This is a genomic window from Pseudomonas sp. 86_A (assembly GCF_017491705.1).
Taxonomy (GTDB): Bacteria; Pseudomonadota; Gammaproteobacteria; order Pseudomonadales; family Pseudomonadaceae; genus Aquipseudomonas; species Aquipseudomonas koreensis.
In genome coordinates this window covers 229,434-344,776 of sequence record NZ_JAFGYS010000004.1, presented here as the reverse complement: position 1 = coordinate 344,776, position 115,343 = coordinate 229,434, and the positions used below count along the sequence as shown (strand labels likewise).

The window sequence follows — 115,343 nt, the reverse complement described above, 5'->3', positions numbered from 1 at the left end:
ACGAACTCAGCGACGACGCCGATGACCAGCCGAACATGCACATCGAGCGCCTGTCGCGTTTCGCCCCGGTGCTCGACGACATGGTCGAAACCGCGCGGACCCAAGGCATCGACGCCACGGTGATCACCGCCGAGCTGGGGCCGGGGCAGTTCGAGATCAATTTCGGCCACCTGGACGACGGTTTGCGTGCCGCTGACTGGGCGGCGCTGTTCTGCCGCAGCACCCGTGGCGTTGCGCTCAAGCACGGCTACCGCGCCAGTTTCATGGCCAAGCCGTACGTGGAGCATCCGGGCAGCGGTATGCACGTGCACGTCAGCCTGTATGACGCGGCGGGCAATAACCTGCTGGCCGCCAATCACCAACAGTCATTGCGCCACGCGGTGGCGGGGTGCCTGGACTTACTGCCGCACAGCATGCCGATTTTCGCGCCGAACCAGAACGCCATGCGCCGCTTGAGCGGCACGGTGAACACCGCGACCAAAGCGAGCTGGGGTTACGAAGACCGCGACGCGTGCCTGCGCATTCCCGAGTCGGACACGAAAAACCTGCGCATCGAATACCGCCTGGCCGGCGCCGACGCCAACCCGTATCTGGTGCTGGCGGCGATTCTGGTGGGCCTGGAACACGGGCTGGAAACCGGCAAAGAACCGATCCCGCCCCTCAACGACGACCGCAACAGCGGCATCGCTTTCCCCACCGAAATCCTCGACGCCGTGCGCGCCCTGCACAATCAACCGCAATTGCGGGCCGGACTGGGCGCCGAGTTCGTTGACGTGTACTGCGAGAACAAGCGTCAGGATCACCTGGCGTTCATGCAGGAGATCAGTGCGCGGGAGTATCGCTGGTACTTGTGAGTTCTGATTCATCAGGTGCAGCGGTGGCCGAATGGAATTCGGCGCCGCTGAGTTTCATGGTTCATCAAAAGACCACTCGGCCCGACATACAGTGCTGTACTGCTCCGCCCACCCAGACGGTGCCGTCAACGCTTTCGATGTGCAGTCGGCCACGGCGCCCCATCGCAGTGCCCTGGCTCACGGTGTAACGGTCGCTCAGGATGCCCGCGCCGATCAGCCACTGAGCCAGGCTTGCATTGAGGCTCCCCGTGACGGCGTCCTCGGTGCATTCCTCGCCGATGAAGGCTCTGACTTCCACGTCTGTCTCAGACTCGGAGCCCACCCACGGAGCGATGACGCCGACATTCAGCCCCTGCAATGCGGCGTAATCGGGCTTGATCGCCAGCACTTCTTCGCGATTTGTCAGCAGCACACCTGCCCAGCCAGGGCCGTTGTCTACCCATTGGCTGGCCCGGATCTGTCCAGCGGCGAGACCGAGCCCTTGTTCGATCAGCGTTAACGTCATTGCGTCCAGCGGTCCGCTGCGCACCAGTGGCGGCGCAGAGAACGCCAGGTGCGGGCCTTGCTTGCGTACCCGAATCAAGCCCGCCGAGCATTCCTGAATAATCTCGACATGCTCCGGGTTGTCGTTCTTGGCCAGCCAAACCTTGCAGCTTCCCAGGGTCGGGTGGCCAGCAAAGGGCAGCTCGCGCAACGGGGTAAAGATGCGTACCCGGTAATGCGCCCCCGGCGCCTCGGGCTTCAACAGAAAAGTCGTCTCGCTGAGCTGCGTCCACCGGGCAAATGCCTGCATCTGCTCGGTTGTCAGCTCATCGGCATTCACCACGACGGCCAGCGCATTACCTTCATAGGGACGATCGGCGAACACATCGACTTGTTCGAACGGCAGAGAAAGCGGCATTGAGTGTCCTTTGCAGGCAGGGGCGGTTTACAGCTGAACCGGGTGGGTGGGCCAAGGCTAGTCGCTGCATTGTAATAATTGAAGAAGGTTTGGATTCTGCTGTTGTGCACGACCGGCAGGTATCGGCCAAAAGCAGCCGATGCCGAGGGTGCGCTTGCGGACAAAATCTGGTGCCAGTACAGGTAGTTATTGGCAGATTATCGTTATTTTCGGCAAGCGGCGCTGCGGGGGGAGAGAAGTAGATCGCGCGCGAGCCCAGTCAATCGTGCTCGAGTCTAGTAAGGCCATAAAACATTTTTGGGGTGATTCAGCCAGCTGTTGGAATATGCATATACTACCTGCATTTGGAGTAGTAACTATTTGATTTTATATAGAGATTGTCGATGAATACAACTGATCTGCTTGAGTATTTAAAAGAGACCAGTTCTGAAATGACCCGAGGCAATATAGATGAAGCTATTCTCCTGCATTTTGATTTAATAATGGAAAGCTATCGGAAAAAACCTTTTTTTTATAAAAACCTTCTTAAGTACGATAGGTTTATGGTGGCTCTTTCTTTGCTGAGCTTTAACTACAGGAATGAACAAGTTCCCTTGTCCACAGTAAAAGCGTTTTGCCAGGCGCGCGGTTATATGTCTCGCAATAGCCTGGACTCCTATTTCTCCTTCTTGGTTGTCAGCGGATATATGAATATTCAGCTAGACGTTCAGGATGGACGCCAGCGTAGTTCCCAACCCACGGAAAAAACCTTGTGCGCTGCTACGCTACTGCTCAAGTCGTATTTACTGCCGTCGCAAATGCTCTCTCCGTCCGATATCGAGTTGCCGGGCTTAGGCAAGTCTGCTGATTTATTACGGTGTTATGCTCGCGGATTTGCAAGAATACTTGAATCAGGTTTCTTGTTGGATAAACTTTTACCTGAAGCAAAATGGATTCTCAATCGGGATGGTGGTCACATGCCGATGCTTGCGCTTTATACCGATGCCTTGCGAAAAGGCTCGCTTGAAACTGGTTACAAGGTCTCATCTTATCTTGAAATTTCGTCGAGTCTGGGAGTGTCAAAAACGCATATGCAACGCATGATCAAAGAAGGCCAGCTGCAGGGTTACTTTAAATGCGACAAGCGACTAGTTGAATTGAGCCCGGCATTTCTTGATCTTATTAGGCGAGCAATGTCAATCTGCTTTGCAATTACTCGGGTCGGTATGGAACTAGGTGTTGCTGAACACGAGGTTAGGAGTAAAACTCTCGATGTTGTGAGCGTCTAAAACTATAATTTTTTGTTGATTATTAACAGACGACCCTCTCGAAAGTATTTTTAGTCCAAAAAATATTGTCCTGCTTTGCGCTCGTTCATCCCGGAGGTCAGTGTGTTTAATCGTCGAATCAAAAATGCTCTTTTTGACTGTCAAGAGGAACTGACGGCTTCGCTTAGTACGTTCGCCTGCATCGAATCAGTTTTTCTATCAATACGAGTCGATACAGCAGGGCGAATCGTCTCGACCAACCCGCGCTTTGCAGAGGCCTTAGGGTATTCGTTGGAAAGGCTATCGAACATGGCAATGAGCGATATTACTGATGAGACGAACAAAGGTTTTGCGCCGAACCTGTGCGTAATCGAACGGCAACGTTATCGCACCTGCGACGGCCGTTTTGTGACACTCCACATCGGTTGGATCACTGCAGCAAACCGCACTTTCCAAGGCTACGGCATCGTCGCGCCATCCTTGGCGCGGGATGAACAGGAGGCCATCGAAATGTTCAGCGCGCTGAACCGTTCGATGGCCATGATTCAATTCAACCTTGCGGGTGAAATCATTTATGCAAACGAGTCTTTCGTCCAAGCCATGGGTTATAGCCTTGGGGAGATAGAAGGCCGCCATCACCGTATTTTCTGCTTGGCGGAAGACGTGGCATCGGCGCATTACTCCGAATTCTGGCAGGGTCTGAGGAAGGGTGTGTTTAACGCTGGCCGCTTTCGCCGGGTTGATAAAAACGGAAAAGTGGTGTGGTTGGAGGCCACTTATAATCCCATTAGGGATGCTTCTGGCCGAGTTTATAAAATAGCCAAATTTGCAAGCGTAGTGACCGACCAGGTGGAGAAAGCCGAAGTTGTCAGGCAGGCAGCGACTATGGCTTACGACGTGTCGCTGGATACCGATGTGAAAGCTAACAGAGGTATGGATCTGGTCGCTGATTCAGTTCTCGGTACTCAAACCATTGCACAACAGATGGCCTCAGTTACCGAAAGCATGACGGCGCTTGAATCGCAGTCGCAATTAATCGGTTCAATTGTCGACACCATTGGCGCCATCGCTACCCAGACCAATCTTTTAGCGCTTAACGCCGCTATCGAAGCGGCACGCGCTGGAGTACACGGGCGAGGTTTTGCGGTAGTGGCCGATGAGGTACGCAAACTTGCCGGCCGCACCAGTGCAGCCACGCAAGAGATCACTGGCGTGGTACGGCAGAATCGTGAATTGGCGAATCAAGCCGCATTACGCGTCCAGAGCAGCAGAGACCAAGCCGGCGTTTTGCTGGAATTGTCCGAGCAGGCAGGCATGGCGATGTCTGCTATCCAGCTCGGTGCCAAGCAGGTCGTGCAAGCAATAGGTCGGGTTACCAGCGACCTGGATTAAATGGTCTATGTGCCGCGCAATCGTGTTTCCAGATTACTAGGTCGTAGCCGACGCAATTGTTGCAGTGTTCTTTCTGATTAAAAAATGATCTTCAAAACTCGAGAGACATCTGCGTCATGGATGAAGTCTCTCTTTGCTATTGCAATTACATCCAGGTCGTTTCGAAAAAGGAGTTTTAGGATGCCGGCGGCTTTAAAGATCAGACCAAGAATGCGAATGCTGCTATCTCCCGCGGTAACCAAAATTGAAATGGTGGGGTTTGTCGCCTGGATAGGAGTTTTGCTGATTGATCCCATGGCTACGCTGAATCTGCTGAACATTCTCGTTACGCTATTTTTATTATTGGTCTGGCATGTTCATCGTATTGTTGCTGATTTTTGGATGTGGAGAATACTCGGCGGCGTCTACATTTTTTTGTTGTCATTGGGCTTTGCGCATGTCATTGCACACAATATGGAGTTGCGCGTCTTCACCCTTCCGCTTGCTGTAATTATCGTGCTAAGCAGCGCCATTTTATTTGTTACGGTTCAAGACTATTTTCTGTCAGCAGGGCTTGTTTGGGTATTGATGTGGCCCACTCTTGACGTCAGTCTGTATCGTGAGCTCGAGGTTTATCTGGCGTTTTTTTGTATTGCTTCGATGTCTATCGGCTCCACACTAAGCTTTACATATTTAAGAAATATGCGATCGGTACTAATAGTGGAGAGTGAATTTAGAGCGTTGGCGGAGACAGACTTTCTTACGTCGATACTTAATCGACGTGCCTTTATGGAGACCTTCAAGAGTGTAATGGCAGGCGGTCACGGCGGATATTTCATTATGTTGGATATTGATAGCTTTAAACAGAAAAACGATCAATATGGACACGATGTCGGTGACAGAATTTTATGTGCCATGGCCGCTTGCCTGAAATCTACTGCAGGCAGTCACAGTGTCGGTCGGATTGGTGGGGAGGAGTTCGGTGTTTTGTTGTTGGGCGGCGATGACGCCGTTGTCCATGAATACGCACTGCGCTTATTGGCGGACATCCGTTGTAGTGTATTACCTCCTCATCAATACACTTGTAGTGCCGGGATCGCGCAGTTCTCGGCAACATCGGATATTTCAGCAGTGCTTAAATGCGCGGACACCAATATGTATAAAGCTAAGAATGACGGTAAAGACCGAGTATTTCAGAATGGTAAACGGGTCACGCCGCTATTCCCTGCGACTACATGACGAAGGCTTGACTGGAGGACGTCTGTGAAAATCGTGTTCGAAGACATCGAATCTCCCCCTTGCTGTCTATTGACGCTGGGCTCCTTTACATTAATGTTTCCGAGTCGTTCGGATGCTGAAAACTTTCTTCGGTTTCTGATTGGGCACGACGAAATCGTTCAGTGCCCCATCGTTGAGCGACCACTTTTGGCCGAATGCTGACGGTCTGGAGCGACAACTATCGAGCAACTGCTGCCGCATTGCCCGATCTGTGCAAGGTGTATTTGCTGTCCGCTTATCCTTAGACTGCACCTGCCGTTGCTGGACTCACCCGATTCCTATCTGTCGCGAACAGGACTTTCATTACGCACCCGGCTAAACAAAGGTCGCAACAGTGACAAGTCAGTACGTCGCCGCCGGTAATATGAGGTTACAACCTGGGAGACTATCAATGACTCGACTCGGCTGCCTAGCCGCACTTTTGGCACTCACTGCATCAAACGCCTTTGGTGCCCCCAGCTACAATCATCTCTATGCTTTCGGTGACAGCTACTCTGACAATGGCGCAGGTGAAACCTTCACTAGAACATTAGCCACCCAGAAGGTCAAAGATGCACAGGAGCTGCCCGGCTCGTTTTATTGGAAGGGGCGTTGGAGCAATGGCCCCACCGCCGTCGAGAACTTGGCTCACGCCTTGAAAACCCCCTTGACCGATTACGCGATTGGCGGTGCTAAGAGCGGCAACGGCAACTACTATACTTGGATGGAGCCATCTCGCGACACTGGCGTTTTCGGCCAAATTGCCGATCATCTGAAAGCCGCTAAAACACACAAAGCGGATCCGAATTCGCTCTATTTCATTTTTATCTCAGCCAACGACTTTTTTGAATGGGCCGACTTCTCGCACCCAGAATCGATTGAAGTGCTAAGCCAGAAAAGCGTGGCGAACATACAGAAGAGCACCGAGGTGCTGATTGCAGCAGGCGCAAAGCATGTAATGGTCGTGGGGACCACGGATTTGAGTCACGTTCCAGCTGTGGTGCAGGGCAATCAAGTCAAGAGTGCAACAGAATACCAGCAGATACTCGAACAAAAACTGCCAGTCGTGCTGACAACACTGGCTAATGCCCATCATGTCAGTATTAGTTACTTTGACCACCTGGCCTTCAGTAACAAGCTTCGTGCGGCACCCGATGTTGCAAAGTTGAAGGATCTGGATACCCCTTGCCAAGCTACCTATCCGGACGTCAAGCCCGTGTGTCAAAACCCAGATGCCCATTACTACTGGGATGAATGGCACCCGACCCGCAAAGTCCACACCCTGGTTGCCGAGGCGATGCTTGAAGTGCTAAAAGCCAGCCGTTGAGGTTCTCTATCAGGACATAGTCAGTAAGCGTGCTCAGTGCTGTGCATGCAAATCATTATCAAGGCAGTTACGCGGACATCGCCGCCCATATCTTTGGGATCAAGCAGGTATGTCCGCCGGACGATCACTTTAGTCGTGTTACATCGATCGGTTGAAGCCACATTCAGTTGCTGCACCTCGTGAGAGACGGCAACCGGCTATGACTGCTAATGGCCGTTAGCTGCCGCTCCTGTCCGTCCGCTTCCGGCCACGAGTCGGCCCAAACGTTCCGGCAGATCTCGCCGCGCAGCGCCCGAGCAGAGTGCCCAGAGTACGTCATCAAGTATCAAGCTCTTGCTGTTCTTGGTGCCAAAGAATAACTTCCGCTTGATCTATTGCTCACGAAAGCAAGATTTTAATCTGGTGGGTTTAATTATAGATAAAAGTATAGCTAATAATGTAGCTGCCTATTTTATTCGTGCGTGCACTCACCCATACGAGCTGCATTCCCTGTTGTATATTTTTATCCAAATCCATTTTGTTCGTGCAAAGCTCAATCCAGCGTTTTGTACTTTGATCTTCGATCCATAGACCTGCCTCGCAACGACCAAACTTCCCCCTGGAAGGTCCGGGGTATCTCAGCTCATATGAAGATTTATAACTAATAATCTCGCCAGGCAAAAGATAGGCTGCGGTGGCATAACCATTCAGAGATAGAATAAATCCTAAGCAGAACCATCCAATAAAAGAGTTTAGAGCCTGTATTGCTGCCTTGCGCCCAGGCTGCTTGTAGAGTGTTCGGATTGCAGCGGTAAGCCCAGTAATGGAGCTGATCAGCAGGTATGTACTCCACTCGGGGATTTCAGGCATCAAAACTGTTCTTGCTGAAATTTTAGAAGCCCAGCCCACATAATAAAGCCATGCGCCAAAAAGCAAGAATACTACCATTGCTAGAACTATTCTTTTTGATTTACTTTCGGGTGAACCAGGTTTCATAAGCAGCTCTTGTGGGGAAGCGGTAATTGTCGGAGGCAAAAATTTAAGTGGTGACGTCAGCGGGGGGAGGAAGAAACTCTTAAGTCAACCCTGCCGCATAAAACACCGTTCGCCACTCTAGAAAACCCGGACGGTATTCGCACAGAAGACGAACGATCTGCCCATCCTCTCCGATATAGACTTCTTCCACCAAAGCGATATCTCCTGGCGCTGCCTCGCGAGAGTTAATCCAATCAGTTAAAACTATTTTTGCTTGGTCAGCGCTGATTAGTTTTATGAGATCGCCTTTAGACAGTGCCATGTCCCTTCGCCTGGATTTTTACTGATAACAAGTACATGAGCCTATCGGCTTTTTAAGACAAAGTCCTTTCTTTTAGTACTAATGGTTCCTTTAGACGATGTCCGTTTGTGGCCGAAAGAGATCGTTAATGAGTGGCAATTTTCGGCCAAAAAGCGGACTCTCCGACGTTAATCTCGCCCCCGACTGACCTCTGCATGTACAAAGTGGCAACTCCTCTGAATCCTGCTTAGCTCTATCGTGATATCGCCAGGGACGGGTTCCATGTCTAAATTTTTTGCAGCCTTACTCGTGATCACCTTGAGTTCGAATGCTTGTCTTGCCAGCGAAGCTGACGACCAAGCCAACTCGTTCGCTAAAATTTACGCATCACTTTGCATGAAGAACCTGCCAAACCTTGAGGCACTGCGCGAAAAACTCAGGCCTGTCCCGAGCCTTGCTCCTGATAAGGCGTCGCTGTTTCTAGCAGGTAATCCTGGTGATGCCTGGTCAGTTCCAGACAAGTACGGAACGTTTGTATTAGTTCTCCCGCACGGCAAGAATTTTTGCGCTGTGCATGTCCGCAGTGCAAGTGCCGAGACAGCTATCAAGCTTTTTACCGGTATGGTCGCGAATCCGCCCAGTCCTTTTACCTCAATACTGATAAAAAACGAGCAAGCGCAATCACCCATAAATGGACAAACTCGAACCCTTTCCTATGAGTGGTCAATTCCAAACACGACCCGAAAAGTATTATTTAGCATCACCACTGCCACATCAGCATCCGCACCACTGCAAGTGCTGGGTTCAGCGGCCATCATCAGCCCGTAAAGGTCACGATGAGTACCCGTGCTGCAGGACTTCGACTGCGCCAAGTTTCTCTTGCAACAGTGCCAAGGTCATCACAGTGGATGAACGCGAGTTGACTCATTAATGATGTGTTCGGCATGGGCACCTCGCGAGTCCTTCAACAACTGTGCGAACGCGGCCTTGTCGATTGGCCGGCTCATGAAATACCCCTGAACCTCGTTGCATTGATCCTTGCCGAGAATGTCCAGCTGCTCTTCGGTTTCCACCCCTTCGGCGGTCACGGTCAGGCCCATGGCTTTGCCCAGACCGATAATCGCCTGCACCACGGCGCGATCATTGGCGCCGTGGCTGATCGAGGCGATGAAGCGCTTGTCGATCTTGATTCCGTCGAACGGGTAAGCGCGCAGGTAACCGAGGGATGAGTAGCCGGTGCCGAAGTCGTCCATGTTCAGCCGTACGCCCAGCTCTTTGAGCGCATTCATGGCGGCCAGCGCGCCGTTGGTGTCGACCAGCATCACGTTTTCGGTGATTTCCAGTTCCAGGCGAATGGCCGGGAAACGCGTCTGCACCAAAGCTTCGCGCACGTCCTCGACGACATCGCTGAGGGCGAACTGTGCTGGTGACAGGTTGACCGACAGCAAGATGTCCGCCGGCCAGGTCAGCGCGGTTTCACAGGCTTCGCGCAGTACCCAGCGCCCCAGCGGGACGATCAGGTCGGTCTGTTCCGCCAGACCGATGAACAGGTCCGGCCCGAGCAGGCCCTTGGTCGGATGCTGCCAGCGCACCAAGGCCTCGACCGAAACGATGTGCTTGCCATCGACCGTATAACGCGGCTGGTAGTGCAGGACGAATTCGTCGTTCTTCAGCGCACCGCGCAGATCGCTTTCCATTTGCCGGCGTGACTGGATCTGGTCACTCATGTGTGCTTCGAAATAGCACCAGGTGTTTTTGCCCTCTGACTTGGCCTGATACAGCGCGATATCGGCGCAGCGGATCAACTCGCTCGGCACGAAGCCCTGACGCCGGCTCAGGGCGATGCCAATGCTCGCACCCACGTGCAACGGGTGATGTTCGAAAATCAGCGGTTGATGCAGACTCTCGACCAGCCGTGTGCAGAACCGGTCGACTTCGTGGCGGCTGTCCATGCCATTGAGCACCACGACGAACTCATCGCCCCCCAGGCGCGCGACGATGTCGTGCTCACGGGTGCATTCGCGCAGACGACTGGCGACTTCCTGCAGCACCGCATCGCCGGCCGGATGGCCGAGGGAATCGTTGATCGGTTTGAAGTTGTCGAGGTCGATCACCAGCAGCGACAGCGGTGGTGCGTGTTCCTTGAGCAGCAGCGCGTCATCCAGATAGCGCGCCAGCTGGTTGCGATTGGGCAGGCCGGTGAGGGCGTCGTGCATCGACAGGTGCTGGATCTGCGCGTGGGCGGCAACTTCGTCGGTGATGTCGCTGGCCGTGCCGCGATAACCGCTGACGGCGTGCTTGTCGATGATCGGCCGCGCCGACAACCGACAGTGACGTTGCTGCCCGGCGTGATCGCGATAAGTGCAGCGCAGGTCACTGGTATTGCTGTCTTCGCTGAGCTTTGTCAGCCACAACTCCAGTGGCGTGGTATCGCACGACACAAGTTGCCCGATGCCTTGGCCCAGCCACTGGGTTTGCGGGTAACCGGTCACTTCGCTGAAGCGCGCCGAGAGATAGGTCAGACGCAGCTGGTTATCGACTTCCCAGATCCAGTCCGATGCCGCTTCGGCCACCGCGCGAAAGCGCTCTTCACTGGCTTCCAGGGCATGATTGGCTGTCTCCAGTGCATGGTTCGAGGCCTGCAATGTGCTGAAGCTGTGGTCGACGTAACGGGAGGAGCGCAATGCGTGGCGCAGGAAGTACGCGGTCAGTAGCATCAGCACCACCAATATCGCGCCCAGGGTCGGCAGCAATGACCACAACAGTTGCTGTCCGGGTCGCTCCAGATCCGCTGTGAGGCTGTAACCGGTATTTTCCAGCCGTACCCGTGGCAGATCGCCGGGAAGCTGTTCGTCCGGGATCAGCCTCAGGTTTTGCAAACCATAAGCGACGTCAATCGCCCGCAGCTTGGTGGGCGTGAGCTTGTCAACGAACACTAGCACCGAGGTCTGCTTGGGGTCGCCCACGGGGCGTTCATCATTGGGCAGGATCGCGGCGGCCGTGACCAGTGCCGGCCAGCCATCGAACAGCGCGTACGTGCCGATCGGTACGGTCAGGTCGGACTGGGTTTGCACCTTGTCGATCAGCGTGGCGGAAGAGAGCGTGAGCAAGCGCGAAATGTCGCGGTCATCCTGCTGTCCTTCTACCACGGCGTACTGGGTGCCTGCGCGATCAAGCACGAAGACGCCGTCATAGCCGTCAGTGGTGAACAGGGTTTTACCGAGGTTCTGCTGGGTGTAGGCCCAGTCGGTGTCGATTTTGCTGTGCAGGTGTTCGTAAGCGGTGGTCCAGTCGGCGTAACTGTTGATATAGCTTTTTGAGGCACTGATACGGTTTTCCAGAGCGCGCGCCGCATAGAAATGGGTATCTTCGGCTTCCTCGCGATCCAGACGCGCAGCGATGCTGAGCAAAGTGCCGGTGACCGCAATCACGCCCACCACAAACAGCGTCCCGACCGCGAACACCAGACGGCGGGTGATTGTGCTTTGCCGGGGTGGAACAGGCAGCGCGGGCGCGAAGACATCCATATGTTCGTCCTTGATTCTCTGTCTGAATCATCTGGAACAGCGGTCCCCGGGCAATGTTCAATGTGTTTGATGTGATTGCGCCAGGGCGGATTTCCCAAGCGTAGTGAAAGCTGGGGATTTTGCCTCGGGCGCCAGGCGAATGATCAGGCGGTGTTACCTGGCTACCGTTTTGCACCGCTGCGGGGCTCGCATTGGGCCGTCAGGTAGCACATGCGCGTTGCAGGTTGTCACACGTCTTTAACCTTTATTCATGCAAATCAAATTGTTGGCTCGAAACGCAGGCATCTGGCACGCAATGTGCTTTTTTTTGCATCCGTGGATAATTGGATACAAAAAGACAAAAGGTGCCGCCATGCAATTCGCTCCCGCCTACGACCAACGCCAACCGATGACCGCCGAGGAAGAGGCCTACAACTTTCTGCTGGAAGGCATCTGCGGTGGTCGTTATCGCAAGGGCGACCGGCTGATCGCCGAAGACATTGCCAGTGAAATCGGCATGAGCCGGATGCCCGTGCGCGAAGCCTTTCGCCGTCTCGATGCGCAGGGGCTGGTGACGCTGCGGCCTAACCGTGGCGCCGTGGTCAGTGGTCTGGATGTCGAGGAAATGCACGAAGTGTTCGAGATGCGCAGTGCGCTGGAAGGGCTGGCGATGCGCGTCGCGGTGCCAAAAATCAGTGAGCGTCAGTTGACGGCCCTGGAGCGACTGCTCGATGAAATGGATGACTACCGCGAGGAAAGCGCGGCGTGGGTCAGCCGCCACCGCAAGTTTCATGAATACCTGTGCAGCCTCAGCGGCCGACCACGATTGGTGAAGCAGATCAGCGCGCTGTACGCGCTGATCGAAGCGCCGATGCGCCTCTGGCTGCAGCACATCGAAAAGCCCCTGAGTGCCCGCCAGGAACACCAGATGATCCTCGATGCGATTCGCGCCGGCGACGCCAGCAAGGCCGAAGCCGTGGTGCGCGAACACATCGAAGGCACGGTGCCGGAGCTGATCAAGTTTCTGCAATCGGAAAAATAACCACAGAGCGGACACGAGTCCGCCGATGTTTTGACTTTGAGTACTGCCCCGTTACTAACCGAACTGGAGTGTCTGGTCATGCATACGTCTCGCCTGTTACTGGCTGCAATTTCCCTGGGACTCTGTACACAGTGGGCGGTAGCCGCCCCCACGGTGCCGGAGCGCCTGGTCAAGGTCGACAAACTCACCTATTGCTCGGGCATGGATTCACCGCCGCTGGTGTCCTTCGATGAAGCGCAAAAACCCAAGGGCCTGACCGTCGATCTGGGGCTGGAAATCGCCAAGCGTCTGGGCGACAAAAAAGTCGATTGGCGGGTGATTCCGTTTTCCGGATTGCTCCCGGCATTGCTCGCCAAACAGTGCGACATGATCGTCGACCAGTTGTTCGACAAGCCCGAGCGCCGCGAGGTGATCGACATCGTCAACTACATGTATTCCAGTCAAGCGGTGGTGGTGCCCAAGGGCAATCCGAAAGGGCTCAAGACCCTGGCGGATCTCAGCACACACAAGATCGCGGTGCTCAACGGTTCGACCATCAAGACCTTGCTCGACACCGAAAATGAAAGCCTGGCCAAGGCCGGCAAGCCACCGATGAAACTGGTGGTCTACAACACCGACACCGATGCCTTTCAGGCCTTGCGTATCAATCAGGTTGACGCTTACGGCACCACGGTCGAAACCGCCGGGTATTACGCCGCGATGGCCCCGGACCTGTTCGAAGAAGGCGTTCCGGCCTTCAGCCGGATCCTCACCGGCCTGGGCATTCGCAAGGACGATCCGCAGTTGAGCGCCGCCGTGCAGCAGATCATCACCGACATGCGCAGCGACGGCAGCTACAACCAACTCCTGAGTAAATGGCACGTTTCCAGCGACACACTCGATTGAGGTAAGCGGTGATGAATTTCAATTGGGATGTGTTCTGGCAGTACCTGTTGCAGCCCAGTGGGGTGTACCTCACCGGGCTGTGGCTGACCTGTCTGATCAGTGTGCTGGCGATGTTGCTGGGCTGTGTCCTGGGGCTGGCCGCCGCATTGTTGCGCTTGTCGAAGAACCCTTTGCTGCATCTGCCGGTGCGCTTTTACGTGTGGCTGATGCGTGGCACGCCGTTGCTGGTGCAGATCGTTTTCCTCTACACGGCGCTGGCGGCGGGCGGGATTTTTCGCTTCGAAGACATCGAGCTATTCGGGCTGGTGATCCCCGGCAACATCCAGGCCGCGATTATCGCCCTGGGCCTGAATGAAGGTGCGTACATGGCCGAGATCATTCGTGCCGGGATCGGCGCCGTGGACAAGGGCCAGTACGAGGCCGGCCGTTCACTGGGCATGACCTTCGCCAAACTGATGCGCCGCATCGTCCTTCCGCAGGCGTTCCGGGTGATCGTGCCGCCGCTGGGCAACGAGTTCAACGTGATGCTGAAAAACACCACGCTGGTCAGCGTGATCGGGGTGCAGGAGTTGTTGCTCAGCACGCAGATGGTCACCTCGGCAACCTTTCGGGTGTTCGAGTTGTACCTGGTGGTGGCGATCTATTTCCTGCTGCTCACCACGTTGTGGGGCTTCTTTCAGCGCTGGCTGGAGCATCGCTTCGGTCAGTCGGACCGACCTTCCGCGCCGCCACCGGCCTCCAGCCGGATGTTCGGTCGCAGCACCCTTAAACTGCTGAGGGGACGTTAATCATGGCGCATCAAAGTGACGAGTTGATCATCGAGGCGCTGAACATCCACAAGTCCTTCGGCGATCTGCAGATTCTCAAGGGCATCTCCCTGCAAGTGCGACGCGGCGAGGTGGTGGTGCTGATCGGTGCTTCGGGCTCGGGCAAGACCACGTTTATCCGCTGCATCAATCTGCTCGAAGACATTCAGGGCGGGGAGATTCGGGTCAGCGGCCGGCCCATGGGTTATCGCACCCGGGCTGACGGCAGCCTGGTGCGCGATTCCGAGCGCAACATCGCTCGCCAGCGTCGGGACATCGGCATGGTGTTTCAGCGCTTCAACCTGTTCCCGCACATGACCGCCCTGGAAAACATCATCGAGGCGCCGATTCAGGTGTTGGGCGTGCCACGCCAGGCTGCGCTGGAACAGGCGCAAGCATTGCTCAAGCGGGTCGGTCTGGCAGACAAGGCCAGTCATTACCCCTCGATGCTTTCCGGTGGCCAGCAGCAACGGGTGGCGATCGCCCGGGCGCTGGCGATGAAGCCCCAGGCCATGCTGTTCGACGAACCGACCAGCGCCCTCGACCCGGAAACCGTTGGCGAGGTCCTGCAGGTCATGAAGGAGCTGGCCGAGGAGGGCATGACCATGGTCGTAGTCACCCATGAAATGGGGTTTGCCCGCGAGGTGGCTGACCGGGTGGTGGTGCTCGATCAGGGCGAACTGATTGAACAGGGCCCGCCGGAACAGATTTTCAGTCGTCCCACTCATCCCCGGACCCAGGCCTTTCTCAGCCGCGTGCTGTGAACCTCACAAGGAAATCGACGATGCGTTTATCGAGTTTGTTCGCGGCGCTGTGCTGCGTCGCCGTGGTGTCCATGCTGCACGCTGCCGATGCAGTGGTGAAGGTTTACAACTGGTCCGATTACATCGGTCCCGACACGCTGAAGAATTTCGAGAAAGACAGCGCGATCAAGGTTCAATACGACATCTTCGACACCAATGAAATGCTCGAAGCCAAGTTGCTCTCCGGGCACTCGGGCTATGACGTGGTGGTGCCATCCAGCCAGTTTCTGTCCAAGCAGATTCGCGCCGGTGCCTATCAGCCGCTGCAACGCGGCTTGCTCGATAACTGGAAGCACCTCGATCCACGTCTGATGCAGCGCTTGCAGGCCGCCGATCCGGGCAACCAATACGCCGTGCCGTATATGTGGGGCACCGTTGGCATCGGCTACAACGAGGAAAAAGTCCGCGCGGTACTGGGCAAGGACGCGGTGCTGGATTCGTGGTCGATGGTGTTCGAGCCGCAGAACCTCGCCAAGCTCAAAAGCTGTGGCGTGGCCTTTCTCGATGCACCGGTGAAGATCATTCCCCAGGCCCTGCTGTACCTCGGACTGGACCCCAACAGCGTCAAGCCTGACGACTACAAACAGGCTTCTAAACTGTTGATGACTCTGCGTCCCTCGGTGACCTACTTCAACTCATCGAAGTACACCGCCGACCTGGCCAATGGCGATATCTGCGTGGCGATCGGCTACTCCGGTGACGTGATGCAGGCCCAGACCCGGGCGCGCGAGGCCGGGAAAAACATCGACATCCGCTACCTGATTCCCAAGGAGGGGGTGAACCTCTGGTTCGACATGCTGGCGATCCCCAAGGACGCCGGCAACGTTGCCAGCGCCCATGCCTTCATCAACTACCTGCTGCGCCCCGAGGTGATTGCGCCGGTCAGCAACTATGTCGGCTACGCCAACCCGAACAAGGACGCCACGGCCCTGATGGACCCCAAGGTCAGTGGCAATCCGGGGATCTACCCGACTGACGAAGTGATCAACCATGCCTTCGTCTCGGCCGATCTGCCGGAAAACATCCAGCGTCTGATCACCCGCGAATGGAACCGGATCAAGTCCGGCCAATGAAATCCTGTTTTGAAGAGCCTTTGCCATGTTGAAATTCTCTGCTCACGAGTATCCCTATCCATCGCAACGTCAAAGCGTGTTCGCCCGTCGCGGCATGGTCGCGGCGTCCCAGCCGCTGGCAGCACAGGCCGGCATCGAGATGCTGCAAAAGGGCGGCAATGCAATCGACGCCGCCATCGCCACGGCAGCGGCGCTGACCGTGGTCGAGCCTACGGGCTGTGGCCTGGGCGGCGATGCTTTTGCTTTGGTCTGGTTCAAGGATCAGTTGCATGGTCTCAACGCCAATGGCCATGCCCCGGCCAGTCTGAGCATCGAAGCGGTCAAGGCGGCCGGTCATGCACAGATGCCGCTGTATGGCTGGACGCCGGTGACGGTGCCCGGTTGCCCATCAGCCTGGGCCGAGCTGTCGCAGCGGTTTGGCGTGTTGCCGTTCGCCGATTTGCTGCAGCCGGCGATCAGTCTGGCCAGAGACGGCTTTGCGCTGTCGCCGGTGGTTGCCCATCAATGGCAGATCGCGCTGGATGAGTTTGCTCCCCATCGCGATGACGTGTTGCAGGCCTGGTTCGATACGTTCCTGATTGACGGTCGCGCGCCCAAGGCAGGGGAGCTGTTCCGCAACCCGGCGCAGGCGCGCACCCTTGAAGAGCTGGCGGCGAGCCGCTGTGAGAGTTTGTATCGCGGCGCGCTGGCGCAACGCCTGGATGCGCATTCCCGGGCTACCGGCGGCTATCTGCGGGCGACGGATCTGGCGCATTACCGCGCGCAATGGGTGGAGCCGATCCACGTCAATTACCGCGGTGTGGATGTCTGGGAAATCCCGCCGAGCGGACAGGGGCTGGTCGCACTGATGGCGCTGAAGATTCTTGAAGGCTTCGACTTTGATCACCGCGACAGCCAGCAGACCTGGCACCGGCAACTGGAAGCAATGAAACTGGCCTACAGCGATGGCCTGCACTACATCACCGATCCGCTGCACATGCGGGTGGCCGTGGCCGATCTGCTGAGTGATGGCTACAGCGCTCGGCGCCGGCTACAGATCGGCGAGCAGGCTCAGCCGCCAGAACCGGGCGACCCTCACGCCAGCGGCACGGTGTACCTGGCCACGGCTGACGGGCAGGGCAATATGGTCTCGTTCATTCAAAGCAATTACCACGGCTTCGGCTCGGGCGTGGTCCTGCCTGACAGCGGTATTGCCCTGCAAAACCGCGGGCAGGAATTCAGCCTCGACGCCGACCACGCCAACGCGCTCGCCCCGGGCAAAAAGACCTTCCATACGATCATTCCCGGCTTTCTCACCAAGAACGGTCAGGCCCTTGGGCCGTTCGGCGTGATGGGCGGCTACATGCAGCCGCAAGGGCATGTGCAGATGGTGATGAACCTGGTGGATTTCGGTCTGAATCCGCAATCGGCACTGGACGCGCCGCGCTGGCAATGGCTGGGCGGAATGAAGGTCGGCATCGAACAGGGTGCTTCGCGCGATCTGGCCAATGCACTGGCACGGCGCGGGCATGAGGTGCAGATCGCCAGTGACCTGACGGATTACGGCAGAGGGCAGATCATTCTGCGTGACCCGGTGACGGGCGTGCTATGCGGGGGGACTGAGCCGCGGGCGGATTCGCATATTGCGGTGTGGTAGAGAGGGGGAGGTATCCGTCAGATGGGTCGAGCACACTTTTTCACAAAGACCTCCCAGCCTCCATTCGATGGCAGAATCTCCCTGACTTGACTGTTTTGGAGAACACCATGCTTCGTGTGTTTGAACGAAGACTCGACCCTTTCCCGCCTGACGAGGTGCCGCCGCCACCCAACGGCCTGGCTAAATTTCTGTGGGCCTGCACCCGGGGTGCACGCGGTTACATCCTGGCGCTGGCGCTGCTCAGCGCCGCCGTGTCGATTTACGAGGCGTGGCTGTTTTCGTTCCTCGGTCAGGTCGTGGACCTGCTTTCGACGTGGCAGGCTGGCGGCGAAGCGGCTGTGCAAGAAAGCCGCGTGTTGTGGGGCATGGGCATTGTCATGGTGTTCAGTGTCGGGCTGGTCGCGTTGCGCACCATGGTTCAGCACCAGATATTGGCGATTAACTTGCCGCTGCGCCTGCGCTGGGATTTCCACCGGTTGATGCTGCGGCAAAGCCTTTCGTTTTTCTCCGACGAGTTCTCCGGCCGCGTCACCACCAAGGTGATGCAGACGGCGCTGGCGGTGCGCGACGTGCTGTTCACCCTGATCGAGATCTTGCCGGGGATCGGCGTGTATTTCATTGCGATCATCGCCCTGGCCGGCGGCTTTGCGCTGAAGCTGATGTTGCCGTTCCTGGCCTGGGTCGTGTTGTTCGGTCTGGCCATGTGGTACTTCGTGCCGCGCCTGGGCAAAGTCGGGCAGGAACAGGCCAATGCGCGGTCGATGATGACCGGGCGCATCGCCGACGCTTACACCAACATCACCACCGTGAAACTGTTCTCGCACTCCAACCGCGAGGCGCACTTCGCGCGGGCGGCGATGGAAGATTTCAAGCTGACCGGGTTCCGCCAGATGCGCCTGGTCAGCCTGTTCGAAATCGTCAATCAGGCATTGGTAGTGGCGTTGATCATGTCCGCCGGGGGCTATGCCCTGTGGCTGTGGCACCAAGGCGATGTCGGCGCCGGTGCGGTGGCGGCGATCACCGCCATGGCGTTGCGGATCAATGGCATGTCGAACTGGATCATGTGGCAGATGACCTCGCTGTTCGAAAGCATCGGCACCGTCCAGGATGGCATGGCGACACTGACCCAGGGCACCAAGGTGCAGGACGCGCCGGATGCCGGCGTGCTGGTCACGTCGGGTGGCGCGGTGACCTTCGACAAGGTGAGTTTCAACTACGGCGGCGAACGTCAGGTGCTCGATGGCCTGAGTCTGAACATTCGCCCGGGCGAAAAAATCGGTCTGGTGGGGCGCTCCGGCGCCGGCAAATCGACGCTGATTAACCTGCTGTTGCGCTTCTATGATGTCGACAGTGGCGAGATTCGTATCGACGGCCAGAACATTGCGCACGTGACTCAGGACAGCTTGCGCAGCGCGATCGGCATGGTCACCCAGGACACCTCCCTGCTGCACCGTTCGATTCGCGACAACATCGCTTACGGCCGCCCCGATGCCACCGACGCGCAGATCCGCCGCGCCGCCGCCAACGCCCAGGCCGATGAGTTCATCAGCCAGTTGAGCGATCGGCAGGGGCATACCGGCTACGACACCTTGGTCGGTGAGCGCGGCATCAAGCTGTCCGGCGGCCAGCGCCAACGTGTGGCGATTGCCCGCGTGATGCTGAAGAACGCGCCGATTCTGCTGCTGGACGAAGCCACCAGTGCGCTGGACTCGGAAGTCGAAGTGGCGATTCAGGAAAGCCTCGATGAAATGATGCAGGGCAAGACCGTGATCGCAATCGCCCACCGGTTGTCGACAATTGCCGCGATGGACCGGCTGATCGTCATGGACGATGGCCGCATCATCGAACAGGGCACCCATAGCGAATTGCTTGAGAAGAATGGCGTCTATGCGCGGCTGTGGGCGCATCAGAGCGGTGGATTCCTGGGCGAGGACAAGGGCGTGATCGAGGCAATGGATCAGGCCTGAGTAGGAAGGGCACATGGTCAGGGGCAGCTTGCGTGCCTCTGGCCAATCTAAACCGGTATTGGCTGCTAACAGCCAAAACGGCCGGTCAATCAAGGAAAGGGCTGAACGCTTTTCAAGTGAAAGGCGTTGGCATCAGGTCGGAGCTTTTGGGTCTACAGTCTTGTATATCGGGCACTGGAAGCAATTGAAATGAACGTGTCGTCCTCGCTCTCGCCGCCAAGGTATATCTTCCTGCTGGGCTACGGCGGTTTGTTACCGTTTATTGGCCTCGCGCTGCTCATCCTCACGTCTCTGGAACATCGACCGTTTTGGGCGGTGGCGCTGGTCAACTATGGCGCGGTCATCCTGAGCTTCGTCGGCGCCTTGCACTGGGGCTTTGGCATGTCAGTGCAAAACATGAGCGACGAACTGCGCCGCGACCGGCTGATATGGAGCGTCATCCCGGCGCTTATCGCCTGGCTCAGCACGTTATTGCCGGTGGCAGTGGGTTGCTTGCTGTTGATCGTCGGGTTTGTCGTGCACTTCTGGCAGGACCGGCGGTTGGTTCGGGCTGTGAGCCTGCACGCCTGGTACCTGCCGATGCGATTGCGCCTGACGGCTGTGGCGAGCGTTTGCCTGCTTATTGGCGCAATCGCTGTAGTCATTTATTCGTGAAGCCGCGCCACATCAAGGCGCCTGTGACTTCGCGATGTCCGGCCTCGCAGCGCGCTCAATAACACTCGATGCGGTTGCGCCCGGCGCGCTTTGCGCAATAGAGCGCCTTGTCGCTGCGTGACAGGCTGGCCTCCGCGCTGACATCGGTTGAATGGAGGGCGGCGATACCTACGCTGACCGCCAGTGTCAGGCGTTCGTCTCCGTGGTCTAACGGCGCACTGGCCAGCTCATCCTGGACTCGTTGAGCGAAGATTTTGGCTTCGTCGACGCAAGCATTGCTCAACACCACGGCGAACTCTTCGCCGCCCATGCGACCGGCGGCATCGGTTCTGCGCAGCTGTGTGCGGAGAATGGCCGAGAAGTGCTGCAGCGCGAGATCACCTACCGAATGGCCCCAGCTATCATTAATGGCTTTGAAGTGGTCAAGGTCGAACATCAGGATTACTGCGGGATAGCTGGCAGAGCGCTGTACCCGCGCCAACTCGCTTTCGAGGTGCTGCATGAAATGGCGACGATTGGAGAGTTGCGTCAGGGAATCCGTGCTGGCGAGCACATGCAGCTCGGCTTCGATTAGCTTGCGCTCGGTGACATCGGTGATGATGCCGTGCCAGAGCACGCTGCCGTCCGCCAATGCCCTTGGACGGGCAGCACCCTGACGCCAGGCGGCACCCCCACCGGGCAGCAGTACCCGGTATTCCAGGCTCCAGGGATTGAGATCCCTCGCAGACGCCTCCAGGGAGCCGAGGTAGGCAGGCAGATCGTCCGGGTGGATGATCAGGTGCAGCATGTCGGCATCCTGCATCAGTTGCTCCGGCGTCACTCCGTAAATGTCGCGGGCCCCGATGCTGACGAAGGAAAAGCTGTACTGTCCATGCAACCGCTGCAGACTCTGGAAAACCATGCCGGGGATTTCGTTGGTCAGGTCGGTCAGCAGCGCGGCGTTCAGCTGTATCTGTTCCGACAGGGCGTACATGGCAGTGACGTCGGTGGTGGCTCCGACCATGCGCACGGGGTTGCCGGCGCCGTCATATTCCACCACCTTGCCGCGACTGCAGACCCACTTGTAACTGCCGTCCCGGCAGCGTAGTCGGTGCTCCACTTCGAAAATCTCGGTGCGCCCGTCGATGGCCTCCTGGTAGACAGCCAGCACGTAGGCGAAGTCGGCGGGATGGATGCGGGTGTATGCCTCCGCGACGTCGTCGCCGACCTCGTTGTTGGTGTACCCCAGCATGGCCTTCCAACTATCGGAATAGTTGACTTTGCCTGTGAGCATGTTGCGGTCCCAGACACCAGTCCCGCTGGTGGCGATGGCCAGCGTCTTACGTCGCTCGCTTTCGCTCGGAAGCTCAAACTCTGCTCGATCCGACTCCTTTAGCAGAAGCGCCCCTGCCGCCAATTGAGCGAACTCCTGCAAACCTTTCTGTTGCTCGGAATCCAGCTCGCGGGGTTGGTCGTGAAGCAGATAGAGCAGGCCGAGCTGCCCTCCATCTGGAGCCTGTAGGGGGCAGACGGCGAGAAAGCGCAGCGCGGGAAACGTTTTTGTCAGCTGGTGATTGCGCAGATGTTCGTCGCGGCTGATATCGGGCACAAGCAGCAATGTATGGGCATTGGCATTGGAGGGAAGCGGCATGTGGAGGTCTGGCAGTGTGTCGCGCGCAATTGGGCCGGCGCCAGCGCAAAAACGCTGGAGGTCCTGGGCGCCGGTTGTCAGCAGGACGGCCACAACACCGAACTGCCTCCTGACCATATGGAGCAGGCCGTCGAAGCGCTCGTCTCGGGAACCCTCTGGCGACGTTGATCTGCTGGACAACATTCGGATTTCTCCACTGCGGGGTGCTAGTTGTGCCTCTTGGCGCTTATCGGCTTGGGGTTGAAAAACTTAACAATAATAGCTTTCTGCCGTCATCATTTCGTCACGCGTACGATTCCACCAGTGACGCACTGGCTGACTGCTGCTGGAGATGAGGGGCCGAGTCGATTGCGACGGGCATCTATTGGCCGACAGCTGCCGGCCAAGAATCAACGCTTTCCGCCCTGGGCCCCAACCGATCAACACCGCCAAATAATCTGAACCCCGCCCGAACGCGTACGCCTAATGATCAACCTGTGATCAATTGCACAGGCGCTGTGCCAATACCGGCATATTCCGAGAGGTGGTCAAACGTGGCTAAAGACGAGAAGAAAAGCAAAAAAGATGACGCTTCGAAAGCCAGCAAGGACTTGAAAGACAAAAAGTCTTCGCCGGAAAAGAAATCTGCGGCGGCCTCGGCGCTTTCAAAGTCTTCCGACAAGAAAGACAAGAAGAAAGACGCCGAACCGAAGAAGTCTGCGAAGAAAGCCGATAGCAAGCCGGAAAAGGCCAAGGATTCCAAAAAGGCAGACAAGCCGGCGAAAAAGAAAAAGTGATCGCTGCTACTCGCTAGGGCTCTATGCCCTAGCTTCCCCCAAAGCGTGTCTTCAAGCCGTTTCTTCAACCCTGCGCACTTCCCCCAACGAATCGCGTTGCATCGACTGCAGGTTTTTCTCGATGGTTTCGCACAGGGCTTCCATCTGGATCTGATGCTCGCTATGGCGAAACGGGCTTTGCAGGTCGGTGCCGATGCGTTCGATCGCCAGCAGCATGAAGCCCACCACCGTCGAGGCGAGCGGGGTGAACCAACCCAGTGATTCCACCAGCCCCACCGGCACGATCAGGCAGAACAGCGAGATAAACAGGCGCGGGAAATACACGTAAGGGTAGGGCAGTGGAGTGTTGGCAATGCGCTCCATGCCGCCCTGACTGTTGGACAGCTCGACCATCGTCGATTCCAGCCGTGCCAGACGAATGCTGTCCAGGCGCCCGGCCTTGTATTCCCGGGCCAGCAAGGACGCGGAACCGGTGAGGATGTCGTTGGCAAAGTTGTTGGTAGTGCCGCTGCGGGCGAACTCATCTGCCGGGATGAATGCGCGGACTTCCTCCGGGCATGGCTGGCCTTGCAGATGCGCCGCGAGGCAATTGACGTAGGCCACGTGGCGGCGCAACAGCGTCGCCTTCAGCGGATTCACTTCGCTATCGGGGTCATCCAGCAGCGTCAGCACCTGGCGGGCGAAGCTGCGGGAGTTGTTGATCATCATGCCCCACAGCGTTCGCGCTTCCCACCAACGGTTGTAGGCGCTGCTGTTGCGGAAACTGATCAACACCACAAGCGCCGAACCGAGCAATGTCAGGGGCATCAGCGGCAGGTTGATCTTGGCGTTGAGGAACAACATGAAGTCGACGGTGACGGCGATGTCCCAGAGCAACAGCCAGAACAGCGACCAGCCGACATAGCCCATGGTCTTGATGATCAGACGGTATTTTTTGACGATGGCAGCTTTCAAACGGAAACCTCGCAGCGAGCGGTAAGCGTTAACGCCTTAGCTCGGACGATGGTTTGGGGGTAAAGGTTCGCTGTTCAGTGAGACTGTTGGTTACGACAATTTGCAAACGATAAGTCCCGCTGGGTCGCGAAGCGGCCCCAAAAGAGGGACTGCTACGCAGTCCAGCGGGAGCAAGCTCCCTCGCCACAGTCACAGTCACAGTGTCGGGCTTAGGTGAACAGCATTAGGCATTGGCGCCGGGGTTTTTATCGTCTGCGGACCTGCCAGTCGGCTCAAAGCGAAGCTTTGACCTGCAAGCCAAACACCAGCGCGTTGTCGATGTCCTGCCCGGAAAACGCGCCCGGCTCGATGATGTATTGCATGTTGGGGCGCAGCGTCAGCCACGGGGTGGCCTGGTAGCCGTAGCCGAGTTCGATCAACTGCTCGCCACTGTCCAGATTCGGCAACGGCGTACCGTTGGCCTGTGCGGCGTCCTGCTGTACATCGCGGCTGCGCGGATTTGGCACGGCGCGACCGTAGCCCAGCGCAACGGTGTCACGCGGGCGCCCCTCGAACGGTTTGTACAGCACCAGACCGGTGCCGTACCACTTGCTGAACGGCGAAGCGGCTTCGCTGGCCGCCGAGTACTGGCCGAAAGCGTGCAGACTGCGGCCCTCGGACGACGGCGAGCGCCATACGGCTTGATCGATCAGCAGGTAATGACCGCCACGGCCGGACACTTCTTTATCGCTGCCGATGCGTTTCACGTCGGAGCTGTCGTAGTAGTAGCCGACCTTGTACTCGCCGGGCAATTCACCCGCGTGCTTGTACACCAGCTCGATCGGCACCACGGTGCCAGTGGTGTGTTTCGGCCCCAGATGCCAGGCGCGGCTGGAGTTGCCGTTGCTCTCGGGATCGACGTTGAACGCAGCCACGCGCAGTTGCCAGGACGGCGACAGGTCGTACTTCACGCGCACGCCCAAGTGAGCGTTGGGGTAATTGGTCCAGCCGCTGCCGCCGGACATGTTCAGCGGATGGCCGCAGAAACCGGCGTTCATGAAGTTGCAGAGAATGCCGCTGTCGAGGCCGCCGAGGTCGTTGCCCATGGCCATGTAACCGAGCTTCACGTTGAGCGCCGGGGTGAACAGGCTGCGCTCGTAGCTGAGTTCGGTCAGGCGGGTGTAGAGGCCACCGTAGTTTTCCTGAATCGGCAGACGGTTGCCGACCAGATCTTCGGAGGCGCTGTTGCCGCGTCGATCATTGATGGTCAGTTGCACCTTGCCGGCGTTGTCCACACCAGACAACTTGCTAAGGTCGAATTGCACGCCGAGCTTGATGTTCTGCGAGTAACGGGCCGAACGGTGCAGGCCGCCGTCAGCGTTGTAGGCGGTTTCGCCAGTGTAGTCGCCGGTAAACTTGACGCCGTCTTCGTCCATCTTGTGCCGCAGGCCACCCCAGTCGCCGGTCAGGGTATTGCGGGTGAACAGGTTCGCGTCGGTGTCGGCAAGGGCGGGCAGGGCGGCGCTGCAGGTCAGGCCCAACAGCACACCGTTGACCCAGGCGGATTGAGTAAAACGAAACATGGAGATCTTCCTGCGCAAATCTTTAGCGATATCGGAAAGCGGCGCGGCACCCTCAGGTGCCGCGCTCAAAGGGGCGTGCCCGTTGTTCAAACGGGCACCGCGGCTTACGGCAAGGCGTAGGCCATCACGTAGTCGCCGCGATCGGTCGACTGGCGTGCACCACCGGCGGTGACGACGACGTACTGTTTGCCGGTTTTCGGCGAAACGTAGGTCATCGGCCCGCCCTGACTGCCGACAGGCAGACGCGCTTTCCACACTTCTTCGCCATTGCCGCTGTTGAAGGCGCGCAGGTAGAAGTCCTGGGTGCCGGCGATGAAGATCAAGCCACCTTGCGTCGACAGGGTGCCGCCGAGGGTTGGCAGACCGATCTTGATCGGCAGGTGCATGCGGATGCCCAGGGGACCGGTGTCTTCAACGGTACCGACCGGCACCTGCCAGGCGACTTTCTGGGTCTTCATGTCAATGGCGGTCAGGGTGCCGAACGGCGGGGCCTGGCAAGGAATGCCGGCGACCGACAGGAAGCGGTTCTTATTCACCGCATACGGCGTGCCCTTGAGCGGGACCGCGCCCATGCCGGTGTTCAGCGCTTCGCCACCGGACGAGGCCTGAGCCTTGTTCTGCGACGGGATCATCTGAATCCACAGACCCAGGCGCATGTCGTTGACGAAGATGAAACCGTGGACCGGGTCGGTGGAGATGCTGCCCCAGTTCATGCCACCCAGCGAACCCGGGAAGCTCAGCGATTTGTCGGTACCCGGTGCGGTGTACAGGCCGTCGTAACGCATCGATTTGAAATCGATCCGGCACAGCAACTGGTCGTACGGGGTTGCGCCCCACATGTCGGATTCAGTCAGGTGCTGCGCGCCGATCTGCGGCATGCCCACCGATTTTGGCTGGGTTGGCGAGTAGGGTTCGTTCGGGATGTTCGCGGCTTTGACCGGGACTTCTTTGACATCGGTCAGCGGCTTGCCGGTGGCGCGATCCAGGACATAGATCTGCCCGGCCTTGGTGCCGATGACCAGCGCTGGAACGGATTTGCCGTCCTTGTCGAAGTCGATCAGGCTCGGCTGCATCGGCAGGTCGAAGTCCCACAGGTCGTTGTGCACGGTCTGGAACACCCAGCGCTCATCGCCAGTGGTGGCGTCCAGCGCGAGAATCGAGGCGCCGTAGGTGTGATCGAGTTTGCTGCGCTCGACACCGTAGATGTCGGTGGACGAACTGCCCATCGGCAGGAACACGGTGTTGGTCGCCGGGTCGTAGGACATCGGCGCCCAGCTGTTCGGCGTGCTGCGCACATAGGTGCTGCCGTCGGCCGGAGCCTTTTTATCCTGCGGGTTGCCCGGATCGAAGGCCCAGCGCATGGCACCGGTGATCACGTCAAAACCACGGATCACGCCGCCCGGCATGTCGGTCTGCACGTTGTCGGCCACGCGACCGCCAACCACCACGGTGGTGCCGGCCATCAGCGGAGCGGAGGAGAGCTGGTAGTAGCTGTCCGGCACGTCACCCAGACCGGCCTTCAGGTCAACCTGGCCGTTGTTGCCGAAACCCTGGCAGAACTCGCCGGTATCGGCATCGACCGCGATCAGGCGTGCATCAATGGTGTTGGTCAGCAGACGGCGCTGGCAGTTGGCGGCCGGCGCAGGCTTGGCTTCGATGATGCTCGAGTTGCTTGGCTGCGCGATGGTTTTGGTCGCATCGAAATACGCCATGCCACGGCAGCGCTGCCAGACTTTCGACTTGGCGTTGATCGCGTTCTTCCACAGCTCTTTGCCGGTGTCGGCATCCAGCGCGATCAGGTTGTTGTGCGGCGTGCAGATGAACACCTTGTTGCCGATCTGCAGCGGGGTGAGCTGGTCTTCAGCACCGTTGCCATCGCTCTCGGCGACGTCACCGGTATGGTAAGTCCACGCCACTTGCAGCTTATCGACGTTGTTGCGGTTGATCTGGTCCAGCGCAGCGAAGCGGCTGCCACCTTCGGTGTTGCCGTAATGCGCCCAGTCTTTCTGCGCCTTCTCTGGCTCAACCGGGGTCAGGCCCGGGCCCGTGCCGGTAGCGGCGACAGTCGGGTGCGCCACGAACATGTTGCCCGCAGCCACGGCCAGCCCCACAGCCAATACAGCGGCAACGCCGTAGGCGCCGCGACCGGGCACGCCACCGTTGGCACGCTTGAGCAGCGGGTAGACCAGCGTCACCGCCAGGCCCACGGCGCTGAACATGAACAGGCGCGAGAACACCGGCCAGAACACCAGCCCGGCATCGCTCACCGCCCAGATCGCCGTGCCCACCAGGAACGCGGCGAACAACCAGGCGCCGGCGGTTTTGTAGCGAGCGATCAGCAGACCGGAAACGGCCATCACCAGTCCACCCACCAGGAAGTACCAGGAGCCTCCCAGGCTGACCAATTTCACGCCGCCAGCAGCAAGTGCCAAGCCGAGGAGGGCGATGATCACGCCCAATCCGACCAGAATGAATTTTGATATGCCCGAGAGGCGTTGACTCTGCTTCACGTTGAATGTCCCGTTGAGTTGAGACGTGCATTATATAGATAGGTAACTACCTAGTTAAATCACTAATTCAGTAATGAACTGTTGTTCATTGCGAAATCCCCGCCCTGAGCGGGGACTTGCGCTTTCAACGGGCTGGCAAGATTTTTCCAATGCCTGCAAAACAGGCTTTTTGTCAGGAAAATTGCGAGTTATGACAGCTGTCGGCCATCGCCCCGGTTGTTGCGCAGAATCGAGAAATTCAACGCCGCAGCGACACACAACCAGGCCAGATAAGGAAACAGCAGCAACCCGGTGATCACATCCAGGCGCAAGGCCAGGACCACCATCGCGGCGACGACCAGCCACAGCAGCACAAGAATCACCATCGCGGCGAATATCCGTTGCGCGCCGAAGAACACCGGCGTCCACAGCGTATTCAAGGCAATTTGCGCCGCCCACAAGGCGAGCACCTGCTCAGCGCCAGCGATCAGGGTCAAGCGGTAGCCGACCCAGGCCAGCAGCAGGTAGATCGCCGTCCAGGCCACGGGGAACACCCAGTTTGGCGGGGTGAATTTGGGCTTGTTCAGCGCTTCGTACCAGGGGCCGGGTTTGAATATCACACCGGTGGTTGCCGCCGCACCGCAGGCGATCAGAAAAATCACAAAGGTCACCATTTATCACTCCTTGGCCGCAGCCAGTCTGCTTTGATTGTAGCGTCGCAACGGCTGTTCATTCGGCGCGTGCCGACATCAGGTCACTGACCCGCGCCACCAACGTGTCGACCGCAAAGGGCTTGGTCAGCACCTGCATGCCGGGGCCGAGCTGACCGGCGCCAATCACGGCGTTTTCTGCATACCCGGTAATAAACAGGGTCGTCAGGTTCGGGCGGATCTCCCGGCCTGCGTCGGCCAACTGGCGGCCGTTCATGCCGCCCGGCAAGCCGACGTCGGTGATCAGCAAGTCGATCTGCGCGTCCGATCGCAACACCTTCAGCCCGACTACGCTGTCGGCAGCCTCGATCACGTTGTAGCCGAGATCGCCGAGCACTTCGGTCAGCAACGCGCGCACCGTCGGTTCGTCGTCGACCACCAGAATGGTTTCGCCGGCCTTGGGCAACGCTGCCGGTGCAGTGTCCTTGTCATCCTGGCTTTGCACCGGCTCGCCCAGGTAACGCGGCAGGTAGATGCACATCGTGGTGCCCTGGCCGACCTGCGAATGCACGCGCACCTGACCGCCGGACTGCTTGGCGAACCCATAGATCATCGACAGCCCCAGCCCCGTGCCCTGGCCCAGCGGTTTGGTGGTGAAGAACGGGTCGAAGGCCTTGGCGATGATTTCCGCCGACATGCCGGTGCCGGTATCGGTCACACACAGGCACAGATACTGCCCCTCGGGCATGTCCATGGCGCGGGCGGTTTCGGCGTCCATCGTGCGGTTGGCCGTCTCGATGGTGATGCGTCCGCCGTCAGGCATTGCATCGCGGGCATTGATGCACAGATTGAGCAAGGCGTTTTCCAGCTGACTCGCATCGACCAGCGTTGGCCAGAGCACTGGCGAGCCAATCGTTTCCAGAAGGATGCTCGGGCCCACCGTACGCTGGATCAGTTCGGTCATGCCGGTCATCAGCAGGTTGACGTCGGTCGGCCGTGGATCGAGGGTCTGCCGTCTGGAGAACGCCAGCAGGCGGTGGGTGAGGGCGGCGGCGCGTTTGACTGCGCCCTGGGCGGTGACCATGTATTTGTCGACTTCGCCCAGGCGGCCCTGATTGATCCGCGCGCCCATCAATTCCAGCGCGCCGGAAATGCCCGCCAACAGGTTGTTGAAGTCATGGGCGAGGCCCCCCGTCAGTTGGCCGACCGCTTCCATTTTCTGTGACTGGCGCAGTTTTTCCTCGGCTTGCATCAGCTCCGCGGTGCGCGATGACACCCGTTGTTCGAGGGTGTCGTTGAGCGCCCGCAGCGCAGCGATGGCACGGTCGCGCTCGGCCTCGACATTGCGCCGCTCTTCGACGTCGATCAGCACGCCGGGAAAACGTAGCGGCGCACCGTCGTCCGCGCATTCCACGCGGCCGTTGGCTTCGATCCACTGATAGTTGCCGTCCGCCCGACGCACCCGGTACTGGTGCGAGTAAGCGCCGCCGCGGCCAATGGCTTCGTTGATCGCGCGGGTCAGACCGTCGCGGTCGTCGGGGTGCACGGTGGTGATCACTTGTTCGAGGCTGAGGCCTTCGCGGCCCAGCGCCGGCGCAAGATCGAAGACCCGGGCGAACGCTTCGTCCACGGCAAAGCGATCGGTGATCAGGTCCCAGTGCCAGGTGCCGATAATCGCACCGGCCGCGAGGGCCAGTTGCACGCGCTCGACGTTCTCCCGTGCTATTGCTTCGCTGGCGCGCAAGCGTTCTTCGGCGTCGCGCCGCTCGGTGACGTCGTTGAACAGGATTGCGATCTGCCGGTCGGCCGGATCGCCGACTCGCACCGCGCGCACGTCGAACCAGCGTTCAAAGGTGTTGGCGTAACTCTCGAAGTTGGCCGGCTCGCCGGTCTTGGCGACGTGGCCGTAGGTTTCGAACCAGAAGCTTTCCAGATTGGGCGCGAACTCGGTCACCCATTTACCGCGCAGGTTGACCCCGCACTGGTGTTCGAACGCCGGGTTGGCCTCGACGAAGTAATAGTCGACGGGCTTGTCGTCGGCATCGAATTTGACTTTGACGATGGCGAACGCCGACTCGATGGTTTCCAGAATGGTGCTGAAACGTTCTTCACTGCGACGCAGCGCGGTTTCGGCACTGCGCGAGCGGGTCATGTCGAGCATCGCGCCGATCATGCGTTCGGCCTTGCCTGCGGCGTTGCGGATCAAGTGGCCGCGATCGAGCACCTCGGCATAGGAACCGTCCTCACGACAGAAGCGGTATTCCGCGCTCCACGTCGTGCCGTCGCCGTCGATGGCGGCACGAATCGATGCCTGCACCCGCGCCTGATCCTGCGGATGAATCCGCGTCAGCCGCCAGTCGCCGCTGGCATCAACGTGGTCCAGGGCAAAACCGTAAGCCTGTTGCAGCGCCTCGTTCCAGATGATCTGGTTGGTTTGCAGGTCCCAGTCCCACACCGCATCGCTGGTCGCCTTGACGGCCAGTCGATAGCGTTCCTGGGTGTCGATCATGGCGCGCCCGAACAAATGTTCCTGGGTGCGATCGCGCAGGATTTTCACGAATCCCAAGTGAGTGTGGTCTTCATCGTAGAGCGGCATCAGCTCCCCGGACGCCCAGAATGGCTCGCCGCCCTTGCGCAGGTGCCAACGCTCATCGTGCGCCCGGCCTTCGACGAGGGCGCGCTGCATTTCCTGTTCGACGCGGCCGGCAGCGCGGTCCTCTGGCGTGAAGAAGCAGGCTGCGCTCTGGCCGCGAACTTCTTCAGCCGTCCAGCCCAGCACATTGGTCGCGCCGCTGTTCCACTCGGTAATGCGTCCGGCGGGGTCAGTGACGACCATCGCAAAATCCACCGCGCATTCAAAAACCGCACGCTGACGCGCTTCACTGCGGGCGAGCGCGACTCGACTGGCGCGCAGTTGTGCCGCCATGTCTTGCTCAATGTCGACGTTCCGCGAGTCGACCTGAGTGCTTTCCAGCGCGGCGCGCAATCTCCGTACCTCGGACTCGAGCGCGTCGCGACTAAGGTGTTTGAGGGTGTCCATCTCACCTGCTTTGTTGAATTTTTTAGGGACTGGCTGCATAGAGCGGGCATGCCCGACAGGGGGCGTCACGATCGCGCTGCTGGATTGTTCGATCGCCATTCATCCGTTGACCGGCCACGTTGTCGTTAAGTTTCACCGTCCAGGCAAGGTCGCTGCAGGAAAATGATCGTTTTCAGATCGACTCGCCGTTATCCAGGCGCGCCAACAGCGCCTGCCCGCGTTGCCACAGCGCTTGCTGCTTCGGCTGCGGCATGCGATCGAGGTTCTTGTACATCATGGCCATGCGCTGATTACCGCGCAGCACGTCACCGTGGCGCATCAGGAAATGCCAGTACAACGCATTGAACGGACAGGCATTGTCCGCCGTGCTTTCGCTGACCTTGTAGGCACAGCCGCGACAGTAATCGGACATGCGATTGATGTATTGGCCACTGGCGCAATAGGGTTTGGAGCCGAGATAACCGCCATCGGCATGCATGACCATGCCCAGGGTGTTGGGCAGTTCGACCCAGTCGAAGGCGTCCATGTAGATCGCCAGATACCACTCGCAGATCTGGCTCGGCGCGATGCCGGCGAGCAAGGCAAAATTGCCGGTGATCATCAGCCGCTGAATGTGATGCGCGTAGGCGTGCTGCAGACTTTGCCCGATGGCCTGGCGCATGCAGTTCATCTGCGTAGCGCCGGTCCAGTAGAACTCAGGCAGCGCCCGGGTGTTGCCGAAGGCATTGCCCAGTGCGTAATCCGGCATTTTCAGCCAGTACACGCCGCGCACGTATTCACGCCAGCCAATCAGTTGCCGGATGAAGCCTTCGGCGGCATTCAGCGCGACGCTTCCGGACCAATATGCCGACTCCACGTCGCTGCACAACTGGCGCAAATCCAGCAGGCCGATGTTGAGCGCGGCGCTGATGCGCGCATGAAACAGAAACGGCTCATCACTGGCCATCGCATCCTGGTAATCGCCAAAACCTGCCAGGCCATAATCCAGAAAGTATGCCCACAACGCCTGCGCATCGGCGTGGGTGACCGGGTAGTTGAAGTCGTCGAGTGCGCCGTAATGATCACTGAAGCGCGCCTTGACCAGTGCCAGCACCTCGAGGGTGATAGCGTCATTGCTGAAGCGGGCCGGGTAGGGGGCTTTCACGCCTTTGGGCAGCGCCTTGCGATTCTCGGCATCGAAATTCCACGCGCCGCCCACCGGCGAGCCGTCGCCATTGAGCAGCAAGCGGCTCTTGCGGCGCATCTCGCGGTAGAAGAACTCCATGCGCAGCTGTTTTTTGCCTTCTGCCCAGGCGACGAATTCAGCACGACTGCACAGAAATCGCGTATCGGTGTGCCAATGGATCGGCAAGCCGCAGTCCTTCATTGACTGCTCCAGCCGCCAGTCCCCGCATTCGGTGACGTGCACTTCCCGGGCTTGCAGCAGGGTTTTCCAGCGCTGTAACTCACCCGGCACCGAACCGCTGTTGTGCGGGTCATCCAGGGTGACGTATTCAACACGAACGCCCTGGTCTCGCAGTGCCTGGGCGAAATGGCGCATGGCACTGAAGATCAGCGCGATCTTTTGCGGATGGTGGGGCACATGGCTGGCCTCTTCCATCACTTCGACCAGCAACACCGTGTCGTGCTCGACATCGAGGGTCTGTAATGAAGCCAGGTCAAAGGACAACTGGTCGCCCAGCACCAGGCACAACCGGCGGGTTACGTTCATTCAATAAAGCTCAGCGTCGTCCGATTCATAAAGGCGTGGTCAACGAAAACGGAATGCGCAGCTCCTCGACGGGGCCGGTATCCCGGCCGCACATTTCGTCATGCACGCATTGCTGCACCAGCACACAGGGAAAGGCCGGCACGGTCTGCAGCAAGTCACGCAGGTGGGTGATCGAACGCAGATGCATCGGCTTGGCCGCATCGTCAAGCAAGGTGAACTGGCCATGATCCAGACGGATGCGGGCCAGGTAAAAACCACCTTCGAGCGACAGTAATTCCAGCTCGCGTATTTCGCTGTTGGCCGCACGTTCGGTGAGGGTTTGCAGGTTCATGCTTCACTCCTTGCCTACCAGGGCAGGCGTTCTCCATCGTAGGCGAAGAATTGGCCGCTATCGGCCGGCGTCAACTGGTCAATCAAGCTCAGTAACTGGTCAGCGGCAACGTCCGCCGGGCGGGCGCTGGTGGCCCCGCGAAACGGTTGCGACAGCGCTGACACAACCGTGCCCGGATGCAGACTGAGCAAGCGGCTGTGCGGGCGAGTGCGCGCCAATTCGATGGCAGCGGTCTTGATCAGCATGTTCAGCGCCGCTTTGGAGGCGCGATAGGCGTACCAGCCGCCTAACCGGTTGTCGCCAATGCTCCCGACCTTCGCCGACAGCATCGCCATCGCCCCTTGGGGATCGAGCAGCGGCAGAAAGTGCCGCAACACCAATGCGGGCCCCAGTGTGTTCACTTGAAACACGGCTTGCAGTGCCTCTGCTTCGATCGCGCTGTAGCTTTTTTCCGGTTTGATCCGGTCGCGATGAAGCAGGCCTGCGGCATGGATGATCAATTGATAGGGGGCTTCGGCCGCCAGTTCGGTGGCGGCGTTGGCAATCGTTTCGGGGCGTTCAAGGTCCAGCTCGGGAACGGTGTTGCGGCCCAGTTCGCGAACACCGGCACAACGCGGATCCTGTTTGAGCCATTCGCAAAACGCCGTGCCCAGCGCACCGCTGGCACCGATCACCAAGGCGCGATAACCGTCGTCGAGCGAGGCCATGGTCGGCGCACGGTTCATGGGTGGGCTCCAGCGCCCTGGCGCCGGAAGAACAACGTCACCTGACCAACCTCGACACCGAACTTGGACATGCTGGTGCGGTTGATCAAGGTGTCCTCGTCCATCAAATACATCCAGTCGTCCATGCTCATTTCATAGGTCGAGTCGTCGACCGGCAGGTTCAAGCGATAACGCCAGTGCAACGTGTTGCCCGCGACCTGGCCTTGGGCGACCCCCACCACATCGCCGGCGCGACCACTCCAGCGGCCCTGGCCCTCGGGTGTCAGGGTCCAGACGCGGCGCTGGCGGGTGCCGTCGCTGTACAGGAAGCGCTCGTCGAGAATCAGGTTGTCGCCCTCACGACGGCTGACGATGTTGACCTCGAAGCGCTTGGCCACCTCACCGCTGCGCTTCTGAAACATCCCCCAGGCTTTGACGGGTTGGCTGAAAAACTGCTCCAGATTCAACGCCGGTTGCTGGTCCGCATAACGGGCGACATCTACGCTGCCGCAACTCGCGACGCTGAGTGCCAGTGCCAGTAACAGCAGAAATCGGGTCATTGCCTTACTCCCTGAGTGCGCAGCTGATGAGGGGTGAAATGTCGAATTATTGGCTTGTACAGTGGGCAGGCTCTGTACAGGTTTATCGCCGCCCGATGAGCTGCAGAAACTCCTGGCGCGTGGTCGAGCTGTCGCGGAACGCACCGAGCATGACGGAAGACGTCATGACCGAATTCTGCTTCGCTACGCCACGCATCATCATGCACATGTGCCGGGCTTCGATGACCACGGCCACGCCGGCGGCATCGGTGATCTGCTGGATCGCTTCGGCAATCTGACGGGTGAGGTTTTCCTGGATCTGCAGGCGACGGGCGAACATGTCCACCACGCGCGCCACCTTGGACAGCCCCAGCACCCTGCCGGTGGGGATGTACGCCACATGCGCCTTGCCGATGAAGGGCAGCATGTGATGCTCACACAGGGAATAAAGCTCGATGTCGCTGACGATGACCATTTCATCGCTCTGCGATTCGAACAGTGCGCCGTTGGTGACGTCCTCCAGGCTCATGGAGTAGCCGTTGCACAGATACTGCATGGCTTTGGCGGCACGCTTGGGCGTGTCCAACAGACCTTCACGCTCGGGGTTCTCGCCGACACCAACGAGAATTTCACGGTAGTGGTTCGCTAGTAGTGGGTTCATTCAGGTTTCTCGCAACGGTGCTATGCGTGAGGGCCAATCCATAGCGAAAGAGTTGTACGCAATGAAGTACTTTGTATAGGTTTTATTCAAGATAGGCTGAAAAAAATCACCTGACAATGAATCGGCAATCTTTTTTATGCAGAGGCGACAACCTCACATCGCAGCGCGTGAGGTTGCTCGGGTGACGGGAAGCAGAGGACGCGCTCCCGCGAAGGTGGGAGCGCTGTGTGAATTCGCGGAATTATTCGCTGTAGGTCGGATAGTCCACATAGCCTTCAGCGTTGCCGCCGTAGACCGTGGCCGGGTTCAGGGGGTTGAGCGGCCAGTCATTGGCGATGCGCGCCGGCAGGTCCGGATTGGCCATGAACGGACGACCGAACGCGACCAGATCGGCCAGCCCCGATTCGAGTAACTGCGCACCGGTTTCGGCGTTGTAACGGCCGGCATAAATGATCGCGCCGCTGAAGGTGTCGCGCACGGCGCGGCGGAATGTTAGCGGCATTTCTGGTGCGTCGTCCCAATCGGCTTCGGCGATGGACAGATAGGCAATTCCCACGGCCTCCAGCACCTTGATCGCTTCGATGTAGGTGGTGTGCGGATCTTCCTCGACCAGACCGAGGTAAGTTCGCGCCTCATCGGTGGTGGTGAACAGCGGCGCGAACCGCACGCCGACTTTCTCCTTGCCGATGCACTCGGCGACGCCCGCCACCACTTCACGCAGAAACCGCAGGCGATTGTGCAGCGAACCGCCGTATGGGTCAGTGCGCACGTTGCTGTGAGCCGAAATGAACTGGTTCACCAGATAACCGTTGGCACAGTGCAGTTCGATGCCGTCGAAGCCGGCGTCCATGGCGTTGCGCGCTGCCTGGATATAGAGCTGAACCAGTTCCTGGACTTCATCGGTGCTCAACGCACGCGGGGCGGATGGCGTAACCAACTCGCCGACACCCGGCGCGGTTTCGATAAAGACGCTGACCCGGTCGGTGGCGATCGCAGAGGCCGACACCGGCGCCGCCCCCTCGGGTTGCAGGGCGGTGTGCGACACCCGACCGACGTGCCACAGCTGAGCAAAAATCACTCCGTCCTTGGCATGAACGGCGTCGGTGACCAGGCGCCATCCGGCAATCTGTTCAGGGCTGTGAATGCCCGGTGTCCAGGCGTATCCCTGCCCGCGCGGCTCGATCTGCGTGCCTTCAGTCACCAGCAGACCGGCGCCGGCGCGCTGCTGGTAATACTCGGCCATCAAGGCGTTGGCGATGTTGCCCGGTTGGGTGCTGCGTTGGCGGGTGAGGGGAGGCAGGACGATGCGGTTCTTCAGGGTGTGCAGGCCCAGATTGACGGGGGTGAAGAAAGGGCTGTTTTTCATGTGATTCCTGTTCTGGTGTTATTAGACCAGTCGACTAGTTTCGAGATAAAAAAACACCGTGCAGGACGCGCACGGTGTCTGAGGGCTTGATTCGTTAACGAGTCAGGCCAGCATTTTCAGCAGTTTTTCGGCGACGGCCGCCGAGCTGGACGGGTTTTGACCGGTCACCAGTTGACCATCGGCGACCACGTGAACCTGCCAGTCGGCCACTTTGGAGTAGCGCCCACCGAGACGTTGGAATTCGTCTTCGATCAAGAACGGCACGACATCCGTCAGGCCGACGGCCGCTTCTTCAGCGTTAGTGAAACCGGTCACCTCGCGCCCCTGGATCAACGGCTTGCCATCGGCCGCGGTGACGTGACGCAGCACGCCCGGCGCATGGCAGACAAAACCGTGCGGCTTGTGGCTGCGGTCGAACGCTTCGATCAAGGCGATCGAGTGTTTGTCCTCGGCCAGATCCCACAGCGGGCCATGGCCGCCCGGGTAAAACACGGCGTCGAAATCGTCAGCGCGGACATCCGCCAACAGCCCGGTGTTGGCCAGTGCCTGTTGCGCGGCAGGGTCTTTGCGAAAGCGATCGGTTTCAGCGGTTTGGGCATCGGGCTCATCACTCTTTGGATCGAGCGGTGGCTGGCCGCCAACCGGGGACACCAGCGTGATGTCTGCGCCGGCGTCCTTGAAGGCGTAGTAGGGGGCCGCGAACTCTTCGAGCCAGAAGCCGGTTTTTTTGCCGGTGTTGCCGAGTTGATCGTGGGAAGTCAGAACCATCAAGATTTTCATAGCGCACCCTGGGTTGGTCTGGTGTCAGTGACGTGTGGGTCTTCGACACCCTGGAAGGATTGACGGGGCACAGCATAGATTCCAATTAGACCGGTCGTCTAGTGAATTTTTCCGGCCGTGTTTCCGGGGGCTTGCTGTGGCAAACTCCTGTTCATCAGAAATATACGACTGGTCTATTGTTTGGTATTTTGCGCCCCATGAAACCGACCTACGACGATACCCGCCAACACCTGCTCGATACCGGCCACCGGATGATGGCCGAGAAGGGCTTCACCAGCGTTGGCCTGAGCGAGATCCTGCAGACCGCCGGTGTGCCCAAGGGCTCGTTCTATCACTACTTCAAATCCAAGGAGCTCTATGGCCAGGCGCTGCTCGAGGATTACTTTGTCGGCTACCTCGCGGACATGGAGCGCCGCCTGACGCTGCCCGGCCTCAGCGCCTATGAGCGGCTGATGGATTACTGGCAGGGCTGGCAGAACCGCTGCACCGTGGAAGGCCATGGCGATGAATGCCTGGTGGTGAAGTTGAGCGCGGAAGTCGCTGACCTCTCCGAATCGATGCGCCTCACCTTGCGTGACGGCGCCGAACGCATCGTTGCGCGCATCACGACGTGCCTGGAAGAAGGGCAACAGGATAAAAGTTTGCCGAAGACCGATGCTCGCCAACTGGCCGAAACCCTTTATCAGCTCTGGTTGGGGGCCAGCTTGTTGAACAAGCTGCAGCGAACGGGGCAATCGTTGCAGACATCGATGGCAATGACCGAGCGGCTGTTGGAGCACTGAGTTGCGCTGGCGTTGCCAGCGCCTGCTGTCACGTCACGACGGGCATCGGTCAGCTCGCTTGAGCAACGCACTGACGAGGCGCTGTCCATATAACCCGACACCAAGACCCGATACGATCAGAACAACTGCAATGATTTTGTTAAGTGACAGGGTCTCATTGAAGATCATTGCTGAACCAAGCAGGCCGAATACCGGCACCAACAACGACAATGGCGCGACGGTAGACACTGGGTATCGCTTCAAAAGCGAATTCCACACCCAATAGCCGAACAGTGTGTTGGGGTAGACCTGGAACAGGATCGACAGGACGGCGCGGTAGTCGATTTGATTCACCAAAGCGCTGTACCCCGTCGAGCCGTTAACAACGTAATCAAGCGCGAAAAGAGGGATGGGCGAAAACGCGCTCGACCACACCAGGAACGCGAAAACCTGTGTAGTCTTGGCTTTTTTGTTGATCACGTTGGCCGCACTCCAGGCAACCGCCCCCAACAGCACCAGGGTCAGCCCGGCCGTCGTGACTGTCCCATCAACGATGGAGACGATGCTCAACAAACCACACAGCGCGAGCCCCATGCCCGCGTACTGAAAGCGGGAAATGGATTCCTTGAATAGCCATGACCCCAGCAGGATGGTGAAAAACGCGCTGAACTGAAGCACCAGTGAAGCGATGCCTGCGGAAAGACCCGACTGGATGCCAAGGTTGACCACGCCCCAGAGTCCGATACCGAAAACCAGGCCGTAACCCATGATGTAGCGCCACGGCACATCAGGTTTCGGAATGAAAAAGATCGCCGGGAGCGCGCAAAGCGTGAAGCGAATGCCGGCAAGAATGAACGGGTCGACGCTGGTGAGCCCCAGTTTGATAACCGAGAAATTCGCGCCCCATATGGCCGTAATCGCGATTGCGAGTAGTAGATGCCTGGCTTTCATGCTGATCGTCCTTGATGGGCCGTTGAGAAATGTAATGTGAGAAACCACAGAACAAAGGCCGTAGCGCTGATCAAAGCGCCCAGCAGGCTGACTGCCTTCCAGCCCCATAGCGCATAAACCTGGGTTGCGGCCGCTGCCCCCAGCGCGCTACCAACCGAGTAAAAGCACATGTACGCGCCGACCATGCGACTTTGCGCGTCGGGTCGTGCTGCAAAAATGAGGCTTTGGTTGGTGACGTGTACTGCTTGCACCGCGAAGTCGAGCAGGACTACGCCGCAGACCAGCGCGATCAGGGACGTCTCGGCAAACGTGATGGGCAACCAGGACAGTGTCAGGAGCCCCAGCGAAATGCCGGTAACGCGTTGTCCCAGGCCTTGATCGGCCCAGCGACCGGCTCCACGGGCAGCCAGAGCACCGGCGACGCCGGCCAATCCAAACATGCCGATGGCTGTGTGTGAAAGCGACAGCGGCGGGGCGCTCAACGGCAGCACCATGGATGTCCACAGCACAGAAAAGGCGGCAAAGATCAATAAGGCCAGCAGGCCTCTGGTGCGTAAAGTGCGTTCGGTGATGAACAGTTTGAAAAGTGAACGTATGAGCGCCAGGTAGGAGTCCTGGTGCCTTGGCGCCGCCGTGACAGGAATCACCCTCCACAGCACCGCGGCGATGGTCAGCATCAATCCGGAGGACACGAAGTAAACGGCGCGCCAGCCTGCGATGTCGGCAATCAGGCCAGAGGTAAACCGCGCCAGAAGAATGCCCAGGACAATTCCACTGGTGACCGTCCCCACGGCATGCCCGCGTTGTGATGGCGTTGCCAACACCGCGGCGTATGCCACCAGCACCTGAACAACCACTGCCAGTAAGCCCACTACGATCATGGCCCCCAGCAGGGCCAACCATTGCTGTGCTGCGCCGACCGCCGCGAGTGCAACCGCCGACAGCAGCACCTGCGTCAGAATCAGCCGTTTGCGGTTGACCAGATCGCCCAGTGGGACGATGAACAGCAACCCCAACGCGTAACCCACCTGAGTTGCGGTCACGACAACTCCGATCATTGATGAGGCGACACTCAGGCTCTGAGCCATTGAATCGAGTAACGGTTGTGCGAAATAAACGTTGGCGACTGCCAACGCGCAGGTGACAGAAAACAACCACGTGAGCGACGGGGAAAGCCCTCCAACCCGGTCGGCCCCGGTGTTTTCTTCGGTAGCCGAATGCAGCAATCCCGAAGGCTGTCTGGAGCGTCTTTTCGTGGCTGAGTCGGCACCTGCTGTCATGTACACCTCCATGGCGTTAAACTGGTTTCAATTTAGAACTGGATTCGATTATCACTGCGATCAGTTTCAAATTGCAACCAGATCATGCCGGTCCTCTCGACGGACTCGGCAACTGATATTCAGCGAGGTCAAAAAGATGGTGGAAGACACCTCACCACACAGCAGTGAATGCCCGGTAGCCAGAACACTGGAGGCCATCGGGGATCGATGGTCACTGATGATCATCCGCGACGCTTTTGACGACATCCGCCGATTCAGCGAATTTCAGAAGAACTTGGGCGTGGCCAAAAATATTCTGGCATCGCGACTGAAGGCGCTGGTTGAGGTCGGGGTTTTCGACGTTCGCCCGGCGTCGGATGGCAGCGCTTACAAGGAGTACGTGCTGACGGAAAAAGGACGGGAGATCTTTCCGATTGTGATCAGTCTGCGGCAGTGGGGCGAACGTTTCCTGTTCGAGCCGCAGGAGACGCGTTCGGTGCTGCTGGACAACGCGTCCGGCCAGCCTTTGATGCCGATAGAAGTTCGCTCATCAAGCGGTCAGAAACTTGGGCCGTCTGACTGCCACAGAGTGAGACGGGTTGACGGCGCGTCGTGAATCGACAGCAGCCTTGCCCGATTTTGCCTGAAAGCGGCCGATCGCCACTGCACGCGAAGCAATTCTTCCTCGTATTAGGGCTCGGCGATTCGTGATCGGGTGTACTATCAAGTTCTGCCCATCAGAAATCAGTTAGCCATGTCCGCGCTAAACGAAGAGAGCCGCCAGATCATAGCTGCTCTGGCGCACCGGATTGGCCCGAATGCTGATTCTGCAAGGATCGCGCAAGCGATTGTCTCGACTTTGCAGGCTGTGGAAGCAGCCCTTACCCCGATCATTGGTCTGCAAGGGGTCGCCGCGCTGTATCGGCGCAGTCTCAAGCTATGTGCTTCTCGGCACCCGCGTGTGGCCCACATATCTGATCGTGTGCAAGCCTCGCTGGATCTCCACGCTCTTGATTCTCAACTCGTAACAGAAAGCGAAGCAGACGCCTTGTATTTTGGTGAAGTGATGCTGATCACCTTTTACGAGCTGCTCACTACGCTGATCGGGCCCTCGCTCACCGCACGCTTGCTTCGAGACGTGTGGAAACCTTCTTTGAGCGACACATCTGCGCAGGAAAACTCGCCATGAACACCAAAGTGACTATCAACCGTCTGGCCACCGGGGTGCCAGGACTGGACGAGGTGCTGGGTGGAGGATTGCCGGAGTTCTCGTTCAACCTCATCGCCGGCCCGCCTGGCTGTGGCAAAACCACCCTGGCGCATCAAATGATGTTCGCCTTGGCAACCCCTGAGCGCCCGGCACTGTTCTTTACCGTGCTCGGCGAACCACCGTTGAAGATGCTGCGTTACCAACAGCAATTCGACTTTTTCGACGATAACGCCATCAATCACTCGGTCCGCTACATCAACCTGGCCAGTGACACCCTGGCGGGGGATCTGGATGAAGTGTTACGCCGCATCGTCGCTGAAGTAGAGGCATATTCTCCGGCTCTGGTGTTCGTCGACTCGTTTCGTTCAGTGGTGCTGGCCAGCCAGACGCAGGACAACCCGAACAACAATCTGCCGCAGTTCGTTCAGCAATTGGGCATGCTGATGACGACTTGGCAGGCAACCACTTTCCTGATTGGCGAGTACTTCAGCGAAACCGACACCAATCCGATTTTCACCGTGGCCGATGGCCTGATCTGGTTGCGTCAGAGCGTTCAGCGCAACTCCATGGTGCGCAAGATGGAAATCATGAAGATGCGCGGCCAGCCGACGCTGCCGGGTCTGCATACCTTCCGCATCGCCACGTCAGGCATCAAGGTCTTTGCGCCGGCCCCACTCAACCCGTTTGAAGCGCCTCTGACGTTTCCGATTCAGCGCCTGAAAATGGGCGTGCCACGGCTCGACGAGATGCTCGGCGGCGGCTTGCCTCGCGGTTATTCCCTGCTGGTGGCCGGTCCCTCGGGTTCAGGCAAAAGCATTCTCGCCGCGACGTTCCTCGCTGAAGGCGCGCGTAATGGCGAGACCGGCGTGATCGCGGTATTTGAGCAACGTCCCAATCACTCCCAGAACGCCACCCTTGCAGGACTGATTCAGAGCGGGCAAGTGGGGCTTGTGGACAGCCGCGCGCCTGACTTGTCCATCGACGAAATCGTCCAGTTATTGTTGAGCGAGATCACCCGGTTGAGCGCCACACGCGTCGTGATTGACTCCCTGTCAGGTTTCGAACTGGCGCTGGCCCCGACATTTCGTGAAGACTTCCGTGAGTCGCTGTCGCGCATGGTGACGGCTCTCACCAGCGCAGGGGTCAGCGTATTGATGACCTCCGAGCTGGAAGACCGTTACACCGACCTGCGTTTCAGTCCTTACGGCACGGCATTTCTCACCGACGCCATCATCGTTCAGCGCTACATTGAGGTGGAGAGCCGTTTGTTGCGAATCATGGCCGTGGTCAAAGTACGGGCCAGCGCTCATTCTGATGAACTGCGGCTGTATCAGATAGACGATGATGGCTTGCAGGTCGGCGAAATGTTGCCGGACAGGGAAGGGCTGTTAGGGGGACGACCCACTCAACAGCGTACGGTCACATTCGAAGGATGAGCGACATATCATGAGCGAGGCCGACGGCAAGAATGACCAAGCCATAGCGACTGCAGCACGCGAACTGTTCCTTATCGGCCAGAAAACAGTCGCGGCGCGGGCGGTGCTCGCAGCGGTGCATAAAAAGCTCAACCAGGCCAACAGCCAACTCGTCGATAGTCTGCAGGTCGAGCAACTGATCGAGGCAAACCAGCAGTTGGTGTTGGCAATTCTTTCTGCGCAGTCGGATACGCAAACTCCGCAAATCGCTCAGCAAGAGCAGAAAATGTACTTTGAGATGCGCGAGGCCAACGAGCAATTGGTCATCGCTGCATTGAGTGCACAAGATCTACAGGCCGCCGCTGAACACGCGCTGGAAAATCAGCGCAACTTCCTCAATCTTGTTGCGCACGAACTTCGCAACCCACTGACGCCCATTAGCATGATTGCTGGCAGGCTCGTACGGGTGCCGAGTGAAGAGTTGCCGCGCATGCAGATGTTGATCGAGGGGCAGGTCAAGCAGATGTCCCGCTTGGTTGAAGACTTGCTCGATATTGCCCGTGCCAGCACCGGCAAGTTTCGTCTTGATTGCCAGCGTGTCGATATGGCTCAGATCATTCATGAGGCGATAGAGGCCTGCACCTCGGTCATGATCGCTAACAGTTTAAGTTTCAGCTCGGATCTGCCGGAATGCGCCTTGATAGTTAATGGCGATCCTGCGCGCCTCACTCAAATCCTTGGCAATCTACTGGGCAACGCCGCCAAATATACACCTGCACAGGGTTCGGTTTGCCTCACTGCGACGATTGAGTCAGAGCATCTGGAAATACGCATTCGCGATACCGGTATCGGTATAACGCCCAACGCACTGCCGTTCATTTTCGAGCCCTTTGTTCAGGATGTTCATGCAGTAGGCTTCAACGGAGCGGGCCTGGGGATTGGCCTGACGGTCGTGCGTGAGTTGATCGAGGCTCACGGCGGGACGGTAGTGGGTACTAGTGCAGGTGAAGGGAAGGGCAGCGAGTTTGTCATGAGACTGCCCCTGGCCAATCATGCCGAAACGGCTGCTACCTGATCACTTATAAGCTGCGCCAAAATTCGCACAGGCTCCGTCAGACTCTGTCGAGACCGATGTACCAGCCCGATATCCCGGTGGAAGGTGTGTTGTCCCAAATCGATCGCTCGTACACCGGCGGGCCATTCCTGATGGGGTTCTGTCTGTGGCACCAGCGCGATGCCTACACCTTTTTCAACCAGCTTGATGATGGCCTCCAGTTCATCCAGTTCGCAAACCTCCTGCAAGGTAAAATGCATCTGCCGCAGGAAACGATCGACCTGCCTGCCGCCGAAGGATGATCGGTCATAGCGAATGAATGGCTGGCTGGACAGCAGTTCCGACCAGTCTTCTCCCTCCAGGGCACGTGGCACGATCAGTCGGTAGGGTTCCAGGGCCAACGTCGTCCAGCGCAGGTCACTCTGGAGGGAGAACGGTGGGCGAATGATCACGGCCATGTCGATTTCGCCGGCGTCTACGAGGTTGACCATCTCCATTGAAAGCCCGGGGATGACACGTGTGCGGCACTGCAGACACTGCTGGTGAAATTTCGCCAGCGCATCGGGCAAATAGGAACGCTGCACGGAGGCGATCGCACCGATGGTGACCAGTACGCTGGGAGGCAGGCCCAGCGTAGTGGAGCCAAGATTGTCGTAAAGCCTGAGCAGCTCCTGCGCCTGCAGAAGTATCTGATGACCCATCTTATTGAGATGGGCTGAGCGTCCTTTCCTGTCGAAAATTTCAAAGCCGAGCTCGGTTTCCAGGCGCTGGATTTGCGCGCTCACGGCGGCCTGAGTCAGGCCGATCTTGTTGCCGGCCGCGGCGAATGTGCCTTCCCGCGCCACGGCGATGAGTGTTTTCAGTTCTTTGATCATTCACAAATATTAATTGTGTTTCTAAGAAATATATATTGATTTTTATGTTCGGTTTTCCGTCCTAGGATGTTTTCCATCCCCGGCAACGGCTGAATCCAGAGAGCCAATGACGGTGGAAATTTCGCCCACCAAACAAAAAATATTTGGAGTCCTGATGAGCCTCTCGCCATTCCACCTCGCGATCCCTGTTTATGACCTGGCTGCAGCGCGCGCCTTTTACGGTGACGTCTTCGGTCTTGAAGAAGGGCGCTCCAGCACGCAATGGGTCGATTTCGATTTTTATGGTCACCAACTGGTGATTCACGAACATCCAAAAACCGCATCGCAAGAAAGCGTCCATAGCAATCCGGTCGACGGGCACGATGTTCCGGTTCCGCACTTCGGGATCATTTTAGGTTGGGATCAGTGGGAGGCACTGGCCGAGCGTCTGAAGTCGTTTGGTACCGAATTCGTGATTGAACCGTACATTCGATTCAAAGGCCAAGTGGGCGAGCAAGCCACCATGTTTCTCTTTGATCCGTGCGGCAACGCTCTTGAGTTCAAGGCTTTCAAGGATATGAGCCAGCTCTTCGCCAAGTAACGACACCCATGGCACAACCGCGTTGTGCCATTTGATCTCAAGTGAACTGGAAGCTCATGACTCTAGCAGCTGCGAATAGACGCAGACCTTTCATTCCAACAAGAAGGCTAGACATGAAACGTATTCCCTTGGTGTGGCAAATCGTTGCCGGGCTGTTGCTTGGCGTGCTTGTGGGTTGGTACTTCAATACGCATCCGCACTATCAGACATGGGTGAGTGCGGAGATCCTCAAACCGCTCGGTGACATCTTTATCAAGATGATGAAGATGGTGGTTGTTCCGATCGTGTTCTGTTGCATGATTTTGGGTATCGCGGGCGGTGGCGATAACAAGTCGTTTGGCCGTATGGGGATGAAGTCGCTGGGCTATTTTTTTGCGATTACGGCGTTGGCCATCGTCATTGGCTTGTGTTTCGCCAACGTTTTCGAGCCGGGTAGGGGCACCGACATTTCCGGTATTTCGCACGGCACTGCAGCGATCACTCTGGAACCGTCCAAAGGTGCATTGGTTATCTTGCAGAACATCGTCCCTGACAATGTGTTGGTGGCTATGTCAGAGGCGAAGTTGCTCTCCGTGCTGTTTTTCGCCGTGTTGTTAGGTCTGGCATTGAACGCTTTGCCGAAGGACAAAAGCGCGCCTTTTATCGCGCTGGTTCAGAGCCTTTCCGATGCGATGTTCAAGGTCGTCTCAATCGTCATGGCTTACGCGCCGATCGGTGTGTTTGGGATGATTGGCGCGACTGTGGCGACGTTCGGTTTCGCCTCGTTGCTGCCGTTGCTCAAGTTGATCGGGGTGGTGTATCTGGCGTTGATTGTTTTTGCGTTGGTGATACTCGGCGGTATTTGCTACTTGATGGGCGAAAACATCTTCAAGTTGATCCGCTACTTTCGTAATGAGTTGATTCTGGCATTTTCGAGTGCCGCGTCAGCCGCCGTCATGCCGCAGTTGATGACGCGCCTGGAGAGCTACGGTGTACCGCGGCGAATCGTCAGTTTCGTGGTACCCGTGGGTTATGCGCTCAATCTCGATGGCGCATCGATTTTTCTCGGCGTGGCGACCATCTTTGTGGCGCAACTCTATGGGATCGACCTGTCTCTGTCACAGCAGATTCTCTTGGTAGTGACGATGGTACTGACCTCCAAAGGCGCCGCGGGTGTGCCAGGGTTTGCAATCGTGATCTTGTCAGCCACTTTGGCCTCTGCCGGTCTGCCATTGGAAGGTGTGGCATTGATCGCCGGTATCTTCAGGATCATCGACAGCGGCACCACCACGCTTAATGTACTGGGCAACGCCATTGCACCGCTGGTTATCGCCAAGTGGGAGAAGGTCGCGCTGGAACCTTCTCGAACGGGTCAAACAGACAATCACGTGTGTGACCCAGTGCAACGTTGAAACAGCATGAACACCAGTAAACGCCTGCTGACAGAGGGGCGTCTTTTTTTAACCTTTTAATAGACGACCGGTCTATTTAATCGAGGGTTTTATGACTCCAAACGCTTCTGATACCGACCTTTTTTCGCCCATGCAAATGGGCGCACTTCAATTGGCTAACCGAATTGTCATGGCGCCTGTCACACGTAGCCGAATGGCCGAAGACGGCGTACCCAATGAAATGCACGCGACTTACTACGCCCAGCGTGCCAGTGCAGGCTTGATCATCGCGGAAGCGACGAATATTTCTGCCCAAGGGCGTGGCTATGCCATGACCCCGGGTATCTGGTCAGACGAACAGGTAGCTGGCTGGAAAAAAGTCACTGACGCGGTGCACGCAGCGGGCGGAAAAATCGTCAGTCAGCTGTGGCACGTGGGACGTTTTTCGAGTGTCGAGCTGCAGCCCGACGGCCAAGCGCCAGTAGCGCCTTCGGCAATCAAGGCTGAAGGCAGCACTTACACCGAGAAGGGCTTTGTGGAGGTGTCGATGCCTCGCGCACTGGACACCTCGGAGATTCCAGGAATCATCGAGCAGTACAAGCTGGCCGCAGAGAATGCCAAGCGGGCCGGTTTCGATGGTGTGGAAGTTCATTCCGCCAACAGCTATCTGCTAGACCAGTTCCTGCGCGATTCCACCAATCAACGCACTGACGCCTATGGCGGCTCCATCGCGAACCGGGCTCGACTGACGCTGGAAGTCACCGCAGCCGTGATTTCGATCTGGGGTAGCGATCGTGTCGGTATTCGTCTCTCGCCAGTCACACCCGATGCCGGAAACACGCCCACCGACAGCAATGTGATGGCGACTTACGGTTACCTGATTCAACAGCTCAATCAATTCAATCTGGCTTATCTGCACTTTGTCGAAGGCGCCACTGCGACCTCTCGCACGGTTCCGCAAGGCGTGGATCTGGACGCACTGAGTGCGCAGTTCGAAGGGGCATTCATTGGCAACAACAACTACGACCTGACGATGGCGCTCGAGCGTCGTGCACAGGGGCGGATTGATGCGGTGGCGTTTGGTCGTTTGTTCATTTCCAACCCCGACCTCGTGGATCGCCTGCGTCGCGGGATCGAGCTCACCGTTGCGCCACGGGAGAGTTACTACGGCGGCGGTGCCAAAGGTTACATCGACTGGCCAACCGCACACGCCTGAACGGCAGGCTTTGCTTTCATCAATATTGACTCACTCGGAAAAAACCTCATGTCCAATCCGACATACGTTCAAGAATACAACGCAATCGTCGACGTGCTCAGCCAGTACAACGACGGTGGTGCCAAAGCTGACAGCGCCTTGATGAAGCCCGCATTCAACCAGCAGGCCACCATGTTCGGGGTCGACGAAGGCAAGCTTGTCGGCGGCGCCATCCAGAACCTGTACGACGTCATCGATAACGCTTTCCGCCCGTCTCCCGAAGCGCAAGCAGCGATCGTTCGCATCGACATCGTAGGCACGGCGGCCAGTGCCCGGGTCGATACCGACAATGTTTCAGGATTCCGTTTCACCGACTTCTTCAATCTGCTGAAAGTTGAAGGTCAGTGGACGATTGTCAGCAAGATCTACCACACCCATCCAAGCGCTTAAGCCGTTGAATGCATTTGACGAGGTACCTGGTGCCTCGTCTTCACTGCGAGTAGACAACCCTGTTGCCGAATCCCCGTAGGCGCGGTCGCCAGCCAGGCTTGCAAGCAGAAGAGGGTGGTCGGGTCAGGGCAGGGTCATGTCATGGAAGTGAGAATTCAGCCATTGGAAGGCCCAAAATGCGGTTAGAGTGGTCGCCCATGTCTGTTTTCGCGCACTTGCACCGAGCGGTTCCAGCAAATGTACAGAGGCAGAAAACCGCAAATCCATCGATATGTGAACAATGAATCGTCCACTGTTTGTTTCTCTGGATGGGCCCAAGGGCACCGGCAAAACCACACTGTTGGAGGCCGTTACGAAGGCACTGAGGGCAGGCAACAAGAAAGTCATCCGGCTTTGCGAGAGAAAAAGCGACCCTTTCAGGGGTGAAACCATGGCCCTGATTAACACGCTTGCCAGAAATCCTTCCCAGGATCTGGAATGGGCTGTGTGCCAGCGCCTGGCTGATAGTCGTCGCTGGATTTCCCGAAACGTGCTGACGGAGCAGCCGCTGGACAGCATTATTCTGATAGATCGCTGGTATCCGTCTGATGCAGCGTTTCGCCAAACCATCCCGTTTGCCGAGATTCTCCAATTGAACCTGGATCGAGACGTGCGAGTGCCGGACCTGCATGTCGGCGTCGTCACCGATCCTGATATTTCATGGACAAGGGCTGCAACACGAGCGCGAGGATTGGGCGGCACTGTGATCCAGAAGTACGCAGAGCATGTGGCATGTACGGCGATGTTCGAGCAAGCGGTTAAGGAGCACGGTTGGGTTCTGTGCCGTAATGAGGGAACAATCGAGGACGCTACGATGCAAGTGGTTTCTGAGATCTATGGAGTGCTGGGGTGATTGTTGGAGTGGAGACAGGCGTTGGTGCAGGCGGTGTGTAAGGTAATACATCATTTAACATAATATACATTACACGTAACAAGATGTTTCAGGATTAACCCGGTTGCACGCACGTTTTCAATCTCCAGCAGCCGCTCTCAAACGTCTTACGCTAATACCCGGCGATCCTTGAAATGTACGCCACTCAATCCTCACTTCGCGTCAGCTTTTCGATCAGCATTCGATGCTGTGGAAATTGCGCGGTAAGTTTTTGGCGTTCGCCCATTTGCATGTCAGCGAAATCAAATCCAGGCGACACCGCTTCGCTGATCAAACCGAACCCATGTGTGCCGTCCAGCAAGCGTGAAGCTTTCCAGAGTCCACCTGGTACGTGTAATTGCAGCTGCTGTCCTGCAAGCACATCGTTGCCCATGATCAATGTCTGCAGTGAGCCGTCGGCGTGGATCAGGCTGTACTCGATGGGATCGCCCAAGTGGAAATAATGCAGGATGTCGGACTGGTTGAAATGAAACTGACCCACCGGTGATTGCTCGGTCAGCAGATAGTAGATCGACGTCACCAAATAGCGTGGACCTGACGCTGTTTGCAGCATCTCGCGGTGATCTGCCTGAAATGTTCGGCGAAAATAGCCGCCTTCGACGTGAGGCTCCAGACTCAGCGCAGAAATCAGCTCATCTGCAGCGTTTTTGCGTTGAGACATGGGCCTTCTCCCTGAATGTTCAGCAAAACTGTGATAGCTCAACTAAACGGCTATTTAGTGTAGTTAACAGAAGATAGCCGAAAATTGATGACGTTCACCGCTTTAGCGTTTCGCTCGGCAACTCGTTGAACAACGCCCGATAACTGCTGGAAAACCGTCCCAGATGCCAGAACGACCACTGCATCGCGACCTCAGCGACGGTGGTCTCCGTCGGGCTGCGCCGGCGCAGTTCACGGTGTGCGCTGTTCAACCTTCGCAGGCGCAACCAGTGGCTCGGCGTCATCCCGGTGTAGGCCTTGAAAGCTTGTTGCAACTGTCGCAGTGACACACCGGCGACTTGCGCGAGTTCGAGCAGATTAAGCGTGTCCTCCGGCGAATCAGCGGCCCACTCCCCTACACGCTTCATGATGTTTCGTTCTTCTGCGCGGCGCTGCAAACCGCCGCGGTCCAGGCACACGTGCGCGTTGTCGAGGATGAACAGGCAGTCCTCCAGCAACTGCTGGGTCAGTGCTTCTTTACTCGGCGGATCAAGGGTTTGCGTCAACTTCGTGAGTGTCGAGCTTAACCAGCGACTGAACAAGGCGTTCTGCCCGCAGTTCAGCGGCGCCATGAACAAGCCCTCGAGCCGTTGAACATCCAGACCGTGTTGCCGGACGAATTCCGGGCCAAACACCACGGCGATTTCCTGATAGTTCTCCGGGGTGATCCAGATGTTGCGGCTCTCTTCATTGAGCAGATACAGCGCGTTGTCGCTGCGATCAAAACAGAACGCCAAGGCCCCCGCAGGCGCACTGAAATTCTGCTCGACGCGGGTATTCATCTGTTCTTCGTAAACCTGCACGCCCTGCAAATCCAAATAGCGAATCTGCCCGGCGAAATGCCCGGGAGACATCTGCTGGTAATGCTGGACCCAACCCGGCGTGGCGCGGATTTGCTCGGTGACATCAGCGGTATTGAAAGCTTGAACCTGTAGCGGATTACACGTTGTCATGGGAGACCTTGCGCACTCTTTTGGTGCGCTTTGGTGCTGCTTAAAGTGGATAGATGGAACTGCAAGGCACGCCCAAGATAGTCGTCAACGCGCCACAGGGGAAGGGGCGGAAGATGAAACCCGCCCTCCCCGGCGTCTATAAAACCAATAACGAGGTCTTTATGAATGCCCCTTTCGATCAGCTGTTCACTTGGCTGAAAGATCACAAGATTACCGAAGTTGAATGTGTGGTCAGCGACCTGACCGGCATCGCCCGCGGCAAGATCGCACCGACCAACAAGTTCCTGCATGAGCGAGGCATGCGCCTGCCGGAAAGTGTGCTGCTGCAAACGGTAACCGGGGATTTTGTCGACGACGACATCTACTACGACCTGCTCGACCCGGCCGACATCGACATGGTCTGCAAGCCGGTCGCCGACGCGGTGTACGTGATTCCATGGGCGATCGAGCCGACTGCCATCGTCATCCACGACACCTTCGACAAGTTCGGCAATCCGATCGAGCTGTCGCCGCGCAACGTGCTGAAGAAAGTCCTGCAGCTGTACACCGATAAAGGCTGGAAGCCGATTGTGGCGCCGGAAATGGAGTTCTACCTGACCCAGCGCTGCGAAGACCCGGACCTGCCGCTCAAGGCACCACTGGGTCGTTCGGGGCGCGCGGAAAGCGGCCGTCAATCCTTCTCCATCGACGCAGCCAACGAATTCGATCCACTGTTCGAAGACGTCTACGACTGGTGCGAACTGCAAGGCCTGGACCTCGACACACTGATTCACGAAGACGGTCCGGCGCAGATGGAAATCAACTTCCGTCACGGCGACGCACTGGATCTGGCCGATCAGATCACCGTGTTCAAGCGCACCCTGCGTGAAGCCGCGCTCAAGCACAACGTCACCGCCACCTTCATGGCCAAGCCGATTGGCGACGAGCCTGGCAGCGCCATGCACCTGCACCAGAGCGTGTTGGAGATTTCGACCGGCAAGCCGATCTTCGCCGATACCGACGGCAAGATGAGCGATCTGTTCCGCCATCACATCGGTGGGCTGCAGAAGTACATCCCGAAAGTGCTGCCGATGTTCGCGCCCAACGTGAACTCGTTCCGCCGCTTCCTGCCGGACACCTCGGCACCGGTGAACGTTGAATGGGGCGAAGAGAACCGCACCGTCGGCCTGCGAGTGCCAACCTCCGGCCCGGAAGCCATGCGCGTGGAGAACCGTTTGCCGGGCGCCGACGCCAACCCGTACCTGGCGATCGCCGCGAGCCTGCTGTGTGGCTACATCGGCATGGTTGAAGGCATCGAACCGAGCGCGGCCGTTGAGGGCCGAGCCTACGAGCGCCGCAACCTGCGCCTGCCGATCACCATCGAAGACGCGCTGACACAAATGGAAGAGTGCGCCACCGTTGCCGAGTACCTGGGCAACAAGTTCGTACGCGGCTACGTCGCGGTGAAACGCGCCGAACACGAAAACTTCAAGCGCGTGATCAGTTCGTGGGAGCGCGAGTTCCTGTTGCTGAGCGTCTGATCCCCCCAATCCCCTGTAGGAGCGAGCCTGCTCGCGAAGGCGTCAGCACAGTCACCATCGACGTTGTCTGACCCTCCGCTTTCGCCAGCAGGTTCACTCCCACAAGGGGAATCGCGAACCACCTGAAAAAATCCAATAACTTCAAGAGGTGTCGATATGCGTCTACTGAAATCCATGGTTCCCGCCGCACTGGCGCTGTTGTGCAGCACTGCTGCCCTGGCCCAGCCACAAGTCAGCGTCTACAACTGGACCGACTACATCGGTGAAACCACCCTCGCCGACTTCCAGGCCAAGACCGGCATCAAGGTGATCTACGACGTTTTCGATTCCAACGAAACCCTGGAAGGCAAACTGCTCGCCGGCCGCACCGGCTACGACGTGGTGGTGCCGTCCAACCACTTCCTGGCTCGTCAGGTGAAGGCCGGCGCGTTCCTCAAGCTGGATCGCGAGCAATTGCCGAACTGGAAAAATCTCGACCCGAAATTGCTCGCGCTGCTGGAGAAAAACGACCCGCAGAACACGCACTCGGTGCCTTACCTGTGGGGCACCAACGGCATCGGTTACAACGTCGACAAGGTCAAACAAGTGCTGGGCATCGACCACATCGATTCCTGGGCGGTGCTGTTCGAGCCGGAAAACCTGAAAAAACTTACCCAGTGCGGCGTGTCGATGATGGACTCGGCGGACGAAGTGTTCCCGGCGATCCTCAACTACATGGGCATGGACCCACGCAGCGAAAACCCGGAAGACTATAAAAAGGCCGAAGCGAAACTGCTGAGCATCCGCCCGTACATCACCTACTTCCACTCCTCCAAATACGTGTCGGACCTGGCCAACGGCGACATCTGCGTGGCGTTCGGCTACTCCGGCGACGTATTCCAGGCCGCCAACCGCGCCAAGGAAGCCAAGAACGGTGTGAACATTGCCTACTCCATTCCCAAGGAAGGCGCCAACCTGTGGTTCGACCTGCTGGCCATCCCGGCTGACGCCGCCAACCCCAAGGAAGCCCACGCCTTCATTAATTACCTGCTCGATCCGCAAGTGATCGCCAAGGTCAGCGCGTCGGTCGGTTACGCCAACCCGAACCCGGCTGCCAAGCAGTACATGGATCAGGCGCTGGTCAACAATCCCGAGGTCTACCCGTCCCAGGCGGTGCTGGACAAGCTCTACATCTCCTCTACCCCGCCCCAGGCGATCATGCGTCTGATGACCCGGTCCTGGAGCAAAGTGAAGTCGAACAAATGAATCAGCACACCCAAGAACACGCCCGCTCCTATTACGCTGCTTCGGCGCGGGCGAGCACTCCTTACCCCAAGCTGGACGGCGACCTGAGCGTAGATGTCTGCGTGATCGGCGGTGGTTTCACCGGGGTCAACACTGCCATCGAACTCGCTCAGCGCGGGTTGTCGGTGGTGTTGATCGAAGCCCGGCGCATCGGCTGGGGCGCCAGTGGGCGCAACGGCGGGCAGTTGATCCGTGGCATTGGCCATGAGGTCGAGGGCTTTGCCCGTTATGTCGGCAATGACGGCGTGCGTTACTTGCAGCGCGCCGGGATCGAATCGGTGGAACTGGTGCGTCAGCGCATCACTGATCACAACATCGAATGCGACCTGCGCTGGGGCTTCTGTGAGCTGGCCAACACTGCTGCGCAGTTCGCCGCGTTCAAGGACGAACAAGTCAGCCTGGGCGAACTCGGCTACCGCCACGAAACCCGGCTGGTCGGCCCCGAGCAGATCCGCCAGCAAGTGGTCAACGCCGACGTCTACGCCGGGGGGCTGGTGGACATGGGTTCCGGCCATCTGCATCCGCTGGATCTGGTGCAGGGCGAGGCGCGTCTGGCGGCGTCCCTCGGCGTGCGGATTTTCGAGCAGAGCCCGGTGCTGCAGATCATCCACGGCGAAACCGTTCAGGTGCGCTGCGCCACGGGCAGCGTCCGCGCCGGCAGTCTGGTGCTCGGTTGCAACGCGCACCTGGATGAACTCGAACAGCAGCTCAGCGGCAAGGTACTGCCCGCCGGCAGCTACATTATCGCCACCGAGCCGTTGTCCGAGGAACGCGCCGCGCAGTTGATCCCGCAGAATCTTGCGCTTTGCGATCAGAAAGTCGGCCTCGATTACTACCGGCTCTCGGCGGACCAGCGTTTATTGTTCGGTGGTGCCTGCCACTATTCAGGACGCGACCCGGCGGACATCGCCGCCTATATGCGCCCGAAGATGCTGAAAGTCTTCCCGCAGTTGGCGGATGTGCGCATCGACTATCAATGGGGCGGCAAGATCGGCATCACCGCCAACCGCTTCCCGCAGGTCGGCCGCCTCAAGCAGCAGCCGAACGTGTTCTACGCCCAGGGTTATTCCGGCCACGGCCTGAACGTCACGCACTGGTGCGCCAAGCTGCTGGGCGAGGCCATTCATGCCGGCCACAGTCGGGGCATGGACGTGTTCAGCGCGGTGCCGCACATGACCTTCCCCGGCGGTCCGGCCCTGCGCTCGCCGCTGCTGGCACTGGGCATGTTCTGGTATCGCCTGCGCGAACTTGTCGGCTGAACGCATCCCCCTGTAGGAGCTGCCGCAGGCTGCGATCTTTTGATCTTTAAAAATCAAGATCAAAAGATCGCAGCCTGCGGCAGCTCCTACACGTAACCAGCTCCTCGCTATTTGCTCTATCGCCAAGCACTTCTATATTGATGAAGTGCTTTTGCGTTCCTGACGCTCAGTGCCCGATAAACCGAGGAGGACACGGATGAAGTCGTCAGCCGCCGACGAATCACCAGCGCCAGGCCAAGCGCCGATCAAGACTCGACGTTTCAGCATTTCACTGGTGTGGATCGTACCGATCGTGGCGGTGCTGGTCGGTATTTCGCTGGTGGTGCACAACGTGCTGCAGGAAGGCCCGACGATCGTCGTCAATTTCAAGACCGGCAGCGGCCTGACGGCTAACAAAACCGAGGTCAAATACCGCAATGTGGTCATCGGCCAGGTGACGGGTGTCGAGTTGAGCGGCGACCAGAAGAGCGTCGACGCCACCATCAAACTGTCCAAACAGGCCGAAACCTTCACTCGCGAAGACTCACAGTTCTGGGTGGTGCGCCCACGAATCGGCGCCGGCGGCGTCTCGGGCATCGACACCCTGCTCTCCGGCGATTACATCGGCGCCGATATCGGTCAGGCCAACAACCGCGCCAAACACTTCAAGGGTCTGGAAAATCCGCCGCCCATCACCTACGGCGAACCCGGCAAGCGCTTCATGCTGCACGCGCCGGATCTCGGTTCGCTGGACATCGGTTCCCCGGTTTACTACCGCAAGATTCCGGTCGGCCAGGTCGTCACCTACGCCCTCAACCCCGAAGGCAAAGGGGTGGATATCGAAGTGTTCATACACTCGCCGAACGACGCGTTCGTTACCGAAAACACCCGATTCTGGAACGCCAGCGGCATCGACATCAATGTCGGCGCCAACGGCTTTGCCGTGAAGACCGAATCACTGTCGACCATGCTGGTGGGCGGTATCGCATTCCGTGCGCCGGACTACAGCCCCAACGATGTGGCTGCCGCCGATGACAAGGATTTCGAGCTGTTCGGTGACCAACAGACCGCCCTCGCCCCGCCCAACGGCAAGGCGCAATACATGGTGTTGCGTTTCGACCAGTCGCTGCGCGGACTCAAGGTCGATGCGCCGGTCGAGTTTCTCGGTATGGAAATCGGCCGGGTGGTGGGTATCAACCTGGATTTCGATGCGAAGCAACGCACCTTCCCGCTTAACGTCGGGATCGTCATTTACCCGCAACGCCTCGGTCAGGCCTACAAAAAGATGCTGACCGAATTCAAGCACGACCCTGACGATGAAGCGGCCGGCATCCGCCTGCTGGGCACCTTCGTCGATAACGGCCTGCGCGCCCAGGCGCGGAGCGGCAACCTGCTGACCGGGCAACTGTACATCGCGCTGGATTTCTTCCCGAAAGCGCAGAAAGTCGCGTTCGATCCTGTGGCTCGCCCGGTCGTCCTGCCGACCGTTCCGGGCAGCCTCGAACAGTTGCAGGAAAAACTCGAATCGATGGTCGACAAGCTCAACAAGCTGCCGGTTGAGCGCATTGCCGGCAACCTCGACAGCAACCTCGTCGAGCTGCGCAAAGGCCTGACCCAGTTCAACGCGAAAACCCTGCCGGGCGTGCAGAACACCTTGGCCGACGTCAGCAAAACCCTGCAATCGGCCAGCTCGACACTGGCCGAAGATTCGCCACAGCGGGAAAAACTCACGGAAACCCTCGACGAACTCGGGCGCATGTCGCGCTCCCTGCGAGAGCTCTCGGATTATCTCGGCCGCCATCCGGAATCGCTGATCCGCGGACGTCCGGACAACGCTGCACCGCTGGACCTGAAAGGACCGCCGCGCAATTGAGCACAGGAGCTACCCCATGGCTTTACCGCTGAAGATCACCGTGCTCGCTGCGTTCCTGCTCCTTGGCGCCTGCCGCAGCGACCCGATCAACTTTCACACCCTGACGCCGGTGCAATTAACCAACACCCGGGCCGGCGCGCAGATTCCCATTGAGGGGATCACCGTGCCGCCGCAAGTCGACCGCCCGCAAATTGTCATTCGTCAGGGCAGCAGCGGCCTGGCGATTCTGGAAACCCAATGGTGGGGCGCAAGCCTGGCGGATGAGTTGCGCAGTGCACTCAGCGATCAACTGAGCAATACCGGCACTCGCGGCAATGTCTCGGTGCGCATCGACGTGCAGCGGTTTGATTCGATTCCCGGCCAGTACGGGCTGATCGACGTCAAATGGCGCCTGCGCCCCAGCGGTGCGGCGGACAACAGCTTGCTGACGTGCCGTTCCACGTTGCAAACGCCGTCCGGCCCGGGGATTGACGATCTGGTGGTCGCGCAACAGAACAACGTCCGGCGCCTGGCGGCGTTGATCAGTCAGGCGGCGGGCAACTCGCGCGCCTGTCCTTCGACGCCCTGAGTCGCCGCCAACAGCGTGACGGTGAAACGGCAACCGTTGGGCTCGCGGGTCACCAGTTGCACCTGCCAGTGCTGATGGCTGCAGATTCGCTGCACCAGCGACAATCCCAGCCCAAGCCCTTCACCACGCTGTTCATCACCGCGCACGAATGGCTGAAACATCGCGTGGCGTTTCTCTTCCGGAATTCCGATACCGCTGTCCTCGACCACGAAACTGTCCTTGAGCAAGATCAGCCGCACAAAGCCCTGATCGGTGTAGTGCCAGGCATTGCGCAACAGATTGCCCATCACCGACTGCAAGAACGTCAGGTCATAGCGCGTGGTGCCCGCCAGTTGCGGCTCGTAGATAAACTCCAGACCCTTTTCGCGAATCAATCGCCCCCAGATTTCCACCTGTGCATCGGCAATATTCTTGAGCGTGCAGGTGGATTCGGTGCCAAGTTCTTCGGGTTTGCGTGCCAGCATCAAAAAGGTCTCGACCAGTTGGCGCATTTCGGCGCTGGCCCGGGCAATGCGTTTGACCTGCTCGGTGGAGCGCGGGTCAAGCGAGGGGTTGGCCAGCAACAACTCGCAGGAGCTGGCCAGAATCATAAGCGGCGTGCGCAGTTCATGGCTCACGTCACTGGTGAAGAGCTTTTCCCGATTCAGGGTTTCGCGTAACCGGCCAAGGGTCTGGTCAAAAGACAGTGCCAGCGCCCCGACTTCGTCATCGGCGTAATCGGGATGCAGTGCCGGGGCCAACGCGATCAACTGATCGCGATGACGCACCTGCCCCGCCAGGCGAATCACTGGCGCCATGACCTGCCGCGCCAACAGCCTGCCGAGGGCGACGGCCAACATGACGCTGAGGATGAAGCCGACGATCACCACGACAAATAGCAGGTGCTCACGCTGTTCAAAGCTTTCCTGATTGCGCAGCAGCACGTATTTGCGGCCGCCGACCGCATCGACCATGGCGTAGAAGTCATCACCGTTGAACGTTATTTCCTGGAACCCCAGGGGCAGGCTCGCCAGTGGCTCCGTCAGCGCCATGGGACCGGGGCCTTTCTCGAAAAAAAACAATTCGCTTTTTTCCGGCTCATGCCGCCATTGACTGATGTCGTCCATCGCCAGCAACCGGCGCAAACCACCGCTCAGGGCGGTCATGGTCAACTTGTGTTCCACGACATGCACGGTGGCGACAATGCCCATGGCGAACACACCGGCAACCAGAGCGCTCATCAAGGCGAACACAATCACGATGCGATTGGCGAGGCTTTGCTTGAGGTCCATCCGGCTCGATGACTCCTGGGCTGATATCAGAACAATAGACAAGGTATCGCGCGATGCCGTTGCCCAACGGGCGCAGCTTCGCCTCCATCGCCGCCGTTGTTAAGTAGCGCCGATAAACAAAACGGCTATTTGAGTTTATTTATCAAATACCCGTTTTAGTTAAAACACACTTGGCCCTCGCAAATTTTTCACATGTTCTTCACTGCTCCGACACGACTCTGAACGTAGTGTTCAGCAGCCATTCAAGTACGCCACCGTAAAGTAACTAACCTCCTCGAGCTTACGTTGCACTGTGCGAACTGAATGGAACTCGGGAATGACAAGGGGCAACGTTTTGGTTGAATTAGCACACGTACAATCAGCGCCCAGACGATGGGACCTGTCTCGTCCGCGCACTTGGGCAATCATTGCTGTCGGGTTGCTGCTGATCAGCCTGATTTGCGGCTTCGTCTGGATGCAACGCTCGCCCGCCAATCTGCGCTATGTCAGCGCGTCTGCCACCCAGGAATGGGTGAGCGCCTGGCAGGCCGGTGAAGTCGTCGCACTGGTGCGTCATACCGAGCGTTGCGACCGCTCGACCAATACCTGTCTGGGGCCGGCGGACGGCATCACTCAGGTCGGCAGCGTTGCTGCAGCCAGCGTCGGCCGTGGCTTTGAGCAACTGGGCCTGGAGAAAACCGAGCTGTTCAGCAGCCCGCTGACACGCACCATGCAGACTGCGCATTACATGCTCGGTCACGATGCAGTAGCCCAGGAGTGGCTGGAAACCTGTGGCCCGACGATCCGTGATGAGATGGTGGCGCACAAGACGCCCGGGCAGAACATGATCCTGGTGACCCACAGCGGCTGCATCGCCGATTTTGAACGGCAAACCGGCTATCCACGGGCGGTGGCTGCCGAATATGGCAGCGCTGTTTTAACCCGGATAGATGCGCAAGGCCAACTTAAAGTCATCGGCATCATGAATCCCGAAGGCTGGCAACACATGAATAAATAACAAGCCGTTTTTTGCACAACTTCGCGGTATTGCGCAGGAAAGCCTCTAGCCGGCGCATTGGCGGCCGCCAATTTGTAATAAGACATGTTTTTTAGTTTCGAAAACTGGACATATTCCAGTTTAAAGCTTGTCTTTTTAGAGAGAACTTAGAGCTGGGAGCACGCCAGTTCTCTGAATACAGGTCACGCCCACTGGACGTACTCGCACCTGCATTCATCCAACCCGGTGACACGCCTGCTACGGAAATCGCCAGGCGCTTCACTGAAACGCACACTTTGTACTGCACCAAGGCCCAGTCATGACGTCTGAGAACAAACCGCTGCACCATGCAGCGTTGAATTTGCCGCGCCTCCACCAGAGCACCTTGATCGAACGCTTTGCAATCCCCGGTCTGGTGCTGGCATTCGTGGTGTTTTATCTGCTGCCGCTGATGACCCACGGCCTGTGGATTCCCGATGAAACCCGTTATGGGCAGATCAGCCAGGAAATGCTGCAGAGCGGCAACTGGGTGGCGCCGCATTTCATGGGCATCCGCTATTTCGAAAAACCGATTGCCGGCTACTGGATGATCGCCATCGGCCAGGCGATTTTCGGTGAAAACCTGTTCGGCGTGCGTATCGCCTCGGCGCTCAGCACCGGCGTGAGTGTGTGGCTGGCCTACCTGCTGGCCCGTCGTCTGTGGAACAACCCGCGCACCAGCGCGGCGTGCGCCCTTCTTTATATGAGCTTCGGTCTGATCGCAGGGCAAGCCGGCTATGCCAACCTTGATCCGCAGTTCACCTTGTGGGTCAACCTGAGCCTGGTCGCGATCTGGTTTGCCATCGACAGCAACAACCCGCGCGCGCGCCTCGGGAGCTGGGCGCTGTTGGGGCTGGCTTGCGGCATGGGTTTGATGACCAAGGGTTTTCTCGCCCTGCTGCTGCCGGTGCTGATCGCCCTGCCCTACATGGTCTGGCAGCGGCGTTTTGGTGAACTGGTGCGCTATGGCTTGGTGGCCGTTGCGGTGGCCGCTCTGGTCAGCGTGCCGTGGGCCCTGGCCGTGCATGCCCGTGAACCGGATTTCTGGCGGTTCTTCTTCTGGCACGAACACATCCGCCGCTTTGCTGCCGGTGAAGATGCACAGCACGCGCGCCCATGGTGGTTCTATCTGCCGTTGCTGTTTGCTTGCACCTTGCCCTGGGCACTGCTGTTGCCGTCGACACTGCTGCGCACCTGGCGCGAAAAGCGCGATCCGAAAATCGCCTTCCTCGCCTTGTGGTTCCTGCTCCCGCTGGCATTTTTCAGCGCAAGCAGCGGCAAGTTGCCGACTTACATCATGCCGTGCCTGCTGCCCTTGGCCTTGTTGATGGGCCACACGTTGATGGGCTGGCTCGATCGCCAGGACGGTCGCGTCTTGCGCACCAACGGCGTGGTCAACGTGATGCTGGCCTGTGCTGCGCTGGTCGCGCTGATCTATCTGCAGGCGACCCGTGAAATTTACGAACACACCGAGATGTTCAGCCTGTCGCTGGGTTATATCGTGCTGCTTGGCTGGCTGATTGCCGGCGCACTGCAGACCGTGCGGCCCCTGACGTTGTGGGCGATGCCGGCACTGGGCATTGGCCTGCTCGTCGCGCTGCTGCCGGCCGCGATGCCGGCGACCATCGTCAACAGCAAGATGCCGGATCAGTTCATTGCCGAACACCAGCAGGAACTGAGCCAAACCACCTCGTTGCTGAGTAACGACCTGGGCGCTGCGTCTGCGCTTTCCTGGCGTCTGCGCCGCCCGCAGGTGGACCTCTTCAACACCGTCGGCGAGCTCAAGTACGGGCTTGATGACCCGGCGATGGCTTCACGCAAGGTCAGCCTCGACGGCGTAGGTGAATGGATGACCGAAGCGCGCAAAAAAGGCTCGGTGGGTGTGGTGATGCGGGTCAACAGCACGTCGGACGCTCAACAACTTGAGCTGCTGCCCATCGACGGTAAGCATTACCGCCGTGGCCAACTGGAAATCCTTATCTTCAGCCAGAGCCAGCCATGACCCAGACCAGGACTGAACGGGGGCCGCTGCTGCTCCTGCTGGCGGCGACTGCCCTGCTGTTATTGCTCGGTCTGGGCAGTCGCGAACTGTGGGGCCCGGAAACCCGCTGGGCCAACATCGCGTTGCAGATGCTGCAAAGCGGCGACTATTTCGACCCGTACCTCAAGGGCAGTCCTTACTACGACAAGCCGCTGCTGTCGTACTGGCTGATCACCGCCACCTCCTGGTTCACCGGCGGACTGGGGCATTGGTCGTTGCGCCTGTCTTCAGTCATTTCCGCGTGGTTCAGCGTGTGGCTGGTGTACCTGATCGGCGAGCAACTGTTTCGCAAGGGCACCGGACTGATCGCCGGCTGGATGCTGGCGACCACGTTCTACTTCGTGTTCTGGGCGCGAGTCGCCACCGCCGACATCCTCACCGTTTGCGGTGTGCTGGCGGCGGTCTGGTGGTACTGGCGCGGCCCGGATGACACTCGGTTCTGGCGCTACGTGGTGTTCTTCGGCTTGCTCTCGCTGACATCGCTGTTCAAAGGCCTGATCGGTTTCGTCCTGCCGGGGCTGGTGCTGTTGCCGCACCTGCTTAGCGAGCACCGCTGGAAACGCCACCTGAACCTGCGACTGTTCGCTGCACTATTGATTGCCGGGGCGTTTTACATGACGCCGTTCGTGCTGTCGCACTTCTACGGCGCGCCCAACTACGAACAAAGCGGCCTCGGCCTAGTGCTGCGCGAGAACGTCGTGCGGTTTTTCCAGCCGTTCGATCAGTTCGGGCCGATCTACACCTACCTGATCTACCTGCCGGTCTACACCCTGCCCTGGGCGCCGTGCTGGTTGATCGCCCTGTGGGTGGCCGCGCGTAACTGGAAGCACGTCGAACCGGATACCCGCTGGCTGATTCAAGGGCTCGCGTTGTTGATGCTGTTCTTCACCGCCAGTGGCAGTCGCCGCAGCTATTACGTCCTGCCGCTGGTGCCCTTCGCGCAGTTGCTGGGTGCCTGGTGGGTAACCCGGCGCCTGGGCGCCCGCAACAGCACAGGCCGTGGGCTGAAGATCGGCTTCGCTGTCACCACTGTGTTGCTTGCCGCGATATTGGGTGTGCTGTACCCGTGGACCAACAGCGGCGGCGGTGTTATCCGCTTCGGCGAGCAGGTTCGTGAACAGGCCCGTCAGCAGGCACCGTTGAATCAATGGCGCATGGTCATGATCGAGGTCGACAACAAAGTGCCGATGTACCTGCAAACCGGTGGTGCACCGTTCTACTACGTGCCGGAAACGATCCAGGACTTCCCGCACAATGGCGACACGGCGACGCTGATCGCCTGGCTGGAACGCACCAGCGGGCAACACTGGGATGCGCAACGCACGATTTTCGTGGCGCAATACCGTTCCGGTGATGCGGTGCCACTGGGTGGCCTCAAGACCGATCATCAGGTCATCACCACCACGCCCACCCGTGGCGAACAGCTATTCCACGGGCGTGAAGACCAAAGCGTGGCCTACATCCCCCACTCCTGAGCAACGACGTTAAGACAAAAGTAGAGAGTCGCGGTAAATTTGAATGGCAATGACAAGTATTAACGGCTTCTTTGACGTTTTTTTCTCATTTGCCACCCTACATTGCCGCGACTTGATACTTGCAAATCGTTCGCATTGTTTCCTGCGAGGATTTGCTCATAACGTCTAAAAACAGGAGCTGCCCGAATGAATCCACGCCTTCCCTCCTTCTTCAAGCGCGCATTGCTGGTCACCGCGTTGCTCGGCACCGGGCACGCGGTGGCCGCCGACTCGGTGGGTCTGGTGGTTTACAACGCACAGCATGAGACGCTTACCAAAGCCTGGGTGGCCGGGTTTACCGAAGAAACCGGGATCCCGGTGACCATTCGCAACGGCGATGACACCGAAATGGGCAATCAGCTCGTGCAGGAAGGCGCCGCCTCGCCGGCGGACGTCTTCCTCACCGAAAACTCCCCGGCGATGGTGCTGGTGGACAATGCCAAACTGTTTGCCCCGTTGGCGCCCGCGACTCTCGAACAAGTCGATTCCGCCTACCGTCCGGCGCACGGCAATTGGGTCGGCATCGCCGCCCGTTCCACCGTGTTCGTCTACAACCCGAGCAAGCTGACGGAAAAGGACTTGCCCAAATCCCTGCTCGACCTCGCCACCCCGGCCTGGAAAGGGCGTTGGGCCGCCTCCCCGGCCGGTGCCGACTTCCAGGCCATCGTCGCCGCTGTCCTGCAACAGAAAGGCGAAGCCGCCACGCTGGAATGGCTCAAGGGCATGAAGACCAACGCGACGATCTATCGCGGCAACAGTGCGGTGCTCAAAGCGGTGAACGCCGGGCAGATCGACAGCGGTGTGATCTATCACTATTACAGCTTCGTCGATCAGTCCAAGACCGGCGAGAACAGCAACAACACCCGCCTGCACTACTTCAAACATCAGGATCCGGGCGCGTTCGTCAGCACCTCCGGCGCCGGCGTGCTGGCCTCGAGCAAACACCTTGAGGACGCGCAGAAGTTCGTCAAATACATCACCAGCAAGGAAGGTCAGGAGGTTCTGGAAACCGGCACCTCTTTCGAATACGCCGTGGGCAAAGACGCGCCGTCCAACCCGAAGCTGACCCCACTGAAAACCCTTGATGCGCCGAAAGTCGACGCGTCGACCCTCGACAGCAAAAAAGCCGTCGAGCTGATGACCCAGGCCGGATTGCTCTAAGTGATGCCCGAAACCTTGCCTGCACCGGCCGTTGCGACGGCCCCCGCCAGCCTTCTCCACCCTGCCCGCAGGCGTGGCGGGCGCGGCGGCTCGTGGGTGGTGACCTCGGCGGTGCTGGTGTCGTTGCTGTCACTGCTGCCGATTGCGTTCGTGATCGGCGTGTCGTGGTACACCGGTTGGGCAACCATCGAAGCCATGATATTCCGCCCACGGGTCGGCGAATTGCTGATCAACACGGTACTGCTGGTGCTGATCACCCTGCCCTTGTGCATCGTGCTCGGAACAACCCTGGCCTGGCTGACCGAGCGCAGCAACCTGCCCGGCCGACGCTTGTGGTCAGTGCTGGCGGTCGCGCCGCTGGCCGTGCCGGCGTTCGTTCACAGTTATGCGTGGGTCAGCTTGATTCCGTCGATCCACGGTCTGCCGGCCGGTGTGCTGGTGTCGGTGATCGCGTATTTCCCGTTTTTGTATTTGCCGATTGCCGCGACTTTGCGTCGTCTTGATCCGGCGATTGAAGACGTCGCCGAGTCGCTGGGCCTCAAGCCATGGGCGGTGTTCTTTCGGGTGGTGGTGCCGCAGCTGCGGCTGGCGATCTGCGGGGGGGCGTTGCTGGTCGGCCTGCACCTGCTGGCCGAGTACGGTTTGTACGCGATGATCCGTTTCGACACGTTCACCACGGCGATCTTCGATCAGTTCAAATCAACCTTCAACGGCCCGGCCGCCAACATGCTCGCCGGAGTCCTGGCGCTGTGCTGTCTGGCGATGCTCACAGCCGAGTCTGCCGCCCGTGGTCAGGCGCGTTATGCCCGAGTCGGCTCCGGCAGCGCCCGGGATCAGCGCAGCGTGCAACTGGGGCTCGGCGCGACAACTTTGGCGTTACTGCTGCAAGCCACAACCTGCCTGCTGGCACTCGGTGTGCCGTTGCTGACACTCGGCCGCTGGCTGCTGGCCGGTGGTGTGCAGGTCTGGCAAGGCGACGAGTTAATGCCGGCCCTGCTGCAGACGTTGTCGTATGGCGTGGCCGGCGCGTTGTTGACCAGCGTCGCGGCGATTCCCATCGCCTGGCTGTCGATCCGCGCCCCGGGCAAGCTTCAGCGTTTGCTGGAAGGCTGCAATTACATCACCAGTTCCCTGCCCGGCATTGTCGTTGCGTTGGCACTGGTGACCGTGACCATCCATTTCGCCCGACCGATCTATCAGACCACCATCACCGTGCTGCTGGCCTATCTGCTGATGTTCCTGCCGCGCGCGCTGGTCAGTCTGCGTGCCGGTTTCGCGCAGGCCCCGGTCGAACTGGAAAACATCGCGCAAAGCCTTGGCCGCTCACCGTTGCGCGCATTGTGGCTGATCACCGTGCGGTTGGCGGCACCGGGTGCTGCCGCCGGTGCAGCGCTGGTGTTTCTGGCGATCACCAACGAGTTGACGGCGACCCTGCTGCTCGCGCCCAACGGCACGCGCACCCTCGCCACCGGTTTCTGGGCGATGACCAGCGAAATCGATTACGCCGCTGCGGCGCCGTACGCACTGCTGATGATCCTGCTTTCACTGCCGCTGACGGCCATTCTCTATCACCAATCCAGGCGTACCGCTGGCCGATGAACGCTCTCGAACTGCTCAATCTCAGTAAAACCTTCGGTGCGCAAAAGGCGCTCGACGACGTCAGCCTCAACGTGCCGACTGGCAGCCGCACGGTGATCGTCGGCCCCTCCGGCTCCGGCAAGACCACGCTGTTGCGGATGATCGCCGGGTTTGAGTTTCCCGATACCGGCAGCCTCACCCTCAACGGCCAGACACTGGTCGACCGCACCCACGCGGTGCCGGCCTATCAACGGCAGATCGGCTACGTCCCGCAGGACGGCGCGTTGTTCCCGCACATGACCGTGGCGGCGAACATCGGTTTCGGCCTGGCCCTGACCGGCGCGGCGCGCCATCAACGCATTCTGCAATTGATGGACAGCGTCGCCCTCGACGCCAACATGGCCAACCGTTGGCCCCACGAACTGTCCGGCGGCCAGCAACAGCGGGTATCGCTGGCCCGTGCTCTGGCGCAACAACCACGGCTGATGCTGCTCGACGAACCGTTTTCCGCCCTCGACACCGGTTTGCGCAGCGCCATGCGCAAAATGGTCGCGCGCTTGCTCGAAGACGCTGGCGTCACCACGATTCTGGTGACCCACGATCAGAGCGAAGCCTTGTCGTTTGCCGATCAACTGGCGGTGATGCGTGCCGGGCGGCTGGTGCAGTCCGGGCATCCAATGGACCTCTACCGCTATCCAGACGATGAGCAGACCGCGCACTTTCTCGGCGAAGCCGTGGTGCTGCCCGCGCGGATCGAGGCGGGTTGGGCGCATTGCGATCTGGGTCAGGTGGCGGTGAACAGCAACGGTTTCAGCGGCGCCGCGCAGATCATGCTGCGCCCCGAGCAATTGCAGATCGTCGAAGTGGCTTCTGACAGCCAAGACTGCCATGCGCAGGTCATCGACCGTGATTTCGCCGGCAACACCTGCACCTTGACGGTCGAGCTGAGCTCATCCGCTACTCAGGATGCGGCCCGTTCGATCCTGGTGCGCAGCACCGGCATGCACGCGCCGCCCGCCGGCAGCGCGGTGCAACTGTCGGTCCTTGGCGCAGCGCATGTGTTTGGCCTGAGCTGATCACAGGTCGAAGCGATCCACCGCCCGCCGCCGCTCGTTGTCATCACGCACATCGTAGTTGGCGGTGGTCTGGATGTTGCTGTGATGCGCCAGCTTCTGCGCAATCGACAGGTCGTGCTCCTCGATCACCCGAGTGATGAACGAGCGACGGAAATCGTGGGGCATGATCTTCACCCCGACCTGCGTGCCGCGCTGGCGAGCGATGTAGTAGATCGCATGCTTGGTGATGCGCTCGCGGGTGATGTGGCTGCCACGGCGAATGCGGTTGAACAGGAACGCATCGTCGTGCTCGCCTTCCTTGAGCTGGGAACGGCGCAACTCCAGCCACGCATCGAGCTTGCTGAACGCCCATGCCGGCGCGTACTTGATCAACTGCTTGTTGCCTTTGGCGGTGACGCACAGGCTGCGCTCCTGAAAGTCGACCTGATTCAGGTCCAGGTCCACTGACTCCGACTTGCGCATGCCCGTGCCGTACAGCAACGCAATGATTGCGGCGTCGCGCAGGCCCTGCGGACGTGGGTCGGCGGCGCAGACTTCCATCAATTCGTGAATCAGCGTGCGCTTGAGATTGCGCCCCTGTGATAGCCGCGTGCCGGCGATGCCCTTGACCGAGCGCATCTTCAACAGATGTTCCTGGCTGATCAGGCTCATGCGCCAGGCCTCATTCATGACCCCGCGCACCGCATTGACATACAGCGAAGAAGTGTTCGGTGCGTAGTTGTCTTCACGCAATGCCGCGACCAGCGCTACAACATCTTCCGGTTGCAAGGCGTGCCAGGGAATCTCTTCGACATTCATGTCTTCAAACCCCAGGCGATCCGCCGCATCTTGCAGCACGTAGCGCATGGTGAGTTGGCTAGAAGGCGCCAAACGCGCGAGATACAGGCTCATCGGGTTGGTTTTTGGAGCGACGGGGGTTGCAGCAACTAAATCAATCAAACGTTAAACCTTGAGTAAAAAATGTACAGCACTACAACAACTAACAAATGCAATGTACTTGAAGTAAAGAAGGTACTTGGGCTGTACCGGCTGACTAAAAACCACGATGGACGGCAGAAGCCTGAACAGCGGCTGTATAAGTGACAGATAAACGATTCGCCCACCGGTTTTTCATGTTCCTTTCACAAAAACCGGCATAACCTTAATTCCCATAGGTTCGGTAGTGGCTATGCCCCAACCTGCCGGGCAAATCGTGAAAAGTCAATCTATCCCCGACGTCATGCTTTTTTTGCCAAGTTATTGATGCAGGAGCGCTTTTCTGTGTCTACGCTGAGGTTGGATCCAACGAATCCGTGAGTCCATCCTTTATTTTTTTTGCAATGAGGTGCCCATGAGTCAGGCGTTTCTCCCCTTCTCCCGCCCAAGTATTGGCGATGAGGAAATTGCCGCCGTCGAGCAGGTGTTGCGCTCGGGCTGGATCACGACGGGGCCGAAAAACCAGGCACTCGAAGAGCAGTTTGCGCAGTATGTCGGTTGCAAACATGCGGTGGCCTTGTCTTCGGCAACCGGCGGGATGCACATCACCTTGCTCGCGCTCGGCATTGGCCCGGGCGACGAAGTCATCACCCCGTCGCAGACCTGGGTCTCGACCGCCAACATGATCTCCCTGCTGGGCGCCAAACCGGTGTTCGTCGATGTCGACCGCGACACGCTGATGACCGACGCTGCGCGCATCGAAGCGGCCATCACCCCGCGGACCAAGGCAATCATCCCGGTGCACTATGCCGGTGCCGCGTTCGATCTCGATCCCCTGTATGCCTTGGCCGACAAACACGGCATTGCGGTCATCGAAGACGCCGCCCACGCCGCCGGCACCCGCTACAAGGGGCGTCACGTCGGTTCGCAAGGCACGGCGATTTTTTCCTTCCACGCGATCAAGAACATGACCTGTGCCGAAGGCGCGATGTTCGTCACCGACGACGAAGCCCTCGCCAGCCGCGTGCGCATGCTCAAATTCCACGGCCTGGGCGTCGATGCCTATGATCGCCTGACCGGCGGCCGCAAGCCGCAGGCGCAAGTGATGGAGCCGGGCTTCAAATACAACCTGGCCGACATCAACGCCGCGATTGCCTTGGTGCAGTTGCAGCGCCTGGATGAAATCAACGCCCGTCGCACCGAACTGGCCACCGCCTACCTGCAAAAGTTCGAAGGCCTGCCGGTGCAACCACTGGCCCTGCCCGCCTACGCCCAGCAACACGCCTGGCACCTGTTCATCCTGCGCATCGACAGCGAGCGTTGCGGCATGGACCGCGAAGCGTTCATGAAGGCGTTGCAGGATCAGGGCATCGGCACCGGTATCCATTTCATCGCCACCCACCTGCACACCTGGTATCGCCAGCGTGACCCCGACCTGTATCTGCCCAACACCGAATGGAACTCGGCGCGGCTGTGCTCGATTCCGCTGTTCCCCGACATGACCGATCAAGACCTTGATCGCGTGGTCGGTGCCATCGCACAAATCATGGAAAACCGCCTGTGAAACCTTATCCAATCCGTAGCGTGTCGATCGTCATCCCGGTCTACAACGAACAGGAAAGCCTGCCTGAACTGCTGCGCCGTACCGAGGCGGCCTGCCGCCAGCTGAAACACGATTTTGAAATCGTGCTGGTCGACGACGGCAGCCGCGACGAATCGGCGAACATGCTCGAAGAAGCCGCCGGGCGTGAAAACAGCCCGTTCGTGGCGGTGATCCTCAACCGCAACTATGGCCAGCACGCGGCGATCATGGCCGGTTTCGAACAGTGCAAAGGCGACGTGGTGATCACCCTCGACGCCGACCTGCAGAACCCGCCGGAAGAAATTCCACGGCTGGTCGCCGAGGCTGAAAAAGGCTACGACGTGGTCGGCACCGTGCGTGGCAACCGTCAGGATTCGGCGCTGCGCCGCTACCCGTCGAAACTGATCAACCTCGCCGTGCAGCGCTCCACCGGCGTCGCCATGAGCGACTATGGCTGCATGCTGCGCGCCTACCGCCGCACCATCATCGACGCGATGCTCGCCTGCCGCGAGCGCAGCACGTTCATCCCGATCCTGGCCAACAGCTTCGCCCGTCACACCACCGAAATCGTCGTAGCCCACGCCGAGCGTGAACATGGCGACTCGAAATACAGCCCGATGCGCCTGATCAACCTGATGTTCGATCTGGTCACCTGCATGACCACCACCCCGCTGCGCCTGCTGAGCATTGTCGGCTTCGCCATGGCCGGGCTGGGTGTGCTGTTCGCCGCGGCGCTGATCATTCTGCGTCTGGCGTTCGGTGCCGGATGGGCCGGTGACGGCACCTTCGTGCTGTTCGCCGTGCTGTTCGTGTTCACCGGTGGTCAGTTCATCGGCATGGGCCTGCTGGGTGAATACCTGGGCCGCATGTACAGCGATGTGCGCGCCCGCCCACGTTTCTTCATCGAAAAGGTGTTGCGCAGCCAGCCGGCTGAACCGGCCCCTGCCGTCACCGTTGATGGTCTTTCTTCTACCGCTAATTCTTCCACTTCCGATCAGGTTCTCTCATGAGTGCAAAAACTGTTGTCTTCGCCTACCACGATATTGGCTGCGCCGGCATTGAAGCCCTGCTCAACAGCGGCTACGACATTGCAGCAGTGTTCACTCACGCCGATGATCCGAAAGAAAACGCGTTCTATGCGTCGGTTGCACAGCTGTGCGCCAACAAAGGCATTCCGGTACACGCGCCGGAAGACGCCAACCATCCGCTGTGGATCGAGCGCATCGCCAAGCTGGACCCGGAGTACATTTTCTCCTTCTACTACCGCAACCTGCTGAGCGAGCCACTGCTGGCCCTGGCGAAAAAAGGTGCGTTCAACCTGCACGGTTCGCTGCTGCCACGCTACCGTGGCCGCGCCCCGGCGAACTGGGTGCTGGTCAACGGCGAAACTGAAACCGGCGTGACCCTGCACCGCATGGTCAAGCGCGCTGATGCCGGCGCCATCGTTGCCCAGCAGCGCGTTGCCATCGAGCGCAGCGACACCGGCCTGACCCTGCACGCCAAACTGCGCACCGCCGCCAGCGACCTGCTGCGCGACACCCTGCCGAACATGCTGCAAGGCAAGATCACCGAAACCCCGCAGGACGAATCCAAGGCCACCGTATTCGGTCGCCGCACTCCAGCGGACGGCAAACTGGTCTGGGCCAAACCGGCCGAAGAACTGTTCAACCTGGTGCGCGCCGTGACCCGCCCTTACCCGGGCGCCTTCTGCGCCGTGGGCGAGCACAAGCTGATCGTCTGGAGCGCCGAGGTCGTCAAGGGCAACGAAGGCCAGGCGCCTGGCCGCGTGATCAGCGTCGATCCGCTGCGCATTGCCTGCGGTCAAGACTCGCTGGTGATCAACGCCGGTCAGCGCAACGACAACGGCCTGTACCTGAGCGGCCCGCAACTGGCCAACGAACTCGGTCTGGTGGATGGCTCGCTGCTGCGCGGTGCTGAATCGGGCCGTGCGCCACGTCGTACTCGCGTGCTGATCCTCGGGGTCAACGGCTTCATCGGTAACCACCTGTCCGAGCGCCTGCTGCGTGACGACCGCTACGAAGTCTACGGTCTGGACATCGGCTCTGACGCCATCGAGCGTCTGCGCAGCCACCCGAACTTCCACTTCGTCGAAGGCGACATCAGCATTCACTCCGAGTGGATCGAGTACCACATCAAGAAGTGCGACGTGGTCCTGCCACTGGTGGCCATCGCCACCCCGATCGAATACACCCGCAACCCGCTGCGCGTATTCGAACTGGACTTCGAAGAGAACCTGAAACTGGTTCGCTACTGCGTCAAGTACAACAAGCGCGTGATCTTCCCGTCGACCTCGGAAGTCTATGGCATGTGCCAGGACAAGAACTTCGACGAAGACAGCTCGAACCTGATCGTTGGTCCGATCAACAAGCAGCGCTGGATCTACTCGGTTTCCAAGCAACTGCTGGACCGCGTGATCTGGGCTTACGGCGCCAAGGGGCTGAACTTCACCCTGTTCCGTCCGTTCAACTGGATGGGCCCGCGTCTGGACCGTCTGGATTCGGCGCGTATCGGCAGCTCCCGCGCCATCACACAACTGATCCTCAACCTGGTCGAAGGCACGCCAATCCGTCTGTTCGACGGCGGCGAGCAGAAGCGCTGCTTCACCGACATCGCTGACGGCGTCGAAGCACTGGCGCGCATCATCGATAACGACAACGACGTCTGCAACGGCCAGATCATCAACATCGGCAACCCGGACAACGAAGCCAGCATCCGTCAGTTGGGCGAAGAGCTGCTGCGTCAGTTCGAAGCGCATCCGCTGCGTCACAACTTCCCTCCGTTCGCCGGTTTCCGCGACGTGGAAAGCAAGGCGTTCTACGGTGCCGGTTACCAGGACGTGGAACACCGCAAGCCAAGCATTGCCAACGCCAAGCGACTGCTGAACTGGGAGCCGACCGTGGAAATGCGCGAGACCATCGGCAACACCCTGGACTTCTTCCTGCGTGAAGCCATGCTCGAAATCGCGGACAAGAAGTAATGCAGGCAGGTCTTCGTATCGATGTCGACACCTACCGTGGCACCCGTGAAGGTGTGCCGCGGCTGCTGGAGATGCTCGACGAGGCGCAGGTCAAGGCAACGTTTTTCTTCAGTGTCGGCCCGGACAACATGGGCCGGCATCTGTGGCGCCTGATCCGCCCGCAATTCCTCTGGAAAATGCTGCGCTCCAACGCTGCCGGCCTGTACGGCTGGGACATTCTGCTGGCCGGCACCGCCTGGCCGGGCAAACCGATTGGCCGCGATCTCGGGCACCTGATGCGTCAGGCCCGGGACGCCGGCCATGAAGTCGGCCTGCACGCCTGGGATCACCATGGCTGGCAGGCCAGTGCCGGGCGCTGGAGCGACGCGCAACTGATCGAACAGATCCGTCGCGGCGTCGACACGTTGAGCGACATTCTCGGTGAAAAGATCCAGTGTTCGGCCGCCGCCGGTTGGCGTGCGGACGAGCGCGTGATCGAGGCCAAGCAGGCCTTCGGCTTTCGCTACAACAGCGATTGCCGTGGGCAGAGCCTGTTCCGTCCGCTGCTGGCGGACGGCACGCCGGGTACGCCGCAGATTCCAGTGGACCTGCCGACCTTCGACGAAGTCGTCGGCCCGCAGGTGGCGGCGAAGGACTTCAACGCCTTCATCCTCGACCGGTTCCGGCCGCAAGCACTCAACGTCTACACCATTCATGCCGAAGTAGAAGGGATTCTGATGGCTCAGGACTTTCGTCAATTGCTGGCCGATGCACGCCAGCGCCACATTGACTTCCAACCCTTGGGCAACTTGCTGCCCGAGTATTTCAACACCTTGCCCGTGGGCCGCGTGCAACGCGGTGCGCTCGAAGGCCGTGAAGGCTGGCTGGGAGTGCAAGGCGCATGACCAAACGCTGGGCACTGCCGTTGTTGGTCGGACTTTGTCTGCTGGCCTATCTGTTGCCGTTGAGCACCCATGGCCTGTGGATCCCCGACGAAACCCGTTACGCACAGATCAGCCAGGACATGCTGCTGAGCGGCAACTGGGTATCGCCGCATTTCATGGGCCTGCGTTACTTCGAAAAACCGATTGCCGGCTACTGGATGATCGCCATCGGCCAGGAATTGTTCGGGCAGAACCTGTTCGGCGTGCGCTTCGCCTCGGCCCTCAGCACCGCGTTGAGTGTGCTGCTGGCCTATCTGGTCGCGCGCCGGTTATGGAACGACCCGCGCAAGAGCTTCGTCTGCGCCCTGCTCTACATGAGCTTCACCGTGGTCGCCGGCCAGGCTGGATACGCCAACCTCGATCCGCAGTTCACCTTCTGGGTCAACCTGAGTCTGGTGGCGCTGTGGTTTGCGCTCGACGGCAAAAGCACCGGACAACGTCTGGGCGCCTGGGCGCTGTTGGGGCTGGCTTGTGGCATGGGCTTCATGACCAAGGGCTTTCTCGCCTGGTTGCTGCCGGTACTGATCGCGCTGCCGTGGATGCTCTGGCAGAAACGCTGGCGCGAACTGCTGGTGTTCGGTCCGGTGGCGGTCGCCATCGCAATCATCGTCAGCCTGCCATGGGCACTGGCGGTGCACGCGCAGGAACCGGATTACTGGCGGTTCTTCTTCTGGCATGAACACATCCGCCGCTTTGCCGGGGACGATGCGCAGCACGATGCGCCGTGGTGGTTCTACCTGCCGCTGCTGGTCGCGTTCAGCCTGCCGTGGGTCGGTCTGTTGCCGACGGCCTTCAAGCAAGCCTGGCAAACCCGTGCCCAGCCGAAGATGGTGTTCCTGTTGTTGTGGCTGTTGCTGCCGCTGGGCTTTTTCAGCCTGAGCAACGGCAAGCTGCCGACCTACATCCTGCCGTGCCTGTTGCCGATGGCGCTGCTGCTGGGCAATGCGCTGGCCGATCGTTTGCGTCTGGAGCAAGGTCGGGCGCTGGGAATCAACGGTCTGCTGAACCTGCTGCTGGGCGTGGTCACACTGATTGCACTGGTTTACCTGCAATTGAACAAACCGGTGTACGACCACGAGCTGCACAGCCTGGTGCTGGTGTTCATTGCCCTGATCGGCTGGATCATCGCCAACCTCGCCCAAGCGTTCCTGCCGCTGCAATGCTGGGCGGCGCCGGCGCTGGGCAGTCTGTTGCTGGCCGGGATCCTGCCGGCGGCGTTGCCCAAATCGGTGGTGGCGAACAAAACCCCGGATCAGTTCATCCGTCATCACGTCACTGAACTGGCCGACGCCACACACCTGCTGAGCAACGATCTGGGCGCGGCGGCGGCATTGGCCTGGCGCATGAAACAACCGGAGGTCGCGCTGTACAACACGGTCGGCGAACTCAAGTACGGTCTCTCCTACCCGGAAGGCGCTGCACGCCGGATCACCAAAGACACGGTTCAACAATGGGTACGTGAAGCGCGCCGCAGCGGAGCGGTCGGTGTGCTGATGCGCGTCAAGGGCCAGGACGAGCTCGAAGAGCTGGACCTGCTGCCCAAGGACGGCACCCGTTACGAATCGGGCAATCTGGTGATCATGGTGCTGCCCAAGGATCCGTCATGAGTGGGTTGCTGTTACTGACGGCGTGCCTGCTGACCTGCCTTGGGCAAGTCGCGCAGAAATTCGCCGTGGAAAGCTGGCGCGGTGTCGAGTCGTCCTGGGCCGACAAACTGCGTTCGCCGTGGTTGTGGCTGGCGCTGTTTTCTCTCGGCAGCGGGCTGTTGGTCTGGCTTTTGGTGTTGCAGCGTCTTGAAGTGGGCATCGCTTACCCGATGCTCAGCCTCAACTTCGTGCTGATCACCCTGATCGCCCGCTTCGTCTTTCGCGAGCCCATTGACCGCCAGCATTGGCTGGGCGTGGCACTGGTGATCGGCGGCGTGGTTTTGCTGGGGCAACAGTCATGAGCAAAGCACGGGGTATCGGTTTTGCTCTGGCCAGCGTGGGTTTGGTCAGCAGTGCCCAACTGGGCATGCGCTGGAGCATGACGCGCCTTCCGCAACCGGAACAATGGCTGGCGGCGCTGAGCGCCGGCAGTGTTGATCTGACGGCATTGGCAGTGGTGGCGGCGGCGATTTTCGCCTACGCGCTGTCGATGCTCTGCTGGCTCGCGGCCTTGCGTGATCTGCCGCTGGGCCGGGCTTATTCGCTGTTGAGCATCAGCTACGCGCTGGTGTACCTGCTGGCGGCCAGTCTGCCGCTGTTCAACGAATCCTTCAGTTTCACTAAATCGCTGGGCGTGGCACTGGTCATGCTCGGGGTCATCACTATTAACACTCGTCCGTCTCGTGCGCCCGAATTCAGGAGTGCTCCATGAAAATCACAGTATTTGGTAGCGGTTATGTTGGCCTGGTGCAGGCCGCCGTGTTGGCCGAAGTCGGTCACGACGTCGTGTGCATGGACATCGATCAGAAGAAAGTCGAGCTGCTGCGCCAGGGGCACGTCAGCATCTTCGAGCCGGGTCTGTCGAGCCTGGTGCGCGAAGGCCTGGACTCCGGCCGCCTGCATTTCACCTCCGATGAAAAACTCGCCGTACAACACGGTCGCGTGGCGTTCATCGCCGTCGGTACACCGTCCAGCGAAGACGGCTCGGCCGATCTGAAATACGTGCTGTCGGTGGGTGATGCGGTGGCGCGCCACCGTGAGCAGCCGCTGATCCTGGTGGAGAAATCCACCGTACCGGTCGGCACCGGCGACACCCTGCGCGCACACATTCAGGCTGCGCTGGACAAGGCCGGTCGTGAACTGCAATTCGATATCGTCTCCAACCCGGAATTCCTCAAGGAAGGTTCGGCAGTGTCCGACTGCCGTCGTCCGGACCGCATCGTCATCGGCTGTGAAGGTGACGAAGTGCAAGACGTGATGCGCGACCTGTACTCGCCGTTCAACCGCAACCACGACCGCATCATGTTCATGGACCTGCGCAGCGCCGAGCTGACCAAATACGCCGCCAACTGCATGCTGGCGACCAAAATCAGCTTCATCAACCAGATCGCCGAACTGGCCGAACACCTGGGCGCCGACATCGAATCGGTCCGTCAGGGCATCGGTGCCGACACGCGCATCGGTTACCACTTCATCTACCCGGGCTGCGGTTATGGCGGTTCGTGTTTCCCGAAAGACATGCGCGCGCTGATCCACAGTGCCGAGCAGGCGCATTGCTCCAGCGACCTGCTGCAAGCGGTCGAAGCGATCAACGAGCGGCAGAAGCACAAGCTGTTCGACCGCATCAATGCGTTCTACAAAGGTGATCTGCGCGGCAAGACCTTCGCCCTGTGGGGCCTGGCGTTCAAGCCGAACACCGACGACATGCGCGACGCACCGAGCCGCGTGCTGCTCGATTCGCTGTTCGCCGCCGGCGCCAGTGTTCGCGCGTTCGACCCGGAAGCGATGCAGGAAACCCAGCATCTGTACCCGAACGAAGAAAAACTGATGCTGATGGGCACCCCGGAATCGGTGCTCGCAGGTTCCGACGCGCTGATCATCTGCACCGAATGGCAACAGTTCAAGGCGCCGGATTTCGACTTGATCGAGCAGCGTCTGAAAGCCCCGGTGATCTTCGACGGCCGCAACCTGTACGACGCCGAGCGTCTGGCGCGCAACGGCTTCAAGTACTTCCCGATCGGCCGTGGTGATTCGCGCAAACTGCCGATGCCGCTGCAGCAGTGGCCCAACACTGCGGACGTCGCTTGATTACGTTGTCGCCTGTCATCCGCCGGCAGTCCCTGATCGCAGGGCTGCTGGCACTGCTGTTGTTTATCGCCGGGGTTTACGGACAGGCTCCCATTGGCTTCGATTCACGTTTCGTGCTGTTTGCCCAAGAGATGTTGAGGCACGGGCCGACAGTATTCCCCACCACCTACGGCCAGCCGTACGCTGACTATTCGGCGCTTTCGACGCTGTTCATCTGGTTGTTGTCGCTGCCCTTCGGCGCGGTCAACACCCTGACCGCGTGGCTGCCCAGCGCGATTGCCGGCGCGGTGATCGTGACCTTGATGTACCGCTTGCTGGCGGTGCATTCGCAGCGCTGGGCATTGATCAGCATTGCGCTGCTGATGCTCACCAGCACTTTCGTCACCGAAGTGCGCGCGGTGTCGCAAGACCTGATGCTCGCCGCCGTGGCGCTGTCGGTGTTTTACCTGGGCTATGCGCACGACCACTTCGGCTCGCGCCGTCGCTGGCCGCTGATTTTTCTCCTGTTGCTGTTGGGCTTCGGGATTCGCGGGCCCATCGGCCTGGTGGTGCCGACCGGCATGCTCTGCAGTTACTACCTGCTCAACCGTGAGTGGAACCGCCTGTTCGTGTTCGGCGTGATTGCTTCCGTGTTACTCGCAGCGTGTGTCGGCCTGCTGTTGTGGCTGGCGAAACTCAGCGGTGGCGAAGCGTTCCTGCAGGACGTGATCCGCATGCAGTTCATGGGGCGCATGGACGGCACTGAAGGCGTCAGCGGTTCGCTGTATTACTTCACCAGTTCCATGGGCAACTACGCATTGGCGTACCCGCTGGCAATCCTGGCCCTGGCCGCGACCTGGCTGAGCAAACCGCATCAGCGTGGGCCGGCGTTGCGTCTGGTCCAGTACTGCGCGGCCGCCGGGTTGATCGTGATGGTCGGCCTGTCGATTCCGCAGGCGAAAAAGGCGCGTTACCTGCTGCCGATGCTGCCGATGGCGGCGATCATTGCGGCGTACCCGTTCCAGGTCCTGCACGGGCGGGTGTTCCGCGTATTGCGTGGCGTGATTCAAACGCTGTGGCTGCTGACGCCGGGGCTGCTGATGGTGGCGCTGCTGGTTGCCCGGCGCCGGTTTCACGAACAACTCAACGGCCTCACGCTGGTGCTGATCGTGCTCGGCGTCCTGCAATTGCTCGCACTGTGGCGTTTGTGGGTCCCGCGCTGGCGTGCCGAAGTGTTGGCGTTGTGCTCGGTCCTGGCGTTGTGGACGGTGTATGCCGCGGTGTTCGAACCGGTGGAGCGGCGCCTGTACGACACGCAGGCGTTCAGCCGCGCCGCGTTCGCGCAGGTGCAACAGAACCCGGCACCGCTGGTGCTGCACGGCATGGGCAAAGACGCCAAGGCGATCAAGTTCATGGTCAACGTCGAGCAGGACCTGCAACCACAGTTCACCGAAACGGTGCAGCAACTTGAAGCCATCAGGGGCCCTGCCTGGCTGATGATGGACAGCAAGGACCAGCAATCGCTGCAAGGTACGTCGCTGGCCGGTCTGCAACCGGTGTTGGCGGGACGCTTCGACAAGAACGATTACGTGCTGTTGTACGTGAAACCCTTGTAGAGCTTGGCGAAGGCTGCGATCTTTTGCTTTTGGATCGCAGCCTTCGGCAGCGCCTACAAGGATTTCGTCACCATGAGTTTTGTTGTACGCCGGGCCCGGCCAAGTGATGCCGCCGCCCTCCCCGCCATCGAACGCTCGGCCGCCGAGCTGTTTCGCCTGGACCCCGGCCTCGCCTGGCTTGCCGAGGCCCCTGTACCCGACGCCGAACAGCACTTGCAGGCAATCTGCAGCGCTTGGGTGTGGGTGGCCGAACTCACTGATCAGCAACTTGGCGGATTTCTGCGGGCGGTGGAAGTCGACAACCAATTGCATATCGAGGAACTGTCCGTCAGCCAACACTTTCAGGGCCAGGGAATCGGGCGCAAGTTGTTGTTGATGGCCATTGAGCACGCTGACCGGCAGCAACTTTGCGCCGTCACGCTGACAACATTTTCTGATCTGCCGTGGAACGCACCGTTTTATCAACGAATGGGCTTTAGCCGGTTAACCCCACAAGCAACACCGGCGCATTTAGTCGATGCATTAAACAGCGACGCAGCTCACGGATTGCCCATTGAACGGCGCTGCGCCATGCATCTTCAATTCAAACCGCAGCCTTGAGATTGACCCCCAGGGCCTGGGCAAACGCTTTGACCAGCGGACTGCGCACCGTGTTGTGACGCAGGATCAGATTGAACGGCGTAACGATGTGAATCCGCTCCGGCAACACCGCACGAAACTGTCCGGCGGCGACCAGTGTTGCGGCGTAATGCTCGGGCAGAAAACCCACGAAACGCCCGGTCTTGATCAGCAATGCCACCGCCTCGACCTGAGTGGCAGAGGCGGAAAAACTGTCGTAGCGCGCATAGTTGAGTTTGTCGCGGTGGATCGCGTAGCGGTGGTTGACGCACTCGTATTCCTGCAGCACATCACCGCTCAATTGCGTCTGCGGCATGTCGAACAGCGGGTGGCCGAGCGCGCAGTAAACTTGCGAGCGTTCCTCGTACAGCGGGTAATAATCAAACTCTTCTCGATGTTGATAAACCGGAACAATGCCGGCCACCAGGCGTCCCTCGACTACACCTCTTTCAACTTCATCCAGTTGTGACGCCTGAAGTTGAAATCTTACTTTCGGCGACTCTTCATTCAGCTTCTTCAACGCTGCAACTAACGGTGAATTAGGATCGCTGATCGTATTGTCGATTACGCCCACCCCCAAGTCCCCGATAAGTTCGTTTTGTGCGGAACTAAGGCGGTCGCGAAAGTTATCGACAGAGGCAAACAGATCAATTGACGCCTGATACACCAGACGCCCTTCTTCGGTCAGGTGAAAGCCCTCGCGCCCACGGGTGCACAAGCGCATGCCGATACGAATTTCCAGGTCGGAAATCTGTTTGCTGATTGCCGCAAGGCCCACGTTCAGCTCATTTTGCGCCGCGCTGAAGCCTCCAGCCTCAACCACCGCCTTGAACACCTTGAGCAGTTTGAAGTCCAGGCCACTCAGCGCCAGCGGCGCGCGATGTGCGGTTTTCGGTGGCGGGTTTCCGGAATTGGAAAGTGGGGTTTCCATAATGCTGATTTACCTCTGGCGCAATGTTCAACAATCTGTGTCCAACAACAAAAACATCGCCGACTAATAATAATGATCACAGAAAACTCGGCTTGGCAACTGCCAGAAAATCCCGAACATCAGTTCCAACTCACTGATCGACAAACATTAAAAGCTGACACTTCGATCAGCTCTCGCGACATTGCAACTGCCCTCTTGAAAACTGCTTGGCCTGAATCCGTCCGCTGATTGTTCAGCCGGAATTCGCAGGTCATGCACACCGATTTCAGTTCGCGTTACCGACGAGGAAAACAACAAATGTCTCAACCCACCGACCGTCTTTGGGGCGCCCGATTCAAGAGCGGCCCGTCCGCTGCCCTGGCGGCGCTGTCCCGTTGCCCCGAGCGCTATTTCCGCCTGACCCCGTACGACCTCGCCGGCTCCAAGGCTCATGCCGGTGAACTGCAACGCGCCGGCCTGCTCACCGAACAGGAAACCCGGACCATGCTCGCCGCGCTGGACGCCATCGGTGCCGACTTCCGCGCCGGCAGCATTGCCCCGACGCTGGATGACGAAGACGTGCACACGTTCATCGAACGCCTGCTCACCGAGCGACTCGGCGCGCTGGGCGGCAAGCTGCGCGCCGGTCGTTCACGCAACGACCAGACGGCCAACGACCTGCGTCTGTTTCTGCGTGACCATGTGCGCACCCTGGCGGTCGAGGTTCTGGCGCTGCAACAGGCGCTGGTGCAGCAGGCCGAGCAGCACGTCGAAAGCATCTGCCCCGGTTTTACTCACTTGCAGCAGGCGCAACCGATCGTTTTTGCCCATCACTTGCTGGCCCACGCGCAATCGATGCTGCGTGATGTCCAGCGTCTGGTCGATTGGGACGTCCGCACCTCGCTGTCGCCACTGGGTGCCGCGGCCATGGCCGGCTCCGCCATCGCTCGCCAGCCGCAGCAATCGGCCAGGGAAATGGGGTATGCCGGGGTCTGCGAGAACTCCATCGACGCCGTCGCCAGCCGTGATCACGTCGCCGAATTCCTGTTCATCGCCAGCATGCTCGGGATCAACATCTCGCGGCTTGCCGAAGAGTTTTGCCTGTGGTCGTCGCGCCAGTTCCGCTGGGTCGACCTGGACGACGCCTATGCAACCGGCAGTTCGATCATGCCGCAGAAGAAAAACCCGGACATCGCCGAACTGGCGCGGGGCAAGGCCGGGCGCTTGATCGGCAACCTGACCGGCCTGCTCTCGACGCTCAAGTCGCTGCCGCTGTCGTACAACCGCGACCTGAGCGAGGACAAGAACGGCGTGCTCGACAGTGTCGACACCTTGCTGCTGGTGCTCCCGGCGATGGCCGGGATGGTCGCGACCATGACCGTCAATGTTGAAGAGCTGCGGCGCCAGGCGCCGCTCGGTTTCACCCTCGCCACCGAAGTCGCCGACTGGCTGGCGGTGCGCGGTGTGCCGTTCAAGGAAGCGCACGAAATCACTGGCGCGCTGGTACAGGCCTGCGAGAAGCACGGCATCGAGTTGTGGGAAGCCACGCCGGCGCTGCTGGCCGAGATCGATCCGCGTCTGAGCGCTGATGTACGCGACAGCCTCACGCTGGAAGCGGCCATTGCCGCGCGCAGTGGCTGGGGCGGGACCGCGCCGCAACAGGTGCGCGAACAGATCGGCCGCTTGAAAACCGCGCTCGCCGCGCAACAGCAATGGACCGAAAACTATCAGGGCTTCCGCCTCTGAAGCCGTCAACGCCAAACCCTGTGGGAGCGAGCCTGCTCGCGATAGCGGTGGGTCAGCCACACCAATGTTGCATGGGCTATCGCAATCGCGAGCAGGCGAAGGCCTACAAGTGGAATGTGTTGGATTTGAAACAACAGTTCGGAGAAACACCATGAGCCAGACTCAGGCAGAGCGACTCCAGGCGGAGCGCAAACTGGCGGAAAACCAGTTCGATATCACCCAATACCAGCATGTGCCACGCCGCTATTACGGACGGATTTTCTTCGCCACGGTGATTGTGATCGCCCTCATCGGGCTGGTGCGCGCCTTCGCCGAAGGCAAGATCGAATGGTCGTACATCGGCCAGTTCCTGACTTCCCAGGCGATCATGTGGGGCCTGTTCAACACCATCATCATGGCCGTATTGGCGATGGCGCTGGGTATCGTGTTCGGGGTGATCACAGCGATCATGCGCATGTCGGCCAATCCGATCCTGCGCTACGTGGCGCTGACCTACACCTGGCTGTTCCGCGGTACACCGCTGATCCTGCAACTGCTGCTGTGGTTCAACCTGGCGCTGATTTTTCCCACCATCGGCATTCCCGGCCTGTTCGAACTCGACACCGTGAGCCTGATGACCCCGTTCGTCGCAGCGCTGCTTGGCCTTAGCATCAACCAGGGCGCCTACACCGCTGAAGTGGTGCGCGCCGGCCTGCTGTCGGTGGACACCGGGCAGTACGAAGCGGCCAAGTCGATCGGCATGCCGCGTCTGCAGGCGCTGCGCCGGATCATCCTGCCGCAGGCCATGCGCATCATTATTCCGCCGGTCGGCAACGAATTCATCGGCATGGTCAAGATGACCTCGCTGGCGAGCGTGATCCAGTACTCGGAACTGCTCTACAACGCCCAGAACATCTACTACGCCAACGCCCGCGTGATGGAGCTGCTGATCGTTGCCGGCATCTGGTACCTGGCCACCGTCACTGTGCTGTCCTTCGGTCAAAGCCGTCTGGAGCGTCGTTTCGCTCGCGGCGCCGGCAAGCGTTCTTGAGGAGTCGAACATGAGAAGCATCGTCAAGGCCGTCAGCCTGAACAAGTATTACGACCAGTACCACGCGCTCAAGGACATCAACATCGAAGTCGAGCAAGGTGAGGTGCTGTGCATCATCGGCCCGTCCGGCTCGGGCAAGAGCACCCTGCTGCGCTGCGTCAACCAGCTGGAAAAGATCGACAAGGGCGGCCTGTGGGTCGACGGCGAACTGGTCGGCTACCGCGTCGTCGGCAACAAGCTGCACGAGCTCAACGAGTCGCAGATCGCCCGCCAGCGCCTGGCCACCGGCATGGTGTTCCAGCGCTTCAACCTGTTCCCGCACATGACTGTGCTGCAAAACATCATCGAAGGCCCGTGCCAGGTGCTCAAGCGCTCCCCCAAGGAAGCGCACGAAGAAGCCCTGGAATTGCTGGCCCGCGTTGGCCTGGCCGACAAGCGTGACAGCTACCCGATCGAACTCTCGGGCGGTCAGCAGCAACGGGTCGCCATCGCCCGCGCACTGGCCATGCGCCCGAAGCTGATGCTGTTCGATGAACCCACTTCGGCACTCGACCCGGAACTGGTCGGTGAGGTGCTGTCGGTGATGCGCGATCTGGCGCAGACCGGCATGACCATGATCGTCGTCACCCATGAACTGGGCTTTGCCCGCGAGGTTTCCAATCGCATGGTGTTCATGGACGGCGGACAGATCGTGGAGGCTGGAAGCCCCGAAGAAATTCTAATAAGTCCGCAAAACCCGCGCACCCAAAGCTTCATTTCTGCCGTTCGAACCTAAGCACCGCTTGGTGCCACAACATGCATAAGAGAACGACCATGAAGAATTTTGTTATCCCCGCTGTACTTGCTTCCGTCATGTCTTGCGGTTTCGCCGTGGCCGCCGAATTGCCGGCCGGCATCAAGGAAAAAGGCGAGATCGTGGTGGCGATCATGCCCAACTATCCGCCGATGGACTTCAAGGACCCGGCCACCAATACCCTCACCGGCCTGGACTATGACCTGGGCAATGCTCTGGCCGAGCGTCTGGGGGTGAAGATCAAATGGCAGGAAACCGGCTTCGAACAAATGATCAACGCGCTGACCACCGACCGCGTCGACCTGGTGCTGTCGGGCATGACCGATACCGCCGAGCGTCAGGCCAGCGTGACCTTCGTCGACTACTTCACCAGTGGCCCGCAGTTCTACACCCTGCAGAAGAACGCGGCGACCAACGAGATCATCGACCTGTGCGGCAAGAAAGTCGGCACCAGCCGGCGCACCACGTTCCCGGCGGAAATCGCCGCGTGGAGCAAGGCCAACTGTGAGGCGGCGGGCAAACCGCCGATCAACGTGATCGGCACCGAGGGCTCGGCCGACGCCCGTGCGCAACTGCGCCAGAGCCGGATCGACGCGGCGATGCAGGGCAGCGAGACCCTGTCGTACCTCAAGACCCAGGAAAAGGACATGTACAAGACGGTCGGCCAGCCGATCACGGTGCAGTTCACCGGGCTGGGCGTGAGCAAGAAAAAGCCTGAGTTGAGCGAAGCGGTGAAAGTCGCGTTGCAAAGCATGGTCGACGACGGCAGCTACAACGCGATCCTGAAGAAGTGGGATCTGGAACTGGGCGCGATCAAGGAAGTGACGATCAACGCCGGCAAGTGATGCTTCGCCATTGATACCCGGCTGCGATCTTTTGATTGATCGTTCCCACGCTCTGCGTGGGAACGCAGCCAAGGACGCTCTGCGTCCCAGATCGCAGCCTTCTCGGTGTTTTCCCATGAGTATCGGAGCGCTGTGATGTCCTCCTCACCCCAACCCACCTGGCCCGGACCCCACAAAGCCTGCCTGGCCCTGGCCTTCGACCTCGACGGCCCGACCGGCGATGCCATGCTCAACGGTTCGATCTGGCACCAGCCGGAATACTTCGGCTTCGGTGGCTACGGCCCTTACCGCGCCCTGCCCCGGCTGCTCGATCTGCTCGACGCGTTTCATCTGCCGACCACGTTCTTCGTCCCGGCCTGGGTCGTGGAAAACTGGCCGAAACAGTGTCAGGCGATTGTCGAGCGCGGGCATGAAGTGGCCTATCACGGCTACAAGCACGAATCCTTCTACGCCCTGACGCTGGAACAACAGCAAGCCGTGATGGCGAAATCCAGGGACGTGTTCTGGCAACACCTGCACATCCGCGCCGAAGGCTTTCGCACGCCCTCCGGCGACTGGCGTGCAGAAACCCCGGCGATGCTCGCTGACGCGGGTGTCATCTATTCAAGCAGCATGCGCGGCGATGATCGCCCCTATCTGGTCAATGTCCCCGGCCATAGCACGCCGCTGGTGGAAATCCCCGGCCGCTGGGAAATGGACGACTATGCCTCCCTCGCCTACACCCGCGCGCCGAATTTTCCTTCAGGCCTGGATCGTACCGCCAGTTACGCACTGACCCTCGACAACTGGCAACGTGAGTACGACGGCGCCATGGACGAAGGCTTGTGCCTGACCACCCTGTTCCACCCGAAAATCACCGGCAAACCGGGACGTATCCTGTTGCTGGAACAACTCTTCGAACACATGCGCCAACGCGATGACGTGTGGTTCGCCACCTGCCGCGATGTCGCCCGCTGGTGGCTGAAGGAGCATCACCATGGCTGATTACGACGCTTCACCCAATCAAGTCTGGCCCAACGGCAAGCGCTGCGCGGTGGTGCTGACCGTCGACTACAACGACATTCACGGCATCCTGACCCAGGCCCCGGAAGTGGCCGGGCGCGACAAGACCCTGTCGGTCTGGCGCTACGGCACGCAGCGCGGGGTCGAGCGTTTACTCGGATTATTCAGGGAACTGGGCGTGACCAGCAGTTGGTTCGTCCCGGGTATCGTCGCCGAAGAAAACCCGCAACACATCGCCGCGATTCAGGCGGGCGGCCATGAAATCGCCTGCGCCGGCTATCGGCATCAGGACTACGACCACCTCGACCTCGCGGCACAAACTGCTGAAGTCGCCAAAGGCATCGCCGCGCTCCAGGCCCTGACCGGCGAACGTCCGCGCGGTTTTCGCGTTCCGGCCGGGAATGGCGCGCCCGGGTTCATCGAAGCCTTGCGCGAACACGGTATTGGCTGGTCGTCTTCGTGGCGCGGTGACGACTTGCCGTTTGCTCATCCGACTGCCCCGGAGGTCATCGAGCTGCCGCTGCATTATGAACTGGAAGACGAGCCGTACTTCGCCTTCAACCTGAGCCCGGCAGTGCCGCCGGCGCAATCACGCATCGCCTCCTACAGCCACACCTTGGGCAACCTGCAGATGGACTTCGCCGGGTTTCACCGTTTCGGTCTGTGTTACCTGCTGCGCCTGCACCCGGAAATCATCGCCACTGCGGGGCGCATCGGCGTGTTGCGCGAATTGCTGCAGGGCATTCAAAAGCATGACGATGTGTGGATCGCCAGCGGCGCCGAGATTGCGCAGTGGTGGGCGCAATCGGCGCAGGCAATCGACGCCGATCATCCGGCGTCGGTCTATGAACGGCATTATCGGGATTACCTCGTATGACCCGGCACATCCTCGACAGCGTTGACATGACCTTTGTGGGCACTGTAGATCCTTGTGTGAGCTGGCTTGCCAGCGATGGAAGCGACACCCTGCCCAGCCGAATGAAAAACAACTGAATAAGGACATTCGCCCCACCGTGGCCACCTACTCGCTCGTTATCCGCCGCCTGATGATCGTCTCGCTGACAATTGTGGTCAGCCGCGCCATCACCAGTCCGCTGCTCACCCTGTTCCTGAGCAACAAACTTGGCCTCAATCAGCAGGATGTCGGCCTGTTGCTGGGCATCGCGGTGTTCATCGCGACCCTGCTCGCGCTGTATGGCGGCTACATCATCGATCGTCTGGAAAAGCGCCGGTTGCTGATTCTCGCCATGCTGTCCAGCGCCGTGGGATTTGTCCTGCTGACCTTCGCCCAGAATCTTTACCTGACCACCGTCACCCTGATCATCACCGAAACCGCGTCGGCGTTGTTCCTTATCGGCTCCAAGGCGATCCTCAGTGAAAACCTGCCCATGAGTCAGCGGGCCAAGGCGTTTTCCCTGCGCTATACACTGACCAATATCGGTTACGCCACCGGGCCGATGCTCGGCGTGGTGATTGCCGGGGTCTATCCGATTGCGCCGTTCCTGATCGCCGCCGCGATCGCCTTTGGCAGCGTGTTCCTGATGAGCGGGATTCCCAGGGATTCCAACCCGGTGACCGCCATTGGCCAACCGCAGAGCTTTCTGAAAACCCTGATCACCCTGAAAAACGACCGCACGCTGATCATGTTCACCTGCGGTTGCCTGCTCAGCACCGTGGTGCACGGGCGCTTCACCCTGTACCTGTCGCAATACCTGTTGGTGACCGAAGATTCGAAGAACGCCCTGCAGACCATGGCGGCCCTGCTTGCCTGCAACGCGATCACGGTGATCCTGCTGCAATACCAGATCGGGCGCTTTCTCAGTCGCGAGAAGTTGCGCTACTGGATCGCTGCCGGCACCAGTCTGTTCATCCTGGGCTTGATCGGTTTCAGTCTGTCCAACAGCCTGCTCACCTGGTGCATTGCAATGTTCATTTTCACCCTTGGCGAAATGATCATTTATCCCTCGGAGTTTTTGTTCGTCGACACCCTGGCCCCAGAAGAACTGCGCGGCAGCTATTACGGGGCGCAGAATCTGGCGGCGCTGGGCGGTGCGCTAAGTCCGGTGATCTGTGGTTTTTTGCTGATGCACACCCCGGCACCGACGATGTTCTATGCATTGAGCGGATTGACCGCGATGGGTGGGTTTTTGTGCTTCATGAGCGGAAGACGCGCAGCATTAGCATCAAAAATAATGCACTGAAGCAGCATTAATATGAATTTGTCAGCATCGAGTTTGCACGGCACACTGTGCGCGTTCCTCCCCCAATAGTTGGAACACTTCGAGGACTTTCCGAAACGGACAAGTCCTTTTTTTTGCCCCGAATTTACCGCAAGGACCCGATTCACATGCTCGCTCGCTGGTTGCCCGCCGCTATCAACACCCGCCCCACCGAATGGAGCCGCGCCGCCATCGGCATGGCGCTGGGCACCTTGTTCAGCGTCTGGGCGTGCAGTCAGGTGTTCGGCATCGAGGTTGCGTACCACCTGATCGGGCCTTTGGGCGCCTCAGCCGTGTTGCTGTTTGCCGTGTCTTCTGGCGCCCTCGCTCAGCCCTGGTCGATCATCGGCGGCTACCTGTGCGCCAGCGTTGTCGCGTTGCTGGTGGCCCACGTGCTGGGCCGAACGCTGGGCAGTGCGTGCATGGCGGCAGGCATGGCGCTGATCCTGATGTGCTGGTTGCGCTGCCTGCACCCACCCGCCGGTGCGCTCGCGCTGACGCTGGTGCTGGCCGATCCCGCCACCCTCGCTCTCGACTGGAAAGCCATGGAGCCAGTGATGCTCGCCGCCGCGTGCATGCTGCTCAGCGCGTTGGCCTACAACAACCTGACGCGCATCCGCTACCCGAAACGCCCGGCCGAGCCAGCGCCGGCATTGGAACCGGTGGATACTCAGGCGATCACTGCCGCTGACTTGAAACTGGCCCTGGCTGACATGGAAGCGTTTATCGATGTCACCCCTGAAGATCTCGAACAACTGATTCATGCCAGCGAACTGCACGCCAAACGGCGCAGCATCGGTGAAGTTTTCACCCGATAAGCACCTGAATCTCTGTGGCGAGGGAGCTTGCTCCCGCTCGGCTGCGCAGCAGTCGTAAACCCTCGGTGTCGGGCCGCTTCGCAGCCCGGCGGGAGCAAGCTCCCTCGCCACAAAGGCAATCCGCAACCTGCTGCAAAAACGCAAACTCCCCCTGCACATATCCCGGTTGTACATGGCAAATTTGCACTGTTACGATCCGTCAACGCTCGCGCGCGAGCTTCTCGAATAAAGACAATAAAAGCAGGGAGTTAGTGATGACTGCTCAGGCTTCATCCCCGCGGACAACGTCCATGGATGCCACGCAAAACCAAGTGCTGGCCGAGGTTCGCAATCACATCGGTCACCTGACCCTCAATCGCCCCGCCGGTCTCAACGCCATTACCCTCGACATGGTTCGTCAGTTGCAGCGCCAACTCGACGCTTGGGCCGCTGACGCCAGTGTGCACGCCGTGGTGTTGCGCGGTGCCGGGGAAAAGGCTTTCTGCGCCGGCGGCGATATCCGTTCGCTGTACGACAGCTTCAAAAACGGTGACACGCTGCACGAAGATTTCTTCGTCGAGGAATACGCCCTCGACCTGACGATTCATCACTACCGCAAACCGGTGCTGGCGTTGATGGACGGTTTCGTCCTCGGCGGCGGCATGGGCCTGGTGCAGGGTGCGGATCTGCGGGTGGTGACCGAGAAGAGTCGTCTGGCAATGCCGGAAGTGGCCATCGGTTATTTCCCGGATGTCGGCGGCAGCTATTTCCTCTCGCGGATTCCCGGCGAACTGGGGATTTATCTGGGCGTCAGTGGCGTGCAGATTCGTGCGGCCGATGCGCTGTATTGCGGGCTGGCCGACTGGTACGTCGACAGCAGCAAACTGCCGAGCCTGGACGAGCAACTCGATCACCTGGAATGGCACGACACGCCGCTCAAGGACCTGCAGAGCCTGCTCGCCAAAAACGGCGTGCAAACCTTGGCCGATGCGCCGCTGGAGACACTGCGTCCGGCCATCGACCACTTCTTCGCCCTGCCGGACGTGCCGAGCATCGTCGAGCAGCTGCGCGCGGTGACGGTTGCCGACAGCCATGCGTGGGCGACGGCCACCGCCGACCTGCTGCAGACCCGCTCGCCGCTGGCGATGGCGGTGACCCTGGAAATGCTCCGGCGCGGCCGCCAGTTGAGCCTGGAATATTGCTTTGCCCTCGAACTGCATCTGGACCGCCAGTGGTTCGAGCGCGGCGACCTGATCGAAGGCGTGCGCGCCCTGCTGATCGACAAAGACAAGACACCACGCTGGAACCCGCCGACCCTCGCTGCGCTGGACGCCGGGCACATCGCAAGTTTTTTCCACGGTTTTGCTGAGAGCGGGAACTGAGCCATGCACGATCTCGAACTGACTGAAGAACAAGTGATGATCCGCGACATGGCCCGGGACTTTGCCCGTGGCGAAATCGCGCCCCACGCGCAAGCATGGGAAAAGGCCGGCTGGATCGACGATGGCCTGGTGGCGAAGATGGGCGAACTGGGCCTGCTGGGCATGGTGGTGCCCGAGGAATGGGGCGGCACTTACGTCGATTACGTCGCGTACGCCTTGGCGGTGGAAGAGATTTCTGCCGGCGACGGCGCGACCGGCGCGTTCATGAGCATCCACAACTCGGTGGGTTGCGGCCCGGTCATGAACTACGGCAGCGAAGAGCAAAAACGGACCTGGCTGGCCGACCTTGCCAGCGGTCAGGTGATCGGCTGCTTTTGCCTGACCGAACCGCAGGCCGGTTCCGAAGCGCACAACCTGCGCACTCGCGCCGAACTGCGCGACGGCCAATGGGTGATCAACGGCGCCAAGCAATTCGTCAGCAACGGCAAACGGGCGAAACTGGCGATCGTGTTTGCAGTAACCGACCCGGACCTGGGCAAGAAAGGCATTTCCGCGTTCCTGGTGCCCACCGATACGCCGGGCTTCATCGTCGATCGCACCGAACACAAGATGGGCATCCGCGCCTCCGACACCTGTGCAGTGACGCTCAACAACTGCAGCATTCCCGAGGCCAACCTGCTCGGCGAGCGCGGCAAAGGCCTGGCGATTGCCCTGTCCAACCTCGAAGGCGGCCGCATCGGCATCGCCGCGCAAGCGTTGGGCATCGCCCGGGCGGCATTTGAAGCGGCGCTGATGTATTCCCGCGATCGCATCCAGTTCGGCAAGCCGATCAATGAGCACCAGAGCATCGCCAACCTGCTGGCCGACATGCACATGCAAATCAACGCCGCGCGCTTGATGATCCTCCACGCAGCGCGCCTGCGCACGGCGGGCAAACCGTGCCTGTCGGAAGCTTCACAGGCCAAGCTGTTCGCGTCGGAGATGGCCGAGAAAGTCTGCTCCTCGGCGATTCAGATTCATGGCGGGTATGGCTATCTGGAGGACTATCCGGTCGAGAAGTATTACCGCGATGCGCGGATTACCCAGATCTATGAAGGCTCGAGCGAGATTCAGCGGATGGTGATTGCGCGGGAGCTGAAGAACTACTCGCTGTAAAAGCAAAAGATCGCAGCCTTCGGCAGCGCCTACACTGTTTTCCTGTAGGAGCTGCCGAAGGCTGCGATCTTTTGATGTTGCCTCACTAGCTTCGCAAGCAAGCCCGCGATGGTGTCAGTGAGAAAGCAGTATTACTTGCCGGTAAACTCCGGCGCCCGCTTCGCCACAAACGCCGCCATCCCTTCCTTCTGATCCTGGGTGGCAAACGCCGCATGGAACACCCGGCGCTCGAAGCGCACGCCTTCAGTCAAATTGACCTCAAAGGCGCGGTTGACGCTTTCCTTGACCATCATCGCAATCGGCAGCGATTTGCTGGCGATCACCGCCGCGACTTTCAGCGCTTCGTCGAGCAACTCATCACTCGGCACGATCCGCGCGACGATGCCACAGCGCTCGGCTTCCACCGCATCGATCAGGCGCCCGCTCAGGCACATCTCCATGGCCTTGGCCTTGCCCACGGCGCGGGTCAGGCGTTGGGTGCCGCCCATGCCCGGGAGCACGCCGAGGTTGATTTCCGGTTGACCGAATCTGGCATTGTCGCCGGCCAGAATGAAGTCGCACATCAGCGCCAGTTCACAGCCGCCACCGAGGGCGAAGCCGTTGACCGCGGCGATGATCGGCTTGCGCCGGTTGGCGACACGGTCGCTGTCGCTGAACAGGTCGTCCATGTAGATCTGCGGATAGGTCAGCTCGGCCATTTCCTTGATGTCGGCACCGGCGGCGAAGGCTTTTTTCGAACCGGTGATGACGATGCAGCCGATGTTCGCATCCGCTTCCAGACCATCGAGGGCGTGGTTCACTTCGCTGACCAGTTGCGCGTTCAACGCGTTCAGTGCCTGCGGGCGGTTGAGGGTGATCAGGCCGACGCGGCCATGGTGTTCCAGCAGAATCGTTTCGTAAGTCATGGGCAAAATTCCTTGTCAGAGATTGCGCGAAATAACCATGCGCTGAATGTCGCTGGTGCCTTCGTAGATCTGGCAGACGCGCACGTCGCGGTAGATGCGTTCCAGCGGGAAGTCGTTGAGGTAACCGTAACCGCCCAGCGTCTGCAACGCCATCGAGCAAACTTTCTCGGCCATTTCCGAGGCGAACAGTTTCGCCATCGAAGCCTCGACCAGCGCTGGCTGCCCGCTGTCCCGCAGGGCGGCGGCGTAATGCACCATCTGCCGGGCGACGGCGATCTGCGTGGCCATGTCGGCGAGGCGGAACGCCACGGCCTGGTGCTCGATGATCGGTTTGCCAAAGGTGTCGCGCTCACGGGCGTAATCGCGCGCCGCTTCGAACGCGGCACGGGCCATGCCCACCGCTTGCGAAGCGATGCCGACGCGGCCACCTTCAAGGTTGGCCAGGGCAATCTTGTAGCCCTCGCCCTCTTCGCCCAGACGATTGGCGACCGGCACTTTCACGTCTTCAAAGAGGATCTGGCAGGTGTCCGACGCGTGCTGGCCGAGTTTGTCTTCGACCCGGGCGACTTTATAGCCCGGCGAATCGGTGGGCACGATGAACGCCGTAATGCCGCGCTTGCCGGCACTCGGGTCGGTCACTGCAAACACGATCACGATCCCGGCATTCTGCCCAGAGGTGATGAACTGTTTGCAGCCGTTGAGCACGTAGTGATCGCCGTCCAGCCGTGCGCGGGTTTTCAGGCTGCTGGCGTCGGAACCGGCCTGCGGTTCGGTCAGGGCGAACGCGCCGAGCATGGCGCCGCTGGCCAGCGGCTTGAGGAAACGTTCGCGCTGGTCATCGTTGCCGAACTTGAGGATCGGCACGCAACCCACCGAGTTGTGCACGCTCATGATGGTCGAGCAGGCGCCGTCGCCGGCGGCGATTTCTTCCAGGGCCATGGCGTACGCGAGGTAGCCGGTGTCACAGCCGCCCCACTGCTCGGGCACGAGCATGCCGAAAAAGCCCAGCTCGGCCATCTCGCCGATGGCTTCCTTGGGGAAACGGTGCTCACGATCCCACTCGGCGGCGAACGGCTTCAGCCGTTCCTCGGCGAACTGCCGGGCCATGTCGCGGATCTGGGTTTGGTCTTCGTTGGGAATCATGGTGAATCCTTAAATGTCAGTCGCACCGCCAACCCCTGTAGGAGTGAGCCTGCTCGCGATGGCGGTGGGTCATATAAATCAGTGTTGACTGACTCGACGCCATCGCGAGCAGGCTCACTCCTACAAGGGGACTGCGTGAATCAGTAAACGCACTCCACGGCCATGGCCGTGGCTTCTCCGCCGCCGATGCAAATTGCCGCAATCCCGCGCTTCAGGCCTTTCTGGCGCAAAGCCGAGAGCAACGTCACCAGAATCCGCGCACCTGAAGCACCGATCGGATGGCCCAGCGCGCAGGCACCGCCATGCACGTTGAGTTTGTCGTGGGGGATTTCCAGGTGGGTCATCGCGGCCATCGCCACCACGGCGAATGCTTCGTTGATTTCAAACAGATCAACCTGATCCAGCGCCCAACCGGTCTTCTTGGTCAGCTTCTTGATCGCGCCAATCGGCGCCACCGGGAACAGGCCTGGAGTGTCGGCAAACGCCGCGTGACCGTGAATCACCGCCAGCGGTTTCAGTCCGAGTTTCTGCGCCTGCGACTGGCGCATCAGCACCAGTGCCGCCGCGCCGTCGGAGATCGAGCTGGAGTTGGCCGCGGTCACGGTGCCGCCTTCGCGGAACGCCGGTTTCAGCGAGGCGACCTTGTCCAGCTTGGCTTTCGGCGGCTGCTCATCGTGACTGATCAGCACCTGTTCCTTGCCGACGGTCACGGTCAACGGGACGATCTCGGCCTTGAAGCTGCCGTCCTTGATTGCCTGCTGGGCGCGGGTGGTCGAGGCGATGGCAAAGGCATCCTGCGCTTCCCGGCTGAAGTCGTTGGTTTCGGCGCAGTCTTCGGCGAAGGTGCCCATCAGGCGCCCCTTGTCGTAGGCGTCTTCGAGACCGTCGAGGAACATCGAATCGAGCACCCGACCATGGCCCATGCGGTAACCGGCGCGGGCACGGTCCAGCAGGTACGGCGAGTTGGACATGCTTTCCATGCCGCCGGCGATCACTACATCGGCGCTGCCGGCCAAGAGCATGTCGTGAGCGAGAATGGTGGTTTCCATGCCCGAGCCGCACATCTTGTTGACCGTGGTGCAGCGCGTGGATTTATCCAGCCCGGCACCGAGTGCCGCCTGGCGCGCAGGCGCCTGGCCGAGGCCGGCGGGCAATACGCAACCGAACAGGACTTCGTCGACCGCATCGCTGGCAACCCCGGCGCGTTCAACGGCGGCCTTGATCGCGGCGGCGCCGAGTTGCGGGGCGGTGAGGCTTTTCAGTTCGCCCTGAAAACCACCCATCGGGGTGCGGACGGCGCTGACGATGACAATCGGATCGTGGGACATAGTCATGACTAATCCTCCTTACTTGGCGGCCATGCGCAAAGCGCCGTCGAGACGGATCACCTCGCCGTTGAGCATGCTGTTTTCGATGATATGCCGAACCAGCGCGGCGTACTCGGCAGGTTTCCCAAGGCGCGGCGGGAACGGCACGCCAGCGGCCAGCGACTCGCGCACTTCCGGGGTCATGCCGGCCATCATCGGGGTTTCGAAAATGCCCGGGGCGATGGTCATTACGCGGATGCCGAAGCGCGCCAGTTCACGGGCGGCCGGCAGGGTCAGGCTGGCAATCGCACCTTTGGACGCGGAATACGCGGCCTGGCCGATCTGCCCGTCAAACGCCGCCACCGAAGCGGTGTTGATGATCACCCCGCGCTCGCCGTCGGCATTCGCTGCGCTTTCGGCAATGGCCGCAGCGGCCAGGCGCAGCATGTTGAAGCTGCCGATCAGGTTGACGTTGATCACCTGGGCAAAACTGCTCAGCGCATGCGGGCCGTTCTTGCCGAGGATCTTCTCGCCCCGGACGATGCCGGCGCAGTTGACCAGACCGTTGAGACTGCCAAAGGCTTTGACCGTGGCCTGCACCGCGGCCTCGGCGGCGGCTTCATTGCTGATGTCCGCTACCACGCTGTGCGCGCCGAGGCGCTGGGCCTGGGCGGCAAGCGCTTCGGCGTTCAGGTCCACCAGCATGACTTTGGCGCCGGCATTGACCAGCAACTCAGCGGTGGCCGCGCCCAGGCCGGACGCGCCGCCGGTGACGATAAAAACCTTGTTCTCGATCTGCATGACTGACTTCCTGATTCAAGCTGAAACGTTATGCGCCGCGGCCTCTTGAGCCTTGGCGATTTCCTGGTTGCGCAAGATAAAGCGCTGCAATTTGCCACTTGGGGTCTTGGGCAATTCGCTGACAAATTCGATTTCCCGCGGGTACGAGTGCGCGGCCAGACGCTTGCGCACGTGTTGCCGCAACTCTTCGGCCAGCGCCGGTTCGGCGCGGTATTGCGGGTTGAGCACGACAAAGGCTTTGACCAGTTCGGTGCGTTCCGGGTCCGGCTTGCCGACCACCGCCGCCTCGACCACGGCCGGGTGTTCGATCAACGCGCTTTCGACGTCGAACGGCCCGACGCGGTAGCCCGAGGTGGTAATCACATCATCGCTGCGGCCAACGAAGCTGATGCTGCCGTCGGGGTTCCACTCCACCGTGTCGCCGCTCAGGTAGTAGTTGCCGACGAAGGCCTTAGTCGGTACGCCTTCGTAACCGCCGAACCAGCACATTGGCGATTGCGTGCGGTCGATGGCGAGAATGCCGGGCTGGCCGACGCCGAGTTCGTTGTACTGCTCGTCGAGCACCACGATGCGATGGCCCGGCGAGGCGAAACCAGCGGCGCCGAGGTGGATCGGGTGCTGCAGGCCGTGGTGGTTGCACAGGACCATGCCCAGTTCGGTCTGGCCGTAATGGTCGTGGATGACCACGCCGAGGTTGTCAGCAAACCAGCGGATCACTTCCGGGTTCAGCGGCTCGCCAGCGCTGCTGACGATGCGCAGCTTGCCCTTGATCGATTTGGCAAATTCGTTGCCGCCGGCAATCAACAGGCGATACGCGGTCGGCGAACCAGTGAGGTTGGTGATGCCATATTTGTTGATGACCCGGCAGGTGCTTTCGAGGGTGAACGGGCCATCGTAAAAGGTGATCGGATGCCCCATCGCCATCGGCCCGGTGACGCCGAAATAGATGCCGTAGGCCCAGCCCGGATCGGCGACGTTCCAGAACGAATCTTCGGGGCGCAGATCCACCGCGTCGCGGGTGTAGCTCTGGAACGCGACGATGGCCTTGAGCGGCACCGACAGCGCTTTCGACGGGCCGGTGGTGCCCGAGGTGAACATCAGCAGAAACGGGTCTTCGCCCGTGAGCATCGCCGGTTCGCAGAGGTTGGAATGGTTGGGCAGCTCGGCCCAGAAACTGAAGTCGCCACGAACGATGCCCTGGCCCTTGGTGCCGCCGACGGTGACCACGGTCGGGCAGTCGGCGACTTCCGCAAGTTTCGGCCGGTTGGTCGCATCGGTGACCACCACTTTGGCGCCGGAACTGGTCAGGCGATGTTCAATGGCCTTGGGGCCGAACGCGGTGAACAGCGGTTGATACACCGCGCCGATGCGCCAGGTGGCGAACACGGTAATGAGCAATTCGATATTGCGCGGCAGCAGGCCGGCGACCTTGTCACCCTTCTGCACGCCTTGGGCGAGGAGGAAATTGGCAAAACGCGCGGCTTTGTCCTGCAGTTCGCTGAAGGTATACGTCGCACTGGCGCCGTCGCGGCCCTCCCAGAACAGCGCGATGCGCCCCGGCAAGGCGTGCCGGTCGCAACATTCGACACAGGCGTTGAGCGCCTCCAGCGTGCCGCTGAGCGCCGCATTCACAGTGTGCTGATAGTTGAACTGTTCGGTGGCAGACAAGTAATCGCGCATTGCCAGAATCCCTCTGTGTTTTTATTAGGCTGGGAACCGTAAACAACACAGGGATAGTCGCGCTGCGCAGGGCTTGGGGCAATGGTCAAAGCTGTCAATCTGGCTGATTGGTTTGGCCAAGGGGCAAGTCATGTAGCGCCTGAGCGGACGCTTTCGCGAGCAGGCTCGCTCCCACAGGGAATGCATTGCAAATAGTCGGAGGGGGTTACTCTGGAATGCATTGCACAGTGTGGGAGCGAGCCTGCTCGCGAAGAGGCAGGATCGGTCACCACAAAATCCGGATCAGATCGCTTCGCTAAGGATCAACGTACGGTAATGCCCCGGATTCGACCCCGACCACTTGCGAAAGGCCTTGTAGAACGAGCTCGCATCGGCGAACCCCAGCCGTGTGGCGATCTCGACGAAACTGATCGACGGCTCCGCCAGCCAGGTGATCGCCAATTCCTTGCGCACGCTGTCCTTGAGGCCTTGATAGGTCTGCCCTTCTTCCGACAAGCGTCGACGCAAAGTTGAGGCGGACATGCACAATTGTTGCGCGAGGGCCTCGGTTTCCGGCCACTGCTCGGCGGGCAACTGGCGCAGGTCTTGTTTGATCCGGCTGGCAAGACTCTCCGGATCGCGGTATTTCACCAGAATGTTCGCCGGCGCGTGGGCCAGAAAACGCTTCAACTCTTCGGCGCTGCGCTTGATCGGCAGATCCAGGCAGTCGGCGGCGAAGATCATCCGTGTGCGTGGACGGTCGAAACGCAGGTTTTCCGAGAACATCACCCGGTAGTCGTCACAAAAGTCCGGCTCGGCGCAACGCAGTTCAATCGCCAGAATCGGAATCCGCCGCCCCGCCAGCCAGCAGGCCACGCCGTGGACGATCATCCAATAGGTGAAATAGGTGAAAGCGCGGCGCGGTTCGGGGTCGTCTTCGAGCAGGACGATTTCCGCCAGGCTTTGCTGGTGCACCAGTTGCGCGGGCATTTTTTCCAGCATCAACGAGAGGAAATTCAGGCCCATGCTCAGGCCGGCGGCCAGGGTCGGTTGCGCCATGGCGCTGCGACAGAGGAATTCGAGGCTGCCGGACTTGAGCTGACGCGGGTCCATGCCGAAGAACTCGTCATCGCCACGGCGGGCCAGCAAGCGCCAGAGTTTCGCGTATTGCGAGGCGGGAACCCGGCCCGCTGCGCTTTGCAGCAAGGCGGAATCGATACCGACCTTGTTCAAGACGTCTTCCGTGGCCCCGCCCGGGGCACAACTTTGCAGCAGCGCTTCACGCACCAGTTGCACGGCGATGGTGTCTTTTTCCGACATGGAGCGAGGCAGGCCTTGTTGTTTTCGAGTGACGGGCATCTTAACGCAGCCATCCTCAGCACAACACCGATCCTGTGGGAGCGAGCCTGCTCGCGAAAGCGGTGGATCAGTAAAAACTGTGCCGACTGACGCCACGTATTCGCGAGCAGGCTCGCTCCCACAAGGTTGAACAGTGGCTGGATAAAAAACGCGTCGTTCAGCGAATGTTCAGGTAAATGTCAACCATCCCCATTTGGGAATGAGTGTCATTATGTTACAACTTAGCCACCTATCTAAATGACTCGTGGTTGCCACAATGCTCGTTCCTTTTCTGATTATGCTGCGCGAAGGCATTGAAGCCGCCCTGATCGTTGGCATCATCGCCAGCTACCTGCAACAAACCGGCCGTGGCCAATGGATGCCGGCGGTGTGGATCGGCGTGTTTCTCGCCGCTGCGCTGGCGCTGCTGGTCGGCGGTGGTCTGGAGCTGGTCAGCGCCGAATTCCCGCAAAAACAGCAGGAATTGTTCGAAGGTGTAGTCGGTCTGGTCGCCGTGGGCATTCTCAGCTCGATGGTGTTCTGGATGCGCAAGGTCGCGCGTTCGATCAAGCATTCGCTGCAAGCTTCGCTGGACCATGCCCTGACCTCTTCCAGGCATCAGGTGATCGCGCTGATCGCCATGGTGTTTTTCGCCGTGGCCCGTGAAGGCCTGGAGACCGTGTTCTTCCTGCTCGCGGTGTTCCAGCAGAGCGAAGGCCCGAGCGCGCCGATTGGCGCCCTGCTTGGCCTAGTGCTGGCGATCGTCGTCGGCTTTCTGATCTACAGCGGCAGCATGCGCCTGAACCTGTCGGCGTTCTTCAAGTGGACCGGGCTGTTCATCCTGGTGGTCGCCGCCGGGATCCTCGCCAACTCGGTGCAGGCGCTGCATGAAGCCGGCGTGTGGAATCACCTGCAAACCGTACTGTTCGACTTCAGCGCGACGCTGCCGATGGATGGCCCGCTGGGCTCGGTGCTGGCCGGCATGTTCGGTTATCAGGACGCGCCGACCATCAGCACCCTCGGTGCGTATCTGATTTATCTGGTGATAGCGCTGGTGATGTTCTTCCTGCCCGCGCCGCCCTCCAGTACCAACGCAGCCGGCCAATCGTCTTCCGTTTCCAGCCAATAAGGGCACCCATGTCAAAGCCTAATATTCCTCAGGCCTCGCCTCCCCGCGCCTTGCGTTGGGCGGTGGCCGGTTCGGTGGTCGTGATGATCGCCGCCGGTGGCTTGTTCTACTACGCCTCGAAAATGGCCGCCGCCAAGCGTCAGCACAACCACGACGAAGTGGTGGTCAACATCAACGCCCACAGCTGCGATCCGAACGAGCTGACGGTTCCCGCCGGCCGCGCCAGTTTCCGCATCGTCAACCGCTCCGACCGGGCGGTGGAATGGGAAATCCTCGACGGCGTGCTGGTGATCGAAGAGCGCGAGAACATTGCCCCGGGCCTGAGTCAGGTGATCAACGCCAACCTGCAACCCGGCGACTACGCCATCACTTGCGGGCTGTTGAGCAATCCGCGTGGCGTGCTGCACGTGACGCCGACCGCCGCCTCCGACGCTGCCGCCAAGGCCAAGCCGTCGATGGTCGCCTTCGTTGGGCCACTGTCGGAATTCCGCGTGTATCTGGCGAGCCAGAGCAGCGCGCTGTTCAAAGCCGTGACTGCCCTGAATCAGGCGATTACCAGCGGCGACCTGAGTCAGGCGCAGGCGCTGTACCTGCCGGCGCGTGCCGCTTACCAGCGCCTGGCCCCCGCCGCGCAACGCCTGGCGGAACTGGACAACAGCATCAATGCCCGCGCCGATTATTTCGAAAAGCGCGAGCAGGATCCGGCGTTCGTCGGTTTCCATCGGGTCGAATACGCGCTGTTCCGGCAACGCAGTCTCGACAGCCTGACGCCGGTCGCCGAGCGCCTGCTGGCCGACGTCACCACGCTCAAACAGCAACTGCTGGCCCAATCACTGCCACCGGAGCAGTTGGTGGACATCGTGGTGCGCAACCTCAACACCCTGGCCGACGTGCGCGCCGCCAGTGGTGAAGAAGAACGCTACAGCCACGGCGACCTCAACGGTTTCGCCGGCAACCTGCAAACCGCACACAAGGTCGTCGAGTTGCTGCGGCCGATGCTGAACAAATCGGCGCCGGAGCTGCTGCCGAAAATCGATACCGCGCTGAGCGATTTCGACACCCTGTTGAACAGCTTCAAGGTCAAGGACGGCTACGCCACTTACGACACGGTCAGTGGCGAACAACGCAAACAGATCGCCGACAAGGCCAAGGCTCTCGCCGACGCTCTGGATGGCATCGATCCCGCCCTCGGCCTCTCCGGCCTGTAAGCAGAAGACGAATACCGATGAAAGATTTGCAAAACCTCGATCTGCAACGTCGCCGCCTCCTGATGGGCATGGGTGTCGCCGGTGTCGCCCTGGCCGGTTCGGCCCTGAGCTGCCCGGCGATGGCCGCCGCCCCGGCGCAAGTCACCGAAGCGCCGAGCAGCGACAAGACCGAAGACCGCCACGACTTTCACGGCGTGCACCAGACCGGCATCGTCACCCCGCGCCCGGCGTCCGGCATGTTCGTCTCGTTCGACGTGCTGGCCAGCGATCGCGAAGACCTCGAGCGGCTGTTCCGTACCCTCAACGAACGCATTGCGTTCCTGATGAAGGGCGGCCCGGTGGCGCAGATCGACCCGAAACTGCCGCCAACGGATTCCGGCATCCTCGGCCCGGTGGTGACCCCGGACAACCTGACCATTACCGTGTCGGTGGGCGCATCGCTGTTCGACGAGCGCTTTGGCCTGGCCGCTGCCAAACCGAAACGCCTGCAACGCATGGTCGGTTTTCCCAACGATGCGCTGGAGGCCGATTGCTGCCACGGCGACCTGAGCCTGCAGTTCTGCTCGAACACCGCCGACACCAACATTCACGCCCTGCGCGACATCGTCAAGAACCTGCCGGACCTGCTGCTGGTGCGCTGGAAACAGGAAGGCAGCGTGCCGCCGCAAGCTCCGGCCAAACCGGGGGTGCCGGCACAATCGGCGCGCAACTTCCTTGGTTTTCGCGATGGTTCGGCCAACCCCGATTCCAACGACGCCAAGGCGATGGACAAGATTGTCTGGGTGCAACCGGGCAGCGACGAGCCGGCCTGGGCCGCGCACGGCAGCTATCAAGCGGTGCGGATCATTCGCAACTTCGTCGAACGCTGGGACCGTACGCCGTTGCAGGAACAGGAAAGCATCATCGGCCGGGTCAAGACCACCGGCGCACCGATGGGCGCCCAGCATGAAACCGAGGTCCCGGATTACAGCAAGGACCCGGAAGGCAAGCTGACCAAGCTCGACGCGCACATCCGTCTGGCTAACCCGCGCACCGCCGCGAGCCAGGCCAACCTGATCCTGCGTCGGCCGTTCAACTACTCCAACGGCGTCAACAAGAACGGCCAGCTCGACATGGGCCTGCTGTTCATCTGCTACCAGGCCGATCTGGAAAAAGGCTTCATCACCGTGCAGACCCGCCTCAACGGCGAGCCGCTTGAGGAATACCTCAAACCGGTCGGCGGTGGCTACTTCTTCACCCTGCCGGGTGTCACCGGCGACAAGGATTTCATCGGTCGCTCGCTGCTCAACGCCACACAACCCAAAACAGCTGCCTAACCATAAAAAACCTTTGGAGCCGTTACATGAAAAAGTCGCCACTCGCCTTAATGCTGACCCTCGGATTGCTCAACACCCCGCTGTCGGCATTCGCCGCGACCGCGCCTCTGGATCTGGTCGGGCCGGTGTCGGACTACAAGATCTACGTCACCGAGCAACTGGATGAGCTGGGCAGCCACACCAAACAGTTCACCGATGCGGTGAAGAAAGGCGATCTGGCCACCGCGCAAAAGCTCTACGCACCGACCCGCGTCTACTACGAGTCGATCGAGCCGATTGCCGAGCTGTTCAGTGACCTCGATGCGTCCATCGACTCCCGCGTCGACGACCACGAAAAAGGCGTGAAGGCTGAAGACTTCACCGGTTTCCACCGCCTCGAATACTCGCTGTTCTCGGAGAAGAGCACCGAAGGCCTGACCGCCCTGGCGGACAAGCTGGACAGCGATGTGAAAGACCTGCAGACCCGCGTGGCCGGCCTGACCTTCCCGCCGGAAAAAGTTGTCGGTGGTGCGGCCGCGCTGCTGGAAGAAGTCGCGGCGACCAAGATCTCGGGCGAAGAAGACCGTTACAGCCACACCGACCTGTATGACTTCCAGGGCAACATCGACGGGGCGAAGAAAATCGTCGACCTGTTCCGTCCGCAGATCGAGAAACAGGACAAGGCGTTCGTCGCCAAAGTCGACAAGAACTTCGCCACCGTGGACAAGATCCTCGCCAAGTACAAGACCAAGGACGGTGGTTTCGAGACGTATGACAAAGTGAAGGACAACGACCGCAAGGCGCTGGTTGGCCCGGTCAATACCTTGGCGGAAGATCTTTCCACGTTGCGTGGCAAGCTCGGCCTGAACTGATTGATGTAGAGGCCTTAAGTGCCCCATCGCGAGCAGGCTCACTCCTACAGTTGGAATGCATTCCCCTGTAGGAGTGAGCCTGCTCGCGATAGCGGTTTTAACCGCAACGAATAGTCTGAAGGTTTACAAAATCCGGTAGAGCAACCGCTCGATCCGCACCCGGCTCACCCGCTTCAAAAACTTCGCCACCGCCGCCGGGTACTCCGGCAAGGTTTCCAGGTTCTGGAAGCTGGCGATCCGCGTGGTGTTGCGGAAGATCTCTTCCTGCTCCTTCGCCCGTGGCTGCAGCCACTCGCCTTGCGGATCATCGATCAGCAGCGCGTTTTCCAGGTCCAGGCGGAACGCCCGTGGATTGAGGTTGTTGCCGGTCAGCAGCGTATAACGCTGGTCGATCCACATGCCCTTGAGGTGATAGCTGTTGTCGCCGTCACGCCACAGGTGCAGGTTCAACTGACCGCTGTCGATGTTGCGCTGATGCCGCTTGGCGAAGCGGCGCAGGCTGATTTCGTACAGGTACGGCAACGCCGCAATCACCTTGAACGGCTCGCTTGGCGGGATGTAAAAGTCGTTGGCCGTCTTGTCGCCGACCACGATGTCGATCTTCACCCCACGGGCCAGCGCGCGGTTGACCTCGCGGATGATCGGCAGCGGCAGGTTGAAGTACGGCGTGCAGATGGTCAGCTGCTGTTGCGCGCTGGCAATCAATTCGACAATCACCCGGTTCAGCGGGTTGTTCTTGCCCACGCCGAGCAGCGGGCTCACCGACAGACCGTCATGCGCCGTGCTGCCGGCGCTAGTGTCGTATGCCGCGTATTTGAGACGGCTGCGCAAATCGCCGATGTCGTTGCGCAGGCTGCGGGTGGTCGGCAGGTTCGGCAGGTCGAGGCGATGCACGGCCTTGGATTCGATCAGACCGTGCTTGACCAGATGGTGCATCGAGTCCGCCAGTTCGCGGCTGTGCAGCACGTGGTAACGGTCGAAACGGTACTTTTCGAACTTGTGCAGGTACACATTGTTCAGGCTCGCACCGCTGTAGACCACGCAATCGTCGATCACGAAACCTTTCAAGTGCAGGACGCCGAACAGCTCGCGGGTCTGCACCGGAACGCCATAGACCGGCACTTCACTCTGGTGAGTGCGGGTCATTTCCTGATACCACGCGGCGTTGCCCGGCTGTTTGCCGGCACCGATCAGCCCGCGCTGAGCGCGCAGCCAGTCGACCACCACGACAATTTCCAGCTCGGGACGCTTGAGCTTGGCGGCGTGCAAGGCATCGAGGATTTCCTGACCGGCCTCGTCATGCTGCAGATACAGCGCGACGATGTAGATGCGCTGGGTCGCCTCGGCGATTTTCTCCAGCAGGCAACGACGGAACTCGGCGGCGCCGGACAGAATGGTCACGGCCTCGGCAGTCAGCGGAAAGCTGCGCAGTTTGGGCAGCAGAGAGCGTTTGAAAAGCAACGGCATAGGGCTCGCAATGGGTCGAATCCGAAGAACCCGAGAGCTTACACCATCAACCGGTTCGGGTCTTGTGAGGGTCTGTAAAGAGATCGAAAGATCGCAGCCTCCGGCAGCGCCTACAGGGATCCGTGCAGGAGCTGCCGGAGGCTGCGATCTGTTGATCTTAAAAACAGCTTGCGCAAGGAGAACGAACGTTCTACTGTTCGCCACATGAACGAAATCACTGACACCTCGACCCGCGACATCATTCTGGATGTCACCGAAAAGTTGATCTACAAAAGTGGCATCGCAGCCACCGGCATGGATCTCCTGGTGAAAACCGCCGGCGTCTCCAGAAAGAGCATCTACCGCTACTTCGCCAACAAGGAGGCGTTGACCGTCGCCGCCCTGCAACGCCGTGACGTGCGCTGGATGCAGTGGTACCGCAGCGCGGTCGATGAGGCCGAAACCCCGGCCGATCGCCTGCTCAACCTGTTCACCGTACTCAAGAGCTGGTTCGCCTCGGAAGGCTTTCGCGGCTGCGCTTTCATTAACACCAGTGGCGAAACCGGTGACCCCGAAGACCCGGTGCGTCAGGTCGCCAAAGACCACAAACAGAAACTGCTCGACTACCTGTGCGAGCTGTGTACCGAACATGGCACCGAGGACCCGCAACGGCTGGCCAGACAGTTGCTGATCCTGATTGACGGCGCCATTACCGTAGCGCTTGTGATGGGTGATCACAGTGCCGCTGATAATGCGCAATGCATGGCGCGTAAGTTATTGGACCTGTAACGCCTTAAATAAGCCTGACCGTTGTTTAATCGTTAATTAGATCGGGAGACTGAAAATGTCGACTGCTGCCCAAGTGCGTCCGCCTTTACCGCCGTTCAATCGTGAATCGGCCATTGAAAAAGTTCGTCTGGCCGAAGATGGCTGGAATTCCCGCGATCCCGAGAAGGTATCGCTGGCCTATACCCTGGACACCCAATGGCGTAACCGCGCCGAGTTCGCCCACAACCGCGAAGAAGCCAAAGCGTTCCTGACCCGCAAATGGGCCAAAGAGCTGGACTACCGTTTGATCAAGGAGCTCTGGGCCTACTCCGATACACGCATCGCCGTGCGGTACGCCTATGAATGGCACGACGATTCGGGCAACTGGTTCCGCTCCTACGGCAATGAAAACTGGGAGTTCGACGAGCACGGCCTGATGTTCCAGCGTTATGCCTGCATCAACGACATGCCGATCAAGGAAAGCGAGCGCAAGTTCCACTGGCCACTGGGGCGGCGTCCGGATGATCATCCGGGGCTGTCCGAACTCGGTCTGTAAGTTCACACAGTTCCAATTGTAGGAGTGAGCCTGCTCGCGATAGCGGTGTGTCAGTCAACCTGAATATTGAATGTTCATACGCAATCGCGAGCAGGCTCACTCCTACAGGGTTTTGTGGTGTTCAGGCGACGGCGGCAGTCTTTTCAGCCTCCAGCTCGCGCACCAACGGCAACACCCGCCGGCCGAAATACTCCACCTCTTCCTGAAAGTGCAGAAACCCCGCCAGCACCAGATCAACCCCCACCGCCTTCAGCGCGACAATCCGCTCGGCAATCTGCAAGGGTGTGCCGATCAGGTTGGTCTTGAAGCCATCGTTGTATTGCACCAGATCCTCGAACGTCGATTTCGCCCAGTTGCCCTCGCCCTCCGGCGACGCCCTGCCCGCCTGCTTCGCAGCGTCGCCAAAGGCATTCACCGCTTCCGGGTCAGCTTGATCGATGATCTGCGCCAGCACGGCGCGTGCCTCTTCCTCGGTGTCGCGGGCAATCACAAAGGCATTGACGCCGATCTTCACTGAATGATTGTTCGCCGCGGCTTTGGCGCGGATGTCATCGACCTGCGCCTTGATCCCCTCGACGCTGTTGCCGTTGGTGAAATACCAGTCGGACACCCGCGCCGCCATGTCGCGTGCCGCGCGTGAACTGCCGCCCTGGAAAATTTCCGGACGCCCCAGCGGTTTGGGTTTGAGGCTGTAATTGTCGAAACGGTAGAAGTCGCCGCGAAAGGTGAAGTTGTCCTGGCTCCAGATCCCGCGCAGCGAACGGATGAACTCCTCGGAGCGCCGATAACGCTCGTCGTGCTCCAGCCAGTGTTCACCGATGGCCTGGAATTCGCCCTTGAACCAGCCACTGACGATGTTCACCGCGATCCGGCCATTGGTGAGTTGATCGATGGTTGCCAGTTGTTTGGCCGCCAGCGCCGGTTGCCACGGCCCCGGCAAAATCGCCGCGATCACCTTGAGTTTGCTGGTGGCGGCCAGCAGCGCATGACTGAACGCCACCGATTCATGCTGGAACTCGGCACCGTAACCGGCGGTGAAACGGATCTGCGTCAGGGCATATTCGAACCCCGCGGCCTCGGCGAGCTGCGCCAGTTTGCGGTTGTAGTCGATGCCCCAGTCGGTGCGCTGCTCGATCTTGCTGACCACCAGCCCACCACTGACGTTCGGCACCCAGTAGGCGAATTTCACGGCTTGCTTGCTCATTGGCGTGTCCTCGGGACATTTGCGGAGATGGGGGTGATAGAGCAGCAAGCGTGCCAGGCTTGAAATGCCTGGTTTTGTTGGGCTTCATGGGGTTTTGACTGCACGGCTGGAGGGTGCTTTGTTGTATGGGTGTTGAGTGGGCAACAGTTGGGTTTTGAGTTGAAAGGACTGACCCTATCGCGAGCAGGCTCACTCCTACATTTGAAATGCGCTCCCCCTGTAGGAGTGAGCCTGCTCGCGATGGGGCCATACGGGTCGCCGCAACACTTGGAAATGAGTAACATGTCAGCCCTTCCCCGCAGCTCCCGTTCTGCGCCCTGCCGAATAAGCCGATTCCATGCCTTTCGAACTCAGCGTTGACCTCACCACCCTCGCCATCCTGGCCCTCGTCGCTTTCCTTGCCGGTTTCATCGACGCCATTGCCGGCGGTGGCGGTCTATTGACCACGCCAGCACTGCTCACCGCCGGCCTGCCGCCGCACCTGGTGCTGGGCACCAACAAGTTGAGTTCGACCTTCGGTTCGGCCACCGCCAGCTTCACTTTCTACCGGCGCAAGCTGTTCCACCCTCGGCAGTGGACGCATGCGATCATCGGCACCCTGGTCGGCGCACTGACCGGTGCCATCGTCGCCCACTACCTGCCAGCGGAATGGCTGAACAAGATGCTGCCGGTGATCGTCTTCGCCTGCGGCGTTTACCTGTTGTTCGGCGGTACGCCAAAAGCGCCGCTGGACAGCGATGCACCGATCAAGAAGAAATGGCAATCGACCCAGGGCTTCAGCCTCGGTTTCTATGACGGCGTGGCCGGCCCCGGCACCGGTGCGTTCTGGACCGTCAGCAGCCTGCTGCTCTACCCGATCGATCTGGTCAAGGCCAGCGGCGTGGCGCGCAGCATGAACTTCGTCAGCAACATTGCGGCGCTGTCGGTGTTTGTGTTTTCCGGGCAAGTGGACTGGATCATCGGCCTGAGCATGGGCCTGTCGGTGATGGTCGGCGCATTCTTCGGGGCGCGCACCGCAATCAGCGGCGGCGCCAAGTTCATTCGTCCGGTGTTCATCACCGTGGTGCTGGGGCTGACCGTGCGCCTAGCCTGGCAACACTGGTTCAGCGTGGCCTAAACGGCGCGCCACGTAGACGTCGATCAGGTAACGGGCAATCGATTTTGACGCCGGCAACGGCGGCAAATCGTGCACGTTGAACCACTGGGCGTCTTCGATCTCGTCTTCCTGACGGATGATCTCGCCACCAGCGTATTCGGCATGGAACCCCAGCATCATCGAATGCGGGAACGGCCAGCACTGGCTGCCCTTGTACTGGATGTTCTTCACTTCGATACTGACCTCCTCGCGCACCTCGCGAATCAGGCAGTCCTCCGCCGACTCGCCCGGCTCGGCGAAGCCTGCCAACGTGCTGTAGACCCCGGTGACAAACCGCGGTGAGCGCGCCAGCAAGATCTCGTCGCCACGGGTAACCAGCACGATCATGCTCGGTGAGATGCGCGGGTAACTGCGCAGCTCACACGGCTGGCAATACATCGCCCGCTCCCGTGGCACTTGGGTCATGGCCTGACCGCAATTGCCGCAATAGCGATGCTCGCGCGCCCAGGTGCCGATCTGCGCGGCATACCCCAGCACCTTGTAGACGGTGTGATCACCATCGAGCATGAACGCCCGCAGGCCTTTCCAGTCGCAGCCCGGCACCTCACTGGAACTGTGCAGCTCCAGCAGATACACCGGTTCGCCATCGAGATGGCCTATACCGTGTTCGGCGAGGACCGAGAGGTCCTGACGCTTGAGCCATTCCCGGGGGAACAGCACGCCGTTGTCATCGAACAGAAAGCCTTCGGGGCTGCGCGCCACGGCCCAGCCGCCGGGTTGATCGGTGTCCAGTACTGCAGTGGTCCAGCGAGCTGTCATGGTTTCTCAATCCAGAAATTCGGGTTTCTGTTTACTCATATGGGCGGCCATGGCCACGCGCAAGTCGGTGGATTGCAACATGGCGGCGTTCCAAGTGGCAACGTATTCAAGTCCGTCGTCGATGCGATGGTCGCGCATGTAGCTGATCATTTCCTTGGTGCCAGTGACCGCAATCGGCGACTTGCCGGCGATGTCGCGAGCAATGTCCATCACGCCTTCGAGCAGCAGTTCCTTGTCACTGTACACGCGATTGACCAGGCCAATGCTGCGCGCTTCTTCGGCGCCAAAGGTGCGACCGGTATAAGCCAGTTCACGCAGCATGCCGTCGCCGATGATCCGTGGCAACCGTTGCAAAGTGCCAACATCGGCGGCCATGCCGATGTCGATTTCCTTGATCGAGAATTGCGCGTCTTCGGCGGCGTAGCGCATGTCGCAGGCCGCGATCAGGTCGATCGCGCCGCCCAGGCAGTAGCCTTGAATCGCGGCCAGCACCGGTTTGCGGCAGTTGTCGACGGCGTTGAACGAGGCTTGCAGGGTGAGGATCTTGCGCCGCAGCAGGCGCGCATTACGGCCAACGTCCTTGCCCAGCTCATTGGCGACGCCGGCGAGCATCATCAGATCGATGCCGGAAGAAAAGTGTTTGCCATTGCCACTGAGCACCACCACCCGCACTTCGTCGGTGTCATCGATCCACTGGAAAATCTCGACGATCTCGCTCCAGAACGCGGCGTTCATCGAGTTGATCTTTTCCGGACGATTGATCTGCACATGAGCGATGTTGTCGGCCAGTTCGACGCTGAAGGCGGTGTATTGAGACATGGCAGTGATCCTTTACCGGGCAGAAAATGAGGCCCGAACTATAACAAGGCATCACGATGGCGGTTCGGCCAAATGCGGGACTGGTCGAAAGATGCAGTGTCAGGGCTGGCCTCTTCGCGAGCAGGCTCGCGAAGGGCTGCACCGCCGATCTAACCGCCCTTCACCACCACATACGCTGCCGTCTCATAAGGCACCGTCAGCACATGCCGCCCACGCAACGCCGGCTCCGAGGCAATCAGTGCGCGGATCTGCTCATCGACCTTGTCGCGCTGCGCCTGGGGCAATGCGGCGATGAAACTGGTGGAACGCACCCGATTGAAAATCACGTCCTCGGGCGAGCCGGTATGCCCGTGGTGAAACCGCTGCACTTGCAGCGGGCCAAACGCCGGATGCGGGAACGCCTGACGCCATTGGCCGGTGTAATAACGCGGGGTGTCGCCTTCCTGGGCATTGACGATCGCGTCGAGTTTCGGCACCCAGCTGACTTGCGTGTCGCGCAGGTTCCAGATCAGGCCAAGCTTGCCACCGGGCTTGAGCACCCGGGCAATTTCGGTCAAGGCTTGCGTCGTGGCGAACCAATGAAACGCCTGGGCGCAGACCACCACATCCACCGACGTATCTGGCAGCGGCAAATCGGTCGCGGTGCCGCTCACGGCCAGCACCTCAGGCCAGGCAGCAGAGAGCTTTTCCAGCATCTGCGCCACCGGTTCCACTGCGATCACCTGCGCGCCGGTGGCCGCCAGCCGCCCGGTGAACTTGCCGGTGCCAGCGCCCAGATCGATGACGGTCTTGTGACGGTCCAGGCCCAGGGTCTGCGTCAGCCACTGACTGACTTGCGGCGGATAGTCGGGGCGGCCCTTGACGTAGGTATCGGCGGCAATCCTGTAGCCGGCGGCAGCGCAATGATGGACCTGATCTTTCATGGCAGTTCCTCGGGTGTCAGCGCGGCGGCATGGCAAGGCGCTGGATGGACGGCTGGCGTTTCTGAGCATACCGCCACGATTTGCGCGTACCTTGAACAGACCCTGACAAAGCAATGAATAAAATGCCGTGCTGTGGTGTTTAAAGTGAAACATAACCCTCTGTGGAGCCTTGCCCATGACTATCCGTTCCGTTATGTTCGCCGCCCCGTTGCTGCTGGTGACCGCGCTGTCCGCGTCGATGGCGTTTGCCAATGGCGATGAAAGCGCGCCCGTGCAGAAACCCAACTGCCCCAAAGGCCAGGTCTGGGACAGTAAATCGCAGAAATGCGTGATGCAGACCAGCAGCGCCGTGCCGGATGCCGATCGGACCGATTACGCCTATAGATTGGCCAAGGACGGTCGATACGAAGAAGCCCTGGCCCTGCTCGACACGCTGAAACAACCGAACACCGCCAAAGCCCTTAACTATCGTGGTTACGCCACACGCAAACTGGGGCGCACCGATGAGGGCATCCACTATTACCTGCAATCGGTAAAACTCGATCCGCAGTACGCGCAAGTGCGGGAATACCTCGGCGAGGCCTATGTGATCAAAGGCCGCGTCGACCTGGCGCAGGAACAGTTGCAGCAAATCAAATCGATCTGCGGCACCTCCTGCGAGGAATACCAGGACCTGGCCGAAGCCATCAACGATTCATCGAAAACCTGAAATAGATAAAGGAAGGCCATCATCGTCAGCGATCAGGCATTCAGAGCAGAACTCGGACAGCATCTGGCGCGCCTGTGGCGCTACGGTCTGCTGCTGTCGCGCAATCGGCACGTGGCCGAGGATCTGGTGCAGGCAACCTGTGTGCGGGCGCTGGAGCGTGCCGGTCAATACGTGGCCGGCACGCGCATGGATCGCTGGCTGTTGAGCATCCTGCACTCGATCTGGCTCAACGAAGTGCGCGCGCGCCGGGTTCGTCAGGGTGCGGGTCAGGTCGATGCCGACGGGCAGCTGGCCTTCGACGGCGAATACGCCGCGCAGACGCATGTGATGGCCGCGCAAGTCATTCGCCGGGTCGATGCCTTGCCCGAAGCCCAGCGCGAAACCGTGTACCTGGCGTATGTCGAAGGCCTGTCCTACCGCGAAGTCGCCGACATCCTGCAAGTGCCGATCGGTACGGTGATGAGTCGCCTGGCCACCGCGCGCCTGAAACTGGCGGAATACCCGCCCCTGCAAACCGTGCCGAAAGCCACCGGAGGTGACCACCCATGAACAGACCCTCCGACGAACAACTGACGGCCTACCTCGATGACGAGCTGGACCCGGCCTACCGCAGCCAACTCGACAGCGCGATTGCCGACGACCCGTTGCTCAGCCTGCGCGTGCAGTGGCTCGACCGCAGCAGCCTGCCGTACAAGGAAGCCTACGACGAACTGGCGCAACAGGCGCCGCTGGACCGTCTGCAGGCGCGCCTCGACGCCATCGCACCGCCCCAGCGCCCAGGTCTGAGCCGTCGCTGGTTCATCGGTGCGGCCGCTGCAGGTCTGCTGGCCGGCGGGGTCCTGGCCGATCGCCTGTTTATCGCCTGGCAGGCGCAGCAATCGCATAACTGGCGCGCTCTGGTGGGCGACTACATGGCGCTGTATGTGCCACAGACCCTTGATCACCTGCCAAGCGACGAAGCCAGTCAACGCGCGCAACTGCGTGCGGTGGATGCCCGGTTGGGCCTGAACCTGTCGCCAGCGCGGGTGACATTGCCGGGTGCGGAACTCAAGCGTGCACAGATGCTTGAGTACGACGGCGTGCCGATTGCACAACTGACCTATCTCGACGCCAGGCATGGGCCGCTGGCGTTGTGCGTGACCCGCTCCAACAGCGGCAGCCAGCCATTGGCCCACGAACGCCGGCACGAGATGAACGTGGTGTACTGGACCGAAGGTGAGCATGCGTGGATGTTGATCGGGCACAACCCGGCGCCGGCGCTGGAAGACCTGGCCAGCCACTTGATCGACAAGCTGGGCGCCTGAGTGCCGTTGGCACTATGCTGAGCGGGTGATTATCCAAGGAGGAAACACCGATGCCGATTTCACCCCGCACCGCCCTGCTGGTCATTGACGTGCAGAACGACTTTACCCCCGGCGGCCAGTTGGCCGTGCCCGAAGGCGATCTGATCGTGCCGTTGATCAATCGCCTCGGTGGCCTGTTCAAACAGGTGGTGATTGCCCAGGACTGGCACCCGGCGGGCCACGCGTCCTTTGCCTCGAGTCACCCCGGGCGCAAGCCTAACGACGTGATTCAGTTGCCCTACGGCGAACAGACACTCTGGCCGCAACACTGCGTGCAAGGCACCGCCGGTGCCGAGTTTCACCCGGAACTGGATCTGCCGCACTCGCAACTGATCATCCGCAAGGGCTGCAATCCTGATATCGACAGCTATTCGGCGTTTCTCGAGGCAGACCGGCGTACCACCACGGGGCTGGCCGGTTATTTGAAGGAGCGCGGTGTCGACACGGTGTACATGGTCGGGCTGGCGCTGGATTTCTGCGTGATGTTTTCGGCGCTGGATGCCCGGGCGGCGGGTTTCAATACGTTCGTGGTGCTGGATGCCTGCCGCGCCATTGATATGAATGGATCACTGGCGGCGGCCATGGAGCGGATGCAGACGGCCGGGGTTGGCCTGATTCAGTCGAACCAGTTGATCTGACACAACTACCGCAATCCCTGTGGCGAGGGAGCTTGCTCCCGCCGGGCTGCGAAGCGGCCCCAGGCGATCTGCAACCCGGCGGCGGTTGCCGGTTTTGCGAAGGCTTCGCCGCCGAGCGGGAGCAAGCTCCCTCGCCACAGTTACTCCTTCACTTCAGCTAGGCAGCAGTCGGTAGCCACAACCGGAACCGCGCGCCACCCAGCGGCGAACTCTCCACCGTCAACGTCCCGCCCTGCGCCTCCAGCGCCCGGCGGCTGATCGCCAGGCCCAGGCCGAAACCGCCGGTAGCCCGATCACGACTGCGATCAAGCCGATAGAACGGCTCGAAAATCCGCTCACGCTCGTCGTCCGGGATGCCAATGCCATCGTCGTCGACCCAGATCCCGCAGCCATCGGGGCTGACCTGCACGCCAATTTGAATGCGTTTCTCGCAGTAGCGCATGGCATTGCGCAGCAGGTTCTGGATGGCCCGTGCGGTCAGGCGCGGGTCCAGCGTAAAACGCTCAAGCTGGCCGTGCAGCAGCACGTCGATGACGATGTCCGGTGAATCCAGTTCTTCATCGACGCTGCCCAGAATGCTGTCGATGAACTCGTCCAGCGACACCTCGACCTGCTCGGGCAATTGCGCCGGGTTCTGCAGGCGGCTGTAGGACAACAACTCCAGCACCAACTCATCCAGTTCGCGAATGTGCGCCACCAGCCCCTGCAGGCGCTCGCGGCTGGCGGGTGGCAGTTCATCGGACAACGCCAGGGCCAGACCGAAATCCAGGCGGGTCAGCGGCGTGCGCAATTCGTGGGACACCGCGTTGAGCAGGTCGCGCTGCTGGTTGAGCAGGTTCTCGATGTCGCCGGCCATGGTGTCGAAGACATTGGCCAGACTGCCGATGTTGGAACTGGCCGGGATTTGTGTGCGCTCGCTCAGGTGGCCCTTGCCGAAACGCTCGGCGGCGCCTTTGAGGCGTTCCAGATCGCGCCAGTGCGGGCGGATCCACAGCAGCAGGCAGGCAAGCATGCTCGCGCCGATCAGCACGTTGATGCTCCAGTACAACAGATTGACGTCCAGCGGATCCGGCGGCACCACCATTTGCACCGCGACATCGTCATTCAGCGGCGTGACGGCCAATGTGCGCCAACCCCAGTCACCGATGCGCACCACGTTCTCGCCACGCCGCAGACGCGCCTGCTCGGCGGCGGTGAACTCGGCGTCGTCGATGCGCGCCAGGACGATGTGCAGCGGCTGGAAGTCCTTGTCCATCGACTGCGCCAGTGCCGGCCATTGATCATGCGGCGCCGCGTGGAACTGGCGGGTGATCAGCGATTGCAGGCCACGGGAATAGTCGAGGTTGTAGGTGATGAAACGATCGCGGAACGCCATGATCACCAGATCCGGCACCAGATAGATCGCCGCGCTGTAGGAGACAATCGTCACCAGGTACAGGCGAAACAGGATTCTGAACATCAGCTCAGCATTCCCATTCGGAACGGCTGAACAGGTAACCCTT

The 115,343-nt window shown here is 59.8% G+C and carries 104 protein-coding genes and 1 pseudogene (2 of these 105 cut by a window edge); 67 read left to right on the top strand and 38 right to left on the bottom strand.

Annotated features, from left to right (window positions below):
• Window positions 1-854: the 3' portion of a glutamine synthetase family protein gene (locus tag J5M57_RS08855; protein ID WP_207849998.1), read on the top strand. 493 nt of this gene lie to the left of the window's left edge; 854 of the gene's 1,347 nt are visible here — the last part of the coding sequence; its start codon lies off the left edge, out of view; its stop codon occupies window positions 852-854.
• A gap of 64 nt (window positions 855-918) precedes the next feature.
• Here the strand turns inward: J5M57_RS08855 and J5M57_RS08850 are convergent, their stop codons facing one another.
• The gene (locus tag J5M57_RS08850; RefSeq protein ID WP_207849999.1) at window positions 919-1,755 is read right to left on the bottom strand and encodes a PhzF family phenazine biosynthesis protein; all 837 of its coding nucleotides are present in this window, start codon (window positions 1,753-1,755) and stop codon (window positions 919-921) included.
• 383 nt (window positions 1,756-2,138) lie between these two features.
• Here J5M57_RS08850 and J5M57_RS08845 point away from each other — a divergent pair, with 383 nt between their 5' ends.
• The 4 genes from J5M57_RS08845 (at window position 2,139) to J5M57_RS08830 (ending at window position 6,957) form a co-directional block, all read left to right on the top strand.
• Entirely contained in the window at window positions 2,139-3,023 is an 885-nt protein-coding gene (locus tag J5M57_RS08845) for a hypothetical protein (protein ID WP_207850000.1), read from the top strand.
• A gap of 102 nt (window positions 3,024-3,125) precedes the next feature.
• Complete coding sequence (locus tag J5M57_RS08840; protein WP_169841705.1) at window positions 3,126-4,394, top strand: PAS domain-containing methyl-accepting chemotaxis protein; 1,269 nt, start codon at window positions 3,126-3,128, stop codon at window positions 4,392-4,394.
• Window positions 4,395-4,574: 180 nt separating this feature from the next.
• The gene (locus tag J5M57_RS08835; protein ID WP_207850001.1) at window positions 4,575-5,612 is read left to right on the top strand and encodes a GGDEF domain-containing protein; all 1,038 of its coding nucleotides are present in this window, start codon (window positions 4,575-4,577) and stop codon (window positions 5,610-5,612) included.
• 430 nt (window positions 5,613-6,042) lie between these two features.
• Window positions 6,043-6,957 carry an SGNH/GDSL hydrolase family protein gene (locus J5M57_RS08830; protein WP_207850002.1) on the top strand — a complete coding sequence of 305 codons (915 nt, stop codon included), beginning with the start codon at window positions 6,043-6,045 and terminating at the stop codon, window positions 6,955-6,957.
• A gap of 408 nt (window positions 6,958-7,365) precedes the next feature.
• Here the strand turns inward: J5M57_RS08830 and J5M57_RS08825 are convergent, their stop codons facing one another.
• Window positions 7,366-7,932, bottom strand: coding sequence for a hypothetical protein (locus J5M57_RS08825; protein WP_169841708.1), 567 nt, complete (start codon window positions 7,930-7,932; stop codon window positions 7,366-7,368).
• 79 nt (window positions 7,933-8,011) lie between these two features.
• Window positions 8,012-8,233, bottom strand: a complete 222-nt coding sequence (locus J5M57_RS08820) for a hypothetical protein (protein ID WP_169841709.1) — start codon at window positions 8,231-8,233, stop codon at window positions 8,012-8,014.
• A gap of 261 nt (window positions 8,234-8,494) precedes the next feature.
• Here J5M57_RS08820 and J5M57_RS08815 point away from each other — a divergent pair, with 261 nt between their 5' ends.
• Window positions 8,495-9,040: a hypothetical protein gene (locus J5M57_RS08815; protein ID WP_207850003.1), complete on the top strand. Its 546-nt coding sequence runs from the start codon at window positions 8,495-8,497 to the stop codon at window positions 9,038-9,040.
• A 71-nt stretch (window positions 9,041-9,111) separates the two neighbouring features.
• Here J5M57_RS08815 and J5M57_RS08810 read toward each other — a convergent pair whose 3' ends face one another.
• The gene (locus J5M57_RS08810; protein WP_207850004.1) at window positions 9,112-11,739 is read right to left on the bottom strand and encodes an EAL domain-containing protein; all 2,628 of its coding nucleotides are present in this window, start codon (window positions 11,737-11,739) and stop codon (window positions 9,112-9,114) included.
• 352 nt (window positions 11,740-12,091) lie between these two features.
• Here J5M57_RS08810 and J5M57_RS08805 point away from each other — a divergent pair, with 352 nt between their 5' ends.
• From J5M57_RS08805 to J5M57_RS08770, 8 genes are all read left to right on the top strand, one after another.
• Complete coding sequence (locus J5M57_RS08805) at window positions 12,092-12,760, top strand: GntR family transcriptional regulator (RefSeq protein ID WP_064587564.1); 669 nt, start codon at window positions 12,092-12,094, stop codon at window positions 12,758-12,760.
• 78 nt (window positions 12,761-12,838) lie between these two features.
• Entirely contained in the window at window positions 12,839-13,645 is an 807-nt protein-coding gene (locus J5M57_RS08800; RefSeq protein ID WP_083369100.1) for an ABC transporter substrate-binding protein, read from the top strand.
• 11 nt (window positions 13,646-13,656) lie between these two features.
• A complete protein-coding gene (locus tag J5M57_RS08795) occupies window positions 13,657-14,433 on the top strand; it encodes an amino acid ABC transporter permease (RefSeq protein WP_064587562.1) in 777 nt (258 codons plus the stop codon).
• 2 nt (window positions 14,434-14,435) lie between these two features.
• Entirely contained in the window at window positions 14,436-15,215 is a 780-nt protein-coding gene (locus tag J5M57_RS08790; RefSeq protein ID WP_207850005.1) for an amino acid ABC transporter ATP-binding protein, read from the top strand.
• A 20-nt stretch (window positions 15,216-15,235) separates the two neighbouring features.
• Window positions 15,236-16,327: a polyamine ABC transporter substrate-binding protein gene (locus J5M57_RS08785; RefSeq protein WP_207850006.1), complete on the top strand. Its 1,092-nt coding sequence runs from the start codon at window positions 15,236-15,238 to the stop codon at window positions 16,325-16,327.
• A gap of 25 nt (window positions 16,328-16,352) precedes the next feature.
• A complete protein-coding gene (locus tag J5M57_RS08780; RefSeq protein ID WP_207850007.1) occupies window positions 16,353-17,963 on the top strand; it encodes a gamma-glutamyltransferase family protein in 1,611 nt (536 codons plus the stop codon).
• 107 nt (window positions 17,964-18,070) lie between these two features.
• The gene (locus J5M57_RS08775; RefSeq protein ID WP_169841716.1) at window positions 18,071-19,930 is read left to right on the top strand and encodes an ABC transporter ATP-binding protein; all 1,860 of its coding nucleotides are present in this window, start codon (window positions 18,071-18,073) and stop codon (window positions 19,928-19,930) included.
• A gap of 189 nt (window positions 19,931-20,119) precedes the next feature.
• Window positions 20,120-20,584, top strand: coding sequence for a DUF3429 domain-containing protein (locus J5M57_RS08770; RefSeq protein WP_207850008.1), 465 nt, complete (start codon window positions 20,120-20,122; stop codon window positions 20,582-20,584).
• Between the two features lie 55 nt (window positions 20,585-20,639).
• On the opposite strand, the gene J5M57_RS08765 is transcribed toward J5M57_RS08770, so the two are convergent.
• The gene (locus J5M57_RS08765) at window positions 20,640-22,397 is read right to left on the bottom strand and encodes a sensor domain-containing diguanylate cyclase (protein WP_207850009.1); all 1,758 of its coding nucleotides are present in this window, start codon (window positions 22,395-22,397) and stop codon (window positions 20,640-20,642) included.
• A 350-nt stretch (window positions 22,398-22,747) separates the two neighbouring features.
• Here J5M57_RS08765 and J5M57_RS08760 point away from each other — a divergent pair, with 350 nt between their 5' ends.
• Window positions 22,748-22,990: a hypothetical protein gene (locus J5M57_RS08760; RefSeq protein WP_007967139.1), complete on the top strand. Its 243-nt coding sequence runs from the start codon at window positions 22,748-22,750 to the stop codon at window positions 22,988-22,990.
• A gap of 51 nt (window positions 22,991-23,041) precedes the next feature.
• Here the strand turns inward: J5M57_RS08760 and J5M57_RS08755 are convergent, their stop codons facing one another.
• The 12 genes from J5M57_RS08755 to J5M57_RS08700 form a co-directional block, all read right to left on the bottom strand.
• A complete protein-coding gene (locus tag J5M57_RS08755; RefSeq protein ID WP_207850010.1) occupies window positions 23,042-23,944 on the bottom strand; it encodes a bestrophin family ion channel in 903 nt (300 codons plus the stop codon).
• Between the two features lie 272 nt (window positions 23,945-24,216).
• Entirely contained in the window at window positions 24,217-25,506 is a 1,290-nt protein-coding gene (locus J5M57_RS08750) for a carbohydrate porin (protein ID WP_207850011.1), read from the bottom strand.
• Window positions 25,507-25,610: 104 nt separating this feature from the next.
• Window positions 25,611-28,016 (bottom strand): glucose/quinate/shikimate family membrane-bound PQQ-dependent dehydrogenase, encoded by a 2,406-nt coding sequence (locus tag J5M57_RS08745; RefSeq protein ID WP_207850012.1) that lies wholly within the window; start codon window positions 28,014-28,016, stop codon window positions 25,611-25,613.
• Window positions 28,017-28,204: 188 nt separating this feature from the next.
• Window positions 28,205-28,666, bottom strand: coding sequence for a TspO/MBR family protein (locus J5M57_RS08740; RefSeq protein WP_207850048.1), 462 nt, complete (start codon window positions 28,664-28,666; stop codon window positions 28,205-28,207).
• Between the two features lie 58 nt (window positions 28,667-28,724).
• On the bottom strand, window positions 28,725-31,685 hold the full coding sequence (locus J5M57_RS08735; protein WP_207850013.1) for a PAS domain-containing protein: 2,961 nt from the start codon (window positions 31,683-31,685) through the stop codon (window positions 28,725-28,727).
• 172 nt (window positions 31,686-31,857) lie between these two features.
• Complete coding sequence (locus J5M57_RS08730; protein WP_207850014.1) at window positions 31,858-33,396, bottom strand: cryptochrome/photolyase family protein; 1,539 nt, start codon at window positions 33,394-33,396, stop codon at window positions 31,858-31,860.
• A 25-nt stretch (window positions 33,397-33,421) separates the two neighbouring features.
• Complete coding sequence (locus J5M57_RS08725) at window positions 33,422-33,727, bottom strand: DUF6482 family protein (RefSeq protein ID WP_064587549.1); 306 nt, start codon at window positions 33,725-33,727, stop codon at window positions 33,422-33,424.
• Window positions 33,728-33,741: 14 nt separating this feature from the next.
• On the bottom strand, window positions 33,742-34,452 hold the full coding sequence (locus J5M57_RS08720) for an SDR family oxidoreductase (RefSeq protein ID WP_207850015.1): 711 nt from the start codon (window positions 34,450-34,452) through the stop codon (window positions 33,742-33,744).
• A complete protein-coding gene (locus tag J5M57_RS08715; protein WP_207850016.1) occupies window positions 34,449-34,991 on the bottom strand; it encodes a DUF3833 domain-containing protein in 543 nt (180 codons plus the stop codon). Before J5M57_RS08715 ends, J5M57_RS08720 begins: the two co-directional genes overlap by 4 nt.
• Window positions 34,992-35,073: 82 nt before the next feature.
• Window positions 35,074-35,631 (bottom strand): GTP cyclohydrolase I FolE, encoded by a 558-nt coding sequence (gene folE / locus J5M57_RS08710; RefSeq protein WP_169841725.1) that lies wholly within the window; start codon window positions 35,629-35,631, stop codon window positions 35,074-35,076.
• Window positions 35,632-35,872: 241 nt separating this feature from the next.
• On the bottom strand, window positions 35,873-36,997 hold the full coding sequence (locus J5M57_RS08705) for an alkene reductase (RefSeq protein WP_207850017.1): 1,125 nt from the start codon (window positions 36,995-36,997) through the stop codon (window positions 35,873-35,875).
• A gap of 102 nt (window positions 36,998-37,099) precedes the next feature.
• A complete protein-coding gene (locus tag J5M57_RS08700) occupies window positions 37,100-37,777 on the bottom strand; it encodes a type 1 glutamine amidotransferase domain-containing protein (protein ID WP_207850018.1) in 678 nt (225 codons plus the stop codon).
• A gap of 197 nt (window positions 37,778-37,974) precedes the next feature.
• Between J5M57_RS08700 and J5M57_RS08695 the strand changes: the two genes are divergently transcribed.
• Window positions 37,975-38,559 carry a TetR/AcrR family transcriptional regulator gene (locus tag J5M57_RS08695; protein WP_064587543.1) on the top strand — a complete coding sequence of 195 codons (585 nt, stop codon included), beginning with the start codon at window positions 37,975-37,977 and terminating at the stop codon, window positions 38,557-38,559.
• 33 nt (window positions 38,560-38,592) lie between these two features.
• Here the strand turns inward: J5M57_RS08695 and J5M57_RS08690 are convergent, their stop codons facing one another.
• Window positions 38,593-39,489: an EamA family transporter gene (locus tag J5M57_RS08690; protein ID WP_207850019.1), complete on the bottom strand. Its 897-nt coding sequence runs from the start codon at window positions 39,487-39,489 to the stop codon at window positions 38,593-38,595.
• The gene (locus tag J5M57_RS08685) at window positions 39,486-40,769 is read right to left on the bottom strand and encodes an MFS transporter (protein WP_207850020.1); all 1,284 of its coding nucleotides are present in this window, start codon (window positions 40,767-40,769) and stop codon (window positions 39,486-39,488) included. Before J5M57_RS08685 ends, J5M57_RS08690 begins: the two co-directional genes overlap by 4 nt.
• A 136-nt stretch (window positions 40,770-40,905) precedes the next feature.
• Here J5M57_RS08685 and J5M57_RS08680 point away from each other — a divergent pair, with 136 nt between their 5' ends.
• The 4 genes from J5M57_RS08680 (at window position 40,906) to J5M57_RS08665 (ending at window position 44,448) form a co-directional block, all read left to right on the top strand.
• Window positions 40,906-41,364, top strand: a complete 459-nt coding sequence (locus J5M57_RS08680; RefSeq protein ID WP_083369445.1) for a helix-turn-helix domain-containing protein — start codon at window positions 40,906-40,908, stop codon at window positions 41,362-41,364.
• A gap of 138 nt (window positions 41,365-41,502) precedes the next feature.
• Window positions 41,503-41,937 carry a hypothetical protein gene (locus J5M57_RS08675; RefSeq protein ID WP_207850021.1) on the top strand — a complete coding sequence of 145 codons (435 nt, stop codon included), beginning with the start codon at window positions 41,503-41,505 and terminating at the stop codon, window positions 41,935-41,937.
• Window positions 41,934-43,394, top strand: coding sequence for an ATPase domain-containing protein (locus J5M57_RS08670; RefSeq protein ID WP_083369117.1), 1,461 nt, complete (start codon window positions 41,934-41,936; stop codon window positions 43,392-43,394). Before J5M57_RS08675 ends, J5M57_RS08670 begins: the two co-directional genes overlap by 4 nt.
• Window positions 43,395-43,404: 10 nt before the next feature.
• Window positions 43,405-44,448, top strand: a complete 1,044-nt coding sequence (locus J5M57_RS08665; RefSeq protein WP_207850022.1) for a HAMP domain-containing sensor histidine kinase — start codon at window positions 43,405-43,407, stop codon at window positions 44,446-44,448.
• On the opposite strand, the gene J5M57_RS08660 is transcribed toward J5M57_RS08665, so the two are convergent.
• A complete protein-coding gene (locus J5M57_RS08660; protein ID WP_207850023.1) occupies window positions 44,424-45,302 on the bottom strand; it encodes a LysR substrate-binding domain-containing protein in 879 nt (292 codons plus the stop codon). The genes J5M57_RS08665 and J5M57_RS08660 overlap by 25 nt on opposite strands.
• A gap of 154 nt (window positions 45,303-45,456) precedes the next feature.
• Here J5M57_RS08660 and J5M57_RS08655 point away from each other — a divergent pair, with 154 nt between their 5' ends.
• The 5 genes from J5M57_RS08655 (at window position 45,457) to J5M57_RS08635 (ending at window position 49,789) form a co-directional block, all read left to right on the top strand.
• Complete coding sequence (locus tag J5M57_RS08655) at window positions 45,457-45,882, top strand: VOC family protein (RefSeq protein ID WP_169841943.1); 426 nt, start codon at window positions 45,457-45,459, stop codon at window positions 45,880-45,882.
• Between the two features lie 113 nt (window positions 45,883-45,995).
• The gene (locus tag J5M57_RS08650; protein ID WP_207850024.1) at window positions 45,996-47,273 is read left to right on the top strand and encodes a cation:dicarboxylase symporter family transporter; all 1,278 of its coding nucleotides are present in this window, start codon (window positions 45,996-45,998) and stop codon (window positions 47,271-47,273) included.
• Between the two features lie 91 nt (window positions 47,274-47,364).
• Window positions 47,365-48,468, top strand: coding sequence for an alkene reductase (locus J5M57_RS08645; RefSeq protein ID WP_207850025.1), 1,104 nt, complete (start codon window positions 47,365-47,367; stop codon window positions 48,466-48,468).
• A gap of 48 nt (window positions 48,469-48,516) precedes the next feature.
• Window positions 48,517-48,897 (top strand): nuclear transport factor 2 family protein, encoded by a 381-nt coding sequence (locus tag J5M57_RS08640; RefSeq protein ID WP_083369123.1) that lies wholly within the window; start codon window positions 48,517-48,519, stop codon window positions 48,895-48,897.
• 280 nt (window positions 48,898-49,177) lie between these two features.
• Window positions 49,178-49,789, top strand: coding sequence for a dTMP kinase (locus J5M57_RS08635; RefSeq protein WP_207850026.1), 612 nt, complete (start codon window positions 49,178-49,180; stop codon window positions 49,787-49,789).
• A 184-nt stretch (window positions 49,790-49,973) separates the two neighbouring features.
• Here the strand turns inward: J5M57_RS08635 and J5M57_RS08630 are convergent, their stop codons facing one another.
• On the bottom strand, window positions 49,974-50,489 hold the full coding sequence (locus J5M57_RS08630; protein WP_207850027.1) for a cupin domain-containing protein: 516 nt from the start codon (window positions 50,487-50,489) through the stop codon (window positions 49,974-49,976).
• Window positions 50,490-50,583: 94 nt separating this feature from the next.
• Entirely contained in the window at window positions 50,584-51,480 is an 897-nt protein-coding gene (locus J5M57_RS08625) for a helix-turn-helix domain-containing protein (protein WP_083369128.1), read from the bottom strand.
• A 161-nt stretch (window positions 51,481-51,641) separates the two neighbouring features.
• On the opposite strand from J5M57_RS08625, the gene J5M57_RS08620 reads away from it, so the two are divergent.
• From J5M57_RS08620 to J5M57_RS08600, 5 genes are all read left to right on the top strand, one after another.
• Complete coding sequence (locus J5M57_RS08620; RefSeq protein WP_207850028.1) at window positions 51,642-53,000, top strand: glutamine synthetase family protein; 1,359 nt, start codon at window positions 51,642-51,644, stop codon at window positions 52,998-53,000.
• A 156-nt stretch (window positions 53,001-53,156) separates the two neighbouring features.
• Entirely contained in the window at window positions 53,157-54,245 is a 1,089-nt protein-coding gene (locus J5M57_RS08615; RefSeq protein WP_064587525.1) for a polyamine ABC transporter substrate-binding protein, read from the top strand.
• Window positions 54,242-55,543: an FAD-binding oxidoreductase gene (locus J5M57_RS08610; protein ID WP_207850029.1), complete on the top strand. Its 1,302-nt coding sequence runs from the start codon at window positions 54,242-54,244 to the stop codon at window positions 55,541-55,543. Before J5M57_RS08615 ends, J5M57_RS08610 begins: the two co-directional genes overlap by 4 nt.
• 196 nt (window positions 55,544-55,739) lie before the next feature.
• A complete protein-coding gene (locus tag J5M57_RS08605) occupies window positions 55,740-57,395 on the top strand; it encodes an MlaD family protein (protein WP_207850030.1) in 1,656 nt (551 codons plus the stop codon).
• A 16-nt stretch (window positions 57,396-57,411) separates the two neighbouring features.
• Entirely contained in the window at window positions 57,412-57,963 is a 552-nt protein-coding gene (locus J5M57_RS08600; RefSeq protein ID WP_207850031.1) for a PqiC family protein, read from the top strand.
• Here J5M57_RS08600 and J5M57_RS08595 read toward each other — a convergent pair.
• Window positions 57,921-59,234: a HAMP domain-containing sensor histidine kinase gene (locus tag J5M57_RS08595; RefSeq protein ID WP_169841737.1), complete on the bottom strand. Its 1,314-nt coding sequence runs from the start codon at window positions 59,232-59,234 to the stop codon at window positions 57,921-57,923. The genes J5M57_RS08600 and J5M57_RS08595 overlap by 43 nt on opposite strands.
• Window positions 59,235-59,688: 454 nt before the next feature.
• Between J5M57_RS08595 and J5M57_RS08590 the strand changes: the two genes are divergently transcribed.
• From J5M57_RS08590 to J5M57_RS08565, 6 genes are all read left to right on the top strand, one after another.
• Window positions 59,689-60,231: a histidine phosphatase family protein gene (locus J5M57_RS08590; RefSeq protein WP_243435290.1), complete on the top strand. Its 543-nt coding sequence runs from the start codon at window positions 59,689-59,691 to the stop codon at window positions 60,229-60,231.
• A 298-nt stretch (window positions 60,232-60,529) separates the two neighbouring features.
• Window positions 60,530-62,251 carry a lipid IV(A) 4-amino-4-deoxy-L-arabinosyltransferase gene (arnT, locus tag J5M57_RS08585; protein ID WP_207850033.1) on the top strand — a complete coding sequence of 574 codons (1,722 nt, stop codon included), beginning with the start codon at window positions 60,530-60,532 and terminating at the stop codon, window positions 62,249-62,251.
• Window positions 62,248-63,765, top strand: coding sequence for a glycosyltransferase family 39 protein (locus tag J5M57_RS08580; protein WP_207850034.1), 1,518 nt, complete (start codon window positions 62,248-62,250; stop codon window positions 63,763-63,765). Before arnT (J5M57_RS08585) ends, J5M57_RS08580 begins: the two co-directional genes overlap by 4 nt.
• A gap of 186 nt (window positions 63,766-63,951) precedes the next feature.
• Window positions 63,952-64,965 carry an iron ABC transporter substrate-binding protein gene (locus J5M57_RS08575; RefSeq protein WP_083369137.1) on the top strand — a complete coding sequence of 338 codons (1,014 nt, stop codon included), beginning with the start codon at window positions 63,952-63,954 and terminating at the stop codon, window positions 64,963-64,965.
• A gap of 3 nt (window positions 64,966-64,968) precedes the next feature.
• Window positions 64,969-66,564, top strand: coding sequence for an iron ABC transporter permease (locus J5M57_RS08570; RefSeq protein WP_207850035.1), 1,596 nt, complete (start codon window positions 64,969-64,971; stop codon window positions 66,562-66,564).
• On the top strand, window positions 66,561-67,619 hold the full coding sequence (locus tag J5M57_RS08565) for an ABC transporter ATP-binding protein (RefSeq protein WP_207850036.1): 1,059 nt from the start codon (window positions 66,561-66,563) through the stop codon (window positions 67,617-67,619). Before J5M57_RS08570 ends, J5M57_RS08565 begins: the two co-directional genes overlap by 4 nt.
• Here J5M57_RS08565 and J5M57_RS08560 read toward each other — a convergent pair whose 3' ends face one another.
• A complete protein-coding gene (locus tag J5M57_RS08560; protein ID WP_064587515.1) occupies window positions 67,620-68,510 on the bottom strand; it encodes a tyrosine-type recombinase/integrase in 891 nt (296 codons plus the stop codon).
• A 439-nt stretch (window positions 68,511-68,949) separates the two neighbouring features.
• Between J5M57_RS08560 and arnB the strand changes: the two genes are divergently transcribed.
• The 10 genes and pseudogenes from arnB (at window position 68,950) to J5M57_RS08510 (ending at window position 79,966) form a co-directional block, all read left to right on the top strand.
• Window positions 68,950-70,098, top strand: coding sequence for a UDP-4-amino-4-deoxy-L-arabinose aminotransferase (arnB, locus tag J5M57_RS08555; RefSeq protein WP_207850037.1), 1,149 nt, complete (start codon window positions 68,950-68,952; stop codon window positions 70,096-70,098).
• Entirely contained in the window at window positions 70,095-71,126 is a 1,032-nt protein-coding gene (arnC, locus tag J5M57_RS08550) for an undecaprenyl-phosphate 4-deoxy-4-formamido-L-arabinose transferase (protein ID WP_207850038.1), read from the top strand. Before arnB ends, arnC begins: the two co-directional genes overlap by 4 nt.
• Window positions 71,123-73,114 carry a bifunctional UDP-4-amino-4-deoxy-L-arabinose formyltransferase/UDP-glucuronic acid oxidase ArnA gene (gene arnA, locus J5M57_RS08545; protein ID WP_064587512.1) on the top strand — a complete coding sequence of 664 codons (1,992 nt, stop codon included), beginning with the start codon at window positions 71,123-71,125 and terminating at the stop codon, window positions 73,112-73,114. Before arnC ends, arnA begins: the two co-directional genes overlap by 4 nt.
• Window positions 73,114-73,998, top strand: a complete 885-nt coding sequence (arnD, locus tag J5M57_RS08540; RefSeq protein ID WP_207850039.1) for a 4-deoxy-4-formamido-L-arabinose-phosphoundecaprenol deformylase — start codon at window positions 73,114-73,116, stop codon at window positions 73,996-73,998. The genes arnA and arnD overlap by 1 nt, the downstream gene beginning before the upstream one ends.
• Entirely contained in the window at window positions 73,995-75,644 is a 1,650-nt protein-coding gene (gene arnT / locus J5M57_RS08535; RefSeq protein ID WP_207850040.1) for a lipid IV(A) 4-amino-4-deoxy-L-arabinosyltransferase, read from the top strand. The genes arnD and arnT (J5M57_RS08535) overlap by 4 nt, the downstream gene beginning before the upstream one ends.
• Complete coding sequence (gene arnE / locus J5M57_RS08530) at window positions 75,641-75,985, top strand: 4-amino-4-deoxy-L-arabinose-phosphoundecaprenol flippase subunit ArnE (protein WP_064587509.1); 345 nt, start codon at window positions 75,641-75,643, stop codon at window positions 75,983-75,985. The genes arnT (J5M57_RS08535) and arnE overlap by 4 nt, the downstream gene beginning before the upstream one ends.
• Entirely contained in the window at window positions 75,982-76,395 is a 414-nt protein-coding gene (arnF, locus tag J5M57_RS08525; protein ID WP_064587508.1) for a 4-amino-4-deoxy-L-arabinose-phosphoundecaprenol flippase subunit ArnF, read from the top strand. Before arnE ends, arnF begins: the two co-directional genes overlap by 4 nt.
• Window positions 76,392-77,782 (top strand): annotated as a pseudogene (locus J5M57_RS08520) (UDP-glucose/GDP-mannose dehydrogenase family protein); the annotation flags it as partial. The gene arnF and the pseudogene J5M57_RS08520, both read left to right, overlap by 4 nt.
• The gene (locus J5M57_RS08515) at window positions 77,768-79,366 is read left to right on the top strand and encodes a glycosyltransferase family 39 protein (protein ID WP_207850041.1); all 1,599 of its coding nucleotides are present in this window, start codon (window positions 77,768-77,770) and stop codon (window positions 79,364-79,366) included. The pseudogene J5M57_RS08520 and the gene J5M57_RS08515, both read left to right, overlap by 15 nt.
• Window positions 79,367-79,438: 72 nt before the next feature.
• Window positions 79,439-79,966, top strand: a complete 528-nt coding sequence (locus J5M57_RS08510) for a GNAT family N-acetyltransferase (protein ID WP_207850042.1) — start codon at window positions 79,439-79,441, stop codon at window positions 79,964-79,966.
• Here J5M57_RS08510 and J5M57_RS08505 read toward each other — a convergent pair.
• Complete coding sequence (locus J5M57_RS08505; RefSeq protein WP_207850043.1) at window positions 79,950-80,915, bottom strand: LysR family transcriptional regulator; 966 nt, start codon at window positions 80,913-80,915, stop codon at window positions 79,950-79,952. The two genes, J5M57_RS08510 and J5M57_RS08505, sit on opposite strands and share 17 nt — an antisense overlap.
• Before the next feature lie 297 nt (window positions 80,916-81,212).
• Here J5M57_RS08505 and argH point away from each other — a divergent pair, with 297 nt between their 5' ends.
• The 10 genes from argH to J5M57_RS08455 all read left to right on the top strand — a co-directional run bounded on the left by argH (window position 81,213) and on the right by J5M57_RS08455 (window position 91,863).
• On the top strand, window positions 81,213-82,640 hold the full coding sequence (argH, locus tag J5M57_RS08500; RefSeq protein ID WP_169841749.1) for an argininosuccinate lyase: 1,428 nt from the start codon (window positions 81,213-81,215) through the stop codon (window positions 82,638-82,640).
• Between the two features lie 151 nt (window positions 82,641-82,791).
• On the top strand, window positions 82,792-83,670 hold the full coding sequence (locus J5M57_RS08495; protein ID WP_064587501.1) for an amino acid ABC transporter permease: 879 nt from the start codon (window positions 82,792-82,794) through the stop codon (window positions 83,668-83,670).
• 10 nt (window positions 83,671-83,680) lie between these two features.
• On the top strand, window positions 83,681-84,445 hold the full coding sequence (locus J5M57_RS08490) for an amino acid ABC transporter ATP-binding protein (RefSeq protein WP_064587499.1): 765 nt from the start codon (window positions 83,681-83,683) through the stop codon (window positions 84,443-84,445).
• Window positions 84,446-84,483: 38 nt separating this feature from the next.
• Entirely contained in the window at window positions 84,484-85,308 is an 825-nt protein-coding gene (locus J5M57_RS08485) for an ABC transporter substrate-binding protein (protein ID WP_064587497.1), read from the top strand.
• Window positions 85,309-85,443: 135 nt separating this feature from the next.
• Window positions 85,444-86,292, top strand: coding sequence for a polysaccharide deacetylase (locus J5M57_RS08480; protein ID WP_169841751.1), 849 nt, complete (start codon window positions 85,444-85,446; stop codon window positions 86,290-86,292).
• Complete coding sequence (locus tag J5M57_RS08475; RefSeq protein WP_207850044.1) at window positions 86,285-87,187, top strand: polysaccharide deacetylase; 903 nt, start codon at window positions 86,285-86,287, stop codon at window positions 87,185-87,187. The genes J5M57_RS08480 and J5M57_RS08475 overlap by 8 nt, the downstream gene beginning before the upstream one ends.
• 124 nt (window positions 87,188-87,311) lie before the next feature.
• Complete coding sequence (locus J5M57_RS08470; RefSeq protein ID WP_207850049.1) at window positions 87,312-88,511, top strand: MFS transporter; 1,200 nt, start codon at window positions 87,312-87,314, stop codon at window positions 88,509-88,511.
• 146 nt (window positions 88,512-88,657) lie between these two features.
• Complete coding sequence (locus tag J5M57_RS08465; RefSeq protein ID WP_207850045.1) at window positions 88,658-89,347, top strand: HPP family protein; 690 nt, start codon at window positions 88,658-88,660, stop codon at window positions 89,345-89,347.
• Between the two features lie 254 nt (window positions 89,348-89,601).
• Window positions 89,602-90,708, top strand: coding sequence for an enoyl-CoA hydratase/isomerase family protein (locus tag J5M57_RS08460; protein WP_207850046.1), 1,107 nt, complete (start codon window positions 89,602-89,604; stop codon window positions 90,706-90,708).
• A gap of 3 nt (window positions 90,709-90,711) precedes the next feature.
• On the top strand, window positions 90,712-91,863 hold the full coding sequence (locus J5M57_RS08455) for an acyl-CoA dehydrogenase family protein (protein WP_207871961.1): 1,152 nt from the start codon (window positions 90,712-90,714) through the stop codon (window positions 91,861-91,863).
• A gap of 131 nt (window positions 91,864-91,994) precedes the next feature.
• Here J5M57_RS08455 and J5M57_RS08450 read toward each other — a convergent pair whose 3' ends face one another.
• From J5M57_RS08450 to J5M57_RS08425, 6 genes are all read right to left on the bottom strand, one after another.
• Entirely contained in the window at window positions 91,995-92,768 is a 774-nt protein-coding gene (locus J5M57_RS08450; protein WP_064587483.1) for an enoyl-CoA hydratase, read from the bottom strand.
• A gap of 15 nt (window positions 92,769-92,783) precedes the next feature.
• Window positions 92,784-93,911, bottom strand: a complete 1,128-nt coding sequence (locus J5M57_RS08445; protein ID WP_083369153.1) for an acyl-CoA dehydrogenase — start codon at window positions 93,909-93,911, stop codon at window positions 92,784-92,786.
• A gap of 140 nt (window positions 93,912-94,051) precedes the next feature.
• Complete coding sequence (locus tag J5M57_RS08440) at window positions 94,052-95,245, bottom strand: acetyl-CoA C-acyltransferase (protein ID WP_207849430.1); 1,194 nt, start codon at window positions 95,243-95,245, stop codon at window positions 94,052-94,054.
• Window positions 95,246-95,257: 12 nt separating this feature from the next.
• Window positions 95,258-96,019: an SDR family NAD(P)-dependent oxidoreductase gene (locus tag J5M57_RS08435; RefSeq protein ID WP_064587478.1), complete on the bottom strand. Its 762-nt coding sequence runs from the start codon at window positions 96,017-96,019 to the stop codon at window positions 95,258-95,260.
• Window positions 96,020-96,034: 15 nt separating this feature from the next.
• Window positions 96,035-97,699, bottom strand: coding sequence for an AMP-binding protein (locus J5M57_RS08430; RefSeq protein ID WP_207849431.1), 1,665 nt, complete (start codon window positions 97,697-97,699; stop codon window positions 96,035-96,037).
• A 282-nt stretch (window positions 97,700-97,981) separates the two neighbouring features.
• Window positions 97,982-98,998 carry an AraC family transcriptional regulator gene (locus tag J5M57_RS08425; protein ID WP_207849432.1) on the bottom strand — a complete coding sequence of 339 codons (1,017 nt, stop codon included), beginning with the start codon at window positions 98,996-98,998 and terminating at the stop codon, window positions 97,982-97,984.
• A 295-nt stretch (window positions 98,999-99,293) separates the two neighbouring features.
• Between J5M57_RS08425 and efeU the strand changes: the two genes are divergently transcribed.
• Genes efeU through efeO (J5M57_RS08405) form a run of 4 tightly spaced genes read left to right on the top strand, consistent with a single transcriptional unit; the run spans window position 99,294 to window position 103,520 of the window.
• Window positions 99,294-100,145, top strand: coding sequence for an iron uptake transporter permease EfeU (efeU, locus tag J5M57_RS08420; RefSeq protein ID WP_169841760.1), 852 nt, complete (start codon window positions 99,294-99,296; stop codon window positions 100,143-100,145).
• 8 nt (window positions 100,146-100,153) lie between these two features.
• On the top strand, window positions 100,154-101,353 hold the full coding sequence (gene efeO, locus J5M57_RS08415; protein WP_207849433.1) for an iron uptake system protein EfeO: 1,200 nt from the start codon (window positions 100,154-100,156) through the stop codon (window positions 101,351-101,353).
• A 17-nt stretch (window positions 101,354-101,370) separates the two neighbouring features.
• A complete protein-coding gene (efeB, locus tag J5M57_RS08410) occupies window positions 101,371-102,669 on the top strand; it encodes an iron uptake transporter deferrochelatase/peroxidase subunit (RefSeq protein ID WP_207849434.1) in 1,299 nt (432 codons plus the stop codon).
• 26 nt (window positions 102,670-102,695) lie between these two features.
• Window positions 102,696-103,520, top strand: coding sequence for an iron uptake system protein EfeO (gene efeO, locus J5M57_RS08405; RefSeq protein ID WP_064587470.1), 825 nt, complete (start codon window positions 102,696-102,698; stop codon window positions 103,518-103,520).
• A gap of 123 nt (window positions 103,521-103,643) precedes the next feature.
• On the opposite strand, the gene pssA is transcribed toward efeO (J5M57_RS08405), so the two are convergent.
• Window positions 103,644-104,987 (bottom strand): CDP-diacylglycerol--serine O-phosphatidyltransferase, encoded by a 1,344-nt coding sequence (pssA, locus tag J5M57_RS08400; RefSeq protein WP_207849435.1) that lies wholly within the window; start codon window positions 104,985-104,987, stop codon window positions 103,644-103,646.
• Between the two features lie 204 nt (window positions 104,988-105,191).
• Here pssA and J5M57_RS08395 point away from each other — a divergent pair, with 204 nt between their 5' ends.
• Complete coding sequence (locus tag J5M57_RS08395; protein ID WP_169841764.1) at window positions 105,192-105,755, top strand: TetR family transcriptional regulator; 564 nt, start codon at window positions 105,192-105,194, stop codon at window positions 105,753-105,755.
• A gap of 55 nt (window positions 105,756-105,810) precedes the next feature.
• Window positions 105,811-106,290, top strand: a complete 480-nt coding sequence (locus J5M57_RS08390; protein WP_083369162.1) for a nuclear transport factor 2 family protein — start codon at window positions 105,811-105,813, stop codon at window positions 106,288-106,290.
• Window positions 106,291-106,411: 121 nt separating this feature from the next.
• On the opposite strand, the gene sfnG is transcribed toward J5M57_RS08390, so the two are convergent.
• The gene (gene sfnG / locus J5M57_RS08385; RefSeq protein WP_207849436.1) at window positions 106,412-107,494 is read right to left on the bottom strand and encodes a dimethylsulfone monooxygenase SfnG; all 1,083 of its coding nucleotides are present in this window, start codon (window positions 107,492-107,494) and stop codon (window positions 106,412-106,414) included.
• A gap of 337 nt (window positions 107,495-107,831) precedes the next feature.
• Between sfnG and J5M57_RS08380 the strand changes: the two genes are divergently transcribed.
• Window positions 107,832-108,611 (top strand): TSUP family transporter, encoded by a 780-nt coding sequence (locus J5M57_RS08380; protein ID WP_083369164.1) that lies wholly within the window; start codon window positions 107,832-107,834, stop codon window positions 108,609-108,611.
• On the opposite strand, the gene nudC is transcribed toward J5M57_RS08380, so the two are convergent.
• The 3 genes from nudC to J5M57_RS08365 form a co-directional block, all read right to left on the bottom strand.
• Window positions 108,579-109,409: an NAD(+) diphosphatase gene (gene nudC, locus J5M57_RS08375; RefSeq protein ID WP_207849437.1), complete on the bottom strand. Its 831-nt coding sequence runs from the start codon at window positions 109,407-109,409 to the stop codon at window positions 108,579-108,581. The genes J5M57_RS08380 and nudC overlap by 33 nt on opposite strands.
• A 6-nt stretch (window positions 109,410-109,415) precedes the next feature.
• On the bottom strand, window positions 109,416-110,228 hold the full coding sequence (locus tag J5M57_RS08370) for a crotonase/enoyl-CoA hydratase family protein (protein WP_064587463.1): 813 nt from the start codon (window positions 110,226-110,228) through the stop codon (window positions 109,416-109,418).
• 149 nt (window positions 110,229-110,377) lie between these two features.
• A complete protein-coding gene (locus tag J5M57_RS08365; RefSeq protein ID WP_207849438.1) occupies window positions 110,378-111,151 on the bottom strand; it encodes a class I SAM-dependent methyltransferase in 774 nt (257 codons plus the stop codon).
• A 175-nt stretch (window positions 111,152-111,326) separates the two neighbouring features.
• On the opposite strand from J5M57_RS08365, the gene J5M57_RS08360 reads away from it, so the two are divergent.
• The 4 genes from J5M57_RS08360 to pncA all read left to right on the top strand — a co-directional run bounded on the left by J5M57_RS08360 (window position 111,327) and on the right by pncA (window position 113,841).
• The gene (locus J5M57_RS08360) at window positions 111,327-111,860 is read left to right on the top strand and encodes a tetratricopeptide repeat protein (protein ID WP_064587461.1); all 534 of its coding nucleotides are present in this window, start codon (window positions 111,327-111,329) and stop codon (window positions 111,858-111,860) included.
• Window positions 111,861-111,950: 90 nt separating this feature from the next.
• On the top strand, window positions 111,951-112,409 hold the full coding sequence (locus J5M57_RS08355) for a sigma-70 family RNA polymerase sigma factor (protein ID WP_232519489.1): 459 nt from the start codon (window positions 111,951-111,953) through the stop codon (window positions 112,407-112,409).
• Complete coding sequence (locus tag J5M57_RS08350; protein WP_207849439.1) at window positions 112,406-113,164, top strand: transcriptional regulator; 759 nt, start codon at window positions 112,406-112,408, stop codon at window positions 113,162-113,164. The genes J5M57_RS08355 and J5M57_RS08350 overlap by 4 nt, the downstream gene beginning before the upstream one ends.
• A gap of 50 nt (window positions 113,165-113,214) precedes the next feature.
• Window positions 113,215-113,841: a bifunctional nicotinamidase/pyrazinamidase gene (gene pncA, locus J5M57_RS08345; protein WP_207849440.1), complete on the top strand. Its 627-nt coding sequence runs from the start codon at window positions 113,215-113,217 to the stop codon at window positions 113,839-113,841.
• A gap of 157 nt (window positions 113,842-113,998) precedes the next feature.
• Here the strand turns inward: pncA and J5M57_RS08340 are convergent, their stop codons facing one another.
• Window positions 113,999-115,300: an ATP-binding protein gene (locus tag J5M57_RS08340; protein WP_207849441.1), complete on the bottom strand. Its 1,302-nt coding sequence runs from the start codon at window positions 115,298-115,300 to the stop codon at window positions 113,999-114,001.
• Between the two features lie 4 nt (window positions 115,301-115,304).
• On the bottom strand, window positions 115,305-115,343 hold the final stretch of the coding sequence (locus J5M57_RS08335; protein ID WP_003224662.1) for a response regulator transcription factor. It continues 663 nt past the right edge of the window; 39 of the gene's 702 nt are visible here — the last part of the coding sequence; the start codon falls outside the window, past its right edge; its stop codon occupies window positions 115,305-115,307.

Bases quoted from the DNA above. Each gene is read 5' to 3' on its own strand.
- J5M57_RS08850 (WP_207849999.1), bottom strand. From the start codon at position 1,755: ATGCCGCTTTCTCTGCCGTTCGAACAAGTCGATGTGTTCGCCGATCGT.
- J5M57_RS08845 (WP_207850000.1), top strand. From the start codon at position 2,139: ATGAATACAACTGATCTGCTTGAGTATTTAAAAGAGACCAGTTCTGAA.
- J5M57_RS08835 (WP_207850001.1), top strand. From the start codon at position 4,575: ATGCCGGCGGCTTTAAAGATCAGACCAAGAATGCGAATGCTGCTATCT.
- J5M57_RS08830 (WP_207850002.1), top strand. From the start codon at position 6,043: ATGACTCGACTCGGCTGCCTAGCCGCACTTTTGGCACTCACTGCATCA.
- J5M57_RS08825 (WP_169841708.1), bottom strand. From the start codon at position 7,932: ATGAAACCTGGTTCACCCGAAAGTAAATCAAAAAGAATAGTTCTAGCA.
- J5M57_RS08820 (WP_169841709.1), bottom strand. From the start codon at position 8,233: ATGGCACTGTCTAAAGGCGATCTCATAAAACTAATCAGCGCTGACCAA.
- J5M57_RS08815 (WP_207850003.1), top strand. From the start codon at position 8,495: ATGTCTAAATTTTTTGCAGCCTTACTCGTGATCACCTTGAGTTCGAAT.
- J5M57_RS08810 (WP_207850004.1), bottom strand. From the start codon at position 11,739: ATGGATGTCTTCGCGCCCGCGCTGCCTGTTCCACCCCGGCAAAGCACA.
- J5M57_RS08805 (WP_064587564.1), top strand. From the start codon at position 12,092: ATGCAATTCGCTCCCGCCTACGACCAACGCCAACCGATGACCGCCGAG.
- J5M57_RS08800 (WP_083369100.1), top strand. From the start codon at position 12,839: ATGCATACGTCTCGCCTGTTACTGGCTGCAATTTCCCTGGGACTCTGT.
- J5M57_RS08795 (WP_064587562.1), top strand. From the start codon at position 13,657: ATGAATTTCAATTGGGATGTGTTCTGGCAGTACCTGTTGCAGCCCAGT.
- J5M57_RS08790 (WP_207850005.1), top strand. From the start codon at position 14,436: ATGGCGCATCAAAGTGACGAGTTGATCATCGAGGCGCTGAACATCCAC.
- J5M57_RS08785 (WP_207850006.1), top strand. From the start codon at position 15,236: ATGCGTTTATCGAGTTTGTTCGCGGCGCTGTGCTGCGTCGCCGTGGTG.
- J5M57_RS08780 (WP_207850007.1), top strand. From the start codon at position 16,353: ATGTTGAAATTCTCTGCTCACGAGTATCCCTATCCATCGCAACGTCAA.
- J5M57_RS08775 (WP_169841716.1), top strand. From the start codon at position 18,071: ATGCTTCGTGTGTTTGAACGAAGACTCGACCCTTTCCCGCCTGACGAG.
- J5M57_RS08770 (WP_207850008.1), top strand. From the start codon at position 20,120: ATGAACGTGTCGTCCTCGCTCTCGCCGCCAAGGTATATCTTCCTGCTG.
- J5M57_RS08765 (WP_207850009.1), bottom strand. From the start codon at position 22,397: ATGTTGTCCAGCAGATCAACGTCGCCAGAGGGTTCCCGAGACGAGCGC.
- J5M57_RS08750 (WP_207850011.1), bottom strand. From the start codon at position 25,506: ATGTTTCGTTTTACTCAATCCGCCTGGGTCAACGGTGTGCTGTTGGGC.
- J5M57_RS08735 (WP_207850013.1), bottom strand. From the start codon at position 31,685: ATGGACACCCTCAAACACCTTAGTCGCGACGCGCTCGAGTCCGAGGTA.
- J5M57_RS08730 (WP_207850014.1), bottom strand. From the start codon at position 33,396: ATGAACGTAACCCGCCGGTTGTGCCTGGTGCTGGGCGACCAGTTGTCC.
- J5M57_RS08725 (WP_064587549.1), bottom strand. From the start codon at position 33,727: ATGAACCTGCAAACCCTCACCGAACGTGCGGCCAACAGCGAAATACGC.
- J5M57_RS08720 (WP_207850015.1), bottom strand. From the start codon at position 34,452: ATGAACCGTGCGCCGACCATGGCCTCGCTCGACGACGGTTATCGCGCC.
- J5M57_RS08715 (WP_207850016.1), bottom strand. From the start codon at position 34,991: ATGACCCGATTTCTGCTGTTACTGGCACTGGCACTCAGCGTCGCGAGT.
- folE (WP_169841725.1), bottom strand. From the start codon at position 35,631: ATGAACCCACTACTAGCGAACCACTACCGTGAAATTCTCGTTGGTGTC.
- J5M57_RS08705 (WP_207850017.1), bottom strand. From the start codon at position 36,997: ATGAAAAACAGCCCTTTCTTCACCCCCGTCAATCTGGGCCTGCACACC.
- J5M57_RS08700 (WP_207850018.1), bottom strand. From the start codon at position 37,777: ATGAAAATCTTGATGGTTCTGACTTCCCACGATCAACTCGGCAACACC.
- J5M57_RS08695 (WP_064587543.1), top strand. From the start codon at position 37,975: ATGAAACCGACCTACGACGATACCCGCCAACACCTGCTCGATACCGGC.
- J5M57_RS08690 (WP_207850019.1), bottom strand. From the start codon at position 39,489: ATGAAAGCCAGGCATCTACTACTCGCAATCGCGATTACGGCCATATGG.
- J5M57_RS08685 (WP_207850020.1), bottom strand. From the start codon at position 40,769: ATGACAGCAGGTGCCGACTCAGCCACGAAAAGACGCTCCAGACAGCCT.
- J5M57_RS08680 (WP_083369445.1), top strand. From the start codon at position 40,906: ATGGTGGAAGACACCTCACCACACAGCAGTGAATGCCCGGTAGCCAGA.
- J5M57_RS08675 (WP_207850021.1), top strand. From the start codon at position 41,503: ATGTCCGCGCTAAACGAAGAGAGCCGCCAGATCATAGCTGCTCTGGCG.
- J5M57_RS08670 (WP_083369117.1), top strand. From the start codon at position 41,934: ATGAACACCAAAGTGACTATCAACCGTCTGGCCACCGGGGTGCCAGGA.
- J5M57_RS08665 (WP_207850022.1), top strand. From the start codon at position 43,405: ATGAGCGAGGCCGACGGCAAGAATGACCAAGCCATAGCGACTGCAGCA.
- J5M57_RS08660 (WP_207850023.1), bottom strand. From the start codon at position 45,302: ATGATCAAAGAACTGAAAACACTCATCGCCGTGGCGCGGGAAGGCACA.
- J5M57_RS08655 (WP_169841943.1), top strand. From the start codon at position 45,457: ATGAGCCTCTCGCCATTCCACCTCGCGATCCCTGTTTATGACCTGGCT.
- J5M57_RS08650 (WP_207850024.1), top strand. From the start codon at position 45,996: ATGAAACGTATTCCCTTGGTGTGGCAAATCGTTGCCGGGCTGTTGCTT.
- J5M57_RS08645 (WP_207850025.1), top strand. From the start codon at position 47,365: ATGACTCCAAACGCTTCTGATACCGACCTTTTTTCGCCCATGCAAATG.
- J5M57_RS08640 (WP_083369123.1), top strand. From the start codon at position 48,517: ATGTCCAATCCGACATACGTTCAAGAATACAACGCAATCGTCGACGTG.
- J5M57_RS08635 (WP_207850026.1), top strand. From the start codon at position 49,178: ATGAATCGTCCACTGTTTGTTTCTCTGGATGGGCCCAAGGGCACCGGC.
- J5M57_RS08630 (WP_207850027.1), bottom strand. From the start codon at position 50,489: ATGTCTCAACGCAAAAACGCTGCAGATGAGCTGATTTCTGCGCTGAGT.
- J5M57_RS08625 (WP_083369128.1), bottom strand. From the start codon at position 51,480: ATGACAACGTGTAATCCGCTACAGGTTCAAGCTTTCAATACCGCTGAT.
- J5M57_RS08620 (WP_207850028.1), top strand. From the start codon at position 51,642: ATGAATGCCCCTTTCGATCAGCTGTTCACTTGGCTGAAAGATCACAAG.
- J5M57_RS08615 (WP_064587525.1), top strand. From the start codon at position 53,157: ATGCGTCTACTGAAATCCATGGTTCCCGCCGCACTGGCGCTGTTGTGC.
- J5M57_RS08610 (WP_207850029.1), top strand. From the start codon at position 54,242: ATGAATCAGCACACCCAAGAACACGCCCGCTCCTATTACGCTGCTTCG.
- J5M57_RS08605 (WP_207850030.1), top strand. From the start codon at position 55,740: ATGAAGTCGTCAGCCGCCGACGAATCACCAGCGCCAGGCCAAGCGCCG.
- J5M57_RS08600 (WP_207850031.1), top strand. From the start codon at position 57,412: ATGGCTTTACCGCTGAAGATCACCGTGCTCGCTGCGTTCCTGCTCCTT.
- J5M57_RS08595 (WP_169841737.1), bottom strand. From the start codon at position 59,234: ATGGACCTCAAGCAAAGCCTCGCCAATCGCATCGTGATTGTGTTCGCC.
- J5M57_RS08590 (WP_243435290.1), top strand. From the start codon at position 59,689: ATGCAACGCTCGCCCGCCAATCTGCGCTATGTCAGCGCGTCTGCCACC.
- arnT (WP_207850033.1), top strand. From the start codon at position 60,530: ATGACGTCTGAGAACAAACCGCTGCACCATGCAGCGTTGAATTTGCCG.
- J5M57_RS08580 (WP_207850034.1), top strand. From the start codon at position 62,248: ATGACCCAGACCAGGACTGAACGGGGGCCGCTGCTGCTCCTGCTGGCG.
- J5M57_RS08575 (WP_083369137.1), top strand. From the start codon at position 63,952: ATGAATCCACGCCTTCCCTCCTTCTTCAAGCGCGCATTGCTGGTCACC.
- J5M57_RS08570 (WP_207850035.1), top strand. From the start codon at position 64,969: ATGCCCGAAACCTTGCCTGCACCGGCCGTTGCGACGGCCCCCGCCAGC.
- J5M57_RS08565 (WP_207850036.1), top strand. From the start codon at position 66,561: ATGAACGCTCTCGAACTGCTCAATCTCAGTAAAACCTTCGGTGCGCAA.
- J5M57_RS08560 (WP_064587515.1), bottom strand. From the start codon at position 68,510: ATGAGCCTGTATCTCGCGCGTTTGGCGCCTTCTAGCCAACTCACCATG.
- arnB (WP_207850037.1), top strand. From the start codon at position 68,950: ATGAGTCAGGCGTTTCTCCCCTTCTCCCGCCCAAGTATTGGCGATGAG.
- arnA (WP_064587512.1), top strand. From the start codon at position 71,123: ATGAGTGCAAAAACTGTTGTCTTCGCCTACCACGATATTGGCTGCGCC.
- arnD (WP_207850039.1), top strand. From the start codon at position 73,114: ATGCAGGCAGGTCTTCGTATCGATGTCGACACCTACCGTGGCACCCGT.
- arnT (WP_207850040.1), top strand. From the start codon at position 73,995: ATGACCAAACGCTGGGCACTGCCGTTGTTGGTCGGACTTTGTCTGCTG.
- arnE (WP_064587509.1), top strand. From the start codon at position 75,641: ATGAGTGGGTTGCTGTTACTGACGGCGTGCCTGCTGACCTGCCTTGGG.
- arnF (WP_064587508.1), top strand. From the start codon at position 75,982: ATGAGCAAAGCACGGGGTATCGGTTTTGCTCTGGCCAGCGTGGGTTTG.
- J5M57_RS08510 (WP_207850042.1), top strand. From the start codon at position 79,439: ATGAGTTTTGTTGTACGCCGGGCCCGGCCAAGTGATGCCGCCGCCCTC.
- J5M57_RS08505 (WP_207850043.1), bottom strand. From the start codon at position 80,915: ATGGAAACCCCACTTTCCAATTCCGGAAACCCGCCACCGAAAACCGCA.
- argH (WP_169841749.1), top strand. From the start codon at position 81,213: ATGTCTCAACCCACCGACCGTCTTTGGGGCGCCCGATTCAAGAGCGGC.
- J5M57_RS08495 (WP_064587501.1), top strand. From the start codon at position 82,792: ATGAGCCAGACTCAGGCAGAGCGACTCCAGGCGGAGCGCAAACTGGCG.
- J5M57_RS08490 (WP_064587499.1), top strand. From the start codon at position 83,681: ATGAGAAGCATCGTCAAGGCCGTCAGCCTGAACAAGTATTACGACCAG.
- J5M57_RS08485 (WP_064587497.1), top strand. From the start codon at position 84,484: ATGAAGAATTTTGTTATCCCCGCTGTACTTGCTTCCGTCATGTCTTGC.
- J5M57_RS08480 (WP_169841751.1), top strand. From the start codon at position 85,444: ATGTCCTCCTCACCCCAACCCACCTGGCCCGGACCCCACAAAGCCTGC.
- J5M57_RS08475 (WP_207850044.1), top strand. From the start codon at position 86,285: ATGGCTGATTACGACGCTTCACCCAATCAAGTCTGGCCCAACGGCAAG.
- J5M57_RS08465 (WP_207850045.1), top strand. From the start codon at position 88,658: ATGCTCGCTCGCTGGTTGCCCGCCGCTATCAACACCCGCCCCACCGAA.
- J5M57_RS08460 (WP_207850046.1), top strand. From the start codon at position 89,602: ATGACTGCTCAGGCTTCATCCCCGCGGACAACGTCCATGGATGCCACG.
- J5M57_RS08455 (WP_207871961.1), top strand. From the start codon at position 90,712: ATGCACGATCTCGAACTGACTGAAGAACAAGTGATGATCCGCGACATG.
- J5M57_RS08450 (WP_064587483.1), bottom strand. From the start codon at position 92,768: ATGACTTACGAAACGATTCTGCTGGAACACCATGGCCGCGTCGGCCTG.
- J5M57_RS08445 (WP_083369153.1), bottom strand. From the start codon at position 93,911: ATGATTCCCAACGAAGACCAAACCCAGATCCGCGACATGGCCCGGCAG.
- J5M57_RS08440 (WP_207849430.1), bottom strand. From the start codon at position 95,245: ATGACTATGTCCCACGATCCGATTGTCATCGTCAGCGCCGTCCGCACC.
- J5M57_RS08435 (WP_064587478.1), bottom strand. From the start codon at position 96,019: ATGCAGATCGAGAACAAGGTTTTTATCGTCACCGGCGGCGCGTCCGGC.
- J5M57_RS08430 (WP_207849431.1), bottom strand. From the start codon at position 97,699: ATGCGCGATTACTTGTCTGCCACCGAACAGTTCAACTATCAGCACACT.
- J5M57_RS08425 (WP_207849432.1), bottom strand. From the start codon at position 98,998: ATGTCGGAAAAAGACACCATCGCCGTGCAACTGGTGCGTGAAGCGCTG.
- efeU (WP_169841760.1), top strand. From the start codon at position 99,294: ATGCTCGTTCCTTTTCTGATTATGCTGCGCGAAGGCATTGAAGCCGCC.
- efeO (WP_207849433.1), top strand. From the start codon at position 100,154: ATGTCAAAGCCTAATATTCCTCAGGCCTCGCCTCCCCGCGCCTTGCGT.
- efeB (WP_207849434.1), top strand. From the start codon at position 101,371: ATGAAAGATTTGCAAAACCTCGATCTGCAACGTCGCCGCCTCCTGATG.
- efeO (WP_064587470.1), top strand. From the start codon at position 102,696: ATGAAAAAGTCGCCACTCGCCTTAATGCTGACCCTCGGATTGCTCAAC.
- pssA (WP_207849435.1), bottom strand. From the start codon at position 104,987: ATGCCGTTGCTTTTCAAACGCTCTCTGCTGCCCAAACTGCGCAGCTTT.
- J5M57_RS08395 (WP_169841764.1), top strand. From the start codon at position 105,192: ATGAACGAAATCACTGACACCTCGACCCGCGACATCATTCTGGATGTC.
- J5M57_RS08390 (WP_083369162.1), top strand. From the start codon at position 105,811: ATGTCGACTGCTGCCCAAGTGCGTCCGCCTTTACCGCCGTTCAATCGT.
- sfnG (WP_207849436.1), bottom strand. From the start codon at position 107,494: ATGAGCAAGCAAGCCGTGAAATTCGCCTACTGGGTGCCGAACGTCAGT.
- J5M57_RS08380 (WP_083369164.1), top strand. From the start codon at position 107,832: ATGCCTTTCGAACTCAGCGTTGACCTCACCACCCTCGCCATCCTGGCC.
- nudC (WP_207849437.1), bottom strand. From the start codon at position 109,409: ATGACAGCTCGCTGGACCACTGCAGTACTGGACACCGATCAACCCGGC.
- J5M57_RS08370 (WP_064587463.1), bottom strand. From the start codon at position 110,228: ATGTCTCAATACACCGCCTTCAGCGTCGAACTGGCCGACAACATCGCT.
- J5M57_RS08365 (WP_207849438.1), bottom strand. From the start codon at position 111,151: ATGAAAGATCAGGTCCATCATTGCGCTGCCGCCGGCTACAGGATTGCC.
- J5M57_RS08360 (WP_064587461.1), top strand. From the start codon at position 111,327: ATGACTATCCGTTCCGTTATGTTCGCCGCCCCGTTGCTGCTGGTGACC.
- J5M57_RS08350 (WP_207849439.1), top strand. From the start codon at position 112,406: ATGAACAGACCCTCCGACGAACAACTGACGGCCTACCTCGATGACGAG.
- pncA (WP_207849440.1), top strand. From the start codon at position 113,215: ATGCCGATTTCACCCCGCACCGCCCTGCTGGTCATTGACGTGCAGAAC.
- J5M57_RS08340 (WP_207849441.1), bottom strand. From the start codon at position 115,300: ATGTTCAGAATCCTGTTTCGCCTGTACCTGGTGACGATTGTCTCCTAC.